Origin of the sequence: Pseudomonas sp. ef1 (genome assembly GCF_007293365.2) — a bacterium.
Classification (GTDB): domain Bacteria; phylum Pseudomonadota; class Gammaproteobacteria; order Pseudomonadales; family Pseudomonadaceae; genus Aquipseudomonas; species Aquipseudomonas siliginis.
Map to the genome: position 1 here is coordinate 4,413,128 of NZ_CM129815.1, position 115,343 is coordinate 4,528,470.

Consider the following 115,343-nt stretch of genomic DNA (forward strand, 5'->3'; position numbering starts at 1 on the left):
TAGTCGATGTCGAAGCCGACTTCGCTCTGCGCGCCGCTGCCGAAGGCCTGCTCGAACCCCTCGATTTCAAAGTGATCCAGCGCGACAGGATCGACCCGCGCTTTGTCAGCGATCACGGCGTCGGTTCGTTCTTCTTCTCCTTTGTCCTCGGCTACAACGAAGGCAAGCTCGGCGCCAACAAGCCGCAGGACTGGAGCGCGCTGTTCGACACCAAGACCTACCCGGGCAAGCGCGCCCTGTACAAATGGCCAAGCCCCGGCGTGCTCGAACTGGCGCTACTGGCCGACGGCGTTGCGGCTGACAAGCTCTACCCGCTGGATCTGGATCGCGCCTTCAAGAAACTCGACACCATCAAGAAAGACATCGTCTGGTGGGGCGGCGGCGCGCAGTCGCAGCAACTGCTGGCGTCCGGCGAAGCGAGCATGGGCCAGTTCTGGAACGGTCGGGTGCACGCCCTGCAGGAAGACGGCGCACCGGTCGGCGTGAGCTGGAAGCAGAACCTGGTCATGGCCGACATTCTGGTCATCCCCAAAGGCTCGAAAAACAAGGACGCGGCGATGAAGTTCCTCGCCAATGCCAGCAGCGCCAAAGGCCAGGCCGACTTCTCCAACCTGACCGCCTACGCGCCGGTCAACCTCGACAGTGTGGAGCGTCTGGATTCGACGCTGGCCCCCAACCTGCCGACGGCTTACGCCAAGGATCAGATCACCCTTGATTTCGCTTACTGGGCCAAGAACGGTCCGGCTATCGCGACACGGTGGAACGAATGGCTGGTCAAATGAAAATCGCGGCCACTGCGCCTCGTCCCTCCACTGCCACCGGGAGCGCCGCCGGCGCTGCCGGTTCGACTTTCAAGCAACGCTGGCGCGGCGCCGGCAACCTCGTCCCGGCGCTGCTGTTCCTCGGCCTGTTCTTCCTCGCGCCGTTGATTGGCCTGCTGTTGCGCGGTGTGCTGGAACCTGTGCCGGGTCTCGGCAACTACGAACAACTGTTCGCCAATTCGGCCTATGCGCGAGTGCTGCTCAACACTTTTTCGGTGGCCGGGCTGGTGACGCTGTTCAGCCTGCTCTTGGGCTTTCCGCTGGCCTGGGCGATCACCCTGGTGCCGCGTGGCTGGGGGCGCTGGATCCTCAACATCGTGTTGCTGTCGATGTGGACCAGCCTGCTCGCCCGCACCTATTCGTGGCTGGTGTTGTTGCAAGCCTCGGGCGTAATCAACAAGACGTTGATGGCCATGGGCATCATCGATCAACCGCTGGAGATGGTGCACAACCTGACGGGCGTGGTGATCGGCATGAGCTACATCATGATCCCGTTCATCGTACTGCCGTTGCAGGCGACCATGCAGGCCATCGACCCGATGATCCTGCAGGCCGGCTCGATCTGTGGCGCCAGTCCGTGGACCAACTTCTTCCGGGTGTTCCTGCCGCTGTGCCGGCCGGGTCTGGCCTCCGGCGGTTTGATGGTGTTCGTGATGTCGCTCGGTTACTACGTCACCCCGGCACTGCTCGGCGGGGCGCAGAACATGATGCTGCCGGAGTTCATCATTCAGCAGGTGCAATCGTTCCTCAACTGGGGCCTGGCCAGTGCCGGCGCCGCGTTGCTGATCGCAATTACTCTGGTGCTGTTCTACTTCTACCTGAAGCTTCAACCGGAATCCCCGGTTGGCGCCAGTAACGCGAGGTAAGCCGACATGCTCCTGACCCCCAATGCCATGAGCCGGCGCATGCGTTTCGGCCTCTATGCCACTACCGGGCTGATCGGTCTGTTCCTGCTGTTGCCGATCGTGTTCATCGTGCTGCTGTCGTTCGGCTCCTCGCAGTGGCTGGTGTTCCCGCCACCGGGCTGGACGCTGAAATGGTACGGCCAGTTCTTCTCCAATCCCGACTGGATGAACGCCGCTGCCGCCAGCCTCAAGGTCGCCGTGCTGACCACCATCTGCGCTGTGGCGCTCGGTTTGCCGACCGCGTTTGCGCTGGTGCGCGGACGCTTCCCCGGCCGCGAGATGCTCTACGGCCTGTTCACCCTGCCGATGATCGTGCCGCTGGTGATCATTGCCGTGGCGGTGTACGCGCTGTTTCTCAAGCTCGGCTACACCGGGACGATGTTCGCTTTCGTCGTCAGCCATGTGATCGTCGCGCTGCCATTCACCATCATCTCGATCATCAACTCGCTGAAGCTGTTCGATCAGTCGATTGAAGACGCGGCGGTAATCTGCGGTGCCTCGCGCTTGCAAGCGGTGTTCAAGGTGACGTTCCCGGCGATTCGTCCGGGCATGGTCGCCGGCGCCCTCTTCGCCTTCCTCGTTTCGTGGGACGAAGTGGTGCTCAGCGTGATGATGGCGAGCCCGACTCTGCAAACCCTTCCCGTGAAAATGTGGACCACTTTGCGCCAGGACCTGACCCCAGTGATCGCCGTCGCTTCGACGCTGCTGATCGGCCTGTCAGTGTTGGTCATGGTGATCGCCGCCGCCCTGCGCCGGCGCAACGAAATCAGCGCCTGAGCGCCCTGGAGTACGACATGAGTGCCGTGATCAAAGACGCATCCCAGCAGAGCGACAAACCCCTGGTCAGCCTGCGCAACCTGAACAAGCACTACGGCGATTTCGCTGCCGTCGACAATATCTCGCTGGACATCAAGGACGGCGAATTCCTCACCTTCCTCGGCTCCAGCGGCTCGGGCAAAAGCACCACGCTGTCGATGCTCGCCGGTTTTGAAACACCGAGCAGCGGCGAGATCCTCGTCAACGGCCAGTCGCTGGTCAACGTGCCGCCGCACAAGCGCGACATCGGCATGGTCTTTCAGCGTTATTCGCTGTTCCCGCATCTGTCGGTACGCGACAACATCGCCTTCCCTTTGGCGATCCGTAAACTGGCTGCCGCCGAGCGCGAAAAGCGCGTCGATGCGATGCTCAAACTGGTGCAGCTTGAGCAGTTCGCCCATCGCCGCCCTTCGCAACTGTCTGGCGGCCAGCAACAACGTGTTGCTATCGCCCGGGCGCTGGTTTACGAGCCGCGCATCCTGCTGATGGACGAACCATTGGGCGCGCTGGACAAGAAACTGCGCGAGGACTTGCAGGATGAACTGCGCCAACTGCACCGACGCCTGGGCATCACCATCGTGTACGTGACCCACGACCAGGAAGAAGCCATGCGTCTGTCGCAACGCATCGCGATTTTCAGCCACGGCAAGATCGTTGGTCTGGGCAGTGGTTATGACCTTTATCAGAATCCGCCCAATGCATTTGTCGCGTCGTTTCTGGGCAATTCGAACTTCCTCAAGCTCAAGGCGCAAGGCAATGCAGCGGCGAGTTTCGAGGGCCAGTCGTTGTCGATTCGGCTGACGTCCGGGTTGCACACTGATCAGGATGTGCTGCTGATGGTGCGTCCGGAAAAGGCCTTGGCGCTGAGCATGCAGCAGGCGCTGGATGAGCCGCTGGCGGCGGGCTGGAATGAGGTGTCGGCGAACGTTGTGGAGGTGCTGTTTCTCGGTGAAAGCCAGACCTGCAGCGTGGTGACTGCGGGAGGGACGTCGATGACGGTGAAAGCGCTATCGGCAGCGGGCATGCCGCTCAAGGCCGGCGATCCGGTACGGGTGCGCTGGGCGACGGCGGATGCTTGTGTTTATACCGAGTGGACCGAGAGCGATTTGAACAAGGCTGCCGGGGCTCATTGAGGACACCTGTAGGAGCTGCCGCAGGCTGCGATTTTTTGATCTTGCTGTTAAAAACAAGATCAACAGATCGCAGCCTCGTTTCACTCGACAGCTCCTACAGGGTTTCACGGTGCTCAGAGGATCGGGACAAAACCCTCAATCTCATCCGGCCAAGCCGTCAGCACTTCAAACCCGCTCTCCGTCACCGCGACCATATGCTCCCACTGCGCCGACAACGAGCCGTCCTTGGTCAATACGGTCCAGCCATCCGGCATGTTCTTCACATGGCGTTTGCCGGCATTGAGCATCGGCTCCACGGTGAAAATCATCCCGGCCTTGAGCTTCAGGCCCTGATTGGGAAAGCCGTAATGCAGGATCTGCGGTTCATCGTGATAGACCTTGCCGATGCCATGGCCGCAGTACTCGCGCACCACGCTGAAGCCCTCCGCCTCCGCCAGGCTCTGGATCGCATGACCGATATCGCCCAGCGTTGCGCCCGGCTTCACTGCACGGATGCCTGCGCACATGGCTTCGTAGGTGGTCTTGATCAGGTGCTGCGCTTCAGGAGTCGCCTCGCCCACCACATACATGCGACTGGTATCGCCGAACCAGCCGTCCTTGATCACGGCGATGTCGAGGTTGACGATGTCGCCGTCTTTCAATGGCGTACCCGATGGAATCCCGTGGCACACCACATCGTTGACCGACGCACAGACGGTTTTCGGGAAGCCGTGATAACCGACGTTGGCCGGTACGGCTTTCTGCACATTGACGATGTAATCGTTGCACAGCCGGTCCAGCTCATCGGTGGTCACACCGGCCTTCACATGCGGCACCAGCATTGCCAGCACTTCAGCGGCGAGTTTGCCGGCGGCGCGGGATTTTTCGATGTCGGCCGGGGTGTTGATCTTGATCTGGTTTCTCATGCGCTGACGGCTTCCTGAGTCAGTTGTTGCAGATCCAGCCCACCGTTCTGTTCGGCGCGGATCAGCAGGCGGCAAATGGCGCTGTGGTCGAGATTGGGATGCAGCTCGGCGAGCATGCCGATGCGCATCCAGTGCTCGGCCTGCGCGTTGATCGAGCGGCTGAGGGCGTTGCTGGAGATACGCAGGTTCTCGTGCATGTCCTCTGAGATTTTTACGATGCCCATATATGAATCCGATACGATGTGTATATGGAACGTATATTAGCCAAGCTTACCCTCGGATTGCAAACACTCCGCCACGCAAACACGCACCCGTGTAGGAGCTGCCGAAGGCTGCGATCTTTTGATCTTGCCCGTTAAAGACCAGATCAAAAGATCGCAGCCTTCGGCAGCTCGTACCAAAGCAGATTCGGCTCCCCATCAGCGGCCTGATCGACTACCATGCCCGCGCCGGTTTCCACACGGAATTAATAGGGAATCCGAGGTGCTCCACGCATCAATCGGAACTGCCCCCGCAACTGTAGGTGCCGAGCCTGCTCCTCGACTGCCACTGGGTGAACCCCGGGAAGGCCGGAGCGTGGCGATGACGCATCAGTCAGGAGACCTGCCGGCACAGTGACTGACCAACCGGCGGGGTGTCCGGGAAGGACATCGTGCCGTGCGCATTTTCCCCGTGCCGGCCTTGCGCAGTTTCCACGACCGCGCCCGAGGTGTGTTTCCAAACCGTACCCGCCCACTCCCGTACGGTTCCCTCTGGAGACTGCCACATGCTGCTGCCCCGCGTTGCCACCCTGCTCACCACTCTGAGTCTTTGCCCCCTGGCGCAAGCGGCGCCGACTGCGTATCCGCTGACCGTCGAAAACTGTGGCAGCAGCCTGACCTTTCAGCACGCGCCTGCGCGCACGGTGACCATCGGCCAGGCCGGCACGGAAATGCTCTATGCCTTGGGTCTGGGCGACAAAGTCGTTGGCACTTCGCTGTGGTTCAACGACGTGCTGGGCACATACAAAGCGCAGAACGACAGGATCGAGCGCCTTGCCGACAACGAGCCGAGTTTCGAAGCGGTGATCGCCAAACGCCCGGAGCTGGTTGCCGTCGAGCTGGAATGGATGGTCGGCCCGCAAGGCGCGGTAGGCACCCGCGAGCAGTTTCATGAACTGAAGATTCCGACCTATCTGCTGCCCTCCGATTGCGAAGCCAAGGACAACCTCGTCGGTTCGGACGGCACGCGGCTGGCGCCGTTTCGCATCGACAGCATCTACAAAAGCGTGAGCCAACTGGCGGCGATTTTCGATGTGCAGGCGCGTGGCGAGCAGCTCAATGAGCAGCTCAAAGCCAGCCTCGCGCAGTCGATCGCCACCGCGAAAAAGCAGCAGCGCAAAGACGTCAGCGCTCTGGTGTGGTTCTCCAGTGCCGAGATGGACATCGAGCCTTTCGTGGCCGGGCACAAAGGCGTTCCCGATTTCATGCTCAGCACCCTCGGCGTGCGCAACGTCGTCGAGTCCGATGAAGAATGGCCAACGGTCGGCTGGGAAACCATCGCCAAGGCCAACCCGACGTTTCTGGTCATCGCGCGCATGGATCGTCGACGTTTCCCGGCGGACGATTATCAAAAGAAACTCGCCTTCCTGCGCAGTGATCCGGTGACGCGCAACATGGACGCGGTCAAGCACAACCGCATCATCATCATTGACGCCATGGCCATGCAGGCCAGCCTGCGCACCTTCGACGGCCTCGAACAACTGGCCAGCGCCATCAACGGCTACGACCTGTCGCAATGAGCAGACGCCTGATCCGTTTGCTGCTGGTGCTGTTGACGCTGTCGGTCGCGCTGATTGGCGGCGTGGCCATTGGTGAGACTTCAATCGAGCCAAGCGTGGTGTTGCAGGTGCTGGCGAACAAGCTGTGGGGCGCCGGTTATGTGCTCGACCCGATCGACGAAGGCATCGTCTGGAACTATCGCCTGACCCGCGCTTTGGTCGCGGCGGCCTGCGGCGCCGGTCTGGCGACGTGCGGGGTGATCCTGCAATCGCTGCTGCGCAATCCGCTGGCCGATCCGTATCTGCTGGGGATTTCCGCGGGTGCCTCGACTGGCGCGGTGATGGTCGCCCTGCTTGGCGTCGGCGCCGGGGCGATTTCACTGTCGGTCGGTGCTTTTGCCGGCGCGGTGACCGCTTTCGCACTGGTGATCCTGTTGGCGCGAGTCAGCGGCTCGGCCAGCGGCACCGGGCAGATCATTCTGGCCGGGATTGCCGGCTCGCAGCTGTTCAACGCCCTCACCGCTTTCCTGATCACCCGCTCGGCCAGCTCCGAACAAGCGCGCGGGATCATGTTCTGGCTGTTGGGCAATCTCGGCGGCGTGCGCTGGCCGTCGGTGTGGCTGGCGGTGCCGGTGGCTGTGTTGGGGTTGGTCGTTTGTCTGTGGCATCGCCGGGCGCTGGATGCGTTCACCTTTGGTGCGGACTCGGCGGCGTCTCTCGGCATTCCAGTGCGACGTGTGCAGATTCTGTTGATTGGCTGCGCCGCGCTGGTGACGGCGGTGATGGTGTCGATTGTCGGCTCGATCGGTTTTGTCGGCTTAGTGATTCCCCATGCCGCGCGGTTGTTGCTCGGCACCGGCCATGCCCGTCTGCTGCCGGCCAGTGCGTTGGGCGGCGCAGTGTTTCTGATCGCCGCCGATGTGCTGTCACGCACCCTGATCAAGGGTCAGGTGATTCCGGTCGGCGTGATCACCGCGCTGGTCGGCGCGCCGGTGTTCGCGCTGATTCTGGTGGGCCGGAGATCGGCGCGATGAACACGGTTTTGAGTTGTGCTGATGTGGGCTTCAAAGTGCGCGGTGCCGAGTTGCTCAACGGTGTCAGCCTCGATGTCCAGCGCGGCGAGACCCTGGGCATTGTCGGGCCGAACGGTTCGGGTAAATCCACGCTGCTGAAACTGCTCGCCGGCCTGCGCGAACCGAGCGCGGGTCGGGTGCAGCTCGACGGTCGGACGCTGGGCAAGATGTCGCGGCGCACTATCGCGCAGACGCTCGCGGTGGTTGAGCAACAGGCCGATACCGACGATGGCATTCGCGTGTTCGACGCGGTGGCGCTGGGGCGGACGCCGTGGTTGTCGGCGCTGCAACCGTGGTCGCCGGCCGATGACGCCATCGTCGAGCAAGCGCTGGTCGACGTCGACGCCGTGCACCTGCGCAACCGCCTCTGGCGCAGCCTCTCCGGCGGTGAACGCCAACGCGTGCACATCGCCCGCGCACTGGCGCAGCGCCCGCAGATCCTGCTGCTCGACGAGCCGGCCAACCACCTCGACATCCAGCATCAGTTGAGCATTCTGCAAGTGGTGCGCGCACTGCCGGTGACCACGCTGATCGCTTTGCACGATCTCAATCAGGCGCTCAAATGTGATCGCCTGGCGGTGCTGGAGCGCGGGCGACTGGTCGCGCTTGGCGAGCCGCTGCAAGTGCTGACGCCGGAGCGGTTACAGACGACTTTCGGGGTCAGGGCGCACTATCTGACGGACCCGTTCGATGGTGCGCCGATATTGCGCTTCCTTGCCTGATGCATGGGTGGCTGACACACCGCTTTCGCGAGCAGGCTCGCTCCCACAAAGGATTTGTGTGTTGCCGTGAATGACGGGGAGAACGCGAATTCTGTGGGAGCGAGCCTGCTCGCGAAGGCGTCAGGTCATCCAACATTGATGTCGATTGACACACCGCTTTCGCGAGCCTCGCTCCCACAGGGTTATGTATTCCAGGGCGGTAAAGAGTCAGGCCCACTCTTTGCGCAGTTGCCGCGCGGCGCTGACCATGTGCACCAACGCTGCTTCGGTCTCAGGCCAGCCTCGGGTTTTCAACCCGCAATCCGGATTGACCCACAGCCGCTCCACCGGAATACGCTGCGCCGCTTTGCGCAGCAAGCCGACCATTTCCGTAACATCGGGAATCCGTGGCGAGTGAATGTCGTACACGCCGGGGCCGATGTCGTTCGGGTAGGCGAACGCTTCAAACGCTTCGAGCAGTTCCATGTCCGAACGCGAGGTTTCGATGGTGATGACATCGGCGTCCATCGCCGCGATCGACTCGATCACATCGTTGAACTCGCTGTAGCACATGTGCGTGTGGATCTGGGTTTCGTCGCGCACGCCGGAGGCGCACAGGCGGAACGCTGCGCTTGCCCATTCCAGATACGCCGGCCACTGCGCCCGGCGTAACGGCAAGCCTTCACGGAACGCCGCTTCGTCGATCTGGACGATTTTGATTCCCGCCGCTTCCAGATCATTCACCTCGTCACGAATCGCCAGCGCCAGTTGTCGTGCCTGCACTTCGCGGCTGACGTCTTCGCGCGGGAACGACCACATCAGCATGGTCACCGGGCCGGTCAGCATGCCTTTCATGACCTTGTCGGTAAGGCCTTGGGCGTAACGGATCCACTCGACCGTCATCGCCTGCGGGCGGCTGAGGTCGCCGAAAATCACCGCCGGTTTGACGCAGCGCGAACCGTAGCTCTGCACCCAGCCAAAGCGGGTGAAGGCATAGCCGTCGAGCTGTTCGGCGAAGTATTCGACCATGTCGTTGCGCTCGGCCTCACCGTGCACCAGCACATCCAGGCCGAGGCGCTCTTGAATTTCCACCGCGTGGCGAATCTCCGTGTGCATCGCATCGGTGTAATCGGCCGCGCTGAGCTTGCCTTGCTTGTAGGCCTGACGCGCCAGACGGATCGCCGCCGTTTGCGGAAACGAGCCAATGGTGGTGGTCGGGAATAACGGCAGGTCGAGCTTGCCGCGCTGTTTGGCAATACGCTGGGCAAACGGCGATTGGCGTTGCGCATCCTTGGCAGTGATCGCCGCGACCCGCGCTTGTACCGCCGGTTTGTGAATACGCGGCGAGGCGGCGCGGCTGGTCTGCACCGAACGGCTTTGCGCGAGGGCACGCAGTACCTTCGGCGCTTCCGGCTCGCTGACCGCTTGCGCGAGCACGGCGACCTCTTCGCACTTCTGCACGGCGAACGCCAGCCAGCTTTTCAGTTCGGCATCGAGCTGGTCTTCGCGGCCCAGATCAACCGGGCTGTGCAGCAATGAACAGGACGGTGCTACCCACAAACGATCACCCAGACGCTCATGAGCATGGCGCAGCGTCGCCAGCGCGTTTTGCAGATCGCAGCGCCAGACGTTCCGACCGTTGACCACACCCAACGACAGCACCTTATAAGCCGGCAGACGATCCAGAATGGTCGGGTACTGATCCGGCGCGCGCACCAGATCGATGTGCAAGCCATCGACCGGCAGGTTCGCCGCCAGACCGAGGTTTTCTTCCAGGCCACCGAAGTACGTGGCGAGCAGTTTTTTCAGCGGATCACGCTGGATCTGGTTGTAGGCGCGCTCGAAGGCATTCTTCCAGTCCTGCGGCAGATCGAGCACCAGAATCGGCTCGTCGATCTGCACCCACTCCACACCCAACGCCGCCAGCCGCGCGAAGATCTGGCCGTACAGCGGCAGCAGGCGGTCAAGCAAATCGAGTTTGTCGAAATCGGTGCCTTTGGTTTTGCCCAGCCACAGATAGGTCAGCGGACCGATGATCACCGGTTTGACGTTGTGCCCCAGCACACTGGCCTCTTCGGTTTCTTCAAACAGCTGCTCCCAACCCAACTGGAAGTGCTGGTCGACACTGAATTCCGGTACGAGGTAGTGATAGTTGGTGTCGAACCACTTGGTCATTTCCTGAGCGTGGCCTTCGCCGCAGCAAGTATTGCTGACGCCACGGGCCATGCTGAACAGGGTCTGCAGCGTGGCTTTGCCGTCATGGGGGCGGAAGCGCTCGGGGATCACGCCGAACATCAGCGAGTGGGTCAGCACTTGGTCGTACCAGGCGAAATCGCCAACCGGCAGCAAGTCGATGCCGGCGTTTTTCTGCAAGTCCCAATGGACCTTGCGCAGCTCACGCCCGACGTCACGCAGGCCCGCCTCGTTCAGTTCTCCTTTCCAGAACGCCTCTTGCGCTTTCTTCAGTTCGCGGTCGCGACCGATGCGCGGAAATCCAAGGGAATGGGCCAGTGCCATGACAAACAACTCCAGATGCTTATTCGATGGCAGGTATTGTCGGGAACCGGTCTTGATGAAACAAACTCAATAAATTCTAGATCATCACAAGTTCTACTCATGCACAGCCGCCCCGTAGGAGCTGTCGAAGGCTGCGATCTTCTGGCCGTAGGGACGCAGAGCGTCCAAGGCTGCATTCCCACGCGGAGCGTGGGAACGATCAGAACACCTCAGGGCAACATGCAAGTTTTCGTTCTATCGTTAGATCCAAATGGCTGGATTTTCCAAGGATTAGAGGTTGCGAGAGAGGATGTCTGCGCCTAAGTTGCACGCGAGTCTTTTCCCCGCGATTGGAACGCGGTCAACACCATAAAGAGGTGAAGAAATGTCAAAGGAATCACGCCCTGCCGTGCTTGGGCTGATAGGCAATACTCCGCTGGTGCAGGTCACCCGCTTCGATACCGGACCGTGCACGCTGTTTCTCAAACTTGAATCGCAGAACCCCGGCGGCTCGATCAAGGACCGTATCGGTCTGGCGATGATCGACGCTGCCGAACGTGACGGTCGACTGCAACCGGGCGGGACGATTGTCGAAGCCACTGCCGGCAATACCGGTCTGGGTCTGGCGCTGGTCGGCCGCGCCAAAGGCTATCGTGTGGTGCTGGTGGTGCCGGACAAGATGTCCACCGAGAAAGTCCTGCACTTGAAGGCCATGGGCGCCGAAGTGCACATCACTCGTTCTGACGTCGGCAAGGGCCATCCCGAGTATTACCAAGACGTCGCCGCGCGTTTGGCCAAGGACATTCCCGGGGCGTTTTTCGCCGACCAGTTCAACAATCCCGCCAACCCGCTGGCCCATGAATGCAGCACCGCGCCGGAAATCTGGGCGCAGACCGAACATGATCTGGACGCCATTGTCGTCGGCGTCGGATCGGCCGGCACGCTGACCGGGTTGAGCCGTTTTTTCAAGCGCGTGCAGCCGGATCTGGAAATGGTCCTGGCCGATCCGGTCGGCTCGGTGATGGCGCAATACAGCCGAGACGGTACCTTGCCGACGCCCGGTTCGTGGGCAGTCGAGGGCATCGGCGAAGACTTCATTCCGTCGATCACCGACCTCTCCAGCGTGCGTCACGCCTACTCGATCAGCGACGCGGAAAGCTTCGATCACGCGCGCCAGTTGCTCAAGGCCGAGGGCATTCTCGGCGGCTCATCGACCGGCACCCTGTTCGCTGCCGCGCTGCGTTATTGCCGCGAACAGACCGAGCCGAAACGCGTGGTCAGCTTTGTCTGCGACACCGGCACGCGCTACCTGTCGAAGGTCTACAACGACCAGTGGATGACCGATCAGGGCCTGTTGCAACGCAAGGGCTACGGCGACTTGCGCGACTTGATCGCACGGCGTTTCGAGGACGGCCGGGTGATCAGCGTCGGCCCTGACGACACCCTGCTCACGGCCTTCCAGCGCATGCGTCTGGCGGACGTTTCGCAATTGCCGGTGCTGGTCGAAGGCAAGCGACTGGTGGGCGTGATCGACGAGTCCGACATCCTCCTCGGCGTCCACGAAGATGCCGCGCGCTTCAGCCAGTCAGTGTCCAGCGTGATGACCGACAAACTGCAAACCCTCGCCCCGGCTGCGACCCTGGCCGAGCTGGAAGCGGTGCTCAGCCGTGGCCTCGTCGCGATCATCGCTGACGGTTCCGGCTTCCATGGCCTGATTACCCGCACCGACATGCTCAACCAATTACGGAGATCCCTTGCATGAGTCAGCACGACGATAAATCCCAAGGCTTCGCCACCCGGGTGATCCACGCCGGACAAGAGCCTGACCCGACCACCGGCGCGCTGATGCCGCCGATCTACGCCAACTCCACCTACCTGCAAGACAGCCCCGGCGTGCACAAGGGGTTCGACTACGGCCGCTCGCACAACCCGACGCGTTTCGCGCTGGAGCGCTGCGTCGCCGACCTCGAAGGCGGCACCCGAGCGTTCGCCTTCGCCTCAGGGCTGGCGGCGATTTCCACAGTATTGGAACTGCTCGACGCCGGCTCACACATCGTCTCCGGCAACGATTTGTACGGCGGCACATTCCGCCTGTTCGACAAGGTCCGCCAGCGCAGCGCCGGGCACCGTTTCAGCTTCGTCGACCTGACCGATCTGTCGGCGTTCGAAGCCTCGCTGCAGGACGACACGCGCATGGTCATGGTCGAAACCCCGACCAACCCGCTGCTGAGCCTGTCGGATCTGGCCGCCATTGCGCGCATCTGCCGTGCGCGCGGGATCATCTGCGTCGCCGACAACACCTTCGCCAGCCCCTACATACAGCGCCCGCTGGAGCTGGGTTTCGACATCGTCCTGCACTCGACCACCAAATACCTCAACGGCCACTCCGACGTGATCGGCGGCATTGCCGTGGTCGGACAGAACGACGAGCTGGCGGAAAAACTCGGTTTCCTGCAAAACGCCGTCGGGGCGATTTCCGGGCCGTTCGATGCATTCCTCACCCTGCGCGGGGTGAAGACTTTGGCGCTGCGCATGGAACGTCATTGCAGCAACGCCCTGGATCTGGCGCAGTGGCTGGAACAGCAACCGCAGGTCAAGCGCGTCTACTATCCGGGCCTGACCTCGCACCCGCAGCACGAACTGGCCAAGCGGCAAATGCGCGGTTTTGGCGGGATGATTTCCGTGGATCTGAACAGCGACCTGGCCGGCGCACGGCGGTTTTTGGAGAATGTGAAGATCTTTGCGTTGGCGGAAAGTCTGGGCGGTGTGGAGAGCCTGATCGAACATCCGGCGATCATGACCCACGCGACCATCCCGCCGGAAACTCGCGCGAAGCTGGGGATTGGCGATGGGCTGGTGCGGTTGTCGGTGGGGGTTGAGGATGTTGAGGATCTGCGGGAAGATTTGACGCAGGCTTTGGCTAAAATGTGACTCTTTGAAGGGGGCTGCATCGCAGCCCAACGGGGATAAATACCGTCGCCACACGGGGAACCCCCCTGTGGCCTTTCGATCTTTCGTTTTTATTGTCATACAAGTCTTTTTGAAAATGGCATCAAGTCTGCCGAATGAAGAGCTCCGTGCTGCTGCGCAAACTCGACAACACAAGTGTCGCAACATTCGCCCACCTCATTTCGCATCTTGGTGTCAAACAGCATATGGAATACGGCGCTCGCTTGTTAATTACACAGGGAAGAAAATGAATCATTATAAAAATCTAATCAAATCGATTTTAAGTTTACTTTTTTTATTTAACTCAGTCACCGCATCGGCAGTGCTTTCACAGGAGCAGCAGGCAGCCAAGGAACGCGGCATTTCATTATATAAACAAGAGAAAAATGCAGAGCGTGAATTGCGCATTGCCGCTGAGGCTGGCGATGCAGAAGCACAATTTTATTTGGCGCAACAACTTCGCCAAATGGAACTTAGTGAAGCGCTAGACTCGAAAGAATCTGTAAAGTGGTTCGTGGCTTCTGCCAATCAAGGCAATTTATTCTCCCTATATCAGTTATCTCACAACGTCAAGCTGTGTGTTATTGCTTCATTTTGTCCCAAAGGGGAAAAAAGCCGAGGTGAATGGGATCAAGAGTACAGAAAAACTTTAATGGAGAAATTTGCCTCAAATGATTTGCAACAACTAGGCGAACTAAATGATTGGGTAGCCAAGTCGGATGTTGTAGGAGAGTGGTTTCATCTACAGGATGAGCTTCGTTATGCAAAAAACCACAGGGTGGAAGATACGCGCGAATGGCTAGTACATTCTGCTAATCAAGGAAATTTTAACTCCCTGCTTCGTCTGGCTCTTGATGATGGAGATAAATTATGCACGATCGTTGAGAACTGCCCGAAGGGAGATAAAACTCAGCGCGAGTGGAAATCAGAATTTGAGAAGATTGCGCGAGAAAAAATTGCTTCCGGTGACATGGAAGCTGCCTATTTGTTATACGTAGGCAATTCTGACTTTAATATGCTGATTAAATCAGCAGAGGGAGGGTACTCATTCGCACAATATCAGCTTGCCGAGAGTTATTCAGCTGGTGATGGATTTTTTTGGTGGTTTGGGCAGCGCCGCAAGGAAATCAACAAGTGGTATAAGCGAGCGGCTGAAAATGGCTATCCAAAAGCAATGATTGCCTATGCAGCCTCCATTTATGAAGATAACGGAGACCTATCAATTTCCCGGTATTGGCTAGAGGAGTCTGCGAAGGCGGGTGACAGCAATGGCATCGGTTTGCTTGCTCGAGAGTATGCAAGTAATCCAAATTACTATGGCTTTCCATTTGATATGGTGAAGGCTTATGGCCTTACGTTGCTTTTAGCAGGCTTAGATAATGATGAGTCTGATAAAGAGTATGATCGGGAAAGATTAGAAGAATATTCTGAAAAAATGACACCCGAACAAATCGAGCAAGGCAAAGCTTTTGCCGAAAAATGGAAGGTCACTCACCCGATTGAAGGCGTTTAATCTCAGCGGCCAGCGGGACCGGAAACAGGTGTCAAGCTTCGTGCTTCAAGTTGCTGAGGCCATCGTTGCAATGGTCGCATGCGATCAGTGATGGCTTACTGCCGATCCTGCCATCTGACGCACCCTGCGGGCCGGGCATTCGCGCTGCGCGTTGAACCAGGCCCAACAGCCAACCCGTTTCACCCTTTCGGGCTTCAATCCCAAACTTTTCCGGCCTTCGACCTGCACTCACCAATTAGCTTGAGCCGAGCCAGTGAGTCGAACGCCTGTGGTTGATTGGCGAATTGCTCAACTACGTCGTGGCTGAAGGCTCTGATCAGTGCGGTTGTCAGTTGGGGTTGAGGACGTTGAAGACTTGCACGCCGATCTGGCTCAGGCACTGGCAAGAATGTAAACAGCTCCACACAAAGAAGCCCGCGCAATGCGGGCTTCGTCTTTTTTTGTCCGTCGATCTCCCCGCCGTGGCAGTTCCCGAGGCCGATCCTATACTCAATCGGTTCGATCAAAATTATCTCGACACCCGCACGCCGTTCGGTGTGCCCGTGCCTTTCGCCAACCAGGTAAAACCCAAGCCAGTGAGTCGTGGCGTCTGTATGCATCGCGCGCGATTGATCGCTGTTTGGCAACGGGTCGTGGAGAAAACCATGAAATACAAGTTGTTGTCAGGCGTGCTTCTTGCGGTAGCGGCCAGCGTTGTGGTGCCGAATGTCTTGGCGGCGCAACCGCAGGCGTTGGCTTCGGATGGGGCTGATCATGTTGGTGCTGGGGGGGTGGCTGCCGATGGCGCTGATCGTGTCGGTGCCGGCGCGGTGGCTGCCGATGGCGCTGATCGTGTCGGCGCCGGCGCGGTGGCTGCCGATGGCGCTGATCGTGTCGGCGCAGGCGCGGTGGCTGCCGATGGCGCTGATCGTGTCGGTGCCGGCGCGGTGGCTGCCGATGGCGCTGATCGTGTCGGTGCCGGCGCGGTGGCTGCCGATGGTGCTGATCGTGTCGGCGCCGGTGCAGTGGCTGCCGATGGCGCTGATCGTGTCGGCGCAGGTGCAGTCGCTGCCGATGGTGCTGATCGCGTCGGCGCGGGCGCAGTGGCTGCCGATGGCGCTGATCGTGTCGGTGCCGGAGCATTGGCAGCGGATGGCGCCGACCGCACCGGCGTCAACCGAGTGGCATACTCCCGGGTCGGAGTCGGTTCTGATCGCGTGGCATCGGCGCTGATGACCGGCAGCTATTCCGACCAGTTCAACAGCCCACAATAATCGCCGCGAAATAACGGGCGAGCTACTGAGCCGCCCGTTTACATCGGCCTTTACAGCATCTGTTCAACCGCTGCGCCTTGTCGATCACGCAGGGCGCGCAACGTCGCGCGTAACTCGGCCGGCCGCACAGGTTTCGACAGAATCGCAATCTGGCGGTCATGCAAGGCTGCCTGAATCTTCTCGACGTCATGCCCGGTGATGATCATCGCCGGCACTGCCCAGCCGCGCTGCCTGCGCACTTCATCGATGCATTCGATGCCAGTGGCGTGGGTGCCGAGGTCATAGTCGGCGACGATGATGTCGCAGTCGGTGACCAGGCCTTCAGCCGACCACTCGGCCTGCACCACACAGCCCCAGCGTTCGAGCAACGCCGAAGTCGCGAGCAACACGTTGCGGTCATCCTCGACCAGACACACCTTCAGCCCGGTCAACAAACCCACCTGCCGCGCTTCACTGCGAACCACCGGTGACTGCGGCGCCGCCATGATCGGCAACCCCGCAAGCGTCACAGCTGTGCCGCGCCCCAACTGTGAACGCAGAGCAACGTGCACATCGATCAGTTCACCAAGACGCTTGATGATCGACAGGCCCAGCCCCACGCCCTCGACATCTTTGTCGCGCACTTGCCGTACCCGATAAAACTCCTCGAAGACCTTGTGCAGATGTTCTTCGGCAATGCCGTTGCCACGGTCATGGATGACGATGGCCAGCCCTGCCCCACGTTTACGCACGCCGATCAGCACGGGACGTTGCGCGCCGTATTTGAAGCAGTTGGAGAGCACGTTCTGCACCATGGTCGCGAGCAGCGCCGGGTCGGTTCTGACCCAGTGGTTGCACGGTCGCAGCCGCAGTTCGACGCCTGCCCAACGGGCCGCTTCCTGGTGTTGACGTATCAGTTCCGCAAGCCATTCACCGAGATTCAGCGTTTGCATTTTCGCTTCGACCCGACTGTTATCGAGGGTGTAGAGGTCGAGAATCGAGCGGAACAATTGCGAAACGTTAAGCAGCGAGCGGTCGATGTTGTCGACCAGCCGCCGCTCGTCATCGCCCAGGCGCGACTCCCGCAGACACGCGGTAAACAGACCGATGGAATGAATCGGCTGACGCAAGTCATGACTGGCCTGCGCCAGAAATCGCGACTTTTCCAGATTAGCCGCCAGCGCTTCTTCCGACGCCTTGCGCGTGCGCTCAAGCAGCAAGTGCGCATAAAACGGAATCACCGTGCTGGTGATCAGCAGCATCAGCACCATGAACGGCTGCGCCTGCCAATACGGCGTCAGGCGATAGACCACCAGCAGCGCCACCAATGCAAGGCCGGTGGCGATTGCCAGATAGCGCGAGCCGTAGCGCATGCCGTTGCCGAGATTGACCCAGACCATCACCGCATACAACGGCAGCGCCGCTTCGCCGCCGATCACCAGTCCAAAACAGGTGCCGGTGTAATCGTGGACCATGGCAAAAATCCGCCGCGCCGGATAATGCCCGGGCCAACGCGCAATGGCTTGGCGGAGCGCGATCGAAGCCAGCAGAAACAAGACAATGTAAGTGATGACCGGCAAGTAGGTATCGAAGCGATGGCCCGGCAGAAAACCCAGCACGACCATGTAAACCACCGCAATGGCAGCGATGATAATGCGCAGGTTGGCCTGGTCGAGTTCGATATTTTTTTCGAACTTCATGGTAAACGTCCTTGTGCAGCAATCGTCAGTTTCGGAAGCAGCCTACAGGCAACCTTCGCGTCCGATGCTAAGGTGCAGGCCTTGAATCACGCCTGACCCAGGGAGGGTCACGCCATGACATGCCGGATCATCATAGCCGACGATCACCCACTGTTTCGCGAGGCGATGCTGCGCACCGTACAGCGCGTCCTGCCCGGAGCGAATATCTGCGAGGCCGGCGACTTCGACGCTGTGCTCGAGCTGCTGCCACAGGGCGACGAGCCGGATACGCTGATGCTCGATCTGCGTTTTCCCGGGCTGACCTGCATCACCCAGCTCGCCGACTTGCGAAGACGATTGCCGCGCACCACGCTGATCGTGGTGTCGATGGTCGACGATCAAGCATTGATCAGAGAAGTCATGGCGGCGGGCATTGACGGTTTTATCGGCAAGAACATTGCGCCGGATGAAATCGGCCAGGCGATTCTGGCGATCCGTGAAGGTGAGGTGCTGGTGAAGTCGGCGCCGTCCGGCTTGTTGCCGCTGGAAACTGCGACGACGCTGACGCCGCGTCAGCAGGACGTGCTGCGGTTGATTGCGCAAGGCAAGACCAATAAGGAAATCGCCCGTGAACTGGATATTTCGCCGTTCACGGTGAGGATCCATGTGTCTTCGTTGTTGCGCACGCTGGACGTGCCGACGCGGGCGGCAGCGGCGGTCAAGTATTCGGGTCTGTGAACCCTTTTACGGGTCCACCTGCGCCATCAGATCCGGCACCGACTCTGGCCGCTTGGCATAGCGCTGCGCCAGCACGGCGCAGACCATCAGTTGAATCTGGTGGAACAGCATCAGCGGCAGAATCAGCACGCCGATGGTGCTGCCGGCGAACAACACCTGCGCCATCGGCACGCCGGTGGCCAGGCTCTTTTTCGAGCCGCAGAACAGGATGGTGATGCGGTCTTCCTGATTGAAGCCGAACGCTTTGCTCAACAGAATTGATGCCACCAGAACCAACGTCAGCAGAATGCAGCAGACCACCACCAAGCCGAGCAACTCGAACAACGGAATCTGCTGCCAGATGCCTTCGTTGACCGCCTCGCTGAATGCGCCGTACACCACCAGCAGAATCGAGCCCTGATCAACGAATTTCAGCCAGTTCTTGTTGCGCCCTACCCACGCGCCGATCCAGCGGCGGGCGATCTGCCCGGCAATGAACGGCAGCAGCAATTGCACGCTGATCTTCACGATCGCATCGAGAGTCGAACCGCCGTCACCGTGAACGTTGAGCAGCAGCGTTACCAGCAGCGGCGTCAGAAAAATCCCGAACAGACTGGAAGCCGCCGCACTGCAGATCGCCGCCGGAATATTGCCTCGCGCCAGCGAAGTGAACGCGATCGCCGACTGCACGGTGGCCGGTAATGCGCACAGATAGAGCATGCCCATGTACAGCTGATCACCGATCAGCGGTGACAACAGCGGTTTCAGCGCCAGACCGAGAATCGGGAAGAGCACGAAGGTCAGGCCGAACACCAGCAGATGCAGACGCCAGTGGCCAGCGCCGGCGATGATCGATTCGCGCGACAGCTTGGCGCCATGCAGGAAAAACAGCAGGGCGATGGCGATGTTGGTCAGCCAGCCAAAGCCGACGGCGACTTGACCGCTGGCGGGAAGGAAGCTGGCCAGCAAGACGACGCCGATCAAGGTCAGCGTGAAGTTATCGGGCAGAAAACGTGGGCGCGTCATGAGATTCATCCGGGGGTTGCCAGTGCGTGCCGACGACTCTAACGTGACTGGCAATTACCGACTAACGCCGAAGAGCCGCAAGATGCCGCCTAAAGGACATAGCAAAAGCGTTCGCCGCAGTGTTCCCGGGCTGCCCAGCCTGCCGCGTCCCGTGTATGGACGCACTGAATCGCTGCCCAACCGCGCCCTCACCCGCCGTCATAGCCATCCGTGGGTGCAGTTGTCCTATGCGATTCAAGGCGTACTCGAAGTGCAGACCAGCGCCGGCCGTTTTGTCGCGCCGCCGGAACGTGCGGTGTGGATTCCAGCGGGCGTGCCGCACCGGGTATTCAGCGCACCGCATACGGAAATGCGCAGCCTGTACATCGATAGCAGCGTCACTGGTTGGGCGGCTGAACATTGCCATGTGCTCGGCGTCAGCGATCTGCTCAGGGAGTTGATCCGCGCTTTCAGTCAGGTCCCGGTGGAATACAACGAAAGCGGCCCTGACGGACGCTTGGCCCAGGTGATCCTTGATCAATTGGCCGACGCGCCGACCATCGACTTGATGCTGCCGCTGCCGCAAGACCCGCGCTTGAAGCAGATCTATCAGAGCCTGGAGCAACACCCGGAGCAGCAGACCACCCTGAGCCACTGGAGCGAAAAATTCGGTGTCACCGAAAAGACTCTGACACGGCTGTTTTTGCGCGACACCGGCCTGACCTTCCGCGCCTGGCGCCAGCGCCTGCGCTTGCTCGGAGCTCTAACGCCGCTGGAGAAAGGTGAGCGTGTGACCGACGTTGCACTGGCTTGTGGATACGACTCGACCTCGGCGTTTATCGCCGCGTTTCGTCAGCAGTTTGGCGAGACGCCGGGGGAGTTTTTCCGCTGACACTTCGTTTTTGCCGAACTGTCAGTCAGAAATAAACGATTTTTCTTTGCTCCAGATCCGTCGCTAGCATGGCCCCGTCAGACGTTGATCGAGAGGGTGCAGTGATGCCTGTGGGAGCGAGCCTGCTCGCGAACGCGGTGGGTCAGCAACCTCAACTTCACTGTTCCATCGCATTCGCGAGCAGGCTCGCTCCCACAGGGGATGCGCTTGCTGCAGATAAAAAGACAGGGAGCGTGCCATGCCTGCCACGAACATCAACATCGGCGAACCCTGGATGTGGGGTGCCTTCATCATCTTCGTTCTGGCCATGCTGGCCCTGGACTTGTTTGTCTTCGGCGGGCGCAAGGCGCACCGGGTGTCGGTGCGTGAAGCGTCGGCCTGGGTGATTGCCTGGTGCCTGCTCGCGCTGAGCTTCGCCGGGTTGCTCTGGTGGTATTTGCATGGCGAATTCGGCGGTGAAATCGCCCGACAGAAAACCTTGGAATTTCTCACCGGCTACCTGATCGAGCAATCGCTGTCGATCGACAACATGTTCATCTTCGTGATGATCTTCAGCTACTTCGCGGTGCCACCGGAATTGCAACGACGAGTGCTGCTGTACGGCGTGCTGGGCGCGATTGTCATGCGCGCGATCATGATTTTCGCCGGTGTGTGGCTGGTGTCGCAGTTCGAATGGCTGCTGTATGCCTTCGGTGTGTTCCTGATCATCACCGGGATCAAGATGTTGGTGTTCGCTGATCATCAACCGGATCTGGAAAAGAATCCGATACTGCGCTGGGTTCGCGGGCATATGCGCATCACCAGTGGCTTTCACGGCGAGAAGTTTTTCATCCTGCAGAACGGCGTGCGCTGGGCAACACCGATGTTTCTGGTGCTGGTGCTGATCGAGGCCAGCGACTTGATGTTCGCGGTCGACAGCATCCCGGCGATCTTCGCCGTCACCACCGACCCGTTCATTGTTTTCACCTCGAACATCTTCGCGATCATGGGCCTGCGCGCGCTGTACTTCCTGCTGGCGGACATGGCTGACCGTTTTCATCTGCTCAAATATGGGCTGGCGATCGTGCTGGTGTTCATTGGCGGCAAGATGGTGCTGATGCCGTGGTTCCACATGCCGGTGGAATGGTCGCTGGCAATAGTCGGGTCGGTGATTCTGGGGTCGGTGTTGTTGAGTCTGGCGACCAGCCGCGAGGCAGAACGCCGCACCGAATGACACAACACAACCCACCTGTGGGTGCGAGCCTGCTCGCGAATACGCCGGCTCATTCAACATAGGAGTTGAATGACACACCGCTTTCGCGAGCAGGCTCGCTCCCACATTTGAAGTGCGATGCTCTTATTTATCGGATTTGATACTGGTCCACACCCGCGTGCGCACCCGCTCCATTTTCTGCGGCAACGGTTGCACCACATACAGGGTTTTCAGCGCTTCGCTGGTCGGGGTCAGGTTGGGGTTGTCGGTGATGTCCTTGTTGACCAGCGGCATCGAGTCCTTGTTGGCATTCGGGTAACCGAGGAAATCGCTGATCGGTGCGATCACTTTCGGGTCGAGCAAGTGGTTGAGGAATTCGTGGGCCTCGGCGACGTTCTTAGCGCTCTTCGGAATGGCGAAGGTGTCGAACCAGATCGGCGCGCCCTCCTTCGGCAAACGCCAGTCGACCACCACGCCGTTGCCCGCCTCTTTGGCGCGATTGCCGAACTGGTAGAAGCTGCCGGAATAACCGATCGCCACGCAGATGTCGCCGTTGGCAATGTCGGTCATGTACTTGGCCGAGTTGAAGTAGGTCACGTAAGGGCGAATCTTCATCATCAAGGCCTTGGCCTTTTCATAGTCCGCCGGGTTCTGGCTGTTCGGATCGAGGCCGAGGTAATGCAGGGCCAGCGGCAGGATCTCCGACGGCGAATCGAGCATCGCCACGCCACAGGCCTTGAGCTTTTCCATGTTCTCGGGCTTGAACACCAGATCCCAACTGTCTACCGGCGCATTTTCGCCCAGGGCGGCCTTGACCTTGGCCGGGTTGAAGCCGATCAGCACGGTGCCGTACATGTACGGCACGCCGTACTGGTTGCCGGGGTCGTTGGCGTCGAGCAATTTGAGCAGGGCCGGATCCTGGTGCTGCCAGTTCGGCAATTTCGACTTGTCGAGTTTCTGGAACACGCCGGCCTTGATCTGGGTTTCGATGAACTGATTGGACGGCACCACCAAGTCGTAACCGGAGTTGCCGGTGAGCAGTTTGGCTTCCAGTGATTCGTTGGTGTCGAAGGTATCCCAGGTCACTTTGATCTTGCTTTGCTCGGCGAAGTCCTTGGGCACTGACGGCAGAATGTAATCCGCCCAGTTGTACACCCGCAGTTCGCGCTGCTCGGCCTGGACGGCGCTGGCCAGCAGCGTCAGGCCACACACGGTGGCGCCCAGAATGCGTTTGATCGTGACCATGGTTGTTTCCCCGAATGCGACGTGAGATCGATGGTTTTTATGTTCTGTACACGGCAGTGGCTGTAACGATAGCCAAGGGTAAAAAAGGTCGAGCCTGTTGTTATGGTTTCGATTCTTGCTGACAGCGTAGCGCGATGACAGTAGGCGGCGGGCCAAAAGGGGATCGATATGGCCAATTTGCTTGACCGCCGTGATACGCAAACAAAAATGCCCGGCGCTGGGCCGGGCATTGCTGTGTTGCCGTTTCGATCAGTCGGTATAGCCGAGTCTGGCCGCCCTGCTCTGCTGCGCCTGACCACGGGTTGCGAGGCAGTAATACAGCGGCACCGTTACCACCAGACCGACCAGCCAGGACAGGTCGGCACCTTCCACCAAGTTGGCGTACGGCCCCACGTACAGCGAGGTGTTGACAAACGGCAGCTGCACGATGATGCCGATGAAATAGGCAATGATCGCGTGCAGGTTGAAGCGCCCGTAGATCCCGCCGTCAGCGCGGAAGATCGAGGCGATGTCGTAGTTGCCGCGCTTGATCAGATAGAAATCGATCAGGTTGATCGACGCCCACGGCACCAGCACCAGCAAGAGCGCGAGAATCAGTCCGATGAATTCGGAAATGAAATCCGCCGAGGCACCGAGGGCGACCACGCAGCATCCGGCCAGGATCACGCTCGAGAGCACCACGCGCACCTTGATGCTCGGCGTCCACTGGCTGGCGAAGGTCTGAATCGAGGTGATGATCGACAACACCGCGCCGTACAGATTCAGCGCGTTGTGGCTGATGATGTTGAGCAGAAACAGCACCATCAGAATCGGCCCCAGCCAGCCGGTAGACTGCTTGACCGCCGCCATCGCTTCAGTGCCTTCCGGCGTCGCCAGTACCGCCACCGCGCCAAAACTGAACGACAGAATCGTGCCCAGCGTCGCACCCAGATACGTCGCCCAGAAGGGTTTGGCGATGCCGATGTCTGCTGGCAGATAACGCGAATAGTCGGAGACGTACGGCGAGAAGCTGATCTGCCAGATGATCCCCAGCGACACCGTCGCCAGCCAGCCGGAGAGGTTGAAACTGCCGCGCGTCAGGAAGTCTGCCGGCAAGTCATGGGCGAAGATGTAGATGAACCCGGCGAGCAACGCGCCGCCCATCACCCAGGTGCCGATGCGGTTGAGGGTGTGGATAAAGTTGTAGCCGATCACACCGATCGCCGTAGCAGCCAGCGCACCGATCAGAATGCTCAGCGGCGCTGGCACCGAGGGCACAATGCCGACAATGGATTTACCGGCCAGCACGATGTTGGAAATGAAGAAACCGATGTAGATGAGCGCCGCGAAGAACACGATCAGCAGTGCGCCATAACGGCCGAACTGACCGCGACTCTGGACCATTTGCGGAATGCCCATGCGCGGGCCTTGGGCCGAGGCCAGCGCAATCACCACGCCGCCGATCATGTGCCCCAGCGCAATCGCCAGCAGCCCCCAGAACAGATTCAGATGGAACACCTGAACCACCATGGCGCCGGTGACGATGGGCAGTGGCGCGATGTTGGTGCTGAACCAAAGAGTGAACAGATCGCGGGCCTTCCCGTGGCGTTCCGCGAGTGGGACGTAATCGACCGTATGATTCTCGATCAACGGATCTTGCCGGGACATCTGGGACATATGCATGAACTCGAGTTTGTCTGTTTTTATCTTTGTATGAAGCCAAACCGGGAGGACTCTTGGGTCGCCCCTCAGATGCGGACCATATTATGGTATTCCAAACTTTGTACAAGCCTGATCCGCTGATTCTGTCGCTGGCTGATCCGCTATCCTCGCTGATCCCACCCCTGACCGGCTAGCTGAACGCCCCGTAAACATTGAGTTTCCGACGAAAGTGGCACGTTTATCGGTTCACCAGAAAAGCTCTTGCAAGATATGTATTACGGTATACCATCAGACCTACAAATCATAAAAACCGCGTCACACCACCCGAGGACCACCCAATGATCGATGCTGCCATTTACAAACAAGTCATGGGCTCGTTCCCGTCCGGCGTCACCGTCATCACCACGCTGGACGACGACGGCCAGATCGTCGGCCTGACCGCCAGCGCGTTCAGCTCACTGTCGATGGACCCGGCGCTGGTGCTGTTCTGCCCCAACTACAGCTCCGACTCCTATCCCGTGCTGATCAAGAACAAACGCTTTGCGATTCACCTGTTGTCCAGCGTGCAGCAAAGCGAGGCCTATGCCTTCGCGCGCAAAGGCAAGGACAAGGCGCAGGGCATCGAGTGGACGTTGAGCGAACTGGGCAACCCGATCCTCGCCAATGCCACGGCGGTGATCGAGTGCGAGTTGTGGCGTGAATACGAAGGTGGCGACCACGCGATCATGGTCGGCGCGGTGAAGAACCTGATCGTCCCCGAGCAGGTCGCCGGACCGCTGGTGTATTGCCACGGCAAGATGGGCGCGTTGCCGGTTGTGGCGTGATTTCACCAGATCTCGGATATCCCATGTGGGAGCGAGCCTGCTCGCGAAAGCGATGGGTCAGTTGTTACATTTTTGACTGACCCGACGCCTTCGCGAGCAAGCTCGCTCCCACAAGTTTTGGTGTTGCCTGGGCTACCGTGTCAGGTCCTAAACCGGCTCACCAACTGATTCAACGTCTGCGACAACGCCGTCAGGTTCTGCGCATCCTGGCGAGTCGAATCCGCCAGGCTCGCCACCAACTGCGCATCACCATGAATCTGGCTGATGTGCCGATTGATGTCCTCCGCCACTTGATGCTGTTCCTCCGCCGCCGTGGCGATCTGGGTGTTCATGTCGCGGATCACGTCGACCGACTCACGAATCAATTCAAAACTCGCCCGCGCCTCGTTGATCGACACCACGGTTTCCTGCGATACCTCGAGGCTGGCGTGCATCTGCTTGCCCATCTGATGGGTGCGCCGCGCCAGATTGCCGAGCAATGCGTCAATCTCACCGGTGGAATCCGAGGTGCGTTTGGCCAGCGCGCGGACTTCATCCGCGACCACAGCAAAGCCCCTGCCCTGTTCACCGGCGCGCGCGGCTTCGATGGCGGCGTTGAGCGCGAGCAGATTGGTCTGCTCGGCGATCGAGCGGATGGTGCCGAGGATGGACTGGATGTCGTTGCTGTCCTGTTCCAGTTGCTGCATCGACTCGGCACTGTGGCCGATCTCCTGGCTCAAGCGCCCGACGTTGCTCACCGCCGCATCGATCTGCTGCTGCCCGGTGTGTGCCTGACGCTGACCGTTGTCTGCCGAATCGGCCGCCTGACTGCACGAACGCGCGACCTCGTTGGAAGTGGCGACCATTTCGTGAAACGCCGTAGAAACCATGTCCACCGCCTCACGCTGACGCGAAGCGACGTCGGCCATTTCCGCCGAGACCTCGGTGGCGCTGCCGGAGCTGCTGTGAATCTGCCCGGCTGCCTGGCCGATGCGTTGAATCAACGTACGAATCGCTTCGAGAAACTGGTTGAACCAGCCGGCCAGTTGCGCGGTTTCGTCCTGCCCGCGTACTTCCAGTCGCGCAGTCAGATCGCCCTCGCCCTGGGCAATGCCTTCGAGTCCGCTGGCGACACCACGAATCGGCTTGACCATCAGTCCGGCAAACCACGCGCCGGCCATCGCGAACAACAATGCGCAAACCACAGCGATAGCGCCGATCAGCCAGGTCAAACGCGTCGCCCCGGCCATCACTTCGCTCGCCTTGACCAAGCCGACAAACCGCCAGCCCAGCGCCTGCGACGGCCAGACCAGCGCCATGTAATCCTCGCCGGCCAGTTGCACCTCGACCAGGCCTTTGCCCGCCTCGGCCAGTTGCTGATAACCGTCGCCGAGATCGCTGAGTTTCTTGAAGTTGTGCGCCGGATCGCTCGGGTCGACCAGCACGGTGTTGTTGGCTTCCATCAGCATCAGATAACCGCTCTCGCCGAGGCGGATCTGCTTGACCAGGTCGGTCAACTGCTTGAGCGACACATCGATGTTGACCACGCCGGCATTGCTGCCCAACTGGTTGTTGAAACTGCGCACGGTGCTCACCAGCACCACGTCATCCGCCGCCCAGTAATAGGCCTCGGTGCGCAGGGTTTTGCCGGGATTGGCCATCGCGGTTTTGTACCAAGGCCGGGTACGCGGATCGTAGTTGGCCAGTTGCGCATCGCCCGGCCAGAACAGGTAACCGCCCTGTTCGGTGCCGACAGATAGATAGGTGTAAGCCGGGTGCGCCTTGGCCAGACCGTTGAACAGCTTGAACAGCTGTTGATCCTGCGGCCCCATCGGCACTTGCGCGGCGTCGCTGCTCAGGTAGCGTTTGAGGCTGGCGTCGATGCTCTGCAGTTGCGGATGCTCGGCCAGATAGGCAACGTTCTGGCTGATGCCCTCGAAAAACAGCTGCATCGCGTTTTCCACCTGACGCACCTCGCGCCCGGTGCTGTCGGTAAAGGTGTCGCGCGCGCCCTCGCGGACATTGAGGATGATCAGCGCTGCCACCAGTAACACCGGCAGGCTGGCGATTACCGCAAACGCCAGAGTCAGTTTTTGTTTTATGTTCATTGCTTGCGCCTTCCTTGTTCGAAGTGTTGGTCAGAAATATTTTGCGGATATTCCGTATTATGGTATACCAATATTCAATCAACCGAACAGCCGTCCTCGAAGGCGTGCTTGAATGGTGAGAAGACTCGCGAGCGCGCAGCGTTCACGTCAGTTCGACAGGCCCGCACACGACCGGCCAATTACAAAAGACTCGAGGTAGCGTCATGAAATTTTCCCTGTTCGTACACATGGAACGCTGGGACGAAAGCGTCAGCCACCGCCAACTGTTCGAAGACCTGACCGAACTGACCCTGATGGCCGAGGCTGGCGGTTTCAGCACTGTATGGATCGGCGAACACCACGCCATGGAATACACCATCTCCCCAAGCCCGATGCCGCTGCTGGCCTACCTCGCAGCGAAAACCACGACCATCCACCTCGGCGCCGGCACCATCATCGCGCCGTTCTGGCACCCGCTACGCGTCGCCGGCGAATGCGCCCTGCTCGACGTGATCAGCAACGGCCGCATGGAAGTCGGTCTAGCGCGCGGCGCCTATCAAGTTGAATTCGACCGCATGGCCAGCGGCATGCCCGCCTCGAGCGGTGGTCAGGCCCTGCGCGAAATGGTCCCGGTAGTCCGCGCCCTGTGGCAAGGCGACTACGCCCACGACGGCGACATCTGGAAATTCCCCACCTCCACCAGCGTGCCGAAGCCGATCCAGAAGCCCAACCCACCCATGTGGATCGCCGCCCGCGACCCGGATTCGCACAACTTCGCCGTCGCCAACGGCTGCAACGTCATGGTCACGCCATTGATGAAAGGCGACGAAGAAGTCCTCGACTTGAAGAACAAATTCCAGACTGCACTGGACAACAACCCAGACGTACCGCGCCCACAACTGATGGTGCTGCGCCACACCCACGTGCACAACGCTGATGACCCGGACGGCTGGCAAGTTGGCGCCAAAGCCATCTCACGTTTCTACCGCACGTTCGATGCGTGGTTTGGCAACAAAGAAACTCCGGTCAATGGCTTCCTCGCGCCGAGTCCGGAAGAGAAGTTTGCCGGACGTCCGGAGTTTGAACTGGAGAGTCTGCACAAGACCGCGATGATTGGTACGCCGGAAGAGATCATTCCGCGCATCAAGTACTACCAGGAACTGGGCGTGGATGAGTTCAGTTTCTGGTGTGATAACAGCTTGCCGCATGAAGAGAAGAAGAAATCGCTGGAGTTGTTTATCAAGCATGTGGTGCCGGCGTTTCGCTGATTACTCGGCGGACGGTCTCTGACCCACTAAAAGGCCCCGGACTTGTCCGGGGCTTTAGTTTTTAGAGATCACGGGAATGCGCTGGCCCGGCTGGGTGACATCGTAAACACGCTGCTCGCAACCCCGCCCAACAAACTGAAACTCCACCAGGTAGACCTTGCTTCGCTCCGGCGTAAAGGTACTGCTCAGCGGCCCGCAGCTATAAGTGTTGCCGGTGCCCATGCCGTTGGAACGCCCCGACACTTCGAAGGGTTCGTCGGCATTGGCTTGCGCTTCCAACTGAGGAAAGTGCTTGAACGTGGCGCTATTGGCCGCTTCGTTAAGCTTGGCGATCCAGCCGAATACCTTACCCCGCCCGGAATCCACCACAGTACCCATCACTTCCATTCGCCGATCAGGATCTGTAGCACGGCGAACCGAGCACTCGACAGGGTATGTGTAGCCTGTCGATTTCATGATGACTTTGGCGTGTTGTGCATCTGGCGTTGCCGTTCTTTGCTGAAGTGGACACCATCCTTCAATAGACTGGGGGAAGAGTCTCTGACGTTGGAATGGCAGCCTGCCATCAGGAAAATAAAAAGCAGCAAAAGTCCGGCTTTAATCAACTTTTTCTTACCTTTTCAAAGAGTAGCGGCCAGATTTTTCGAGTTCAACAAACCTGCATCGCTACAACAACCACAAAACATCTACAACTCTTCAATACTTTCAATTACGCCAACTACTGCCCCCCGAGGCAGCAATGCCTCATGGACAAGGTTGCCAAAGTCCTTACTCCAGACCAGTCTGTCTGCATGCGCTGTTTTTTGAAAATAAATAAACAGACCGGCGTCTCCCAAAAAGGTGCACGTTATATCTTGCACGCCTTCTAAAATGGCGGACTCCCCTTTGAAGAAATAACGATGCGCGGAAGCAAATAATTCTTTTGCAGAAATCGCCGAATCGCCCTCCTCTACATTTTCGAATTCCATTTTTGCGTAGAAGTTCACGGCAGTTTTAAGCTCGACTACATCCACCACATCAAGGAGCCTTTCCCCACAAACAAACAACGAAAACAAGCCATTTGCCCAGAAACAACTTGAATCATTCCAATCCCTCACGACATCAAACTGAATTGAGAATATAAAAGGATCACCGTAAATCACTTCAATCTTACTCCTAGCGCTTTTTGCACCGCCGCCGGTATATAACTAGCCGACAATTGGTTGCCGGCGTCACCCGTACTACCGTTCCAGTGAAACACACCATTCGTCCCTTCAAATCGGTGGACGTTGCCATTTTGAAAACGGGGGACAGACCACGTTTTACTCCTCCATGTCGCATAGGGTATGGTCCTTGTTCTGCGCGGCCAGCAGGTTCAGGTCATTGCCGGTGTAGACGTCGTTGCCTGCGCAGATCTTACCCGCGATCAAAGTGATGTCACGGCCCGAGCTGGGTTTTACGTCGCCGCCAGCGATTAATTCAACAGCTTTTTAAACGGTGTGGTTGTACTGCTCATGGAGGCGTTTCTTGCCGTCCTCGCTATGGGTTTCGACGTTGTGCTTATCACCGGCCGAGGACATGTTGATGTCGCGCTTGGCCTCGGCGGTAAGGTTGCCGGTAGCTTCGGCGATGGCGACGACGCTGATGTCGCGACCGGCATCGAGCTTCAGGTCACCATCGCGTTATACGCTCGACGCGAATTTAAAGGCGATCTGTCCCCGTTTATTTCCAAACGTCAGTTCATGAGCGCTGGCGACACTCGGCCACTGTCGAAGAGCTGGTTGAATATCTCTACGACAATCTCAAAATTTGAGCAGATGGCTGAACCAGCAACGGCGTCGCCTTGGATATGAATGATTCCGCCACGATTTTTATCGCCGCAAAATACTTCGACATCGTTGTCATCGCCATCATCAACGCCGAGAGTCAGCGCGTACTTGTTTCTCTCTGCAACAACCTGCAATGTCAATAGTTCGAAGCCTGCTAATTCTTCAATATCCAGGGTTACACTCCCCAAACTTCGGCAGGATTCTTCAAGGTGCGCAACTACATCATTCCAAGATGGATCTCTTTGCGTGCCACCTTCACAGGTTCCGCCAAAACCGACCGTCCAAGAGAGAGAGCGCTTCATATTATTTCACCTCTTTTACTGATTTCATTCCGGGGGAAGGAAACGGGGGCAGACCACGTTTTGGAAGGAAACGTGGACAGACCACGTTTTGGAGTGCCTTCTAAACGTGGTCTGTCCCCATTTACCTTCTAAACGTGGTCTGTCCCCATTTACCCCACAGACTACGTTTTCGCAACGCTTTCTAAACGTGATCTGTCCGAGGTTATTTGCAACGTTCATACCCAGCGAAAATCAGGCGTAATCTCACACGTCATTCCCGCAAAAACAAGAGTATTTCTAACCTGCAAAACCTTCTCCGCTTGACCGACAAACACCAGAGCAAGATCTTGCTGGAGAGTAGTTCTGGAAGACAAGAAATTACGGCCTGTAACTTCAGAAACAGCTTTTACATGAGCTTTATTCTGATAGTCACCCCGGCAGCGCACCTCATACTGAGTCTCGACCACCTTAATCTCTGGAATGTGGGTTGTAACTACCGACCAACCGCACTGAGAACATTTTACTCCTTGGGCGCTGCCTTCTCTGTAGACAGACAGCTCCCCTCCACACTGCTCGCACGCCATAAAACACTGCTTGCTCATTGCGGTTTCCCAGGATTAAACACTTTAAATGTTCCCTGATTCGCCATATCAGGATGATTAAAAAGTAAAAAACGGGGACAGACCACCTTTTACTAAATGGTCGATTTTTTCGGCCGTCCCGGGCTCCCTCGCTGCACACGACGACCGATCATTGCCTCCACTTCAACAGCAAACTTTGAACCGCCAAAAACATTATTCCCATTGGTCGCGGCACGAATCTGGTCAACCACTTCTGACTCTAAGTCTTTATTGAACAGTTCGCGGTAGGCATCTGCCGGTTGCCCGCCCTGCACTCCAAGCGCCAAGTATTGAGCATGAGGGGTAACAATGTGCGAGCGCTCTGATTGTGCATTAACACGGTAGCTTGACCAGCGATATTCGGCTGGATGAACTACCATTTTCGCTCTCACCGGATTCATTTCGATGTACCGATAACAGCACAATAAATATCGCTCACTCTCAACAAGGCATGAACGATACCGGCCTTCCCACAAACTTCCACTGCGTCTGTACACGCGATTTATATATTGAACGTATCTCTGGCCAATACCTTTCATCAGCAGGCTTTCGCTATTGGCATGATGAGGACTGACTAACAAATGAACGTGATTGGTCATTAAGCACCACGCATGAACATCACAGTCATTTTTCGACGCCTGCTCAGCCAACAGCTCCAGATAAAAATGGTAGTCTTCCTCGGTAAAAAAACAGACAGATCTATTGTTTCCTCGCTGAATCAAGTGGAGCGGTACGCCTGGTATCAAAACTCGGGCTCTACGCGGCATTGATGAATCCTTTCAATTGGTCGAACTGAAAGCTTAGCGGGCCGCAAGGTAAACATGACGGCAAATTTTTACGTATTGTTGCAGTCAATTACATTAAAACGTGGTTTGCCACCCTTTTTCCCGGGGACAGACCCACGTTCTTGGAGTGGAGTGCTTTCTAAACGTGGTCCGCCCCCATTTATTTTCTCCTGTCAGTCCAGACTGAATTTAACCTGAGTACCGTCTGGTAAATTTTTAATCTTATCGGCTATATCGGCTCTGAGCCGCATGCCTTCTACAGCATCGGCAACATATAAATTATCCAAGGAAAAATCACCGCCCATTACAAAAGGCACTTTGGGCAGCAAACGCATCCCCGCACGAACTGGACCATTGCGCTTTTGCCACTGATGAGCCAACGGATAGCCTGTCAATACTTCATAGTCGTGCAGAACTACTTCAGCCCAGCTTTCAACATCCGCAGCCAAGTACTCTAACGAGCCAGTTTCCGGATCAAAAATGTAGATACTGCCATCCTTAATACAGAACTGTCCACCAAAGATATCTTCAGCAAAAAAGACAACGTTATCGGCTAGGCCATTGTAGCTACTGCGCCACAGGTCAGCGTGATTCCAATCAGATATGCCCATTTCACTTTGACTGGAGTCACTTGGAAAAACATGCAGCGCGCCTTCAAAAGCATAGAAGCCATTGCGCTGACGCAGCACATTAACAAGTTGTTCCGCCGAAGTCCCTGCCAGTTTGCGTATTGGCCCAGACAGTTCTGGCTCACGTTCACTCAAGGACGAACTTGCAATCGATAACAACTTATCCAGATTATTCATAATCTAATCTATCACCTCTATTCTAACCTTCGTCCCGTTAGGCAACTCTCTGCATTGAGCGCCAATACAAGCGCCTGGTCAACGTGTCAGGCTTTCCTGCCCCGATGGCATCTTCAATATGTTGCGCCGACTCGGGGAAACGGGGACAGATCACGTTTTGGAATGCGTTTTAAACGTGGTCTGTCCCCGTTTATCTGGGTGCTAGGCCGGCGTCAGATCACATCTAGACCTCTACAATTAACAAGAGACATCAAACCACAAGCAGAGATAAAATCACGTATCGGTATATCAAGAACGCTACTTTCTCCAGCGGAGAGTACATCTTGCAATGTGACGATGCCTTTTTCAAAGTCTAAAGAAACGTCAAAGCAATTAAACTCGAACGCCCTGAACAGAATGCTCTTTGAGCAAACCCGCTCATCAAAGGCGTTTTTCAAAATAGAGCGAACGCTGTCGTCCAACTCTTGGGCCGCAAATCGTTCTATTATCGTGCCGCCACTGCTCATAACCATTCCTAACCAGTACGAGAACGCAGTCTGGATCACACCATCCCGAACATTTATTTTGATTGTCGAGATTGGAGCGCATCAGACGTTTGTTCCAATCACCTTACTTGGGAAAACGGCGGACAGACACGCTTTACTCCTTCATGTCGTAGAGGGTGCGGCCCTTGTTTTGCGCGGCCAGCAGATTCAGATCATTACCGGCGTAGACGTTGGCTTCGTTGCCTGTGCAGATCTTCCCCGCGACCAGTGTGGTGTCGAGGTCCGGGCTGGTATTTGCGTCGCCGCCGGCGATGAATCAGCAGCTTCCTGAAAAGAGTGGTCGTCCTCTTCATGGACGCGTTTCTTGCCGTGCCTGCTGTGGATTTCGACGTTGTGTTCATCACCGGCCGAGACAGGGAGATATCGCGCTTGGCCTCGGCGGTAAGGTTGCCGGTAGCTTCGGCGATGGCGACAACGTTGATGTCGCGACCGGCATTGAGCTTCAGGTCGCCACCGCTTTTACGCTGGACGAGAATTGAAAGGTGGTCTGTCCCCGTTTATCTCCTCCATTTGTTGTGAATAACGCTTTTCTAATCTTTCAGCAGACCTTTGAACTCCATCGCGTTCATCTGGAAAGTAAGCAGAATAAACATCAGCTGCAATTTTCATCAGAGAAACGTAGTCAGCCACAGGTATGCTAGAAGTTAACGCTTCCCCCAAGAAGAAACTTACCTCATTGAATTCTTCTGGATCGTCCCAATCCTGATCAAGCGAGTAAAAAAAACCTTCAGCCACTGAGAACCCATGTCCCTGCGAAGCGTCGTAGATGAACGCAGGAAAATTAGTCCTCCCTCTTACGATAGAAGCCTCAATTAACTCGTAAAGACCCTCATAATCTGCGTCAGTTAAAGAAAATGATTCCTTGAGAACCTCTAACCAAACCAAATCAGCCATTATTTCGTCCTCGGCGGCATAGTAATAAATGAGTTTGTTATATCTCCAGTTTTGCTATCACGCGTCACTTGAAAGTAATAACCATCAACTTTGATACTGGCCTCCCTCATGGCTGGATTAGCTCTGAACAAAGAGCCAGCTTCGACTGCCGCCCTGCTCGACATATCAGCCACCTTGATATCTGACAGAATTTTCGAATCATAAGTTGTTTTGGTGGATTTGGACTTGTATCCACCGACCAACTCGCCCCGAGTGTTAGTTTTAGGCAACTGATAACTATACTCCACAAGGCCAGGATAACGGACATCCGTAGTTTTGTTGGAGATTTTTGCCCCAGTTTTTTCAACCGACTCCAAGAAGGCATCGCTGTTATGAGCACCAGAAATCGTCCCCGCCTTACTATTACGCACGCCAATCTGGGTGTTATGACTAAGAACTTTCTCGCCAAAATCTTTCAAAAATGTAGAGGTTGCCTGACCTCCAACGGTGGCTGCCCCCTCTGAACCTATCGCTGCCGGCCTAACGACTGCCGCAATCTGCTCAGCCGTTAGCTTAGCCCCAGTTTTCGCTTCGATCTCCATCAAACCGCGGAGATCACTCAGTTCCTTGGCTGCGGCCCCACCTGCTGTGGCCCCTAACCCCACGGGAAGTGCCTCCGACATTCCTGCCTCAGCGGTCCAGATCGCGACTTCGTTCGCGCACAGCACTGGGTTTGCTGCACAAGTAGCTGCACCTCTCGTGGCCAACTGTCCAAGCAAACCAATCGCTTCCGGCGCAAGAGCAATAATTCCCGCTGCAGCCAACAATTTCACCGCATTAGCCGGATCCCCTTTCGGAAGGTGGTCGAGGACCGCTCGCGTCCTAGCGTTGGTCGAGTCGGCGATATTGCTATGAAGGAATTGATCTGTGATCCCCGAATCGTCATTTTCCCAAAGTTTATTTAATGCAAGAGAGCCTTCATCAATCTCAGCCTTGATCTGCGCGCAATCGCCGGTCGCCCAACAGTTATTGAGCCGCGCCGTGTTATCCGCATCACGCTTGGCAAACTCAGCTCGAACAGCATCACAGTTGTCTTTACACTCCTTAAGCGCTTTCTCGAGGTCTTTTACATCCTGGTGATTCAGGAAGTTGTACTGTGTCGCGTTGTTGGCAACCCAAGAAGCGTTTTCCAATGACTCTTGATCAGTATTGCCCAGCGCAGTTGCGGAGAGCACCCCCACAATCTGCGACCCCATGAGCAACAACTCGGGATTGCCCTTGAACCATTTGTTCATCTCACCAACAAGCGCTTCATTCGCACCAGCCGCCAACGCGCCTGTCGCAAAATCCCCGCCGGTCATCTCCGACAACAGCCCACCCACCGCCGCATGAATGATGATTTTGCCCGCTGAGCCATCATCCAGAACGCCCTGCGTGAGATCGCCCACCATGTTGAAGCTGAACGCTGCGACGGTATTGAACAGAGCCGTCTTCAGAACGTCACCGGCACTTGCATCGCCGCCGACTGCCTTGGTGATCAGCGCGGAAGTGCCACCCTGGATGATTTGGCTTCCAGCAAATCTACCGACTCCCTCCCACGTGGCTAACGACGGGCCGAGCAGCTTTCCGGTATTCGGATCGTATTTCATACCCGTCAGCTGGTTCAGGTATTCGGCCATCAATCCGGCTGTCACTCCGGAAATCACATAGCCCTTCAGTGCATCGGATGAAGTAACGTCCGCGAAAACCGCTCCAAGGCTTCCTCCGTTATTGATAAAACTGGTCGTGGCATTTGTGGCTGCACCTGTTGCCACAGCGGCGAGGCCTGCGGCCCAGGCTGTGCCCATGCTCGCGCTTAGCGAAGCGAACGCAGCAGGCCCGACAAAGGCAGCCATGATGATGGCGATGATCATCTGCGAAGCCGGGCCAAGCCCCGAGTTGCTGTATTTAAACGACTCGTGAATCTCCTTCACGCGCCGCCAATCAACATCTCCCCGAGCCTCCGCATCCTTCAACCACGCCAGTTGCGGATCAGCCTTGACCATCGCATCAATGGTCTGGCTGACGGACTCCTGACTCACATCCTTGATATCAATCTTCAGCCCATCGACCGCTTTCAGGACGATGTTGCCCTTGGCAATCATCTGCGTCTGGCGCAGGGTTTCGTCGGTGTTGCCGCGACCTTTCGCCGAGACCCACGCCGCGTTGTTGTTGGTTTTGGTATGGCTCTCGTCATGCAGATCCTTCACCCCTTCGAAGGTGATGGCGCCGCCGCTGTCGAGGAGGATGTCCTTGCCGCTGTCGAGTTTGGCCACCTGGTAATGCTGGTCGCCCAAGCTGACCAGAGACAGGTTGCCGCCGGTCTTGATTTCGCTGCCGACGTGGGTGACCTGGGTGACTTCGTCGCGCTGGAGTTTCAGGTTGCCGAAACCGCCCTTCTCCTTCATGTCGTAGAGCGTGTGGTCCTTGTTCTGCGCGGCCAGCAGATTGAGGTCGTTACCGGCGTAGACGTAGGCTTCATTGCCTGCGCTGATTTTGCTCGCGACCAGTGTGGTGTCACGCCCGGAACTGGTTTTTACGTCGCCGCTGGCGATGAACTCAGCGGCTTTCTGAACAGTGTGGTCATCCTGTTCATGGACACGTTTCTTGCCGTCCTTGCTATGGGTTTCGACGTTGTATTCATCTCCGGCCGAGGACAAATAGATGTTGCGACGGCATCGAGCTGCAGGTCACCGCCGCTTTTACGCTCGACGCGAATTTGAAGGTGGCCTGTCCCCGTTTGTCTCTCGAAAGGTGGTCTGTCCCCATTTATCCGGTCCCCATTTATCCGCTTTTCTTTCAATCGTCGGGAATCTCGATATGAAACGAATCTGCATCAATTTTCAAAGACATCCATCCTGGCCCAGGCAAAACGTTTATTTCACCCTCAAGAAAATACTCACTTGCCGACTTATCGACTTTAGGCCCACTAATAAACTCCTCGACAAACTCATTACCTGAGGAACTCTTTCGATCGAGAGAATATTCATAGATAACTTTTCTCAACACACTCACACCCGAAAAGACCAGCCAGCAGTCACCCACATATTCATGCATTGCGTGCAAACCTTCACTCTTGCTCTCGTATCTGACCCATTCACCACCCTCGCTTCGAGCGTGTAACAAACCATTTACAAGACTCCATTCAACATACTCCACATCTCTAGCGGGATCGTAAATGTAATGAACAGGAAAAATACTTTCGCCCTTAGGACACTCATCTTCATCACACTGTACGATCCGAGCGCCATCCGCCGCTGTTACCAACTTCGTCTTTTTCAAGGCTAGGCCTCTTTCGACATAAAGGCGAACTACTCCATTTTCGAGCTCAAAGCCTCCATATACGCAGTCAAATGTGACGAGGGAATCAAACATCGCTGAAACTATCATTTTATTTTCTCTAGAACGATGGTTTTCATACTATGGAGATCAGTAATCTTACTACCGTCTGTGCGTAGGAACGTGTGCCCCGAGAATCGAGCATCTAGACCTCCATCCTGGATAACCCTGACGCCAACCGATTCAAGATCGGCTGCACTTGGTAGTTTTCCATACGGATTTGCCGAGTTAGTGTTTATGAATATTTTCCCACCGGGCTCAACCACCCGTGTCGCCTCAGGCAAAAAGTCCATCATGGAGAAAGTGCCCCCTGCACCTTTAGGTATGAATGGGTTACTGGCCACGATTTCTCGCACGGAGTTATCTCTGAGAGGTAAGTTCCTGGCGTCGGCACGGACGCCTGATTCGATACTGCCACTAATATCAATATTAAGCGCACCTGGAGTTTGAGCGCTCTTACCTCCAAATAGCTCAATAGTTGGTTTAGGTTGATCAATTGGAGCAACCCATTTGCCACCGACCCACTCGACAGCTTTCCCACCAATGTGAGCAGTCAAGAGTCCGGTAACAGCGTCAAAAGCCATACCACCCAATTCCTGGGCGGAGGCAGTCGCTACTTTATCAAATTCTTTTTCCAGCGTATGCGACGGGATCGGACTGGTAATCCAATCCTTAAACCCCAGAGCTAGCCCGCCAATACCGTTTGCGATTGCACCAATCGTGTCAAAAGGTGATGAGACGGCATTCCAGAAGGATTCCGCTGTTTTGACTGCTCCACCTGGCCATGCAGCAACTATTTCACGAACGCTAGTACCCCCTTCTCTGGCCAGAAATCCCGGATCCAGCGAAGGAGGGTAAACAGTCGTAAGCTCTTTTGGGTCAATGCCTGCAAAATAATTGGCCTTGGCGGCATTGTATTGCTCAAGCGTCCATCCTTCTTGTAGTGCTTGTAGCTGAATCTTGCGCCCGAACTCCTCCATATCACGTTGTCTTTCGGCATCCAATGCCGCTGTTGCCCGGGTGATATTGTCCTGGCACCCTTGAGCGCCCTCTCCCGAACCACAAGCTGCTCGAGCTCTGTCCGCCGCGACAACGTCTCTATGTAACAGCCAGTTGTACTGAGTGGCATTCTTCGCAATATTTGCACCCTGCTGCAGATCACCATCCACCGCTGCGGCAGCAACGAGCCCGGTTAGCTGCGACATCATCAAGTGCAACTGATCATTGCCACCAGCGAACTTCACAAGGACATTCATCGCCGCTTCGTTCAACCCGGCAGCCGCCGCACCAGTAGCAAAATCCCCACCCATCGCCTCGGAAAGCAAGCCCCCCATCAGCGCATGCGCGACAACTTTTACTACGCCACCTTCCGGGAACTTGATCGTTTGATCGCCAACAAAATTGAACCCGGTCGCCATCGCGACACTGCCCGCTTCTCCCAGCAACGCGGAACCAAAGTTGTCACCAAAGCTACCGCCACCAATGGTGGTAGAGATGCCACTGGAAATGACCGCGCGACCCGCAGTTCGGATCGCTACGTCGGTAAAATTACTGCTGGTCAGAATACTTGCGGCTTTGCTGCCCCCCGCTGCAAACCAATTGGCATCGGCATAATCAAGCATGCCTGCGGTGAAGCCAGCGATAGCTGCGTTCTTGAGACTGTCGGCGCTGAATGTTTCCTTGAAAGCAGCGCCGAGGTTCCCTTTGTTGCTGATTGTGCTTGTCACGCCCGTCGTAGCGAGGGTTGTGGCGAATGCGCCGCCGAAGCCACCGCCGACCAAGCCCAGTCCTGCCGGCCCCATCACAAAAGACATCATGATGGCGATGGCAATTTGCGCCGCTGGCCCGACGCCCGAATTCTCGTATTTAAACGACTCGTGAATCTCCTTCACGCGCCGCCAATCAACATCTCCCCGAGCCTCCGCATCCTTCAACCACGCCAGTTGCGGATCAGCCTTGACCATCGCATCAATGGTCTGGCTGACGGACTCCTGACTCACATCCTTGATATCAATCTTCAGCCCATCGACCGCTTTCAGGACGATGTTGCCCTTGGCGATCATCTGCGTCTGGCGCAGGGTTTCGTCGGTGTTGCCGCGACCTTTCGCCGAGACCCACGCCGCGTTGTTGTTGGTTTTGGTATGGCTCTCGTCATGCAGATCCTTCACCCCTTCGAAGGTGATGGCGCCGCCGCTGTCGAGGAGGATGTCCTTGCCGCTGTCGAGTTTGGCCACCTGGTAATGCTGGTCGCCCAGGCTGACCAGAGACAGGTTGCCGCCGGTCTTGATTTCGCTGCCGACGTGGGTGACCTGGGTGACTTCGTCGCGCTGGAGTTTCAGGTTGCCGAAACCGCCCTTCTCCTTCATGTCGTAGAGCGTGTGGTCCTTGTTCTGCGCGGCCAGCAGATTGAGGTCGTTACCGGCGTAGACGTAGGCTTCATTGCCTGCGCTGATTTTGCTCGCGACCAGTGTGGTGTCACGGCCGGAACTGGTTTTTACGTCGCCGCCGGCGATGAACTCAGCTGCTTTCTGAACAGTGTGGTCATCCTGTTCATGGACACGTTTCTTGCCGTCCTTGCTATGGGTTTCGACGTTGTGTTCATCTCCGGCCGAGGACAAATAGATGTTGCGACGGCATCGAGCTGCAGGTCACCGCCGCTTTTACGCTCGACGCGAATTTGAAGGTGGCCTGTCCCCGTTTGTCTCTCGAAAGGTGGTCTGTCCCCATTTATCCCGCTGAATTTGGACACCATCCTTTAAAAGACTGGGGGAAGAGTCTCTGACGTTGGAATGGCAGCCTGCAATCAGGAAAATAAAAAGCAGCAAAAGTCCGGCTTTAATCAATTTTCGCTTACCCTTTCAAAAAGTAGCGGCCAGATTTGTCGAGTTCAACAAACCTACCCCGCTACAACAACCATAAAACATCTACAACTCTTCAATACTTTCAATTACGCCAACAACTGCCCCCCGAGGCAGCAACGCCTCATGAACAAGGTTGCCAAAGTCCTTACTCCAGACCAGTCTGTCTGCATGCGCTGTTTTTTGAAAATAAATAAACAGACCGGCGTCCCCCAAAAAGGTGCACGTTATATCTTGCACGCCTTCTAAAATGGCGGATTCCCCTTTGAAGAAATAACGATGCGCGGAAGCAAATAATTCTTTTGCAGAAATCGCCGGATCACCCTCCTCTATATTTTCAAAGTCCATTTTTGCGTAAAAGTTCACGGCAGTTTTAAGCTCGACTACATCCACCACATCAAGGAGCCTTTCCCCACAAACAAACAACGAAAACAATCCATTTACCCAGAAACATGAATCAGTCCAATCCCTCACGACATCAAACTGAATTGAGAATATAAACGGATCACCATAAATCATTTCAATCTTACTCCTAGTGCTTTTTGCACCGCCGCCGGTATATAACTAGCCGACAATTGGCTGCCGGAGCCCCCCGTACTACCGTTCCAGTGAAACACACCATTAAAAAAGGGGACAGCCCCCTTTTTTCCTATAGCGCTCCGCAACACTCAACGCAGGACAAACTTTCACGTATAGCTTCAGCCAATCACATTAAATGCAATCTGTTCTTATTTTTAAAAAATACGTGTTCTGCCCCCATCCACCGCCATTTCTCCGAACAACTTGCAAAAGTGGCCTCTTCCCGCGCTTGCTATTACGCAGCCCGCTTTACCAAAGAGACTTTGTCTCCGAAATCGCACATACCATCAGTAAACGTTAGGCAGCCATCATATTCCAACACACTAAGCCCACAATCTCCACAATCAAAGTAAATGCCCAAGCACCCTTCCTTCACCCCTTCAATACGGTACTCATAAATCCCTGATATTTTTTTATCTAAGTATTTGCGTAAAGAATTCACCACCCTCACGGGATAAGCAAATTCGTCATCAAGACTCTCGACTATTTGATATTCGGCCTCTCTCAAACCGTGCGAAAAAATTGCGACCCCTTCTCCAATACTTAATGACACCCAGCCCTGCAGATGTAGTTTAAAAAACAACACCAACACGTCACAAATCTTTTCCCTTTCGATATAAAAGGAGCGCGCGCGAAACTCACAAAATTCATCATCTAAATACATAACCACCTCTCAGAATTTTGAGGACCTTTCTGGAATTAAAGTATCAAACTCATATTTACCGCCTGGCAGCACTCTTAAACTAACGGTTCGATCCGTGACCTTACTATACACATGCACTAAATCGTAGTCGCCTCGGACTTGCGACCTGGGAATCAAGCTGCTTATGTCCGTTGCACTCTCGAGGGTAGCTTTGATATCAAGCTTTGCTTGATCGATCCCAGCTCTTCCTCGTTCGTAAGGAAGTCGTCCTTGTCCGATTTTTTCCCCAAGTTTTTTATTCAAATTGGTTAACTGGGACGTCATAAAATCTTCAACGTCCCCTAAACCGGTCACAGGTTTTACCCCGCTCGCGCCGGATGACAGGCTGAGGGCTTCAGTTCCCGAGTAGTTCTTCCAGTCAGGGTGATAAGGATTCGCCCTCATTCCATCCGAAATTTTGGTTATTACACCATCAGCACCTTTTGTGGAGGTAAGCAGTTCATCAGTCTTTCCAACCAATTTGCTCCCAGCCCCGATCCCTCCAGTCAGAATCGTCCCAGCGATTTCCGCATGATCACCCAGCATCGTTTTATGGTGAGAGTTCAGCTCGTCCGTGTGGTTCGAGTCTTGGAAGTCCTGAACAATCGCTCGCTCTTCAGCACTTAACCCGCCATTTGCATCGTAGTTTTCAAGCGCCAGGGTCCCTCCTTCAGCGGCGTTCGTCTGACCATTACACTGATCGAAACCCTCGCACTTGAACAGTTCGGATCCACTGGTTTTCGCGCTCAGTTTCGCATAGGTATCCTTCACTTTCTCTCGACAGGCTGCTGGATTTTCGCTAGCTCTACAGCCCTTCAACTCTGTGACGAGATCGTCTACTTGCTGATGATTCAGGAAGTTGTACTGTGTCGCGTTGTTGGCAACCCAAGAGGCGTTTTCCAATGACTCTTGATCAGTATTGCTCAGCGCAGTTGCGGAGAGCACCCCCACTATCTGCGACCCCATGAGCAACAACTCGGGATTGCCCTTGAACCATTTGTTCATCTCACCAACAAGCGCTTCATTCGCACCAGCCGCCAACGCGCCTGTCGCAAAATCCCCGCCGGTCATCTCCGACAACAGCCCACCCACCGCCGCATGAATGATGATTTTGCCCGCTGAGCCATCATCCAGAACGCCCTGCGTAAGATCGCCCACCATGTTGAAGCTGAACGCCGCGACGGTATTGAACAGAGCCGTCTTCAGAACGTCACCGGCACTTGCATCGCCGCCGACTGCCTTGGTGATCAGCGCGGAAGTGCCACCCTGGATGATTTGGCTTCCAGCAAATCTGCCGACGCCCTCCCACGTGGCTAACGACGGGCCGAGCAACTTTCCGGTATTCGGATCGTATTTCATACCCGTCAGCTGGTTCAGGTATTCGGCCATCAATCCGGCTGTCACTCCGGAAATCACATAGCCCTTCAGTGCATCGGATGAAGTAACGTCCGCGAAAACCGCTCCAAGGTTTCCGCCGTTATTGATAAAACTGGTCGTGGCATTTGTGGCTGCACCTGTTGCCACAGCGGCGAGGCCTGCGGCCCAGGCGGTGCCCATGCTCGCGCTTAGCGAAGCGAACGCAGCAGGCCCGACAAAGGCAGCCATCACGATCGCAATAATCATCTGCGAAGCCGGGCCAAGCCCCGAGTTGCTGTATTTAAACGACTCGTGAATCTCCTTCACGCGCCGCCAATCAACATCTCCCCGAGCCTCCGCATCCTTCAACCACGCCAGTTGCGGATCAGCCTTGACCATCGCATCAATGGTCTGGCTGACGGACTCCTGACTCACATCCTTGATATCAATCTTCAGCCCATCGACCGCTTTCAGGACGATGTTGCCCTTGGCGATCATCTGCGTCTGGCGCAGGGTTTCGTCGGTGTTGCCGCGACCCTTGGCCGAGACCCATGCGGCGTTGTTGTTGGTTTTGGTATGGCTCTCGTCATGCAGATCCTTCACCCCTTCGAAGGTGATGGCGCCGCCGCTGTCGAGGAGGATGTCCTTGCCGCTGTCGAGTTTGGCCACCTGGTAATGCTGGTCGCCCAGGCTGACCAGAGACAGGTTGCCGCCGGTCTTGATTTCGCTGCCGACGTGGGTGACCTGGGTGACTTCGTCGCGCTGGAGTTTCAGGTTGCCGAAACCGCCCTTCTCCTTCATGTCGTAGAGCGTGTGGTCCTTGTTCTGCGCGGCCAGCAGATTGAGGTCGTTACCGGCGTAGACGTAGGCTTCATTGCCTGCGCTGATTTTGCTCGCGACCAGTGTGGTGTCACGGCCGGAACTGGTTTTTACGTCGCCGCCGGCGATGAACTCAGCTGCTTTCTGAACAGTGTGGTCATCCTGTTCATGGACACGTTTCTTGCCGTCCTTGCTATGGGTTTCGACGTTGTGTTCATCACCGGCCGAGGACAGGTAGATGTCGCGCTTGGCCTCGGCGGTGAGGTTGCCGGTGGCTTCGGCTGTGCTGGCGATGACGTTGATGTCGCGACCGGCATCGAGCTTCAGGTCGCCGCCGGTTTTCACTGTCGACGCGAGGTTTTCCACGGTGGTGGTAATGACTGAGCGATGGCCGCCATCGAACGATTCGTGGAGTTCGTCTTCGTCGCGTGTCGCCAACAGGTTGATGTCGCGCGCTGCACTCAGGCTGGCGTCACCGCCGCTGCTGATGGCAGACGCGTTGGTCAGATCCTGTCCGGACTTGATGGTCAGGCTGTCGCGGGCGCTGATGATGCCGCCGTCGTCGACGAGGGTGCGCATGCCGTTGCCATCACGCACCGCGATGGCGGTGCGATCGTTGACGATATCGCCCTTGAGTGTCGTCAGTTCGACCTGATTGCCACGGATTTCGCCGGCTAGGGCGTTGCGGATGCTGTCGGTGGCCATGAGTTTGATGCGCTCATCGGCTTCGACCAGACCGCCCTGATAGAGGCTGCCCTTGACGTCGACGGACACGTCGTTGCTGGCCTTCAATGTGCCGACGTTGACCAGATCGCTACCGGCCAGCATTTCCAGATCTCGGCCCTGAATCAGGCTGCCACCGCGCACGTTGCGCGACTCGGCCTGCGCCAGATACAACACCGGCACCAGCACTTTCTGGCCGTCGACGATGCGCTCTTCCATCCAGACAATGTCGTGGGTCAGCGCAGCGACCTGCGCCGAGGTCAGGCTGACGCCGACCGACAGGTTCAGTTGGTTTTTGCTGGCGAGCGCGTTATCCATCAGATAACGAAATTGCTCGTAGTCGTTCTCCAGGCCACCGGCGAGAAAACGCTGGCCGGTCTGGGCCATGACTGCGTCGCTGATCAGCCGCGATTCATAGCGCCCGTCACCGAGGCGACGCGCCGCTTCATCGGCGCTGAAGTCGAGCTTGCCGAGCAGGTAGTCGGAGCTCATGAACGCGGTCGTCTGAGTCAGCTCTGGGTTGGTTTCGATCAGATAACGGCTCTGCGGATTGGTGCTTTGCACGAACATGCCGTACGGGCCTTTCGGCAACCGGAAGGTCGAGGAAGCCGTCGGGTCGACTGCGGCGAACGGCACACCTTTGAAGTCCACCGGTGTGAAGCTGATCTGCTTCACGCCATCGGCGTCGACATGCTCGATACGGGTAACGGATCTGGAGGTTTGGGCGACAGCGTCGGTGCTATGTTTGCCCAGGTTGATGTTGATGCCGCCGACCGCGTCAGTCTGGTCGCTGGCCAGAGAACCTGTCAGTTGACCATAAGTGTTGTCGTATAGCGTGCCGTTCTGGATGCTGTTGGTGACGTCGAGCTTGACCTTGCCGCCGGCCTGCATCACCGCAGCGTAAACGGCGTTGCCGTTTGCATTCCAGGTGGTGACGTCACTCATCAAAGAGAATCGCGAATCACTGGAGCGACTGATCAGTTCATCGAACCGCGCCTGATCGAAGTTGCCGGCCGCGGCAGCCGCGTTGAACGCCGGAACATCGACGAACTCCATCTTGTCCCAGAGGCTGTTGTCGATACGCCCAGGGGTGCCCCTTTTCACCACTCGCGTCCCCGAACGCGACTCCGCGCCCTGGTTCAGCAGGCTGTCAGCCGTCACGGTCAGGTCGCCGTTGGCGGCCAGCAGGCTGTAACGGTTTTCAACCTGATTGGCGTGGATGGTGAAGTTCTTGCCTGCCACGAATCGCGCCGCGCGCGAGTCCTTGAGCACCTCGTCGTTGAATTGAGTAGTGATGGTGATGGTGCCGCGCTTCCAGCCATCACCACCATCGCAGTGCTGACCGCACACCCAGCTCAAACTGCCGGACGACTGACCGGAAGTCAGCTCGAACTCGGCTTTGGCGTTTTCGAAGGAAACCGCGTTGATATCGACGTCACCCTCGCCTTCGATGGTGCCCGACAAGTTGCTGAACAACGCCGCGCGCCCGCCATCGACAGCGTCGAAGCTCATGTTGCCGCTGCTGTAAATATCGCCGTAATAGTTATTCAGGCTGTTGCCGTGCAGCTTCATCGTGCCGCCGCTGAACAGCAGCGTGTCGGCATCGTTGTAGAGACCGTTGGCGGCGGTGAATTCGAGATTGCCTTGGGCGCCGAGGGTGCCTTTGTTATTGATCCGTGCCGCCGTCACCGTGAGGTTCTGATTGGCGATCAGGCGACCGAGATTGTCCAGTGTGCCGCGCAAGGTCATCACGGTGTCGCCGCCGCTGACCAGTCGCCCGTCCTGCTGGATCACGTCGTTGGCGCTGATCGTGAGTTTCTGCTGCGCGGAGACTTTGCCGCTGTTGAGCAGATTGCCGCCGAGGGTCAGCGCCAGATCGCCGCCGCTGAGCAATTGTCCGGCATTGTTCAGGTTGGCCACGTTGAGGCTGAGCGCCGAAGCACTGGCGATCCGTTCGCCAGCATTGAGCGTCAGGTTCTGCGCACTGGTGTAGGTCAGCCCGCCGTTCAGTTGCCAGGTACCAACACCGTTGACCGAGCCGACATCCCATACACCATTGCCCACCCCGGTGAGACTGCCCTGGTTGTTGGCCAGTTGGCTCACATCCAGGTCGAAAAGGCCCTGCGCCGCGTGGCGCACATTGCCGCTGAAGTTATTGATTTCGGCACCCGACAGCAGCAGGTCCTGACTGCCGATTTCGATCACGCCGCTCTGGTTGTTCAGATTGCCGGTCAGCTTGATCTGACTCGCAGCGCCACCGAGGGCGCGGAGCTGACCACCGGCGCTGTTATCTAAGCCGCTGGCAGTCAGCTTGAGGCTGTTCGCCGATTCGATCAGGCCGCCCTGGTTGAGGACCTGCCCGACGGCTTCGAGCCCCAGCTGATTACCGCTGATCTCGCCGCTGGTGTTGTCCAGGCTGGTACCAGTGAAGATCACCTGATCCTTGCCGAACATCTTGCCGGCGCGGTTGGTCAGGCGCGTTACCGTCAACGTCAGGTCATCGATCAGGCTGGAAATCAGCCCGGCCTTGCCGCTGGCTGCACTATTGTCGAGGTCGGCACTGGTGATGCTCACCGAGTCGGCTTGCAGCGTGCCGCCCTGGTTTTGCAATTTGCCGTTGTTCAACGCCAGTTCGGCATGGCTGCCGTTGGCCAGAATCACACCTTGCTGATTGAGCAGTGTTTTGCCAGTAATCTTCAGGCCGTCGCTGCCAGCGATGATCTGCCCGGCAGCGTTGTTGTTGATCCAGGCGCTATTGATGTCCAGGCGCTTGCCTTGCAGGGTGCCGCCCCGGTTATCCAGCGAGGTCAGTTGATCAAGGAGCAAGCGCTGTGCGCCAGCATCGACCAGACCGGTGACGTTGCTGAAGACTCCGGCAATGTTGAGGACGACATCGCCGCCATTACCGACGATGCCGCCCTTGTCGTTGTTGCCAAGTTGTTTGGCATTGATGTCGATAGCGTTGCCGAGCAGGACACCGGCGCTGTTTTCGATCTCGTCACCGTCGATGTGCAACTGACCTTCGCTCTGAATCCGGCCCTGTTGATTCAGCAGTTGCGACTGGCCCGGCGAGGTTTGCTTGAGGATCAACCGCGCGCCATCGGCACCTGCGGCCAACAACCCGTTGGCACGGTTATCAAGGCTGGCCGCGTGCAACTCCAGGCCGTCGGCGATCATCCGCCCGCCACGGTTGTCGACGTATCCGTCCTTGGCCACCACCAGCAATTGCCGGGCGGCGACTACACCGCCACGGTTATCGATAGAGCTGGCACGCAGTTCCACATCGCCTTTGATGGATTGCAGACGGCCCAATGCGTTGTTCAAGTGCTGCTGGACGAGGAGCGTCAGTTGCCCGGTTTCGGCGCTGAGCGTGCCGTCGTTGTTGCCGATCAGATTGCGCAGGTTTGCGTCGACGATGCCGCCCAAAAGTTGGCCGCTGGCGTTTTGCAGATCCTGCGCGGTCAGGCTCAGGCGATCGGTCCCCTGGATCAGGCCAAGGCTGTTATCCAGGTCTGCACTGGAAACCACGCTGTCATCGGACGAAATCGCGCCTTGCGTATTATCCAGCGTGCCGCGACTGGCCACCTCGAGGGTTTTGCCCGTCAGACTTGCGTTGCGGTTGTTGATGCTCTGCGCAGTGACGGTCAAGCGATCCGAAGTCTGCACCTTGCCGTCGTGGTTATCGAAATCCTGCATCAGCGTCAGATCAGCAGCACCTTTTTCCGCGCTGATCACACCCTTGGCGCTGTTATCGAGGCGAGTGGCCGTGACGAGAATGTCGTCGGCTGCCAGCGTCCCCCCCTGATTGAGCAACTCCCCTCCCGACAGTGCCAGTGTGGTTTTCGCCTGGATCTTGCCCGCGCCGTTATTCAGACGTTCGCGGGCGACAACCTTGGCCTCACCGTCGCTGGCGCCGATCAGGCCGCCGCTGTTGTCCAGTTGACGGGCGTCCACGTCGAGGCGACCGGCGATCACTTTGCCGCCGGTGTTTTTTACCTCCTGAGCATTGAGCTTGAGGCTGCCGCCGGCGATTTCGATACGACCCTGACGGTTGTCGATGCTGTCGACCACCAGTGTTGCCGCTTGCCCATCGGCGAAGCGAATCAGGCCGCTGAGGTTGACGATGGCCGGCGCGCTCACGACTAGACGGGTTTCACCATAAACACGCGCATTCACACCTTGGTTGACCAGGCGCGCCGCGTTCAGAGTGATGTCTTGAGCCTGCACGGTACCGTTCTGGTTCTCGAACGTTGCGGCTGCGCTGGCGGTCAGGGTTCGGCTGGCCAACACGCTGCCACTGTTGCTCACCGAAGCACTGTTGATCGACAGATCACCCTTGGCGTTGCGGCTGTTGTCTGCGTTCACCCCGGCTTCAATCACACCAGCGTTGGTCAGCCTGCCGCCGCTGCTCAGGCTGACGCTGTCACGGGCAGCGAGGCTTTGGCGATTGATCAGGTCTTCGGCGGTTTGTACGGTGACCTGCGTACCGGCATAAACCGCGCCCTGGGCATCGAGACTTTTGGCCTTTACATCGACGGCATTACCCGCCGTGACTTTAGCCAGGGTCAGCTGGCCATTGGCGTCGATCCGGATGTCACCGGCGCTGGCGGCAAGATCCCCCGCCAGCTTCACACCAACGCCCTGCTCGGTACCGACCAGTTTGATTGCACCGGCATACATGCCGCCGAGCGCCGAGGAGTCGATGGCCAGTTGTGGTCTGGCGCTGCCGTCATCGGCACGGGCGGTGGCACTGAGCGTGTCGGCGTTGACGTCGTTGCGGCCGGTGGTGATGTTCAGGTTTTTTGCGTGGATCTGTGCATTGATCTGCGCACTGCGAGTAATGATTTCGAAACTGTCGACGTTGCTCGCATCAAGACCGACGCCGTCAATCGACACGCTTCCCTGATCAACCTGAAAGCGCTCCAGGCGACCATTGTCGAGCACCGGCTTACCGGTGGTCAGCGTGACACGTGGCGTGTTGATGAAACCGCAACCGTTGCAACTGATGCCGTAAGGATTGGAAACGATCACCCGTGCCGATTGCCCTGCGACTTCGGTGTAGCCGCGCAACTGGCTCGGGCTGCCGCCATTGACTTCGTTGAGGATGGTTTGTGCCGCTGCGCCACGCAGGTTCGGGTTGCCGAGAATGATCCCGCCCAGTTGCGTCTGTTGCATGCGGTCGGTGGCGTTGTTGAGGATGACGCCTTGCGCACCGACGTTGTAGTCGTGGAACTGGTTATGCGACAGGCCACTGCCATTGGGCGCTGCGATGTTGACGATTGGCACGCCATTGCCGGCGCGATCCAGACTGGTGCCGGGTGCACTGACAACGATGCCGTCCGCCTGCGCCCACACCGGTTGCCAGAACATGACGTTCGCCAGCAAAAAGGCCAGACCACGCTTGGGCATGCCGCAGAATTGCTCGCGCTTTTTTACGGCCGCAGAAGGTTGGCTAGCCAGGAAGGCCAGGTGGCGAATGTCCATATCAGAATCTCGAAGCGGGCAAAAATTAAATGAAGAAATCCAGGCGGAAATAGATCGGCGCTTCACGCTCGGTCAGCGCGTCCGGTCGTTCCAGGGAATGCGCGAAAGTCACGCTGGCGGCCACATGCTGACCACGTGCGAACAGCTCCAGCGAGTTGCTCGACATGCGTCCGTGCTGATCGCCGTTGTAGCGATCGCCACGAATTACGCCCTGGTCGTATCCGAGGCTGGTGCCGTATTCGGCGAACACCGGTTGCAGCCATTCGGCCGTCACCGGGCGGCTCCAGCGCAGGTCGTTGCGCCAGTAACCACCGCTGTCGCCGGACAGCGATTGATCCTTGTAGCCACGGATCGACGCCGAGCCGCCAAGGCTGGTGCGCTGTGGGCTGAACAGCACGTCTTCGCTGCGCTGGCCGGTCATCAGGCTGCTGAAGCTGAAGGACTCACCGAGCAATTTGAACGGCTGCAAATAGCTCAGGGTTGCGGTGTATTTGCGGTAGCGTGCGTCCGGTTCACCGGGGCCGGGATCGTGACTGCCCTGCGCATCAAAAGCACCAATGCCCTCCTGCACGCCAGCATCGAAGTTGACGAATGCGCTGCCGACACGACGGCCATGGTTGAAGCCGAATTGCGCTTCGCTGATGCGATTGCTGCTCAGTTTGAGTTTGCTGTCTTCGATGAAGTTGTTGCTGCGCAGGTACGAAAGTCCCGCACTGAGGGAGGTCTTGCTGACCGAGTCGCGATGGATCACGCGTTCGGCGCGCAACTGATGGTTTTCGCTGTCGCCGGTCTGCTTGAAGTTGTAACCGTTGGCGGCTATCTGCGAGCGGTACTCGCTCTGGCTGTAGGTGTAACTGAACGTCCACCAGCCCCACGGCAGGCTGTAATTGAGCATGGCGTTGTTGGAGGTGTGCTGATGATCGGTCATCGCATCGTGACCGCCACGCAGGCTCAGTTGGTCGGCCAGACCGAGCGGGCTGTCCCAGTCGAACGACGTGCCCCACTGCTGCTCGCCGGTGCTGCGTTGGCCATCGTTGCTGCGCGACAGGCCGGCGCGCCATGGCTTCTGCGGCGTGTTGGTCACGCGCACCTCGCTGCCGCCGACATTCTGCCCCGGCGCCAGCTCCATTTTGGCCTGGTTGGACGGCAGGCGATTGAGCTGGTCGACCATTTGCTCGATCTCGCGCAGGTTGACCAGTTCACCGCTTTTGCCGGGAAAAGCCATGGCCAGTTCGCGATCCGAGAGCCGGCTGTTTTCTGCGCCTTTCAAGCCTTCGAGTCTGCCTTCGACCACCAGCACTTTCAGGTGCCCGGCGGACAGATCCTGCTGTGGCAAGTAAGCGCGGCTGGTGACCAGGCCTTTTTCGATGTAGTGATCGGTGATGACTTTGAGCAGCTCGTTGAGCTGCGGCACGCCGAGGCATTCGCCGATATAAGGCTTGAGCAGCCGCGTCTTGTCGCGCTCCGAGAGGCTGTCGGCGCCCTTGAGCTCGATGTCCTTGATGGTGAAGCAGCGAGTGTCGACGGGGGTTGTCGGCTGTGTGGGTTTGGCGTCTTTGCCGGGCAGATCCTTGAGTTCTTCAAGGCGACGCTGCTGCTCTTCGAGCAAACGGTTCTGACGTTCGCGGATCAGGTCGGTTTCACCGGGAGTGGGCGCGGCCCAGGCAGACTCAAGCGGAGAAAGGCAGAGCAGCGCCAGGCACAACCGCGCCGTGAAGGCGGGTGAAAACATGTTCGATCCCTCGACATAAAAAGTGACATCAAAATAGTGGCGCGATATTAGATGGCCATCATTTTGACGTCAAACTTATGTTTGCGCCGTTCATCGGCGTTTGCCGCACCTTCATACGGGTGAAACCAGCACCTGCGTACAAGTGGCGGGCGCGTTTTGCACGGATAGTGGCCGTTGCCCATTCGGCATCTATTCTTGCCACACACGATCACAAGGAGTTTGCATGAGCACCTTCAAGACCCAAGACGGCACCGAGATCTATTACAAGGACTGGGGCAGCGGCAAGCCCGTGCTGTTCAGCCACGGCTGGCCGCTGGATGCCGACATGTGGGAATACCAGATGGAGTACCTGAGCAGTCGCGGCTATCGCACCATCGCCTTCGACCGCCGTGGTTTCGGTCGCTCGGAGCAGCCGTGGACCGGTTATGACTACGACACCTTCGCCGATGACATCGCTGGCCTGATCAACCATTTGGACCTGCGCGACGTGACCCTGGTCGGCTTCTCCATGGGTGGCGGCGACGTCAGCCGCTACATCGCCCGCCACGGCAGCGAGCGCGTTACCGGCCTGGTATTGCTCGGTGCGGTGACGCCGCTGTTCGGCAAGAAAGCCGACTTCGCCGAGGGCGTCGACAAATCGGTGTTCGACGGCATCAAGGCCGGCCTTCTGAAGGATCGCGCGCAGTTCATCGCCGACTTCAACGCGCCGTTCTACGGCACCAATCAGGGCCAGAAAGTCTCTGACGGCGTTCTCACGCAAACCCTGAACATCGCGCTGCTGGCATCGCTCAAGGGCACCGTCGACTGCGTGACCGCGTTCTCGGAAACCGACTTCCGCCCGGACATGGCCAAGATCGATGTGCCGACTCTGGTGATCCATGGCGACGGCGACCAGATCGTGCCGTTCGAAACCACCGGCAAGCAGGCCGCCGCGCAAATCAAAGGCGCCGAGTTGAAGGTCTACGCCGGCGCGCCGCACGGTTTTGCCGTGACGCATGCGCAGGCGTTGAATGAGGATCTGCTGGCGTTCCTCAACCGGTAATTTCCGCTTGGCACACGCCGTAGTCAGATGCTGATGAACCAAGGCCCGCGCGATGCGGGCCTTGTGTTTTGCGCTATGGTATTTTTTCTGCGTCCACTACCGGAGAAGGAAATCCCATGCTGCGAATACTCGGCAAAGCCTCATCGATCAACGTGCGCAAAGTGCTGTGGACCAGTGCTGAACTGGACATCCCGTTCGAGCGCGAAGACTGGGGTTCGGGCTTCCAGTCGCCAAACACGCCGGAGTTTCTCGCGCTCAATCCCTGCGCCATGGTGCCGGTGATCCAGGACGGCGATTTCACTCTCTGGGAATCCAACACAATCATTCGTTATCTGGCGACGCGTTACGGCGGTGCGCATTTGTATCCCGCTGAGCCTATTGCCCGGGCGCGGGTCGATCAATGGATCGACTGGCAGGCCTCGGAGCTGAATCGCTCTTGGTCGTACCCGCTGATGGCGCTGGTGCGCAAGTCGCCGGATTATCAGGACGGCGATGCCCTGGCCGCCGGCTGCCGGGACTGGATGCGCAACATGCAAATCCTCGACCGCCAACTGGAGAAGACCGGCGCTTACGTCAGTGGCGAGCAGTTTTCCCTGGCGGACATTCCGATCGGGCTGTCGGTCAATCGCTGGTTCGAAACGCCGCTCGATCACGGTGACCTGGCTGCGGTGCGCGCCTATTACGATCGCTTGAATCAGCGCGACGGTTATCGTTTGTACGGGCGCAATGGCACGCCGTAACGCCGAATGCGTTCAGCCCTGCTCACGCACCACGCCCCGCTCTTCAAGCAAACGCACGAACATGCTCAGACTGCGCGACACCGTGCCCCGGCGCCACACCAGCCAAGTGGTCAGATAGCGGAAGTCCGCCGTCAGCGGCCAGACACTGACGGTCGCGCTGCCGGGCATGCTTTGCAACATTTTGCGCGGCATCAGTGCCAGGCCGGCACCTGCGCTGACGCAGGCGAGCATGCCGTGGTAGGACTCCATTTCGAAGATCTTGCCGGGTACGGCAGCGTCAGTGCTGAACCATTTTTCGAAATGATGCCGGTAGGAACAGTTGGATCGGAAGGCGTAGATATTCTCGCCGTTAACGTCCGCCGCACGTTCGACCGGTGAATGATTGAGCGGCGCGATGATGACCATTTCCTCCTCGAACGCCGGCACACCTTCCAGGGCCGGATGCAGTACCGGGCCGTCGACAAATGCGGCGGCGAGACGCCCGGACAGCACACCGTCGATCATCGTCCCCGATGGCCCGGTTGACAGGTCGAGGTCGACCTTCGGGTGCTGCTGGTTGTACGCCGCCAGCAGTTCGGGAATACGCACCGCTGCGGTACTTTCCAGCGAACCCAAGGGGAACGCGCCCTGGGGTTCTTCGCCTGCCACCGTCGCCCGCGCTTCCTGCACCAGATCGAGAATGCGCCGCGTGTACTCGAGAAAACTCCACCCGGCCGGTGACAGGCGCAGACGGCTTTTCTCGCGGATAAACAAATCGACGCCGAGGTCCTGCTCCAGCTGTTTGATCCGCGTGGTCAGGTTCGACGGCACGCGGTGAATGTGCGTGGCGGCGGCGCTGATGCTGCCGTGCTCGGCCACTGCCTTGAAGATTTCCAGTTGCACCAGATCCACAGCCATTCTCCAATCGTGAAAGAAACGCTCTTTATTATTCAGTTTCCAGAAAACTAACGCCACCCTACTCTAGGCCCATCCGACGAACCTACAGGACAACGTCATGAGCCAGATTTCCAGCCAGACCCACGCCATCTCGATCAATCCCGCCACCGGTGAGCAGATCGGTCACTACGCGTTTGAATCCGCCGCTGCCCTTGATGCGGCACTGACTCGCGCTGCCTTCGCTTTCGGCAAGTGGAAGCGCAAGCCGCTGCAGGATCGTTCGCGCCTGTTGACCGCCCTCGCCGGCGCGCTGCGTGAAACCGCCGAAGCCATGGCAACCATGATCACCCAGGAAATGGGCAAGCCGATCGCCCAGGCCCGTGGCGAAATCGAGAAATGCGCCAAGCTCTGCGAGTGGTACGCCGAACACGGCCCAGCCATGCTCGACGCCGAAGCCACCCAGGTTGAAGGCGGCAAGGCGCGTATCGAGTACCGTCCGCTGGGGCCGATTCTGGCGGTGATGCCGTGGAATTTCCCGATCTGGCAAGTGCTGCGCGGCGCGGTGCCGACGCTGATTGCCGGCAACACCTACGTACTCAAGCACGCGCCGAACGTGATGGGCAGCGCTTACCTGCTGCGCGATGCGTTCGTCCGCGCCGGTTTCCCCGAGGGCGCGTTTGAAGTGATCAACGTCACCCCGGAAGGCGTTTCCACCGCCATCGCCGATTCGCGCATCGCCGCTGTGACGCTGACCGGCAGCGTCCGCGCCGGTATGGCCATCGGCGCTCAGGCCGGTGCGGCATTGAAGAAATGCGTGCTGGAACTCGGCGGCTCCGATCCGTTCATCGTGCTCAACGATGCTGATCTGGATGAGGCGGTGCAGGCGGCGGTGGTCGGTCGTTATCAGAACTCCGGGCAGGTCTGCGCTGCTGCGAAACGTCTGATCATCGAACAAGGTGTTGTCGAAGAATTCACCCGCAAGTTCGTTGAAGCGACACGCCAGTTGAAAATGGGCGATCCGCTGAACGCTGACACTTACATCGGGCCGATGGCGCGGTTCGATCTGCGTGATGAACTGGATCAGCAAGTGCGCGACACGTTGGAGGAAGGCGCGACGCTGTTGCTGGGGGGCGGCAAGGTTGAGGGTTCGGGCAACTACTATGAGCCGACGGTACTGGCGGATGTCACCGACCGCATGACTTCGTTCAAGCAAGAGCTGTTCGGCCCGGTCGCTTCGATCATCACCGCCCGCGATTGCGCACACGCCGTGGCCTTGGCCAACGACAGCGATTTCGGCCTGACCGCGACTATCTACACCGCGAACGTGGCGCTGGCTGAGCAACTGACCAGTGAACTGGAAACCGGCGGCGTGTTCATCAACGGCTACTCCGCCAGCGATCCGCGTGTGACCTTCGGCGGCGTGAAAAAAAGCGGCTTCGGTCGTGAGCTGTCGCACTTTGGCGTACGGGAATTCTGCAACGCGCAGACCGTGTGGCTGGATCGTAAATAAGCCGGATGCTGTAAAACCTGTGGGAGCGAGCCTGCTCGCGAAAGCGGTGTATCAAGCGATGAAGATGCCGAATCCACCGGCGCCATCGCTGGCAAGCCAGCTCCCACAAATACTGCGGTGGAAACTGATACAGCAAACACCATAGAACCCTGTGGGAGCTGGCTTGCCAGCGATGGCGGTGCATCAGCCAGCATTTATACCGGCTGATTCACCGCTTTCGTGAGCAAGCTCACTCCCACAAGTCCACGCAATTTACAGATATTTCAGCCAGTTGATGTCCCGCCGCCGCGCTTTCAATACAGAGAACCAGCGCACTGCCGGGAACAGCACCACGGCGAGAACCACCGCCGCCAGCCACACCGCCGTCACCGTCGAAAAGCCGAAATAGCTGCCCTGATTCAGGCCGAACAGCGCCACGCCAATCAGGTACAACACCTTCAACACGTACAAGTGCAGCAGATAGAAAAACATCGGCGCCGAACCGAACACCGTCAGCCAGCCAATCCAGCGGCGACTCTGCACGCGCTCAAAGGCGAGCAACAGCAACAGCCCCACGCTCACAGTCAGCGCGATGAACAGCAGCGACGGCGGATATTTGGTGATGTTGAAAAAACTCATCTGCGTCTGCACCAGCGAATCGCTGATCGCCCACGGTTTTTCGCCGTAGCCGTTAATCAAGCGCAGCACCATAAATCCCAGCAATCCACCGACCCCGGTAATCAGCAAACGACGCTGACGCACCGCCGCGTCCATGCCCCGAGCAAACCACGGCCCCAGCGCATAGCCCAGGCCGATTACACCAATCCACGGCAGCAGCGGGTACGAGGTGCGCAGGCGCAGGGTGTCGCTGATCTCGATCCAGCCTCGATCATGCAGAATCGCCCAAGGCACATGCAGCGCCGACTCGACCGGGAAATGCAGCGTATCAAGCAAGTTGTGCCCGGCGATGATCGCCAGGCTCAGCGTCAGCAGCACCGCACGTGGCAACCAGACCAGCAGCGCCAGCGCGATCATGCTCAGGCCGATCGCCCAGATCACTTGCAGGTAGATCACGCTGGGCGGCAACTGGAACGTCCAGGCGAAGTTGACCAAAGTGAATTCCAGCGCCACGAGGAACAATCCGCGCTTGAACAGAAACGCGCTGACATCGGCTTTGCCGGCGTATTTTTCGCCGTAGAGCCATGCCGACAAACCGGTCAGCAAGACGAACACCGGCGCACACAGATGCGCCAGAGTGCGGCTGAAAAACAGCGCCGGCTCGGTGCTGGCGATGTCCATCGGATCGGAGACCTGCCGATGCAGCAGAAAGGTTTCGCGCACGTGATCGAGCAGCATGAACAGGATCACAAGGCCTCTGAGCGCATCAATGGATAGCAGCCGGCCAGTCGTCAATGGGGCAGAACGGGGAAGCACAGGGGTCATGGGGCTTTCGCAATCGAGAGGGATAACACCGGACGGCCGCAACGCCGCCCGCAAATTCGCGTTACCTTATAACATCTAAAAAGCAAAACCCAAACAAGTCAGGATCAAGGTTGCCCATCGGCCCCGGCCTTCTATAGTGAACAGGTCTGCCCTGCCGTCGCGGCCCTCCTCGAGCGTTGTCCATGGTCAACACCGAACACCTGATCATTTGCGAGCACTGTGATTGCGTGTACGAAAAAGTCGTGCTCGCCCAACACCAGAAAACCCTGTGCGTACGCTGCGGTGGCGTGCTGCAGCGCTTCAACGGCCTGACCATCGAGCAGCGTCTGGCGCTGACGTTCACTGCGGCGATGCTGTGGCTGTTTGCCAATTTCTACCCGGTGATGAGCATCAGCCTCAAAGGCATGAAGAACAGTGCGACCCTTTGGGATTCGGTGCTTGCTCTGAGTCAGGGGCCGATTACGTTCATTGCAATGGTCGCGGCGATTGCGATCATCATCGCCCCGGCATTTCAGCTGGTGTTGCTGGTCTGGGTGTTGAGTTTTGCCCTCGGCCTGCGTCGGGCACCGGGGTTCAACCTGTGCATGCGCTGGCTGGAAACCCTGCGCCCGTGGAGCATGCTCGAAGTGTGTCTGCTGGGGGCGATGGTCGCCGTGTTCAAACTCGCCGGACTGCTCGATGTACTGCCCGGGATCGGCCTGTTCGCCCTGGCGGTGCTGAGCCTGATGATGATCCGCATTGCCGGCCGGGACATTCGCGAACTGTGGGACATTTTATGAAGCGTCCACCGACCGCCAGCGAACTCAACCTGTGCCTGTGCCACAGCTGTGGCCTGGCCTGTGACATGACCGACGAGCCACACCAGTGCCCGCGCTGTGATGCGCCGTTGCACCGGCGCAAGACCAATTCGCTGGCGCGCACCTGGGCGTACATGCTCGCCGCGCTGGCGTTTTATGTTCCCGCCAATCTGCTGCCGGTGATGAATACGGTGATGCTCGGCAACGGCGCCGACAGCACGATCATGAGTGGCGTGCTGGAGTTCTGGGAGGCCGGAGCGTGGGACATCGCCCTGATCATTTTCATCGCCAGTATCGCGGTGCCGGGGGTCAAGTTCGTCGCCCTGACTTTGCTGCTGGTCACCGTACAGCGCAACAGCGACTGGGCGCGCAGGGAGCGTTCGAAGCTGTACCGCTTCGTCGAACTGATCGGTTACTGGTCGATGCTCGATGTGCTGGTGGTCGCGCTGGTCGCGGCGCTGGTGAAATTCCAGGCGCTGGGCGATATCGAGCCACGACCGGGCATCCTGTTCTTCGGCCTGGTCGTGGTGTTCACCATGCTTGCGGCGATGAGTTTCGACCCGCGCCTGATCTGGGACAAGGACACCAGCGACACGGTCAGCGACGCAGCGTCTGGAGCAGCACCTGCAACGGATGACGCAGCGCCTGATCCGACTGGCGCTTGACCTGGCTGCGGCAGGAATAGCCGGTCGCCAACGCCTCGCCCTGCTCCGCCGAAGCCTGCACCTGACGCGCCCACGATTGCTCATAAATGACTGCCGAGGTCTGCCGATTACGTGCTTCGTGGCCGTAGGTACCGGACATGCCGCAGCAACCGGTGGCTTGTGTGGCCAGCTTCAGTCCGGCACGTTCGAAGACCTGTTCCCATTGGCGGGTCGCGGCCGGCGCGTTGGTTTTCTCCGTGCAATGGGCGAGCAGACGGAACGCTTTGGGCTGAGCATCAGGCGTCCGTTCTGGCATAACCTTGAGCAACCACTCCTGCACCAGCGCCACTTCAGGACATTCATTCAGGCCCGGCACTTTCAGGTATTCCTGACGATAGACCAGAGTCATCGCCGGATCGAGCCCCAGCAACGGCACGCCGGTCTGCGCCAGCGCCTGCAACTGCTCAGCGTTACGCAACGCCGCGCGATTGAACGCCGAGAGAAAGCCCTGAACGTGCAGCGGCTTGCCGTTGGCGCTGAACGGCGCGAGATAAACCTGATAACCCAGACGCGAAATCAGCTCGACCAGGTCAGCCAGCAGCGGCGCTTCGAAGTAGCGGGTGAAGGCGTCCTGCACGATGACCACGCTGCGTTCGCTTTGCTCTGGGCTCAGCGCCGACAGCGTTGCGACGGTTGCCGGCTGCACCTGCCAACGGCGCATCGCCGCGTGGAAATCGAAACGGCTGAGCAACGGCACATCGACCATGCCACCGATCCGCGCCAGTGCGCCACGCACCCAGCCAGCGCCCATCACACCGTTGTACAGCGCCGGAATCCGCGCCATATAGGGAATGGTGTATTCCAGCGAAGCAATCAGGTAATCCCGTGCCGGCCGCAGATAACGACTGTGATACAGCTCGAGAAAACGCGAGCGAAACTCCGGCACGTTGACCTTGACCGGGCACTGCCCCGCGCAGGATTTACAGGCCAGACAACCGGCCATGGCGTCGTAAACTTCATGGGAAAAGTCTGCCGACGGATCGCGACTGTTGCGCCAGCGCTGCCACAGCGAGGGGAAAAACGCCGGTTTGCGGATCGCATCCGAGAGCACGTCGACGCCCGCCTCGCCTTGCAACCGCAGCCATTCGCGAATCAGCGAAGCGCGGCCCTTGGGCGACTGCGCGCGTTCGCGGGTGGCTTTCCACGACGGGCACATGGCGTCATCGGGATCGAAGTTGTAGCAGGCGCCGTTGCCATTGCAGTGCATGGCCGCGCCGTAGCTTTGCCAGACTTTCTCGTCGATCTGCCGATCCAGCTCGCCGCGCAGGGTCACTTCGTCGATCTTCAGCAGTGCCGATCCGCTGTTGGCCGGCGTGGCGATTTTGCCCGGGTTGAACTGGTTGAATGGGTCGAACGCGGCTTTCAAGGCTTGCAGCGCCGGGTACAACTCGCCGAAGAATGCCGGCGCGTATTCCGAACGCAGGCCCTTGCCATGCTCGCCCCAGAGCAGACCGCCGTAGCGCTGGGTCAACGCGGCGACGCCATCAGACACCGGGCGTACCAGCGCCGCTTGCTGCGGGTCTTTCATGTCGAGAATCGGCCGCACGTGCAGTACGCCGGCGTCGACATGGCCGAACATGCCGTACTGCAAGCCGTGGCTGTCGAGCAGGTCGCGCAGCTCGGCGATGTATTCGGCCAAATGCTGCGGCGGCACTGCGGTGTCTTCAACGAACGGCTGCGGGCGGGCTTCGCCGGCGACGTTGCCGAGCAGGCCCACCGCCCGTTTGCGCATGCCGTAAACCTTGTTCACCGCTGCCTGACCGATCGCCAGCGTATGCCCGAGGCGCTCCACCGTGCGGTCGCTTTGCAGATGTTCGAGGAACGCTTCGACGCGGCGCTGCAGGTCTTCGGGATCGTCACCGCAGAACTCGACCAGGTTGATGCCCAGAGTCGGCCGCTCAGCGTTTTCCGGAAAATATTCGGCAACACCGTGCCAGACGATGTCCTGCATCGCCAGCAGCAAAACCTTGGAATCGACGGTTTCGATCGACAACGGCTTGAGCGCCATCAACGCCCGCGCATCACGCAAGGCATCCATGAACCCGGCGTAGCGGATATTCACCAGCATCGTGTGCTTGGGAATCAGCAGAACGTTCAACCGCGCTTCGACGACGAAGCCCAGCGAGCCCTCAGCGCCGCAGAGCACGCTGTTGAGGTTGAAGCGCTGATCGGCCTCACGCAGGTGCGCCAGGTCATAACCGGTCAGGCAGCGGTTGAGATCCGGAAAGCGTGCCTTGATCAGCTCGCCCTGTTCATCAATGATCTGCCGCGCACAACGATAGACTTCGCCGACCCGATCGTCGCGGGCGCACTGCGTTTCAAGCTCGTCCTCCGTCAGCGGCAGACCGTGCAAACGCTCGCCGCCGCGCAGGATCATCTCCAGTTCCAGCACATGGTCGCGGGTCTTGCCGTAGGTGCAACTACCCTGGCCGCTGGCGTCGGTGTTGATCATGCCGCCGACCGTGGCGCGATTGGAGGTCGACAGTTCCGGGGCGAAGAACAGCCCGGCGGATTTCAACGCGGCGTTGAGCTGATCCTTGACCACCCCGGCCTGCACCCGCACCCAGCGCTGTTCGACGTTGACTTCCAGAATGCGGTTCATGTGCCGCGACAGGTCTACAACGATGCCGTCCGTCAGCGATTGGCCATTGGTACCGGTGCCACCGCCACGCGGGGTGATCACCACTTTCTCGTACGCCGGTTCGGCAATCAGCCGTGCGACACGTGCCACATCATCCGCATCCAGCGGAAACACAGCGGCTTGCGGCAGGCGTTGATAGATCGAGTTGTCGGTCGCGAGCACCACGCGGCTGGCGTAGTCAGCGCTGATTTCCCCACGAAAGCCGCTGTCTTTCAGGGCGGCGAGGAATTGTTGGTAATCGCCGGTCAAGGCTTTGACGGGCGACAGCTGGGCAATCATTGGTCGGGTCATCTCGGTCAAATCGGGCTGTGTGGCGGTGGACAGTTGTGCGCAACGAATGATTGCGTCAGGCTCCGCCATCTGATTGCGCCCATGTTCATTGCTGGCCAGCCATGGAACAAGCGTAATTTCGACCCGCTATCGATGAGTTTTACGAATGAATCCGCGTACCCTCACGCCGTCCATGTCGCTGCTGCTGGCTTTCGAGGCCGCCGCTCGTCATGAGAGCTACACCCGCGCCGCCCATGAACTGTCACTGACGCAGAGCGCGGTCAGCCGCCAGGTACAGATTCTCGAGAAGATGCTGGGCATGCGCTTGTTCAGCCGCGAAGGCCGCCAGGTGGTGCTGACGGATGTCGGGCGCATGTATCAGCGCGAACTCAGCGAAGCCCTCGGGCAGATTCGCAGCGCCACTTTGCAGGCAATGGCGTTTGGTTCGGGCATCCACAGCCTGCGCCTGGCGACGCTGCCGACCTTCGGCTCGAAATGGCTGCTTCCACGGCTTAAGGATTTCTACACGGCGCACCCGGGCATGACCGTGCACCTGCACTCTCGGATCGAAACCATCGACTTCGACACCAGCGAAATCGACGCGGCGATCTGCGTCGGCGGCGGAGAATGGCCAGGCCTGACCGCCCTGCCCCTGCACACCGAAGAACTGGTGGCCATTGCCAGCGCGCAGTTGTCGGCACCTGAACGCGATGAAGCTGAGCAGCACATTGCCGGGCAGTTATTGCTCAACGTCAGCAGCAATGCCCAGGCGTGGGCGGAATGGTTCAGCCATCACCAACTGCCGCATCGCAGCATGCGGATCGGGCCGAGCTTCGAAATGACCTCGCACTTGATTCAGGCAGTACGCGCCAATATCGGTGTTGGCCTGGTGCCGCGAATTCTGGTCGAAGACGAATTGCTCAAGGGCGAATTGCTGCAACTGGGCGAGCCGATTACCAGCCGACGCAGCTATTACCTCGTGTATCCGCCGCGTAATGAGAATTTGCCTTCGTTGAAGGCGTTCAGGGATTGGCTGATTGATACCCTCTGAAGGATCGAGTCGCGGCCATTCGCGAGCAGGCTCGCTCCCACAGGGAAATGTATGTCAAGTGTGGGAGCGAGCCTGCTCGCGAAGAAGCCAGTCGCAACGACCTTAAAACCTCGGTTTGACCGCCCGCCAGTCCGCCTTGTACCGCTGCATCTGCCGCACATCATCGCGCTGGCGAATCCCGCACGTCAGGTACTGGTCATGCAGCTTGGCCAGTTGTTCATGATCCAGCTCCAGCCCCAGCCCGGGCGCCTTGGTGATCTTCACACAGCCATCGACAATCGGCAGCTTGCCGCCCTTGATCACTTCCTCGTCCGGCTCCTGCCACGGGTAATGGGTGTCGCAGGCGTAATCCAGATTCGGCACCGCCGCCGCGACGTGCGCCATGGCCATCAGGCTGATGCCCAGGTGCGAGTTGGAATGCATCGACACGCCAAGGCCGAACACGTCGCACATTTTTGCCAGCGTCTGCGTATCCCGCAGGCCACCCCAGTAATGGTGGTCGGCGAGGACGATTTGCACGCTGTTCTGCGCAACGCTGCGGCGGAACTCGTCGAAATCGGTAACGACCATATTGGTCGCCAAGGGCAGACCGGTGCGCTTGTGCAGTTCGGCCATGCCATCAAGGCCCGGGGTCGGGTCTTCGTAATACTGCAGATCATCGCCGAGCAGTTCGGCCATGCGAATCGCCGTCTCCAGCGACCAGTTGCCGTTCGGATCGATGCGCAGCGGAAATCCCGGAAAGGCTTTCTTCAGTGCCTTGATGCATGCCACCTCATGCTCCGGCGGCAAGGTGCCGGCCTTGAGCTTGATGCTCTTGAAACCGTACGCCTCGATCATCCGCGCCGCCTGCGCGACGATCTGCTGCTCGCTCAGCGCCTCGCCCCAGTTGTCCGGCTTGTAGGGGGAGTCGATGTGTTCGGCGTATTTGAAAAACAGGTAGGCGCTGAACGGCACTTCATCGCGGATCGCCCCGCCGAGCAGGTCCACCAGCGGCACGTTCAGGTAGTGCGCCTGCAAATCGAGAAACGCTACTTCGAATGCCGAGTAGGCATTGCTCACCGCTTTGCTGGCATGGGAACCGGGGGCCAGTTCGGCACCAGCGACGCCGGCGGGTTTATTCGCCGCCACGGTGGCCTGCACGATCGCGCGCAATTGATTGAGATTGAACGGATCGAGGCCGATCAACTGGCTCTGCAATTGTTGCTGGATCGCCAGCGCCGGGGCATCCCCGTAGCTTTCGCCGAGGCCGATGTAGCCGTTGTCACTTTCAATCTCGATGATCGAGCGCAGAGCAAAGGGTTCGTGGATGCCGCTGGCGTTGAGCAGTGGCGGATCGCGAAAGGCAATCGGGGTGACGCTGACACGGGTGATTTTCAAGATAACGCTCCTGACAGATCAACAATCGATTCAGTGGCTCGCAGCCGGACGAGCCGGCGCCACAACGGCGGCTTCGTCACTTGGCTTTGCCGGGGTTTTATCTTTGGCGCCAGGCGCCGTGCGGGCGAAGAAGATCACCACGGCAGCGATCAGCGATGTCGCCGCCAGGCCATACAGGCCGCCCTCGATGGAGCCGGTGGTTTGTTCAAGGATGCCGAACGCGGTCGGCGCGACGAAGCCGCCAAGGTTGCCGATGGAGTTGATAAGCGCGATCACCGCCGCAGCAATGCGCGCATCCAGATAGCTCTGCGGAATCGGCCAGAACAGCGCCGACGCCGCTTTGAAACCGATGGCGGCGAAGCAGATCGCGACAAAGGCAAACACCGGCCCGCCGGTGGTCGACATGAACATACCGATGGCGGCGATCACCAGGGTCAGCGCGACCCAGGCCTGCTGGAATTTCCACTTGCCGGCCAGCGCCGCGAAGCCGTACATGGCGACAATCGAAATGATCCACGGAATGGAGTTGAGCAGCCCGACCTGAAAATCACCGAGGTTGCCCATCTTCTTGATCATGCTCGGTAGCCAGAAGGTTGCGCCGTAGATGGTCAGGGCAATGGAAAAGTAGATGAAGCAGAACAGCGCGATCTGCCGGTCGGCCAACAGCTTGAACATCGACGGCTTGGCGACTTGTACCGCTTCGCGAGCGCGCTGCTCCTCGGCAATCGCCGCGACCAGCGCTTCACGCTCCTCCTCGCTCAGCCACTTGGCTTGGCGCGGGTGCGATTGCAGCCAGAACCAGACGAAAGCACACAGCACCACCGACGCTGCGCCTTCGATCAGAAACATCCACTGCCAGCCGTGCATGCCCAATCCGCTGATATGCAACAGCGCACCGGACACCGGGCCGGAAATGACCGAGGCAATCGCCGAGCCGCTAAGGAACACCGCCATGGTTTTGCCGCGCTCGGACGCTGGCAGCCATTGGGTGAAGTAGTAAATGATTCCCGGGAAGAACCCGGCCTCAGCCGCGCCGAGAATAAAGCGCAGTACGTAGAAACTGGTTTCGCCCTGAACAAAGGCCATGGCCATGGCCGCAGCGCCCCAGGTGAACATGATCCGCGTCAGCCAGACCCGCGCGCCGTAGCGCTGCAACAGCATGTTCGACGGCACTTCGAACAGCGCATAACCGATGAAAAACAGTCCGGCGCCAAGTCCATAAGCCGCTGCGCCAATGCCCAGATCGGTCTCCAGATGACTGCGCACGAAACCGATATTGACCCGGTCGATGTAGTTGACGATGAACATCACCACGAACAGCGGCAGTACGTGGCGTTTGACCTTGGCGGCGGCGCGGGCGAGCACCGTGATGTCCGGCGGACTCTGGAGGGTTTTCAAGGGGCGACTCCCGATCTTGTTTTTTTAGGGATGACTTGAAGCAATGAGCCGATCATGGACGTCGTGCATTGATCCCGTCTAATCTAAACAGGCATTCGATTGATACCCGGATTAGATCAATGTTCGAACTCACCCAACTGCGCTGCTTTACCACGGTCGCCACCGAACTCAACTTCCGCCGCGCCGCCGAGCGTCTGAACATGACACAGCCGCCGCTGAGTCGGCAGATCCAGTTGCTGGAGCATCACCTTGGCGTCGCGCTGTTCACCCGCAGCACACGCAGCGTTGCGCTGACGGCGGCAGGCCGGGCATTTTTCGTTGAAGCGCAGAATCTGCTGGAGCGCGCCCAGCAAGCAGCGATCACCGCACGCCGGTTTGCCGAGGGCGATATTGGTTCGGTAAACATCGCGTTTGTCGGCAGCGCGGTGTATGAGTTTCTGCCCAAGGTGATCGCCGAAGCGCGACTTAAACAGCCCCAGGTGAAAATCGATCTGGCAGAGATGAACACCTATCAACAGCACGAGGCGTTGCGAGCTCGCCGTATCGACCTGGGCATCGCACGGGCGCCATTGCAGGAACCGGGCTATGCCACCGAATGCCTGGTGCGCGAACCATTTGTGCTGGCAGTGCCCAGCGGGCACAAGTTGGCAAACGCGACTGAAGTGTCTGTCGCCGATCTGGATAAACAACCGTTCCTGATGTACTCCCATGAAGCCTATCCGCCGTTCAACGAACTGTTGACCGGCACGCTACGCTCAGCGCGGGTGGCGCCGGATTACGTGCAGTGGCTGGGCTCGTCGCTGACGATTCTGGCGCTGGTCAACGCTGGCATGGGTCTGGCGCTGGTACCGCGTTGCGCGACCAGCGTGGTGTTCAGGAATGTGGTATTTCGCGAGATCGATCTGGGCGAAGGGGTGCAAAGCGAACTGCATCTGATCTGGCGGGAGAACAATGACAACCCGGCGTTCGCGATGTTGCTGGAGGCGATTCGCCGGGCGGTGGTGCAGGGTTGGGGCTGAAAATTATTGTGGCAACCTGTATTTGAGCGGAGGCGGAGCGCTCGGGGCTTTGATCAACGGCTCCTCCAGCGGCTTGCCGTCAGGCACTGTGAACAGGCGTTCGTATTGCTTTGGCATTGGTCGCGGTGCTCTTGCAGTCGTCATGATGAACCCTCTGATACCGGGCTGAATTCAACCCACTTAACTTGCGCGGAATCTATCAGCAAAATTTCGGCACCAAAAGGAGTCGACTTGCCATCGTCATTGACCCAACGTGGATTCTGCATCACGAACTGGCCGCAACTGGATTCGGACGGCCACTCGACAGGCCAGCCAAACACGCGCCTCTCGTCATGTAAATGCAGGGTTATGAACCGGTCGAATTGGGCAAAGGCGCAGAACCATTCACTGGGGAAAGAAGATTGTTTCGTGACGTTTCGCTTACGTAACCAGCCGTGCAATTTGTCACTCGTTGCCAGGTAACAGGCAAACAATCCCAGCATCAGCGAAAACACAAATGCCCAGAGCGTTTGCGCCCGATCATCCCAGTTTCCTATTGAAAAACCCTTCGAGCCAATCCACAAACAGAGGTTGCCCACCGCCAACACCGCGCCCTGAATCACAAATGTGGAGTCTCCATCCGATGAAAAAAGGCAGACACCGAACTTCGGTGTCTGCCTTTTTTGAGATCCGGGCGCCCGGTTACAGGCAATCACGCACCGATTGGCGCAGCGATCCGGACTTGGCCCACGGCGGCCCTTGGTAGAGGGACACCTTGCTGCCGTCCTTGTATTTGACGATATCGAGAATCTCATCCGCCGTGATAATGCTCGGCGCGGTAATCCGGTAGCCGTTGGAAATCGACGTCTGCGAAGTCTTGGCCACGTCTTTCTGCCACAACGGTAACAAACACGCAGCATATTCCTTGGGTGGCTTGTCACTGGTCTTGCTGAGGTTTGGCTCGCCCGGCACCAGCGACGCCGGTAACGAGCACCCCGTCAACAGAGCCAGTGCCAGACTGCCGATCCATACGCGCATGTTGTTTACCTGTGCGGAAAAAAGCTGAATGTACCGTTTAACTGCTTGCACATCCATCGTGGCAACCCGCCGTTACCGGCGTTTGGACAATTTTTCACATCGGTTCAGCCGGGCGTCAGATGACTTGGCCGCATCCGGAAAAATGCGACTACTCTTTTCTACCGAGAACGTTCAGGAGGTGATCATGCGGCTCAATGAATACGAACACGAACTTCAACGGGATTTGCAAAGCGTGGCGTCAGACCTGAGGTGGTCGGCGGTCGACCTCAAACGCATTGCCGAACAACTGCGTAAATCCGGCAACGAGGCAGACGCCCAGACCGTATTGCGGTCGTGCGAAATCCTGCAAAGCGACGAAGAGAGATTGCAGATCTATGCCAAGGAGGTAAAAGCCCGGACCATCAGCCGAATCAAGGTGCACTGACAAGCGTTCCAAAGCCACAAATAAGAAGCCCCGGTCGAAACCGGGGCTCTTTCGTTATAACGCATCAACTGAAGTTCTGGCTTTGCACCCGTTTGGGGCGTTGCTTGTAACCAGGAAGCGCTGCCGCATAGGCCATCGCCTCCTCTCTGCTGGTGAATGACGCCAATCGGTCGCCCTGGGTGCAGACCCGCCACGGGCCGTTGTTCACACTGAGCACATCGTAACCATTCATGTGCAGCTTGTTCAGCATTGGAATGCTCATGAGCACCTCCCTTTTGCCAACGGTGTTTTTGGTGTACGGGCTTACCTTACACCCGCTCCCCGCTGCGGTGTGAACCGGATTCACCCTGGCACATGTCAATTCACTGGCACTTTTTGCTATGCAAATGGCTCAGAATCAAGAAGGAACCTTTAAAACCGCCTGCGGCTCGAATATTGCAGTTTAATTACAGTTTTATGACAAGTATCAGCAGGGGATTCATGAAAGTACGCGCTACCGTCATTTGCGAACAGGATCGGCATATCCTCCTGGTGCGCAAACCCCGCCATCACTGGTCGCTGCCCGGAGGCAAGATCGAGCCCGGGGAAACCCGCGCGGCGGCTGCCGTTCGCGAGCTGGAAGAAGAAACCGGGCTGAATGCCGAGGACGTCCTGTACTTGATGGATCTGCAGGCAGGCAGTACGCGACATCATGTTTATGAGGCTTCGGTCATCAATATCGACGATGTGCGCCCGCAGAATGAAATCGTCGATTGCATCTGGTATCCGCTCGATGCCCTGCACAATCTTGAAACCAATGACGCGACACGGCGCATCGTGCAGGCCTTTCAACGGCGTTTATAACGATCAGCCGGCGAACGCCCGGCGACCGGCGCTGATTTCCGTGCGCAACTCACCGATGAAATTGGAAATATCGCGAATCGTCACCAGATGTTCGGGAGAAACGCCGTCGAGCAACAACTCGACACGCCCACTGCCCGGCTCATACACCTTGATCCGCAACAGACCTTGTCCGGTCGGTGTGCAATCACACTTGAACGTGGGGAAGCCTGACTCGACGATCCGGCAAATATCGGCAATGGCAAGCATGGACGGGCGCCTCGCAGGCGGAGAATCGATCCATCGAGCATAGACCCACGGTCTGTTAATTGCCCGCTCGGGAATGCCAAGCCGATCACAACTCACTCACGCCATTCAATGCGCGTCGTGATCCCAGATCCAGTTCCACATTCCGGGCAGATTCACCGGCTCAGCGCTTTGCTGAACCGTACGCGCCAGCGCAGCTTTTTGCAGCGCGGCCTGATCGTCGTAGAACGGCTTGTCGGCGAGTCTGACCCCGCTCGCCGCAGCGCTGTCGAGCAGAATCTGCAGATATTCGCGAGTATGGCGCGCGGTGTAGCGATTGAGATCATGGAACGTCACCACGACCGGAATCACGCCATCCACGGTCGGCAATTGACCCACGGCGATGCGCTCGCGCACTTCCGATAACTGCCGCAGCATGTTCGCCCGACGCCGAGGGCTGGCGTTGAAGCCCCAGATCTTGCCGTCGTTGGCACTCAGGTCCGTGAGCAAGACGTGCAAGCCGTGTTTTTGATAGGCCGCAAATGTGCGCTTGTCGTAGTTCCAGAACGGCGGGCGCAACAGCTTGGGCGGCGCTCCGGTGATGGCGGCAATGTCAGCGCTGCCATCGGTCAGCGATTGCTCCAGCTCTTGCGAGTCGAGCGAGCGATGGTTGGTGTGCCAGTGGGTTGCGGTGTGAAAGGCGAGAATATGCCCCTCGGCGTGTTCACGACGCATCAGGCTGCGGCCGATCTCGCTGTTGCCTGCCCTGGGTGCTCGGGTCTGCACGAAAAACACGGCTTTGATGTCTGCCTGCAGCGGATTGCTTTTGAGGCTGTCGAGCACCGTCGCCGTGGGATTCCACAACCCTGAAGCGCTGGGGCCATCGTCAAACGTCAGGAGAAAACGTACGGGGGCCTGAGCCTTCAGGCGCGTTTCGGTTTGCGTGGTCATTTCAATCGGCGCGGCGATGCAACCGGCCAGACCGAGCGCGATGAGCGCAACACAAAGAAGTTTGCATCCGGATGTCATGTCTTGCCCCGAGGCCGCGGCCGTGGTGTTGTCGAATGGCAAACCTCCCTCGCCTTTGTCCATCCCTGCGCGGCTATCCGCGAGCGCAGGTTGGATAAGGTACACAGGGTTTGGTTCCGGTGCTGGTTCCAGTGCGTCATCGGCCAGGCACATCGGCATGTCCGACTAGACTCAAATTTCCTCTAGGAGATTTCAGCCATGTGCGGAAGACTCACGCAGTACCGTGGGATTCACGATTTCGTCGCGGTGCTCAGCATCCCCGATGCGTTGATCAATCACGTTGGCGATGCGCCGCTCAATCGCTACAACGCAGCGCCCACCACTGCGCTGGCGGTTCTGCACCAGCACGAACAGGCCATTCATGCCGACAATCTGCGCTGGGGCTGGCGGCCGCATTGGGCCAAGGATCGTGCCGCGCCCATCAACGCACGGGTGGAAAAAGTCGCCCACGGCGCGTTCTTCCGGGCGATCTGGCGGCAGCGGCTGATTGTGCCGGTCGACAACTGGTTTGAGTGGGTTGATACCGGAGAAAAATCCCGACAGCCCTGGTTGATTCGTCGGGCGGATCAGGCTCCGGTTTTCTGTGCTGGTATCGGCCAGTTTCCGGCACCGGGGGTTGCGCCGAGGGAGGACGACGGGTTCGTCATCATCACCGCTGACAGCCTGGGCGGCCTCCTCGATATTCACGATCGCCGCCCGGTGGTCTTCGATTCGACGCGGGCTCGGGAATGGCTTGATCCGGCTACGCCGCTGGAACGCGCCGAGCAGATGCTGCTGTTTGAAGGCGAGCCCAGTGATGCCTTCGAATGGTACAAAGTCGGCAAAGCGGTCGGTAATACGCGTAATCAAGGTGCGCAATTGATAGAACGAGTCGACTAAATAATTACTTCACTGCTGCGTTAATCAAGCGAGCCCGTCACTGAATCCCGCGCGTTACAAAAAGTGTTTCAACCGCGATACAACCTCCGTAAAACAGCCGTTTGAGCGAATCAACCGCCTGTCAGACATTTCGACAGTCATACATACATTTCCCCGCGCTGCGGATAGCATGCGCGCCGCCTTTCCGATTGGTATACCAGTTGACCAAAGAGTCAAAGAAATCAGGAATCCATCAACAACTTTCAAGCCTTGCAGAGAAATAAGTGAGCGACGATTTTGCAATCAAACAGGTCAGCGGCCTGAAGTGTGTCCATCTGTCCAAGACAGAACGCCTGGAACTCGACTGTTTTATCGGCCATTACATCAAGACCCGAAACCTGCACAGCGTGCCCGATATCGAACGCACCCTGCGCAGCACCCTCGAGGGTTATCCCGGCCATCCGCCGGTGATGGTCAATGAGCTCAATGCGTGGATCGATCGAACGTTGGGGTATCGAGCGACCTACCCGGATTTCACGCAGCTGGAAGACTTCTGAAACGCGAAGAGCCCCGCTGCTGCGGGGCTCTTCGTATGCGCTGTTCAAGGTTTCAGAGGACGCTCCTGATCGCGGTCCGACAGCTCGCGGCTGTCATCATGCTTCCAGGTTTTTTCCTGCCTCTTCTGCTGCTCGATTTCTTCTTCCGTTGGCTCATCATCTTCCGCACGCGTTTGCTCAGTTGCCATGTGCACCTCACCTCAGAACAGTTGATGATCGTTAAAGGGTAGAACACTTTTGCGCGCCCAGATTCACCAACGCATTTTGTCCCGCGCGGCGTACCATAGCGCCATCTCCCCTTACGTCAGGAAGACGCCATGCTGTACCGAATCGCCGCCGACGGGCTGGTGCTGTTTCACTTGTGTTTCATCTTGTTCGTACTGTTCGGCGGGCTGCTGGTGCTGCGCTGGCCACGATTGATGTGGCTGCACTTGCCGGCGGCCGCCTGGGGCGTAGCGGTCGAGGTGTTGCACCTGACTTGTCCGTTGACCTACTGGGAAAACCTCATGCGCCACGCGGCCGGGCAGACCGAATACGCCGGCGGTTTCATTGAGCATTACATCTGGCCGATCATCTACCCGGCCGGTCTGACGCCGCAGATTCAACTGGCACTTGGCAGCGTGGTACTGGCGGTCAACCTGTTGGTGTACGCACGACTGCTGCGCTCATGGAAACTGCGCCGCGCCCGGCGCATTCCGTTTTAACGCGAGGCCGGTTTCAACGTTTCCAGCCACTGCGGATCGAAGCGTGGCTGGTCAGGATCAAGGCCCAGCGCCTGCATCCGCGCCTTGTGCTGTGCGACTTCGTCACGCAGTTGTCCATGATCGCTGGAGTTGCCGTCCAGCTCATGCATCTGCTGCAGTCCCAAGTGATAGAAACGCAGCACCTTCATCGCCGTCGGATCGTTGTTCTGCGCCGCCGCTGTTACCTGATGCAGCACATTGGTGATGCTCATCAGATTGCGCTTGAGGCGCCAGCTGTACACCGCCGGGGCCATCCAGGTCTGATGCCAGAAACGTCCGCGCAACAGCGCCGCCGTCAGCAGAAACGCCACAAATACCCCGCCCACGTTGAATCGCAGATTATCCCCATCGGGCTCGCCAAATACCGCCACCGCGACAGACGAAAACAGCATGGCCAGCAGCAGGAACAGCACGGCGATGATGATCGTGCTGCGGCGGGTCTGCTGACGAAAGGTAGCGGGGTCCATCGGCTGAATCTCGAACATCGAAAATGACTTCCTTGAGTGACAAAACGCGCAACGGAAAAAACTCGCCGGCGCATTATCGCATCGCACCGGGTTTTAGCTATGCTGGGGCTCCTTTTCATCTTTTCAGCGTCCAACGGGGACATGGCGGTATAGCGCAGATCGTGCCATCTTCATTCATGGATACACACTATTCGGATGCCATCCGCTGCGTTGTGGATGACATCGTTTTAAGGATCACTGCATGACCCAACGACACGTAATCAATGCCTCGGTCAGCCCGAAAGGCAGTCTGGAAACCCTTTCTCAACGTGAAGTCCAGCAACTGAGCGAAGCCGGATCCGGCAGCACTTATACCCTCTTCCGCCAGTGCGCCCTGGCCATCCTCAACACCGGCGCGCATGTCGACAATGCCAAGACCATCCTCGAAGCCTACAAGGACTTCGAAATCCGTATTCACCAACAGGATCGCGGCGTACGCCTGGAGCTGCTGAACGCTCCGGCCGACGCGTTCGTCGACGGCGAGATGATCGCCAGCACCCGCGAAATGCTCTTCAGCGCCCTGCGCGACATTGTCTACACCGAGAACGAACTCGACAGCCAGCGCATCGACCTGAGCAATTCCCAAGGCATCAGCGACTACGTGTTCCATCTGCTGCGCAACGCGCGCACCCTGCGCCCGGGCGTCGAGCCGAAGATTGTGGTGTGCTGGGGCGGCCACTCGATCAATACCGAAGAATACAAATACACCAAGAAAGTCGGCCATGAGCTGGGCCTGCGCAGCCTCGACATCTGCACTGGTTGCGGCCCTGGCGTGATGAAAGGTCCGATGAAGGGCGCGACCATTGCCCATGCCAAACAACGCATTCACGGCGGTCGCTACCTCGGCCTGACCGAGCCAGGCATCATCGCCGCCGAAGCGCCGAACCCGATCGTCAATGAGCTGGTGATCCTGCCGGACATCGAAAAACGTCTGGAAGCCTTCGTCCGTGTTGGCCACGGCATCATCATTTTCCCGGGCGGCGCCGGTACGGCCGAAGAGTTCCTGTACCTGCTCGGCATCCTGATGCACCCGGACAACGCAGGCCTGCCCTTCCCGGTGATCCTCACCGGGCCGAAGCATGCCGCGCCGTATCTGGAACAGCTGGATGCGTTTGTCATCGCGACCCTCGGCGAAGAAGCCAAACAGCATTACGAGATCATCATCGACGACCCGGCCGAAGTAGCGCGGCAGATGACTCAAGGCCTGAAAGCGGTGAAGCAGTTCCGCCGCGAGCGTAACGATGCGTTCCATTTCAACTGGCTGTTGAAGATCGATGAGGGCTTTCAGCGTCCGTTCGATCCGACCCACGAAAACATGGCCAACCTGAAACTGCACCGCGACCAGCCACCGCACGAACTGGCGGCGAATCTGCGTCGGGCGTTTTCCGGGATCGTCGCCGGTAACGTCAAGGACAAGGGCATTCGCCTGATCGAAGAGCACGGGCCGTATCAGATCCGTGGCGATGCGGCGATCATGCAGCCGCTTGATGCACTGCTCAAAGCCTTCGTCGCCCAGCACCGGATGAAACTTCCGGGTGGCGCGGCGTATGTGCCTTGCTACCGGGTCGTCGCATAATCTCAAGCCGTCACAAAAGCCCAATGTGGGAGCTGGCTTGCCAGCGATAGCGGTCTTTCATTCAACAGAGACGTTGAATCAGATGACGCTTTCGCGAGCAAGCTCGCTCCCACAGGATTTATGGTGTGCCGCAAATTGTAGTCACAACCTCAATCCCATTGTGGGAGCGAGCCTGCTCGCGAAGAGGCCCAAGAAAAACACATCAGTCTCTCAGGCTATCCACCAACCGCCGAGCCAACGCTTTAGCCTGCGCAGCGACGTCCGTCACCGCCGTACTCTCCCACCACATCCCGCGCAACGGCGGGCCCATGGCAAACAGCTGACTACTCACCCGCCCTTCGGCATCCACCACTGCGCCATCCTTTGCCGAGATCCCCAGCGCCAACGGCCCCGGCCGCACCAGTCCCCGCGCCAGCAACTGCTGCGGCAACGGTCGTGCGACTCGCCGCCAGTCGTATTCAATACCGCTGGAGTTGATCAGCGCTGCACCGCTGACCACGCCTGTTTCAGTCTCACCCCGAGGACGGATGCGAATGGCCACAGCATCGCCCGCGCCGGGCTCAATCCCCTTGAATGACGCGGCGTGAATGCGCAAGCGTCCTTCCTTGTGCAGCCGTTCGATCAACTCGGCACTCAGTGGCGGCGAACGATGGTGGTGACTCTCCCACCATGGCCGTACATGCCGTACGAATTGTCGACGCTGCACGTCAGTCGCCTGACTCCACAACCGCGCGATATGCGCGCGAACCGTATCCAGCGGCGCCTGCCAGTCGATGCCTTGGTCGATTGCATCGCGACAATGTTGGCGCAATTCGCGCACCAACTGGCGTGGCGTGCGGATGCTGTGATCTGCTGCCAGAAAATCCACCCAGACCGGCGGTTGACGGCGCACGTGCGGCAGCAGGCCATGCCGGGAGAACACCTCGATCGGCCCGCGATGGCCGGCCTGCTCCAGCGACACCACGGCATCGACCATGGTCAGACCGGAGCCGATGATCAGCACGGTGGACTGCGGGTCGAGTTCGCGCATGGCCGCCACATCCCAGGGATCAAGCGCGGCGGCATTAAGGCCACTGGACTGCGTCTGCGGCGTGCGGGCGGCGGGAAACATGCCGGTGGCCAGCACCGCCTGCGATCCACGCAAAATCCGGCCATCACTCAAGGTGAGCTGCATTGAGCCGGTCCCGCTTTGCAAGTCGACGGCTTCAGCACAGATGTGTTCTACGGTCGAACCTTGCAGCGCGCCCACCGCCCGGGCCTCAGCCAGACGCTGTTGCACATAGACCCCGAACAGGCCGCGCGGCGGAAACAGCTCACTGACCGGCACATCCTGCTCGGCAGATTCCGGCCAGCCGCCGCCGGCAATATGCGCGGTCAGCCACTGCGTCAGATCATCAGGATTATCCGGATCGACGCTCATCCGCGCCGCGTTGCCGTTCAGCGTATGTCCCAACTCGACTGCGCTGTAAGCCTCACCACGTCCCAGTTCAGCGCGAGGCTCGATGATGAGAATCTTTAGTTGCCCCGGCAACCGGAGCAATTGCACTGCCAGCATCGTGCCGCTGAGGCCGCCGCCGATGATCAGAATGTCCGCAGGCTTCTCCATTCAGATCACCACATTACGCACGAACCGCGCAGCCACATCGCCATCGTTGCGGTAGGCATGCGGTTGATTGCTGGCGAACATGAAAAACTCTCCTTTATTGATGTGTTGCGCCTGATCGCCGAGCATCAGCGTCAGGCAACCCTCAAATACGTAGATCTGCTCGCTCCAGCCATCGGCGTCCGGTTGCGACGGATAAACCTCGCCCGGTTGCAGGCACCACTCCCATTGCTCGACTTCGCGGCTCGCGGTGGCTTTGGACAGCAGCACGGCTCTGCTGCCGGGAATCGTGCCCGCCCAGGCAACCTCATTGATCCGGCTCGGGTCGCGCGCATCGTGCGCCTGGATCAGATCACTGAACGCAACGTCGAGCGCTTCGGCGACGCGATCAAGCGTGGTCAGGCTGACATTCTTTTCGCCTGCCTCGATCGCCACCAGCATCCGTCGGCTGACCCCGGACTTTTCCGCCAGTGCGGTCTGGCTCATATCCGCCGCATGGCGCAGGCGTCGAACGTTCTGGCTGACGTGTTGCAGGACGGAGGCTCGCTGAGTCGAATCTTTGTGCACTATATTGCTCACTCGGTGGGGTTGGGCAGTATACTGCGCAACGTTGGCGGCATTGTGCGGCCTCCCTTTTAATGTGCGCAAGGTCATGATGTCGCCAAACAATTCTGCGTCCCGAATCCGCTTTTCCCGCTTCAGCAAAGCCGAGTGCGTGCTGGTGCTGATCACCATGATCTGGGGCGGCACGTTTCTGATTGTGCAACATGCCATGACGGTCAGCGGCCCGATGTTTTTTGTCGGCCTGCGCTTTGCCGCCGCGGCGGCGATCGTGGCGATGTTCTCCTGGCGTCATCTGCGCGAACTGACCTTGTTCGAAGTGAAGGCCGGGTCGTTCATCGGCGTGGCGATCATGCTCGGTTACGGCCTTCAGACGGTCGGGCTGCAAAGTATTCCGAGCAGTCAGTCGGCGTTCATTACCGCGCTGTATGTGCCGTTTGTGCCGCTGCTGCAATGGCTGGTTCTGGGACGGCGTCCGGGGTTGATGCCAAGTATCGGGATCATGATGGCGTTTGCCGGACTGATGTTGTTGTCCGGCCCCTCGGGGGCGGCGTTGAATTTCAGTCCGGGAGAAATTGCGACCTTGATCAGCGCCTTTGCGATTGCTGCTGAAATCATTTTGATCAGCACTTTCGCCGGGCAGGTTGATGTGCGGCGGGTGACGGTGGTGCAACTGGCGGTGACGGCGGTGTTGTCGTTCTTGCTGGTGGTCTCGACCGGTGAAGTGATTCCGGAATTTTCCTGGTTGTTGCTGGTGACCGCTTTGGGTCTGGGCGCAGCAAGTGCGGCGATTCAGGTGGCAATGAACTGGGCGCAGAAGAGTGTTTCGCCGACTCGGGCGACGTTGATCTATGCCGGTGAACCGGTGTGGGCCGGGATTGTCGGACGGATTGCCGGAGAGCGCTTGCCGGCGATTGCACTGGTGGGCGCCGGGCTGATTGTGGCGGCGGTGATTGTCAGTGAGTTGAAGACCAAGGGAAGGACCACCGAGGCAGAAGCTGAGTTGGAGCGAGAAACGCAGGCGTGACCCGCAATCTTTTCTGGCTGCTCGCGAAAGCGCCGCACCATTGTTGCCCCTGAAACAACGCCAAACACAAAATTCCAGACTACTTTGTAGGATTCTGAGACATCCTCGCGTTTGGTGATCAGGGAGCTGGCACGTATGATGCTTCACAAACTTCCGCAGATTAGAAGCCTATGTCCCTGATAGTTCTACTGCTTCTGCCGTTCATCGGCAGCTGTCTGGCAGCGGTGCTGCCGCACAATGCGCGCAATGCCGAATCGCTGCTGGCGGGTCTGGTCGCTTTGATCGGCACCGTTCAGGTCGCGATGCTGTACCCGCAAATCGCCCACGGTGGCGTGATCCGCGAAGAATTCATGTGGTTGCCCAGCCTCGGGCTGAACTTCATTTTGCGCATGGACGGCTTCGCCTGGCTGTTCTCGATGCTGGTGCTGGGCATCGGCACACTTGTCTCCTTATATGCCCGTTATTACATGTCGCCGGACGATCCGGTGCCGCGCTTTTTCGCATTTTTTCTGGCATTCATGGGCGCCATGCTTGGCCTGGTGATCTCCGGCAACCTGATTCAGATCGTGTTCTTCTGGGAATTGACCAGCCTCTTTTCGTTTCTGCTGATCGGCTACTGGCACCACCGCGCCGATGCACGGCGCGGGGCTTATATGGCGCTGATGGTCACCGGTGCCGGCGGGTTATGTCTGCTGGCGGGGGTCATGATTCTCGGCCATGTCGTCGGCAGCTATGACCTGGACAAGGTCCTGGCCGCCGGCGATCTGATTCGCGCACATGCCCTCTACCCTGTTCTCTTGCCACTCATCCTGATCGGCGCGCTGAGCAAAAGCGCGCAATTCCCGTTTCACTTCTGGCTGCCCCACGCGATGGCGGCACCGACGCCCGTCTCGGCCTATCTGCACTCGGCGACCATGGTCAAGGCCGGGGTTTTCCTTTTGGCACGTCTGTGGCCGTCGCTGTCCGGCAGTGAGGAATGGTTCTACATCGTCAGCGGAGCGGGCGCCTGTACACTGTTGCTTGGCGCGTACTGCGCGATGTTCCAGAACGATCTCAAAGGTTTGCTGGCCTACTCGACCATCAGCCATCTCGGTCTGATCACTTTGCTCCTGGGCCTCAATAGTTCACTGGCCGCAGTGGCAGCAGTTTTTCACATTCTCAACCACGCGACGTTCAAAGCCTCGCTGTTCATGGCCGCCGGCATCATCGACCACGAAAGCGGCACCCGTGACATCCGCAAGCTCAGCGGTCTGATCAAACTGATTCCCTATACGGCGACGCTGGCCATGGTCGCCAGTGCCTCAATGGCCGGCGTGCCGCTGCTCAACGGTTTCCTGTCGAAAGAAATGTTCTTCGCCGAAACCGTGTTCATCAACGCCACCGCGTGGGTCGAGACCAGTCTGCCGATCGTCGCGACCATCGCCGGCATGTTCAGCGTCGCCTACTCCCTGCGATTCACCGTCGACGTGTTCTTCGGCCCCACCGCCACTGACCTGCCACACACGCCGCACGAGCCGCCGCGCTGGATGCGCGCCCCGGTCGAGTTGCTGGTCTTCACCTGTCTGCTGGTGGGGATTTTCCCGGCGCAGATCGTCGGGCCATTACTCGCCGCTGCGGCACTGCCGGTGGTCGGTGGTGAGTTGCCGGAATACAGCCTGGCCATTTGGCACGGTTTGAACGCACCGATGATCATGAGCCTGATCGCCATGTCCGGCGGCATCATCCTCTATCTGCTGCTGCGCAAGCAGTTCAAGCTCGGCCATTTCAAGTATCCGCCGCTGGTCGGCCGCTTCAACGGCAAGCGTTTGTTCGAGCGCAGTCTGGTCGTAATGATGCGCATCGCCCGGCGCGTCGAGCGTCGCCTGGGTACCAAGCGCTTGCAGATGCAGCTGTTCCTGATGGTTTCGGCCGCCGTGCTCGCCGGTCTGATCCCGATGCTGCACAGCACGCTGACCTGGGGCGACCGGCCGAAAATACCTGGTTCCATCGTCTTCGTGACCCTGTGGCTGTTGGCGATCGCCTGTGCGCTTGGCGCCGCATGGCAGGCGAAATATCACCGTCTCGCTGCACTGACCATGGTCAGCGTCTGTGGCCTGATGACCTGCGTGACCTTCGTCTGGTTCTCCGCGCCGGATCTGGCGCTGACGCAACTGGCGGTCGAAGTGGTGACCACGGTGTTGATGCTGCTTGGTCTGCGCTGGTTGCCGCGCCGCATCGAAGAAGTCTCACCACTGCCAGGCAGCCTGCGCAAGGCGCGTATCCGTCGTCTGCGCGACTTGCTGCTGTCGATTGCGGTCGGTGCGGGGATGGCGCTTTTGTCCTACGCCATGCTCACCCGGCAGACGCCGAACCACATTTCCTCTTTCTACCTCAGTCGCGCCCTGCCCGAGGGCGGCGGCAGCAACGTCGTCAACGTGATGCTGGTGGACTTCCGTGGTTTCGACACACTCGGCGAAATCACCGTGCTGGTCGCCGTGGCGCTCACCGTGTTCGCCCTGCTGCGCCGCTTCCGCCCGCCGAAGGAAAGCCTGCAGTTGCCGGCGCAGCAACGCCTGCTGGCACCGGACGTGGTCACCGATCTGGTCAACCCGCGTTCGGCCAGCGACACGGCACTCGGCTTTATGATGGTGCCGGCGGTACTGGTCCGTCTGCTGCTGCCTGTCGCGCTGGTGGTGTCGTTTTACCTGTTCATGCGCGGGCACAATCAGCCGGGCGGCGGTTTTGTCGCCGGGCTGGTGATGTCGGTGGCTTTTATCCTGCAATACATGGTTGCCGGCACGCAGTGGGTCGAGGCGCAAATGAGCCTGCGCCCATTGCGCTGGATGGGCACCGGTCTGCTGTTCGCCACCGCCACCGGTCTCGGTGCGATGCTGGTCGGCTATCCGTTCCTCACCACTCACACCTGGCACATCAGCGTGCCGTTGCTGGGCGATATCCATATCGCCAGTGCGCTGTTCTTCGACATCGGCGTGTACGCCGTGGTGGTCGGGTCGACGCTGCTGATTCTCACCGCCCTCGCCCACCAATCGGTGCGCGGCCACAAGACGGCCTCGCTGCCCAAGTCAGTCGCCAGCAAAGGAGCCGTCTGATGGAAGAAGTCATCGCAATCGCCATCGGCATTCTCGCCGCGTCCGGGGTCTGGCTGATCCTGCGGCCGCGTACCTTTCAGGTGGTCATGGGCCTGTGTCTGTTGTCGTATGCGGTCAACCTGTTCATTTTCAGCATGGGCAGCCTGTTCATCGGCAAGGAACCGGTGATCAAGGACGGCGTGACCCAGGACTTGCTGCACTACACCGACCCGCTGCCCCAGGCGCTGGTACTGACGGCTATCGTCATCAGCTTCGCCATGACCGCGCTGTTCCTCGTCGTATTGCTCGCCTCGCGCGGCTTGACCGGCACCGACCACGTCGACGGCCGGGAGCCTAAGGAATGATGGCGATGACTCACCTGATCGCCGCACCGATCCTGCTGCCGCTGCTGACCGCCGCAATCATGCTGATGCTCGGCGAGAAGCACCGGCCGCTGAAGGCGAAAATCAACCTGTTCTCCAGCCTCCTCGGCTTGTTCATTTCAGTGATGCTACTGCAATGGACGCAGACCACCGGGGTGCCCGGCTCCATCGGTGTGTACCTGCCGGGCAACTGGCAGGCACCGTTCGGCATCGTCCTGGTGGTTGATCGCCTGTCGGCACTGATGCTGGTGCTGACCGGCGTTATCGGCGTCAGTGCGTTGCTGTTTGCCATGGCCCGCTGGGACGGCGCCGGCTCAAGCTTTCACGCTCTGTTCCAGATCCAGCTGATGGGCCTGTATGGCGCGTTCCTGACGGCGGATCTGTTCAACCTGTTCGTATTCTTCGAAGTGTTGCTCGCGGCATCCTACGGTTTGTTGCTGCACGGCTCGGGCCGGGCGCGGGTGTCGTCGGGGTTGCATTACATTTCGATCAACCTGTTGGCATCGTCACTGTTTTTGATCGGCGCTGCATTGATCTACGGGGTGACCGGCACGCTGAACATGGCTGATCTGGCGATGAAGATTCCGCTGGTGCCGGAAGCCGATCGTGGTTTGCTGCATGCTGGCGCGGGGATTCTTGCGGTAGCGTTTCTGGCCAAGGCTGGCATGTGGCCGCTGAACTTCTGGCTGGTGCCGGCTTATTCATCCGCCAGCGCGCCGGTGGCGGCAATGTTCGCGATCATGACCAAGGTCGGCGTCTACACCCTGCTGCGCTTGTGGACCCTGTTGTTTTCCGGTCAGGCCGGCGCCTCGGCATTCTTCGGCGGCGACTGGCTGATTTACGGCGGCATGGCGACCATGGCTTGCGCAGGGCTGGCGATTATCGCCGCGCAACGCCTGGAGCGCATGGCCAGCCTGAGCATTCTGGTGTCGGCGGGGATCCTGCTCTCGGCGATCGGCTTCGCCCAGCCGAACCTGATCGGCGCTGCGCTGTTCTATCTGGTCAGCTCGACCCTGGCGCTGAGCGCATTGTTCATGCTCGCCGAACTGATCGAGCGCTCGCGCTCGGCCAACGAAATTCCGCTGGAGGACGAAAGCGAACTGCTTCCGCGCCCGCAAGAATCGCTGCAACCGCCCAAGGGCATCAACCTCGACGACGAACAGAAAGCCGTGGTCGGTCAGGTCATCCCGTGGACCATGGCCTTTCTCGGTTTGAGCTTCATTGCCTGCGCGCTGTTGATCATCGGCATGCCACCGCTCTCCGGATTTATCGGCAAGCTCAGCCTGATCGGGGCATTGCTCAACCCGTTGGGACTTGGCACTGCGGCGCCGCTGCCTCCCGGTGCATGGGGATTGCTGGCCCTGTTGATCCTGACCGGTCTGGCCTCCCTCATGGCCTTCTCTCGCCTGGGTATCCAGCGCTTCTGGACGCCGGAGGAGCGCCCGTCACCACTGCTGCGCAAACTCGAATGCGCGCCGATTTTTCTGCTGCTCGGGCTGAGCATTGTTCTGACGTTCAAGGCTGAACCGCTGTTGCGCTACACCCAGGCTACGGCCGATGCGCTGAACAATCCGCAGCAATATGTGCTGGCGGTGCTTGGCACTCGGGCAGTGCCGAGCCCGCAAGCCAGAGCCGACATGCTCGAGGTGCAGCCATGAATCGACTGTTCCCGGCACCGTGGTTATCGCTGGCACTGTGGGTCTTGTGGCTGACCCTGAACCTGTCCGTCAGCCCGGGCAATCTGCTGCTCGGTGCCGCGCTGGGTTTCGCCGCGCCGCTGATGATGCGCAAATTGCGGCCGAAACGTGCGCGCATTCGCAATCCGATGGCCGTGCTGCGCCTGTTTCTCCTGGTCGGTCGTGACGTGATCATGTCCAACCTGATCGTCGCCTGGGGCGTACTCAACGCCGGACGGCGCCCGCCCAACTCATGCTTTATCAAGGTGCCGCTCGATCTGCGCGATGCTCATGGTCTGGCGGCACTGGCGATGATCTGCACCGTGGTGCCCGGCACCGTATGGTCGGAACTGGCGCTGGACCGCAGCGTTCTGTTGCTGCACGTTTGGGATCTGCACGACGAAGCGCAGTTCATCGAGCACTTCAAAAGCACTTACGAGCGACCGTTGATGGAGATTTTCGAATGAGCCCATTGCTGTCGAATGCGATTCTGCTGACGTTGTTTCTGTACTGCGTGGCGATGACGCTGACGCTGGTGCGCTTGTTCAAAGGCCCGTCAGCGCAGGATCGGGTACTGGCGCTGGATTACCTGTATATCGTCGCCATGCTGATGATGCTGACCCTGGGCATTCGCTACGCCAGTGATACCTACTTTGAAGCGGCGCTGCTGATTGCGCTGTTCGGCTTCGTCGGCTCGTTTGCCCTGGCGAAATTCCTGCTGCGTGGCGAGGTGATCGAATGAATGCCGAATTGTCTTTGTGGGTCGAGATTCCGGTGGCGGTCCTGCTGGTGCTCAGCGGCGTGTTTACCCTGCTGGGCGCAACCGGATTGCTGCGCATGAAGGATTACTTCCAGCGTATGCATCCGCCAGCGCTGGCGTCGACAATCGGTGCCTGGTGTGTGGCACTGGCGTCGATCATCTGCTTTTCAGCGCTGAAGTCCGGGCCAGTGGTGCATGCCTGGCTGATTCCGGTTCTGTTGGCCATCACCGTGCCAGTGACCACCCTGCTGCTGGCGCGGGCGGCGTTGTTCCGCAAGCGGATGGCCGGGGATGATGTGCCGGCTGAGGTGAGCAGTCGTCAGACTGAAAGTGGTAATTGATGATCATGTAGCGCCCGTGGAATGCGCTCTCCCATGTGGGGGCGAGCCTGCTCGCGAAGAGGCCAGTCGGGGCGTCGCAAATTCCGGATCAGCTCAAACCCAAGCCACCGCCAACAACCCCGCCCCCAGCAGCGCACACAACGGCGAATACACCCAGGTATCCAGCCGCGCAAATCGCGAACCTTTCACTTCCTTGAAAAATCCGACCAGATTCGAGTCACCGATCGCTCGGGCGAACATCAGTAACGCAATCGCGCTGATTACCCATTGTAGTGCCTTGTGCTGCACCGCCGGCATGCCCCAGCCGACCCGCATACAAACCAGCGCCGCAATGACCAGCAACGCAGCGGCGACTGCCAGCGTCAGCCAGCCTGAGGGCTTGAAGGCCGGGCGTACCGAGGCCACGAAGCCCGACACCGGCACCTGCGGCACCACCACCGCAGCCGCCCATTGCCCACCCAACGCCCAATACACGTGCATCAGGCCGATTGCCGCGAACACAGTCACCAGCCATTGAGCCAACACAAAGGTCATGGTTGAAATCCTTCAAAGGGATTTGAACAAACCATCGTAGTCGGATTTTTTGGTCGTGCACGACCGGTCGGCGGTGCACTGCGTTGACCGCGTTATTTCAGATCACCAGTCACCTTGTCAGCCACATCCTTGGGTAACCAGGCCTGCCACACGTCCGGATGCGCTTTCATGAACGCGACCGCCGCCTCACGAGGTGCGGTGTGCTTGTCACTCATATCCGCCAGTGCCTTGTTCAGCGGCTCGATGGGAAAATCGACCTTGCTGAAGAACTCGGCGATATGCGGGTTCTGCTTTTGAAACGGCGTAGACACGCCAATCGACAGCTTCGATGCCAGCGAGCGGGTTGGTTTGGGATTGGGATTATCGGCGTCTGTCAGCGTCTTCCACGCCTCGGCATCGAACGGCGGCTCTTCCAGTTGCACCAGTTTGAATTTGCCAAGCAGTGGCGTCGGCGACCAGTAATAGAACAACACCGGTTTGCCGCGACGAATCGAAGAGCTGATCTCGGCATCCAGCGCAGCGCCGGAACCGCTGCGGAAGTTGGTGTAGTCGTCCTGCAAGCCATACGCCGTGAGCTTCTGCTTGTTGACCACTTCCGAAGTCCAGCCGATCGGGCTGTTGAGGAAACGCCCTTTGCCCGGGCTTTCCGGGTCTTTGAACACGTCCTTGTATTTCTTCAGATCAGTGACACTGCGCAGATCCGGCGCCAGCGGCTTGATGCCTTTGGCCGGATCGCCCTTGATCACGTACTCCGGCACCCACCAGCCTTCAGTGGCGCCTTTTACCGTATCGCCCAGGCCGACCACTTTGCCCTCGGCTTCGGCCTTGACCCAGACCGGACTGCGTCCGGCCCACTCCTCGCCAATCACCTGAATGTCGTTGTTCGCCAACGCGGTCTCAAGGGTGATGGTGGTCCCGGGCAAAGTGTCGGTCGGCAGGCCATAGCCTTTCTCGACGATCACCCGCAGCACCTCGGTAATCAGGCTGCCGCTTTCCCAGTTCAGGTCGGCAAAGTGGATCGGCGCCTGTGCCGCCTGCAGCGATTGCGCTGACGTCAGCAAACCAAAGGTGGCCACGCTGGCGGCCAGTAACCGTCGAAATCCGTTCATGCATCGCACCTCGTGCTGTTCACAGCAATGGCAGTTGGCCTGACAGAAACGCAAGCCTCTGAATGACTCAGTCAACTGACTTTAGCCGAGGTTCCTGCTTTTTCCGGGGTCCGCTGCGTGCGAGGTTACGTTTCAGACTTTTCCTGCAGGCTTTGCAGCTCACGTCTGACCATGCTGGCGTATGCCGCCGGTTGCAATGCGTAGAGCTGCGACGCCACCCAACTCAGCCAGGCACCTTGCAGTTCGGCCTTGCGGGCGAACAGGCGCTGAGCGTCTTCGCGTGCGCTGTCGAGGTTTTGCGCATGGAAATCCGCGCGCTTCACTCGCTGGCCTTGAAGGTCACCAGCTCGCCCTTGCGCCATTTGGCGGCTTTGGCAGTGACGGCTTTGAGAGTTTTGGTCAAACCTTCCTGCAGCTGCTCATTGGCGGCGAGCACGGTGACGACGCTATGGCCTTCCTTGAACAGGATCGCGTGCCCGTCGGCCGTGCTGACAAAGGCGTAATCGCCCAGGCCGTAGACCGTCAGTTTGATGTCGCGAAAACGAATGTCCATCTTGCCGCCTTCACGGCTGGGCAAAACTGACGCGATGAAATGGTCGCCAACCTTGAGTTTGAGTCCCGGTTTGTCATCGACTACCAATGCACTTTCGGTGTCGATTTCGGCGATGTAAATGCCTTCGGCGTTTTGCTCGGTGATGTAAACAAAACGTGATTGGAATTGCTTGACCAGCTTTGCACGCAAATCACCCAGCACGAACAAAGCATGCATATCGAGGTTACTGACTGCCAAAGAAACATCCCCACATTTGAAAAACCGCGCAGCGAAAAACGCCCACGGCAAAAGAAACGGCCAGGCCGATGAAAACTGCAAAAACATTTAAACACCCGAAGCGAGCAAAGCACTCTTGAATCGCGAGGTTCGTAGACTACTGGATTGTCATTAGTGAAACCTGCTCTGAAATCGCCAAAGCTTGAAGGAAAACGCCTCAAGTGCGACTAGAACAATTCTGACTACGAACTTCAGGGAAATTTCTCACGAAAAAAAGCACTTTTCCGACATATCGCTGGCGAAAAATTGCTTTAGATAAGCCCGGTCGTCAATAGGTACTGGCGATTCTAGAGCAGCGATGCTCATTACGACTACCCGCAACGGCCGTTAAATCCCGGCCGACTGATGAAAAGGACTTCATATGTGCACTTTGACTCATTTTGCCACGTCGGCTGACGCGCGAATCACTCCATCTCTGGCCATGCAGGTTACCGACCTCGATCACCTTCCGACATCTTCTAACAATCACCAAACTCCACATTTTCAGGTGGTGCCGGCGGGCATCGCTTTCTTTCATATCAAGGAAATATCCACCGGCCGTGTCAGAGGTTTCCGCGGCAATCACAACGAAGCCTGCGCCCTCGCCCGCTCGCTTGAATCAAAAATCGAACTCCGCGCCAGCGCCTGCCTCTGATAAGGGAGTGAACGAACAAGCCGTACCGGCACCAACCCAGGAGTAGATGATGGAACTGCCAACCGAGCTTAACCTGACCACCCTTTTCGAACAGCTGGGCCTTCCTTCCGATGAAGCGTCGATCAATGACTTTGTCGAAGCCCATCCGCTGGACTCTGATACCAAACTCATCGAGGCCGATTTCTGGTCGGCTCAACAGGCGCAATTACTAAAAGAGTGGTTGCGTGCGGACGGCGAAGAAGCGGTAATTGTCGATGAGCTGAACGTGCGCCTGCATCGCGGCAAATAAGGGCGATCAGTGCAGGCTGTCGCCGGGCTCGATGTTCAGTTGTTCGAGCCAGGCAGCCTTGCACTCCTCCGCTTCATCGCGACTGGCGAAGGCTGTGCCGCGTCGCTCACCGTTGAGCAAAACCACCCAGCACACACTGCGCCCCATCGCGCGTAAGCCGGCCGGAACACCGCTGCCGATCATCACTGCCACGTCTACCCTGCACTGCATGTGCCCTCCGAAATAATTAGCTACCTAACTAAGTCGCAGGTTAAAGCTTTCCTTCGAGAGGAAACAGCAACCGCCGTGCACAGATTCATTGCGTCAACGGTAACAATCTCAGCGTGGATTCTCCGGTTTGTAGCCCAGCCGCAATCCGCCCCAATGCCGGCCCTTGATCATGATCGGCACCGAAAGATCATGCATCAGCTCACCCGTATCGCGCGTGTATGTCTGCAGCAAAACTGGTTGTTGATGGCTGCCGCAACGGATACCGGTGCGGTCAGCGAATTTGCGTTTGGTGCGGTTATTTACCGTGTCGACCTGCACATCACCCGTCAACGGCTGGCTGAATGCCTGGTTATGCGTCGGCACATAACCCTGCTGCGTGCAGGCGATCGCGAAAACCAAACCTTCATGACGCGCTAACAGAGGCTCTTGAATCGCCGGCAAGACCTGATCTGTGTATCGATCAAAGCGGGTTTGAAATTTGGCTGGTTCGGTACCCGGAATCGGCTGGTAGCTGCGATCGAACAGGTCATCCAGACTGATCCGCCCCTGCTCGACATCCGCTTCGAAGCGCGCTGCGATCAGGCTCGCACCTTCGCGGGCCAGGTCATAAATGCGCTGGTGATAGTCGTCCAGACCGACTTCGGCCAAGCGCTCGCTGATAGTTTCCGCCTGCCCTTCCATCTGCACCGCGGCGTCGGCGAGGCGGCGGGTCTGCTGATCGCTGATCGCCAGATCGCTACGCATTTGCTCAATCGCGCTGAACAGCGCATCAAGCTGCTCGCGATTGGTTTGCGCGCCACGGGCGATTTCGCTGACCTGGGTTTCCACTCCGGCGGCAAGTCGCGCGATGTTCTCCAGATGCTGACCGGTGTGCTCGACCTGTTCGACGCCGGTATGCAGATCACTCGACAACTCGCGAATCTGCGCCACCACTTGCGCGGTGCGCTGCTGAATGTCTGCAACCATCTCACCTACTTCGCCCGTGGCCGCCGCCGTCCGTGCCGCCAATCCGCGTACTTCATCGGCGACCACGGCGAAACCGCGACCATGTTCGCCCGCCCTGGCCGCTTCAATAGCTGCGTTCAAGGCCAGCAGATTGGTCTGGCTGGCAATCGACTGAATCACCAGCGTCACCCGCTGTATGTCGTCGCTGCGCACACTCAAGGCCTCGATCAATTCGCGACTGGCATTGGCGCGCTGACTGAGTTGCCGCATGCGCGAAATCGAGTCGAGCAGTTCGCTGCGCCCCGCCGCGCTGCTGTGATGCGCTTGGCTGGCGGCATCCAGTGCGTCGCGACTGAGCTGTGAAGTCGCCTGCTCGGTGGCGATCATCACTTCGGCGTTGCTGACGATCTGCGCCGCCGCGTCGAGTTGCGATTCAAGTTTGCTGGCGAGCGCTTTGACCGAAAACGCCACGCCGGCGGCAGACAGTGCGTTGTGACTGGTGGTGTAGGAGAGATCGCGAGTCAGTGCGGACAATGCGCTCGCACTATCGACCGGGACAGCAACAGGAGCGCTGCGCGAACGCAGGCGCGGCAGCCAGACAATCAGTATCGCCAGCGGCATGCCGAGGTAAAGCGACCATTCGGCCAGAGCCATGCCGGCCAGCAACAGCATCAGAGCGATGCTTTGCAGGGTCGGCGCGATCCAGCGATTTTTCGGCAAAAGCACTGGTGCAGGCAGCGCCGCAACCAGAGATCCATCTCTCGTCATCTTGATCACCCCACGTTTGTTCTCATTGTTGTGACTGCATTAAACGCCACTACAACGCCATTATCCATGGTCCGTTAGTCGTGGGGTCTGTGGCAGGTCAAGGGAACGACGGGAGAATATCGCAGACGAGCAAAAACAAAGATCGCAGCCTCGCGCAACTCCGTGTAGAAGCTGCCGAAGGCTGCGATCTTTTGCAGGCGCCCCCTATTCAAGGGGCCGCCATGGAATCAGGCCTGACGCTGGTGCTTGTCGATCTGCTCGTGACGCTCTTGAGCTTCGATGCAGTACTTGGTGGTCGGGCTGATCAGCAGACGCTTCAGGCCGATGGCCTCGCCGCTGTCGTCGCACCAGCCAAAGCTGTCGTCCTTGATGCGCTCAAGAGCTTGTTCCAACTGCGGCAGCATGCGCTGGTCGCGATCGATCGCGTTGACCAGCCAGGTGCGCTCTTCTTCAACCGAAGCCGCGTCCGCCGGGTCAGCCGGGGTGTCCAGGCTTTCGATGGCGATACGGTTTTGCTCAATGCGCTCGTGGGTTTCGACTTTCATGTTCTGCAACAGCTCAGTGAAGAAAGCGTGTTGCTCTGCATTCATGTAGTCATCTGCCGGCATAGCCAGCAACTTGTCCTTTGTCATTGATATCTCTATAAAAAAACGTGCATTAAGGCGAATAAGGGAGCGTTTCGGCGAACCGTGTCGGCCGTCGAAAAGGCATCGTTTTATTGCAAACGCCACCCGGCACTCAATTTACGAGGGGCGGCAGTCTAAGGCCCGATCAAGGCCTCAGCAACTGTAAATACAGGGAATTTGTCCGACAGGACCAGGAAACTGCTCTGACACAGGCTTCACACGCCCATCGGAGTGCGTTTATAGCAAGAAATTCACTCCAGCGGCTGTATATAGAAGACAAACGGCTAACCATCCCGCCATCGACAGCCGAGATTATTCTCGCAAGGTGCATCGTTTCAGCCCGGCAGAGCCCGCGCAGCCCTTCTATGATCTGGCTTACCGCGTGTTCAACCCGCCCGAAGGATGTCCTATGCCCCGCCCCGATCTGCCGGCCGCCGACGAACTTTCGCTCGCCAGCCCCCCGATCACTGCCGAGCGTCTGCTGCAAACGATTAGCGACGAATATGACGCCCTTCCGCGTCAGCTTAAACGTATCGCCAGTTACATTAGCCAGCAGAGCGAGCGAATCATGGTCGACCGCATCAGCGACATCGCTCGTGAATGCGAGGTGCATCCGTCCGCCATCGTGCGTTTTTCGCAGCGCTTCGGGTTCAGCGGCTTCAGCGAAATGCAGGCGCTGTTCCGCCAGGCCTGGACGCACAAGGCCACGCCGGCGCAGAACTATCAACAACGCATCCGCAGCCTGATCGCCAACAAATCGCAGACCGCCAACAGCGGTGAGCTTGTCCGCGAGTGCATCGACGCAACGCTATCGGGCATCGAACGTTTGGGCCGCGAACTGGATGGGGCTGCGTTCGACAAAGCTGTCGATCTCATCGTCAATGCCGACGACATCTATGTGGTCGGGGTCCGCCGTTCGTTCGCCGTCGCCGATTATCTGGTTTACAACCTGCAGCACACCCAGAAGCGCATTCATCTCGTCTCCGGCATCGGCGGCAGCTATCGCGAGCAAATGCGCAGCGTGCGCGCCAACGACCTGGTCATCGCCATCAGTTTTGTGCCCTACGCCAAGGAAACCCAGCACTGCCTGCGGTTCGCACAACAGCAAGACGCCAATGCCCTGATCATCACCGACAGCCCTCTGTCGCCACTGGCAAAACTTGCCAATAGCGTGTTGCTGGTCAATGAAGGCAGTGCGCTGGCCTTTCGTTCGCTAAGCGCGACACTGTGTTTGTGCCAGGCGCTGTTTGTGGCGGTGGCCTATCGGCTGGAACTGAATGTCGATGAGATTCACGAACAACCCGGATTCGACGACTGACAATTGTCTCAGGCTCGGCTAGGTTATGCGTTCCCACCGGTTCGACTTGAAGGAACGCGTCATGAAACTGATCGGCATGCTCGACTCCCCCTACGTGCGCCGCGTAGCAATCTCCGCCAAATGCCTGGGGATTGACCTCGAACACGAGTCGGTCTCGGTGTTCCGCCACTTCGAGCAATTCCAGCAGATCAACCCGGTGGTCAAAGCGCCCACGCTGATCCTCGACGACGGCGTGGTCCTGATGGACTCGACCCTCATCCTCGACTACCTCGAAGCCAGTTCCGGCAAGAGCCTGCTGCCCAGCGATCTCAAACAACGCGTCCACGCCCTGCGTCTGATCGGCCTCAGCCTCGCCGCTTGCGAAAAAGCCGTGCAGCTGTATTACGAACGCAACTTGCGCCCGGCCGACATCCAATATCAACCTTGGATTGAACGCGTTGAAGGCCAACTCGCCGCCGCGTTTACCGCCCTGGAAAAAGAACTTGAGCAAATTGACTTGCCGGTCGACGGCTCCCTCTCCCAGACCGGTATAAGCCTGGCGGTTGCCTGGAGCTTCACCAACCTCGTCGTGCCCGATCAGGTCGACTCCGCGCGCTATGCGTGCATCGCCGAATACACCGCCTACGCAGAAGGCACCGATGCGTTCATCAGCACACCGATGACCTGACCATGAGCACCACCGACACCGCCGCCCCGGCGTTAAAGGAAATCTTCAACGCCGAGCGCTTGCAGCACATCGCTGACGAAATGAGCGCGGTGTACCCGGCATTCAAGGCCAAGGCGTTTCTCAAACACGCCCAGGACGGACTCGCTGAATTATCAGTGATGCAACGCATGGCCCGCGTCACCGAAAGCCTGCACGACGTGTTGCCGCTGGACTACGAAGATTCCCTCGAAGTGCTGTTCGAACTCGCGCCGCGTCTGAACAGCGGTTTCGTCAGCATGTGCCTGCCGCACTACGTCGCGAGCTATGGCGGGCACGCCTTCGATACCTCCATGGATGCCCTGAAATACTTCACCACTTTCGGCTCCTCCGAATTCGCCATCCGTTACTTTCTGCGCACCGACCTTGAACGCTCGCTGGAGCAGATGCACGACTGGACCCAAGACGAAAACCATCACGTCCGCCGCCTCGCCAGCGAAGGCAGCCGCCCTCGCCTGCCGTGGTCCTTTCGGTTGGAAGCGGTACAAGCGGATCCGCTGCTGGCCGCCGGGATACTGAATCGGTTGAAGGCGGATGAGAGCTTGTACGTGCGCAAGTCCGTGGCGAATCATTTGAATGATGTGACGAAAGTGCATCCGGAGTGGGCGTTGGACACGATTGAAGGTTGGTCGCTGGACAACAAGCATACGGCCTGGATTGCCAAGCATGCGCTGCGCAGTTTGATCAAACAGGGCGACGTGCGCGCGCTGACGGTGATTGGCGCAGGGGCGAAGGCTGAGGTTGAGTTGCTGGATGTGCGGGTTGAGCCTGCGGTGGTGAGGTTGGGGGAAGCGATTACGTTGTCGTTTACGGTGAAGTCGACTGTGGCGCATGAGCAGCGGCTGGTGATTGACTATGCGATTGAGTATGTGAAGGCGAATGGCGGGGTTTCGAGGAAGGTTTTCAAGTTGAAGACTTTGGGATTAGCGGGTTTCGGGACTGGGGTAGTGCGACGGAATCAAGTCATCAAGGATTTTACGACGCGTAAGCATTTTGCCGGGCGACATGGGGTGCAGGTGATGGTTAATGGAGAGGTGTTGGGGAGTGCGGCGTTTGAGGTTTTGATTTGAGGTGAGTTGTTTATTCACCAAAAGAGCCGGTAGCGGATCAGTGCACTGGCAGCCGTGAATCGACATTGCGCGCGGCGGCACAGTGGACGACTCACGGCTTCAGCGCTTACCAACTTCCGTATGGAATGCCGAATTTCTCGATATAGCGCTTGGATTTTTCGCTGACGGGATAGGCGTAGCGTCCTTGGTTCTTACCCTGACTCGGTCCTAAAGGCTCGATCTCCGCCTGTGCTCTGGCGACTTTGATCGGATGGTGGCACTCGTCTCTGACCCAAACCTGCACAACGCCGCCTGGCGCCAGGCCCAGATAGACCGATGAAATATAGGTACTCCGCCGCTCTGGTGTTTTCGCGCAGCGCTGCGCGATCGAAGTCCGCATCATTTGCCTGGCTTCTTCGGGTATATCTACCCAAGCCCGATAAGTTTGAGGCTCTACGATGGACTGCCAGCGAACAAAAATTCTTTTTGGGAGATCAGCGCCGACCACGGCTTTTGCGGACGCGCCCACTCCGTCCCAACCACGGGCCGATTCGGTACCGTCTTCAGGTTGCCCGCCCGATGCCGATCCACCACCGGTACGCAAAAATGTTTTTCCCTTTATATCTTCTACAGCAGTGTCTTCAACCCAGACCTTCATGTAGTTGGGTTCGGTGAAACCGAGTTCCCACCAAGGGGATTTAGGGTCGTTTTTTGCTGACAGCGGGTCGGCATTACAACCAGCCACAAAAAGCGTACACAGCAGTGCTGTAAATAACTTCATTACCAAAGCGTCCAGTCAGGTACGTGTGGGTGCTTTACTCGGATTGCATCTTCCGTGGGGGCGTTGATGTAAACAGCTCTGATGCCACTCCCATCTTTCCTGCCAAGCGGATGGTTCCAGTTGGCGGACGTGTGAATGTACTTGAGTTTGAGTATTTGCTCCTCCTCTGGCGTGGTGCTGTAGTCGCCGGAGACAAAACGATCACACATGGGCTTGAGTTCTTCAGGAACGGCGAAGTCTGGCGTCTCGGGAATGTCTTCGAAGAGAACGCCTTTGGCTCTGGCGAGTTGATGCATCACGCGCAGGCTCACTCTCGACAGTAATCCACTCACCGGACGCTTGAGTTGGACGGCCGCATAGACTCGCTTGACTCGAGGACTAAGTCGATCCTGAGGGCTAACCGGTAGCAGTAATGGCGGTGGCGTAACGATCTCGAGATTTTCGAGCGGCCAACCCTTGGCTAGCCACTGATTTCTCACATTGATCGCATCCTGGTAGATCGATGTGGTAGCGACGTCAGTATACGTACCGACCTCTAGCGTCTGCATTGGGCTAACGAGAACACACTCTTCAGCGTCCTCAAGGTAACCTCCACCCACATCGGAATGCACACCCGGCAAGACGATTTCCGGATGATCCATCGCTACTCGATTGAGAGCAAAGTTAGCCCTGCATTCATCCCACGCAGCCAACTGCACAACGTCGGTGAAATAACGTCGGTCGAGATAGAGTTTGACCCCCGTTGCGACTGCGCTTTTTATGTTGCCCAGATTGGACCATCCAGCAATCGACGGTACCGTGTCGAACAGCCCAATGAAGCCCACGTTGATGTCGCTGTGATACTGATCAACAAAGGTCGAACTGAGGGCATCGGACATACTGCGGAGGATGTCGCCTAAAGGCCCTTGTTTGCCACGCACTATCTCGTTGGCGAAATGTCTGGCGGCTGCGGCACCGCGACTAAAGCCAAACGTGTCGAAAGTCAACGAAGCAATTTCACTACCGGGATTTTTGTCCAATACTTCAGTGATACGCTGTTCGATCACCGCGAAACAGGATTGGACTCGCCCTGCAACGCCGGTTTCACCACGTCCTGTACCGGCGCCGAATTTACTGTCTTCTTCACCTGAACGGGTACCTATACCTTCGACGTAGACCATACCGAAAGCTCTCTTTCGTGGCCCTTCTCCCTCAGCGAGTCGTGTTGCTCCATACAGTTCGCTCAGCTTCTTCACATTGCTGACATCGTTACCATAACTACTATCCGGATCACCCATATAAGGCTGGCAACTGACGGGAATATCCTCAGGCGCAATCGGATGCTGAGCACCACACAACAACCCCGCAGCAGAGTTGTTCGCATTGTTGCCCGTGCCATCAAAGAACACCCCGATCCTCAACGCAATCACGATTTTCTCAGGTTCGCGCGCGGGCTCTTTCCCATGCTTCTCATACTCGGCCCAATGCTGGGCGTGTATATCGACGGGTTTGGCTTCTTCGTAGCGATAGTTTTTCGGCGGGTTTGGAACGTAGCCACTCAATCCTTGATTCCTTCTGATCCTTGAAGAACGGCCAGAAGGGTGACAGCCGGGAGGGGGCGGTGCAAGCCGTGGCGGTGTGCCAGCGATGGAGCATTAGTGCGAGCAGGCTCGCTCCCACAGGGGGATTTGGATGCGGCAGGTTTAACCGCGTAAAAGCCCCTGCTCCGCCTCACACAACCCCACCACATAATCCCAGACCACCCGCAGCCGCACCGATTTGTGCAATTCCCGCCGCGTGCTGATCCAGTAGCTGCGTTCGATGCTTTCATCCGGCAGCAGCGCCACCAGATCCGGGTCGGACGCGGCCATGTAACACGGCAGCACGGCGATGCCCAACCCCGAGCGCGCCGCTTCCTGCTGGGCGATGACGCTGGTGCTGTGAAAGACCACGCGCGGGCTGCGGCAGAAGCTGTTGAGGAACATCAGTTCCTGACTGAACAGCAGGTCGTCAACGTAACCGATCCACGCATGTCGGCCCAGGTCTTCGCGGCTATGCAGCGGTGGCGCTTTGTCGAGGTAGGTCTGGCTGGCGTAAAGCGCGAGCCGATAGTCAGTGAGCTTGCGCGTGACCAGCATGTCGGCGGATGGCCGTTCGAGGTGGATGCTGATCTCCGCTTCGCGGTTGAGGATGCTGACGAAGCGCGGCACGGCGACCAGTTCCACCTCCAATCCCGGATAACGCTCGAACAAGCCAATCATGCGACTGGCGAGAAATTTGATGCCAAGGCCTTCGGTGACGCCGACGCGGATCTTGCCCAGCGGCGCGGTGGACTGGGTGATTTCTTCCTGCGCCAGCAGCGCGACGTTTTCCATCGCCTCGGCGTGCTTGAGCAAGGCCTCCCCCGCCGGGGTCATTTCATAGCCTTGGGCGTGCTGGACGAACAGCGCCGTGCCGAGGCTTTTCTCGATCGATTCAATATGCCGCGCCACCGTCGCGTGGGTGGTATTGAGACGGCGCGCGGCGGTGAGCAGGCGGCCGCTGCGTTGCAGCTCGAGAAAAAAGCGCAGGTCGTTCCAGTCGAACATGGCAGGTCCTTGTCAGCTATCGTCACTTCGGGCTGTTTGAAAACGCACAGCGGCTGCGCAAAAACTAACATTCTTTTAACGAAAGCTAACAACTAGAGTGTCCGACAATAAAAACAAAAAGCGAGGTCAGGGCATGCAGACGTCCCTGGATGAATTCGACTACATCGTGGTCGGCGCCGGCCCCGCCGGTTGCTTGCTGGCCAACCGGCTCTCAGCGGATCCCCAGCAGCGGGTGTTGCTGCTCGAAGCCGGCGGACGCGACAACTACGCCTGGATTCATATTCCTGTGGGTTACCTGTTCTGCATCGGTAACCCGCGCACCGACTGGTGCTTCAAAACCGAACAACAACCCGGCCTCAATGGCCGCGCGCTGAGCTATCCGCGGGGCAAGGTGCTGGGCGGCTGTTCGTCGATCAACGGCATGATCTACATGCGCGGCCAGGCCGGCGACTATGACGGTTGGGCGGCGGCGGGCAATCCGGGCTGGGCCTGGAAAGACGTGCTGCCGCTGTTCAAACAGAGCGAAAACCACTTTGCCGGCGGCGCTGAATTTCATGGCGATCAGGGTGAATGGCGGGTCGAGCAACAGCGCCTGTCGTGGCCGATTCTGGATGCCTTTCGCAGCGCCGCCGAGCAAAGCGGCATCGCCAGCATCAATGACTTCAACCAGGGCGACAACGAGGGCTGCGGCTACTTTCAGGTCAACCAGAAAGCCGGGGTGCGCTGGAACGCGGCCAAGGCCTTTTTGAAACCGCTGCGCAGCCGAGGCGAACCTGACCGTGCTGACCGGCGTCGAGGTTGATCGTGTCTTGCTGGAGGACGGCCGCGCGGCGAAAGTCAGCGCGCAGCATGAAGGCCAGACCAGACAGTTCAAGGCGCGCAAGGAGATTGTCTTGTGCGCCGGTTCAGTCGGCTCGCCGAGCATTCTGCAGCGCTCCGGGATCGGTCCGCGGCCGCTGCTCGAACGCTTAGGAATAGGCGTGATTCATGAGCTGCCGGGCGTCGGCGGCAACCTGCAGGATCACCTGCAACTGCGCCTGATCTACAAACTGGAAAACGCCCGCACCCTGAACCAGATCGCCGGCAGCGTGTGGGGCAAGATGGGCATGGGCCTGCGTTATCTGTATGACCGTAGCGGGCCGTTGTCGATGGCGCCGAGTCAGTTGGGCGCATTCGCCCGCTCCGGTCCCGAGCAAACCTCGGCGAACCTGCAATATCACGTGCAACCGCTGTCGCTGGAGCGCTTTGGCGAGCCGCTGCACAGCTTCCCGGCGTTCACCGCCTCGGTGTGCGACCTGCGCCCGCAGAGCCGTGGACGCATCGAGATTCGTTCGGCCGATCCGCAAGCGGCGCCGCTGATCCAGCCCAATTACCTCAGCCATCCAGAAGATCTGCGCGTCGCCGCCGATGCGATTCGCCTGACCCGGCGCATCGTCAGCGCCCCTGCCCTGCAAGCGTTCAAACCGGTCGAATACCTGCCCGGCGACAGCTTGCAAAGCGAAGAACAACTGCATGAAGCGGCGGCGAAGATCGGCACGACGATTTTCCATCCGGTCGGCACCTGTCGCATGGGCAACGACGGTGACGCAGTGGTCGATGCGCAATTGCGCGTGCATGGCGTGCCGGGTCTGCGCGTTGCCGATGCGTCGATCATGCCAAGAATTACCTCGGGCAATACCTGTTCGCCTACGCTGATGATTGCCGAGAAGGCGGCACAACTGATTTTGTCCAGACCTGCAGATATTTCCCTTGTGGGAGCGAGCCTGCTCGCGAATGCGGTAGCTCACTCAGCCTAGGAGTTGGCTGGCAAAAAGCTTTCGCTAGCAGGCTCGCTCCCACAGGAATCACCACCAGACTCAGGCATCGCGCATTACCGGACACGCAACACCAGTGGAACAACAAAAACAATCACTGTGAGGGATACCGATATGTCAGAACACGTTCAGCCGCTCGACGCTGCGGGCAGCGCCGATACCAGCAACGCCACGCAGAAAGTCATCTTCGCCTCGTCACTCGGGACGGTGTTCGAGTGGTATGACTTCTTCCTCTACGGCGCCCTCGCGGCGGTGATCAGCAAGCAGTTCTTCGCCGGGGTCAACGACACCACGGCATTCATCTTCGCGCTCATGGCGTTCGCCGCCGGCTTCATCGTACGGCCGTTCGGCGCGTTGGTGTTCGGCCGCCTGGGCGACATGATCGGGCGCAAATACACCTTTCTGGCGACGATCATTCTGATGGGCGTGGCGACGTTCTGCGTCGGCCTGCTGCCGACCTACGCCAGCATCGGCATCGCCGCGCCGATCATTCTGGTGGTGCTGCGCATGCTTCAGGGCCTGGCGCTCGGTGGCGAATACGGCGGCGCGGCGACCTACGTGGCCGAGCACGCGCCCATCGGCAAACGCGGCTTCCACACCAGCTGGATTCAATCGACCGCGACCCTCGGCCTGCTGCTCTCGCTGCTGGTAGTGCTCGGTTGCCGCTACTTCACCGGCGACCAGTTTGAAGTCTGGGGCTGGCGCATTCCGTTCCTGCTGTCGATCGTGCTGCTGGGTATTTCCACCTGGATTCGCCTGAGCCTGCACGAGTCGCCGGCCTACCTGAAAATGAAGGAAGAAGGCAAAACCTCGAAGGCGCCGATCCGCGAATCCTTCGGCAAATGGGAAAACCTCAAAGTCGTGCTGATCGCGCTGTTCAGCATCAACGCCGGGCAAGCGGTGACCTTTTACGCTGCGCAGTTCTACGTGCTGTTCTTCCTCACCCAGTTCCTGAAAATGGACCCGGCGGTGGCCAACAGTCTGCTGATCATCAGCGTGGTGATCGGCGCGCCGTTCTTCATCTTTTTCGGCTGGCTCTCGGACAAGGTCGGACGCAAACCCGTGCTGATGCTCGGTCTGCTGCTGGCGACCGCACTGTACTTCCCGATCTTCAAGTCCTTGGCCCACTACGCCAACCCGGCGATCGATCAGGCCAGCCGTCAGGCGCCGATCACCGTCCTCGCCGACCCCGCCACTTGCACCTTCCAGTTCGATCCGGTGGGCAAGGCTAAATTCGACAGCCCCTGCGACAAGGTCAAGACCTTCCTGGTCAAACAAGGCCTGCCCTACTCCAGCGTCGCAGCACCTGCGGGCAGCGCCGTGCAAGTGAGTGTCGGCGACGTGAAGCTGGATGGTTTCGATGAGGCGGCACTGCGCGGCGCGATTACCCTCGCCGGCTACCCGCAACAAGCCGATATGCAGCAGATCAACAAACCGATGATCGTCGCCCTGATCGTCGCGCTGATCATCATCTCCGCCATGTGCTACGGCCCGCTGGCGGCGCTGATGGTCGAACTGTTCCCGACGCGCATTCGCTACACCTCGATGTCGCTGCCCTATCACATCGGCAACGGCTGGTTTGGCGGCTTCCTGCCCACCGTGTCGTTTGCGCTGGTGGTGTACACCGGGGATATTTTCTACGGGCTGTGGTATCCGGTGCTGATCACCGGGGTGAGCCTGGTGGTAGGGATGATCTGTCTGCGTGAGACGAAGAATATCGATCTCGACAAGAACTGAAAAACCCGCTGACACAATGGCGAGGGAAGCGATTCTCTCGCCATTTTTCTGCTCAGGCGTCCGCCTTGATCACTTCGAATGTCACCTGGTCCGGATAAAAGGCCACGTAGTCGCGGATCGGTGCGACGGAGACCTTCGGGTTTTCGTACGTCCACACCGCGTTGGCACCCTCATGTCCGGGCACTTGCAGGCTGAAATAGTTGGCGTCGCCCTTGTACGGGCAATAGCTGGTGTGGTCGGTGCGGGCGAAGTATTTTTCGTCGATGTCTTCGCGCGGGATGTAGTACACCGGCGGATAGTTGGCTTCGTTGAGGATCAGCGCGTGGGAGGACGCGGCGACCTGGATGCCGTGGAATTTCACCAGCAGGCAGCCGCTGAGTTGTTCAACGCTGATCACGGGGCTGGGGCTTTTCATGGGGTTCTCCTGAAGACGGCGAAGAGACCGGTTCAGGTATAGCTGATGGGCTCGGGTCTGGTTGAGATTGCAGCCGAACGGCGAAAATCTTTGGCAATCGTTTTATCTGTATATCCATACAGATAAAAGTTGCTCGCGCCGCAGACTCCAGCCATCCTGTGCGCTCCCACAAACCAACCAGCGATGGTAGCTATGCGGCTGTACCTCTGTGAAAAACCTTCCCAGGCCAAAGACATTGCGGCCGTGCTCGGCGCCAGGCGTCGCGGCGACGGCTGCTGGTTGGGGACGGACGTCACAGTGACCTGGTGCATTGGCCACTTGCTCGAAACAGCGCCGCCGGATGCCTACGACGCGCGCTACAAGCGCTGGGTGCTGGCCGATCTGCCGATCATTCCCGACAAATGGAAAATGACCGTCAAGCCGCGCACCGCCAGCCAGTACAAAGCGGTGAAGCGTCTGCTTGGCGAGGCCAGCGAACTGATCATCGCCACCGACGCCGACCGTGAGGGCGAGATGATCGCCCGGGAACTGGTCGAGCACTGCCGCTATCGCGGGCCGATCCGCCGCTTGTGGCTGTCGGCGCTGGACGAGGCATCGATCCGCAAGGCCTTGGCCGCGCTGAAGCCGGGAGCCGAAACCTTCAGCCTGTATCACTCGGCGCTGGGCCGTTCACGCGCGGACTGGCTGATCGGCATGAACATGAGTCGACTGTTCACCTTGTTGGGCCGGCAGTCGGGTTATCAGGGCGTGCTGCCGGTAGGACGAGTACAAACGCCCACCCTGCGACTGGTGGTCGACCGCGACCGCAGCATCGCCGATTTCGTCCCCGTACCGTTCTGGGCAATCGACGTGGATTTGCTGCACAACGGCACGACGTTTACCGCACAGTGGCGCGCACCATCAGACGTTTGTGATGATCAGGATCGCTGCCTGAATCAGGCGTTGGCGCAGCAAGCGGCAGCGGCGGTCAGCAGTGCAGACAGCGCACGGGTGATCAAGCTGAAAACCGAGCGCATGCGCGAAGTGGCGCCCCTGCCCTTCGATCTCGGCACCTTGCAGGAAGTCTGCTCGAAAAAACTTGGCCTCGGCGCGCAGGAGACCCTCGACATCGCCCAGGCCCTTTACGAAACCTACAAAGTCATCACCTATCCGCGCAGTGATTGCGGATTTCTGCCGTTGAGTCAACACGGTGAGGCGCCGTCGATCCTCACAGCGTTGCGCCAGGCCGATTCGAGCCTTGAAGCGTTGCAGGGTTTTCTCGAACCGCAGCGGCGCTCAAGGGCCTGGAATGACGCCAAGGTCAGCGCTCACCACGGCATCATCCCCACCATCGCCGCGAAGAACCTCGAACGTCTGACCGGCAAGCATCGCGCGGTGTACACGCTGATTCGCGCGCGCTACCTGGCGCAGTTCCTGCCCAATCACGAATATGATCGCACCCAGGCCGATTTCGATTGCAACGGGCAGGCGTTGCGCGCGGTCGGCAAGCAGATCATCGAACCAGGCTGGAAGCGCGCATTGCCCGAAGCACTGGCACCGGCCAAGGGCCGCGAAGCACCGGCGCCGCAAACCTTGCCGGCTCTGAGCCAAGGCGTCGAATGCGCTGTGGCGAAGGTGAATCTCAAGGACCTTTGGACGCAGCCGCCAAAACCTTACACCGAAGGCGATCTGATCAAGGCGATGAAGAACGTCGCCAAACTGGTCGAGGATCCGCTGCTCAAACAGAAACTCAAGGACACCACCGGCATCGGCACCGAAGCTACCCGCGCATCGATCATCCAAGGGCTGCTGGATCGTGGTTATCTGGTCAAGAACGGCAAGGCGCTGGCGGCGACACCTGCCGCGTTCAGCCTGATCGACGCAGTGCCGCGCGCGATCGCCGATCCTGGCACTACGGCGATCTGGGAACAGGCGCTGGACATGGTGCAAAGCGGCGAGATGAGTCTGGAAGAATTCGTCACCAAACAGGCTGCGTGGATGAGCAAGCAGGTCAGCCGCTGCTCAGCCCTCAGCCTGACCATCAGCGGCCCGCCGCCTGCCGGCAAAGCCGCAGCGCCGTGGAAGAAAAAGCGCAAGTCGACGGCCAGCAAAACCGCCGGTACGCGCAAACGCACGGCGCGTCCGGCGACTCGCTGAATCCCTTGAGGTTCCCTTCTCTACGCTGCTGAAACGGATCTTTTCTCATTCCAAAACAGCTTTGTCCGACAATATGTAGTGCTTGAAAATAATCACTACAAAACCGTTGACGGCATCGTTTTGCTTTTGCATGATGAAGACGTTCCCCGATCGGGAGCACTGGTAACACGCTTGAGCAAACTCGTCTGACCGCCGAGTTGTTTTTTCCGGATACACGCTGCCCACAAGGCAGATTGAAGAAGCTGACCTGGCCTGAACGTCCAGTACAAGGACGAGAAGCGCTGGCGAAAATTCTCAAGACGCTTGTGGCCGACACTGGATTGTCGTCAAGGAGCCTCCCGGTTTTCGCTGCTTCTCCTCGTTGTGACGCTATTGCGTAGCAGTTATTCAACACGACTACATGCAACAGATGCATGACCCCGTACTTCATACGGGCGAGCGCTGACGTCCTGGTTTCGGTGCCAGGGATCAACTAACCGATGGGCTACCTGTATTAGCGAATCAACTTTGAAAGATCACCAGACTGGTCAAGGGGCATAACAATGAATCTGAACAATCAACCCACCATCGAAGAACTGGCGCGTATGTTCGCGGCGCAGAAAGATAGCCACGACAGCCATATTCTGTGGATAAGCAAGTCGGGCCAGGTACACATCGACTGCCTGTCGCCTCACGCTGGCGAAGAGGAATTCGACCGCAACCACCAGAACCTGCTGGCCCGCCTGAAGATGTACCGCCGCGGCCACGGTTATGTCGGCAAGAAGGCTGCGGCCGACAAGGACTTCATTGGCAGTGTGCTGCAGACGCTGAAACAGGCGTGGGATTCGATGCAGAATCAGAATGAAGTTCGGGTGATTGATCGGTTGTATTGAATAACGCTTCAGTAAAAAAGGGCCTGCTTCGATAAGAAGCAGGCCCTTTTTACATCCAGAACTCACCCTGCAACTTTGTGGGAGCGAGCCTGCTCGCGAATGCAGTCTTCAGGCGCAAACATCAATGTCTGACACAGCACATTCGCGAGCAGGCTCGCTCCCACAGATCTTGTTCATGTCGTACGCGTTTGCAGAACAAGATCAACAAACGCCAACGCCGCCGCACTGTGATAATTATTCCTGCGCCGCAACAACGCCGCGCCACGCTGTGGCGCCTCCCCTTCGACCCGCAAGCGGCGCAATGCGCGGTCTTCGCTGGCAATCGCCTCGGGCAGCATAGTCGCCAGCGGCGCGTGCCGCACTACTTCCAGCAACGTACTCACCGAATTCACTTCAATCCGCACATGCGGCGTAATCCCGTGCTCACGGAAATACTCATCCACCAATAACCGCGTAATGAAGCCCGGCGCCAGCAAGGCGAAATCCAGTGAAGCAACCTCCACCGGCGTCAACACCGAAGGGCTGTCATAGAGCGGATGCCCAGGCCCGACCATGATCCCCAGCGTCTCGGTAAACGCCGGTATGCATTCGATATCGGCATTGCGCACCGGCGTAAACGCGATCGCGACGTCCAGCGAGTCATCCGCCAGCCCGGCCTCGATGTCGTCCATCGAGAGTTCGAACACTTCCAGATGAATCCCGGGAAACCGGGCCCCATAGTCGCGCACCAACGGCCCGACCAGATACGCCATGAACGTCGGCGTCATCGCCAGGCGCAGGGTGCCGCGGGACAAGTCCTTCACGTCGTGCAAGGCGCGCTGCCCGGCTTCCAGCTCCACCAGCACGCGCCGCGCGCATTCGATGTAAGCCGCTCCGGCATCCGTCGGCTTCACCGTGCGTGAGGTGCGATCGAACAGGCTCACGCCGAGTGTTTCTTCCAGTTGCCTAATCTGCTGCGACAACGTCGGCTGCGACACATGCAGCGCTTCGGCGGCGCGGGTGAAGCCACCGTGATCGGCAACGGCGAGCAAATAACGCAAATGTCGCAACAGCATGAGGACACCATCTATAGGCAGGGCTTATGCGAAGCATTGTATATCGGTCTTGGACGCTATGAATCGAACGGCGCAACATTGTTTCCACACAAGCAAGCCAACCCCTGAAAGGAGTGACACCATGCAACAGTCCCACGCCTACAACGACAACAGCCTGGCTCTGACCACCCGCGTTCTCGACGCCAAGGCGAAAAAAGATCTGTCGTGGCAGGATCTCGCTGACGGCACCGGCCTCAGCCTGGCTTATGTCACCGCCGCCCTGCTCGGCCAGCATCCTCTGCCGGAAAATGCTGCTCAAGTGGTCGGCGACAAGCTCGACCTCAGCGCCGATGACGTCGCCGCTCTGCAGATCATTCCTTTGCGCGGCAGCCTCAGCGGCGTGCCGACCGATCCGACCATCTACCGTTTTTACGAAATGATCCAGATCTACGGCACCACGCTGAAAGCGTTGGTTCACGAGCAGTTCGGTGACGGCATCATCAGCGCGATCAACTTCAAACTGGACATCAAAAAAGTCGAAGACCCGGAAGGCGGCTCCCGCGCGGTGGTGACGCTCGACGGCAAGTTCCTGCCGCTGCGCCCGTTCTGATGCGCCCGGCCCGCATCCTGCGTGCGGGCCATCTCATTTCTGCCACGAGGACACGCCCATGAAAGCCCTGATCGACGGCTTCCTGAAATTCCAGAACGAAGCCTTCCCGCAACGCAGCGAACTGTTCAAACATCTGGCCACGACTCAGCAACCCGGCACGCTGTTCATCACCTGCTCCGACAGCCGCGTGGTGCCTGAGCTACTGACCCAGCAAGAGCCCGGCGAACTGTTCGTGATCCGTAACGCCGGCAATATCGTGCCCTCCTACAGCCCGCATCCGGGCGGGGTCTCGGCGACGGTGGAGTATGCGGTGGCGGTACTGGGGGTGACCGATATCGTGATTTGCGGCCACTCCGATTGCGGCGCAATGACGGCGATTGCCCAGTGCAAATGCATGGATCACCTGCCCGCCGTCAGCGGCTGGCTGCAGCATGCCGAGTCGGCGAAGGTGATGAACGAAGCGCGCGTGCATGGCAGCGACGCGGCGAAATTAAGTTCGATGGTGCGCGAGAACGTGATCGCGCAACTGGCGAATATTCAGACCCACCCGAGTGTGCGCCTGGCCCAGGAGCAAGGGCGGCTGAATCTGCATGGCTGGGTTTACGACATCGAGACCGGTTCGATCGACGCACTCTCTTCTGATCGTCGTACCTTTGTGCCGCTGGTCGAGCGGCCTGAGACTTGCGCGATCAGCGCGCAAGCCAGCCACGCTGCCTGACTCCCCACCGTGATCGTTCCCACGCTCTGCGTGGGAACGATCAGATCAAAAGATCGCAGCCTTCGGCAGCTCCTACACGGCGCGGTCCGGGTTTCAAGTCAGCGTTTCACCGTGAGATCAACCTGAGTCATCCGGCTGCGCACGGTAAACACGCCATCGCCGGAAAGAATCGCACTGCGCGCAAACAGGCGCCCGCTCTCCCAGTTCGAAAGCCCCAGTTCCGGCTTGTTCAACGCGTACTGGCCATCGACCCAACGGGTGATGCCGTTGCCTACGAACGGCGCATTCACCGCGTTGTAGAAGCGTTCCTGAACCGCCGCCGCCTCACTGATCAACGACACGGTGAATTGCGGGCTGTACCGGTTGAACAGCGCAATCGCCTGATCCAGATCGTCGACAATCATCAGGCTGACTTCCGGAGTTTCTTCCCATTCCCACTCGCGGCCCAGGTCCGACTCGGGCAAGGATTCGGCCAGCGCTTCGGTCTGGTAACCCTCGGCGCGATAAACCTCGACTGTTGCGTTCTGCCATTCGCTTGGCAGGCAACTTTCACTGCCCGCGACGATGTGCAATTTGCAGCCTTGGCCGCGCGCAGTACCTGCGTCTTTCAAAGCTTCGAGGAACAGCGGCACCAGCTCAATGACGCGTTCACGCTGAATCAGGCAGACGTTCAGGGTATTGCAGACCTTGCGGTCAAGCGAGTTGCGCACCACCGCCGCGAAGCGTGTGGCATCGGCATCACGGTCGGCGATCAGCCACGCACCGCCGGTGCCGTGCAGGCTGACGGCAGTGCCGGCCTGCTGGGCGATGCTGCCCAGCTGACTGACCGCACGGCCCGAGCCGCGCGCCACCGCCAGCGACAGACGCCGGTCGGCGAACATCGCCCAACCGGCGGCGTGATTGACGCTTTCAACCAACGACACCGCCCCCACCGGCAAGCCGGCTTCGGCCAGTGCTGGATTCAGCGCGTGAGTAACGATGGCTTGCGCAGTGCCCAACGCATCGCTGCCGATGCGCAGCACAGCCGTATTGCCGGTGCGCAACACCCCGGCGGCGTCGGCAAATACGTTGGGCCGGCCTTCGAAGACAAAGGCGACGATGCCCAGCGGCGAGACGACTTGCTCGACCTTCCAGCCGTCGTGCTCGACACTGCTGATCACTTTGCCCCGCGTGGGCGGCGCATCACGCCAGGCGCGCAGCCCGGCGATCATGTCGCGGCGCATGCGGTCATCGGCGAGCAAGCGTGTGGTCGAGCGACCGCGCGCCTTGGCCCGTTCGATGTCGGTGCGGTTAGCGGCTTCGATCTGCGTCCAGCACTGAGGATTTTCCAGGCGCTGGGCAAACAGGTCGAAGAATTGGCTGATGGCTTCATCGGACACCGCCGACAACGCTGTGAATGCCGCAGCCGCACGCTCGATTGCCACCGAGGCGGCCTGTTGATCGGCCACGGGGATCAGCAACAACTCGCCACTGACCTGCTCGACCAGCAGATGGTCACCGGGCTGAAACCGCGCGGCCAGCTCGGGGCTGACCACGGTGACGCGGTTACCAGCGAAAGGGATCGGCGTGCCAGCGACTAGACGTTCGAGCGCAAGAGACATGAAGCGGATTCACCATGCAGAGGGCGGCCGGAAAATGTATAGAACACGATCCTGCAAAGCAACACTGCACCCTGTGGGAGCGAGCCTGCTCGCGAAAGCGTCCGATCAGACGACATCGATGCTGAATGTGCCGACCTCTTCGCGAGCAGGCTCGCTCCCACAATGGAAATACTGGTGTGTCTTCAGAACACCGACCAGCCAATCCTTGAGCTCAGCAACTCCAGCGCCGCCATCCCCGCCAGCGAGTTGCCGGCCGCATTCAACTCCGGCGACCACACGCACACGCTGAACTGTCCCGGCACTACCGCAACGATGCCGCCGCCGACCCCGCTCTTGCCTGGCAGGCCGACGCGATAGGCGAAATTGCCCGCCTCGTCGTACAAACCGCTTGTAGCCATGATCGAGTTGACCTGCTGGGTCTGGCGGCGCGTCAGGATCTGCTCGCCGCTGTGCTTGCAGAACCCGTCATTGGCCAGAAAGCAGAACGCCCGGGCCAGATCGATGCAATTCATCCGCAGTGCGCAGTGGCTGAAATAGCTGCGCAACACCGCCTCGACATCGTTGTGAAAGTTGCCGAACGACTGCATCAGATAGGCCATCGCCGCATTGCGCGCGCGATGCTGGTATTCGGAGTCGGCGACCTTGCCGTCGATCATGATTTGCGGGTTGCCGGACAGACGCCGGACGAAGTCGCGCATCGACAGTGTCGGCGCGGCGAAGCGCGACTGGTTGATGTCGCAGATCACCAGCGCACCGGCATTGATGAACGGATTGCGCGGGCGGCCGCGCTCGAATTCCAGTTGCACCAGCGAGTTGAACGGCTGGCCGGACGGCTCGTGACCAAGCCGTTCCCAGATCGCTTCGCCGGAGTGATCGATGGCTTGCACCAGGCTGAACACCTTGGAAATACTCTGCACCGAGAACGGCGTTTCAGCGTCGCCGGCGCAATACATTTCGCCATCGTTACTGTACACGGCGATGCCCAACTGGTTGGCCGGCACCGTGCCGAGGGCGGGAATATAGTCAGCAACTTTGCCCTGCCCGATCAGGGGCCGGACGGCGTCAAGGATCTCGTTCAACAGCGCTTGCATGCCGGGTTCCGAAAGTCTCGCCCCATGGGATCGCGGGGACACTGGGGCTAGACGCTGCGCCCGCCGGTCGCATCACACCGGCAAGCGCTTCGCAAAATGTTCTAGGCTGAAGCGGACCATTCAGAGACAGGAGAGCACCATGCACCTCGAAGGCTCCTGCCATTGTGGCGAAGTCACGTTCAGCCTCGACAGCGCCCATCCTTATCCCTATCAACGCTGCTATTGCTCGATCTGCCGCAAGACTCAGGGCGGCGGCGGTTATGCGATCAACCTTGGCGGCGACGCGACCACTCTCAAGGTTCGCGGGCGCAAAAACATCAGCATCTATCACGCGAAGATGAAAGCTGAAGGCGATAAACGCGCCCATCGCAGCAGCGCCGAGCGTCACTTCTGCTCGCTGTGCGGCAGCGGCCTGTGGCTGTTCAGCCCGGAGTGGCCGGGGCTGATTCATCCATTCGCCTCGGCGATCGACACGCCACTTCCGGTGCCGCCGGAACACACGCACCTGATGCTTGGCTCGAAAGCGCCGTGGGTTGAGGTGGAGGCCAAGCCGAAGGATCAGCAGTTTGATGAATATCCTGAAGAGTCTATTGCTCAGTGGCATGAGCGACTGGGTGTGACCCGCTGAACACCGCGCCCTTCGCGAGCAGGCTCGCTCCCACATTTGGATTGCGATCACCTGTGGGAGCGAGCCTGCTCGCGAAGGGGCCGGGTCAGGCAATATCAATCAGTCCAGATGCGCCCAGGTCATCCTGAACAACGCCCCGCCCCACACCGAGTCGCCAACCTCAACCTGCCCGCCATGGGACTGCGACACCCGCCGCACCAGCGCCAGGCCCAGTCCGAAACCACCGGTGCGCCGATCACGGCTGGCATCCAGTCGGGAAAACGGTTCGAAGATTTTTTCCCGTCCCTCCAGCGGCACACCCGGCCCGTCATCGCTGACCCGCACTTCATAGTCATTGCCGTTGCGCAGCAGCGACACCTCAACGCGCTGCTCGGCATAGCGAATGGCGTTGCGCAGAAGGTTGATCACCGCGCGCGCCATGAAACGCGGTTCGATGCTTACGGTGTCGACCTGGCAACCCGCGATCGTCAACTGCACGCCCACTGCTTCGGCCTCAAGCGCCACACTGCCGACAACGCTGTCGAGCCAGTCGGCCGCATGAATATTCTCCCGTTTGATCACTGTCGCGCCGTGTTCAAGGCTGGCGTACGTCAGCAGCTCCGAGACCATCTCCTCCAGCTCACCAAGGTCGGCATACATGTCGGCGATCAGCTCGCGATTCTGGCTCGCGTCGGGTTGCTGTTTGAGCTGATCGAGTTCGAACGACAGCCGCGCGATCGGTGTGCGCAATTCGTGCGACACCGCATTGGTCAGCTCGCGCTGATTGGCGATCAAGCCCTCAATGCGCGCCGCCATCAGATTGAAATGCTCGGCCAGGTCGCGGATGTTCGAGCGCCGCGACAACTGGATGCGCACCGACAGATCGTTGTCGCCGAAACGCTCGGCCGCCAGCCGCAGCTTTTCCAGATCGCGCCAGTGCGGGCGCACCCAGAAAAACAGGACGATGCCGATCAGCACTGCGAGCATCATGTACGCCGCGGTGATGTAGAACGGCATCAGGCTCGGCTCCGGCGGCAGCTTGATGCTGAGCAGCTGCGAGCCGCCATCGATGTTGCTGATGAACTGCGTGTAATCGTCGCGGATCACCAACAGGTTCCGCGCGAGCTCGGCTTTTTCCTGCGGTGTGAGGGCCAGTTGATCGGCCTCGATCAGGCTCAGCGACAGACCGTAATGCGCGCGCAATGAATCGAGTTTCTGTTCACGCTCGGCGCCTTCGCGGCCTTGCAGATGATCGACCAGCGACCACGCCTGACCGCGCACGGCTTCACGGTTGTAATCCTGCGTCTGGCTGTCGAGCAAGGCGTTGAAGGTGTGCTCGACCGTCTGCAACGCCAGCACCAGCCCTACCGTCATCACCAGAAACAGCCCGAGGAACAAACGCAGCATCTACAGCTCCCACGCGAACGGATTGAACAGATAGCCCTTGCCCCACACGGTCTTGATGCACACCGGCTCGCGGGGATTGTCCTTGAGTTTGTTGCGCAGTTTGCTGATGTAGACGTCGACGCTGCGGTTGAGGCCGTCGAAAGCGATGCCGCGCATGCGATTGAGAATGTCATCGCGGGAAAGAATCTTGCCTGCCGCGCTGGCGAGCAACCAGAGCAATTCGAACTCCATGGTGGTCAGCTCGATCAGCTCACCGGCCAAGCGCACTTCACGGCAACTGCGGTCGATGCTCAATTGCCCGAACTCAAGAAAACTCACCACGCTGCTGTCCGGCGTCTGCCGCCGTTGCAGCGCACGCAGCCGCGCGAGCAGTACCGGCGGCTTGATCGGTTTGATCACGTAATCGTCAGCGCCGGACTCCAGACCGAGGATGTGATCGAGATCGTCTTCCTTGGCGGTGAGGATCACGATCGGCGTGTCCGAGACACTGCGAATTTCCCGACAGACCTGCAGACCGCTCTGCCCCGGCAACATCAGGTCGAGCACCACTACTTTCGGCTTGAATTCAAGAAACGCGGCCACGGCAAGATCACCGCGAAGCACCGTGCGCACCTCGTAGCCGTGTTGTTCAAGAAAGTGAGCGATCAGCGCGGCGAGACGCTCATCGTCTTCGACCAGCAGGACTTTGCCAAAACCCAGGTTATCCATAACGATCGTTGCCAAGCCAAACGTGGAAGGGCCGATATTATGCTGGCATTCATCAAACAGGCGATGACGGCAGACAGCAAAAACCGGCCACTTGGGCCGGTTTTCGGTGATGTTTCATACTTTTAAGATTTTTTTACAATCCGACAATGATGTCCGATTGAATTGCGGACCTCTGTAGGAGCTGCCGAAGGCTGCGATATTTTGATTTTCGATTTGTAAAAACAAGATCAAAAGATCGCAGCCTTCGGCAGCTCCTACCCGATCATGCAGCGACCGGCACACCGCTGTGGAAGCGGAATTCCTCGTCCGGCGATTCGATCAGTTCCTGCTCGGCCGCACGGACGCGCTCGATCACCTGCGCGACATCCTTGGCATCACCATACTGATAGGCCAGTTTCAGATAACCCTGAAAGTGCCGCGCCTCGCTTTTCAGCAAACCGAAATAGAACTTGCCCAGTTCTTCGTCCAGATGCGGCACCAATGCTTCAAAGCGTTCGCAACTGCGCGCTTCGATGAAAGCGCCAACCACCAACGTATCCACCAGTTTCACCGGCTCATGGCTGCGCACCACTTTGCGCAGGCCCGAGGCGTAGCGGCCGGCGTGCAGCTGACGCAACTCGATCTTGCGCCGCTTCATGATGCGCATGACTTGCTCGTGGTGCACCAGTTCTTCCCGGGCCAGGCGCGACATCATGTTGATCAGATCGACATGGGCGTGGTACTTGGCAATCAGGCTCAGCGCCGTGCTGGCGGCCTTGAACTCGCAGTTCTTGTGATCGATCAGCAGGGTTTCCTGATCGGCCAGTGCCGCCTGGACCCAGGCGTCGGGCGTGCGGCAGCCAAGGAATTCGTGGATTTCGGGAAGGATCATGGGGCTCACGGTAAAAGGTGTTCGAGCGAAGGGCGCCGATTATACCGGCCTGCCCGCAGACCACCAGCGGCGGCTGTTGATATGCATCAAGTCGCAGACGTTCGGGTAGCAACTATAGTTGTGCAACGCCGTGCCTTTTCTTTGCTGGAGACTCCGCTCATGCAAGCCATTCGCAGCATTCTGGTGGTCATCGAACCTGAACATGCAGAAAGCCTGGCGCTCAAACGCGCCAAGCTGATCGCCGGTGTTACCCAGGCCCATCTGCATCTTCTGGTGTGCGACAAGAAGCATGACCACGCCGGCCTGCTCAGTGTGCTCAAGGCGGCGTTGCTTGCCGAAGGGTACAGCGTGACCACCGAACAGGCATGGAACGAGAGCCTGCACGAAACCATCATCGATGTGCAGCAGGCCGAGGGTTGCGGCCTGGTGATCAAACAGCACTTCCCCGACAGCTCGCTGAAAAAAGCCCTGCTGACCCCGGCCGACTGGAAGCTGCTGCGCCACTGCCCTACCCCGGTGCTGCTGGTCAAAACCGCCGGTTCGTGGAAAGACAAAGTGATTCTGGCTGCGGTCGATGTCGGCAATGCCGACGGTGAGCATCGGCATTTGCACAGCACCATCATTGATCACGGCTATGACATCGCAAGTCTGGCCAAGGCACATCTGCATGTGATCACCGCGCATCCGTCGCCGATGCTCTCGGCGGCAGACCCGACGTTTCAGCTGAAATCGACCATAGAAGCCAAATACCGCGAGCAGTGCCGGGCGTTTCAGGCGGAGTTCGATGTCGATGACGAGCACCTGCACATAGAGGAAGGCCCGGCGGATGTGTTGATCCCGTTCATGGCGCACAAGCTCCAGGCGGCAGTAACGGTTATTGGCACGGTGGCGCGCAGTGGTTTGTCAGGCGCGTTAATCGGCAATACGGCGGAAGCGGTGCTGGATACGCTCGAAAGCGATGTGCTGGTGCTCAAGCCGCAGGAGGTTGAGGATCATCTGGTGGAACTGGCCGTGAAACATTAAGAGCAAAAGATCGCAGCCTTCGGCAGCTCCTACAGGTAGAACGCATTCCCATGTAGGAGCTGCCGAAGGCTGCGATCTTTTGCTGTTCAGGCGCCGAAGGCGTCTTTCAGAAAGCCCGGGGCGATGTAGCGCTGATAATGCGCTTCCGACAGCAGGAAGAATTCCCGATCAATGGCATCGCGCAGTTCCGGCAGGTTCCAGTCGCGGAATTCCGGCAGCAACACCATCCCGTACGCCTCAAGATTAATGATCACCCGCGCCCCCCGGGCGATCAGCTGATAGGCCCAGCAATACTCCGACTGATGCGGTACGAAGCGGATCTTGCGCTGTTCGAGCTGCTCGCGCAGGCGGCCCGGATCGAAGATCTCGACTTTGCTCGCCATCACTTGTGACAGCAATTGCTCCAGACGCAGCCACACCGCACGTTTTTCCTCCTCGTTGTATCCGTTCCAATGGATCACTTCGTGATGGAAACGCTTGCAGCCACGGCACACCAGGTCACCGTAAACGGTGGAGCAGAGGCCGACGCAGGGGGTCTTGATGGTCTGATTGGGCATAAATGGGCAGAACACTGAAACGCGGAACAGGCCGGCATGTTAGCCCTTTGTCGGGCATTGATCACCCCTCAAACAGCAAGGTCTCGCCAGCGTCGCAGGTTTGCTCGGGCCGCGCTGATTGCCACGAAAGTCCAATAGAGCGCGACTTACCTTTAAATTTTTTTTGCCGTAGAATCAGCCAGCCTTTTAAGGCGCCAATGTCCGTTAGAAGCTGTTTTCAAAGCGTCACGAGCACAGTCGTTCCTTCAGAGCGGTGTTGGCGAGGGGTTTTTCCAGCGGGGAAAAGCTCAACGCCAACCCTCATCAGCTCCCCGTTCTGCAGGCGTAAAACTTTGAAAGCAGCTTCTGTAAGGAATTGCCGGTAATTCTGGCCGAACGACCCACAACGTCGTGAGGCGCATGAGTACGGCAATTTCGGGATGAGCGTCCCGGACACCCATTTGGGACCACTGATGAGGGTAATAACTGTGCTTGAAGCCTACCGCAAACATATCGAAGAGCGTGCAGCCCTGGGTATCGTTCCCCAGCCGCTTAACGCCGAACAAACAGCAGGCCTGATCGAGCTGCTGAAGAACCCTCCGGCTGGCGAAGAAGCTTTCCTCGTTGACCTGATCACCAATCGCGTACCGCCTGGAGTGGACGAAGCCGCTTACGTCAAGGCCGGTTTCCTGTCTGCCCTGGCCAAGGGCGAAGCCACCTCCCCTCTGCTGGACAAGAAACGCGCTGTAGAACTGCTCGGCACCATGCAGGGCGGCTACAACATCGTCACCCTCGTTGAACTGCTGGACGACGCCGAGCTGGCGCCAGTCGCCGCCGAAGAACTCAAGCACACCCTGCTGATGTTCGACGCCTTCCACGACGTCGCTGAAAAAGCCAAGAACGGCAACGTTCACGCCAAGGCCGTGCTGCAATCCTGGGCTGACGGCGAGTGGTTCAAGAAGCGCCCGGTCCTGGCCGACAAGATCAGCCTGCGCGTATTCAAGGTCACCGGCGAAACCAACACCGACGACCTCTCCCCTGCGCCAGACGCCTGGTCGCGTCCTGACATCCCGCTGCACGCCCTGGCCATGCTGAAAATGGCCCGTGACGGCATCGTTCCGGACGAGCAAGGCAAGACCGGCCCGATGAAGCAGATCGAAGAAATGCGCGGCCAGGGCTTCCCGATCGCCTACGTCGGTGACGTGGTCGGTACCGGTTCCTCGCGTAAATCGGCCACCAACTCGGTGCTGTGGTTCTTCGGCGACGACATCCCGTACGTGCCGAACAAGCGCGCTGGCGGTTTCTGCTTCGGCAGCAAGATCGCTCCGATCTTCTACAACACCATGGAAGATGCCGGCGCCCTGCCGATCGAGTTCGACGTGTCGAACATGAACATGGGCGACGTGATCGACCTGTACCCGCACGCTGGCAAAGTCTGCAAGCACGGTACCGACGAAGTCATCACCACTTTCGAAATGAAAACCCCGGTGCTGCTGGACGAAGTCCGTGCCGGCGGTCGTATCCCCCTGATCATCGGCCGTGGCCTGACCGAGAAGGCTCGCGCCGAATTGGGTCTGCCGCCGTTCGATCTGTTCAAGA

Annotated in this window: 100 protein-coding genes, 6 pseudogenes and 1 riboswitch (2 of these 107 running past the window's edge); of the genes and pseudogenes, 51 read left to right on the plus strand and 55 right to left on the minus strand. The window is 58.7% G+C overall.

Going from position 1 to position 115,343, the window contains the following annotated elements:
- The 4 genes in view from FEE99_RS19965 to FEE99_RS19980 are tightly spaced (at most 17 nt apart) and all read left to right on the plus strand, a layout consistent with a single transcriptional unit that may run on beyond the window.
- A protein-coding gene (locus FEE99_RS19965; protein ID WP_016775018.1) for an ABC transporter substrate-binding protein crosses the window boundary here: on the plus strand, positions 1-782 show its 3' portion. It extends 244 nt beyond the left edge of the window; 782 of the gene's 1,026 nt are visible here — the last part of the coding sequence; the start codon falls outside the window, past its left edge; its stop codon occupies positions 780-782.
- Positions 779-1,687 carry an ABC transporter permease gene (locus FEE99_RS19970; protein WP_041480060.1) on the plus strand — a complete coding sequence of 303 codons (909 nt, stop codon included), beginning with the start codon at positions 779-781 and terminating at the stop codon, positions 1,685-1,687. Before FEE99_RS19965 ends, FEE99_RS19970 begins: the two co-directional genes overlap by 4 nt.
- Positions 1,688-1,693: 6 nt before the next feature.
- Positions 1,694-2,503 carry an ABC transporter permease gene (locus tag FEE99_RS19975; RefSeq protein ID WP_007918021.1) on the plus strand — a complete coding sequence of 270 codons (810 nt, stop codon included), beginning with the start codon at positions 1,694-1,696 and terminating at the stop codon, positions 2,501-2,503.
- Between the two features lie 17 nt (positions 2,504-2,520).
- Positions 2,521-3,675 carry an ABC transporter ATP-binding protein gene (locus FEE99_RS19980; protein ID WP_041480059.1) on the plus strand — a complete coding sequence of 385 codons (1,155 nt, stop codon included), beginning with the start codon at positions 2,521-2,523 and terminating at the stop codon, positions 3,673-3,675.
- A gap of 113 nt (positions 3,676-3,788) precedes the next feature.
- Here the strand turns inward: FEE99_RS19980 and map are convergent, their stop codons facing one another.
- Together map and FEE99_RS19990 are read right to left on the minus strand one after the other, a co-directional pair.
- On the minus strand, positions 3,789-4,580 hold the full coding sequence (gene map / locus FEE99_RS19985) for a type I methionyl aminopeptidase (protein ID WP_041480058.1): 792 nt from the start codon (positions 4,578-4,580) through the stop codon (positions 3,789-3,791).
- Positions 4,577-4,804, minus strand: coding sequence for a ParD-like family protein (locus FEE99_RS19990; protein WP_007918027.1), 228 nt, complete (start codon positions 4,802-4,804; stop codon positions 4,577-4,579). Before FEE99_RS19990 ends, map begins: the two co-directional genes overlap by 4 nt.
- Positions 4,805-5,013: 209 nt before the next feature.
- A riboswitch (cobalamin riboswitch) is annotated at positions 5,014-5,205 on the plus strand.
- A gap of 141 nt (positions 5,206-5,346) precedes the next feature.
- On the opposite strand from FEE99_RS19990, the gene FEE99_RS19995 reads away from it, so the two are divergent.
- The 3 genes and pseudogenes from FEE99_RS19995 to FEE99_RS20005 all read left to right on the plus strand — a co-directional run.
- The gene (locus FEE99_RS19995) at positions 5,347-6,360 is read left to right on the plus strand and encodes an ABC transporter substrate-binding protein (protein ID WP_041480057.1); all 1,014 of its coding nucleotides are present in this window, start codon (positions 5,347-5,349) and stop codon (positions 6,358-6,360) included.
- Positions 6,357-7,373 (plus strand): FecCD family ABC transporter permease, encoded by a 1,017-nt coding sequence (locus FEE99_RS20000; RefSeq protein WP_041480056.1) that lies wholly within the window; start codon positions 6,357-6,359, stop codon positions 7,371-7,373. The genes FEE99_RS19995 and FEE99_RS20000 overlap by 4 nt, the downstream gene beginning before the upstream one ends.
- Before the next feature lie 92 nt (positions 7,374-7,465).
- Positions 7,466-8,134, plus strand: a pseudogene (locus FEE99_RS20005) (ABC transporter ATP-binding protein); the annotation flags it as partial.
- Between the two features lie 207 nt (positions 8,135-8,341).
- Here FEE99_RS20005 and metE read toward each other — a convergent pair.
- Complete coding sequence (metE, locus tag FEE99_RS20010; protein WP_041480054.1) at positions 8,342-10,630, minus strand: 5-methyltetrahydropteroyltriglutamate--homocysteine S-methyltransferase; 2,289 nt, start codon at positions 10,628-10,630, stop codon at positions 8,342-8,344.
- Positions 10,631-10,994: 364 nt separating this feature from the next.
- On the opposite strand from metE, the gene FEE99_RS20015 reads away from it, so the two are divergent.
- The 4 genes from FEE99_RS20015 to FEE99_RS20030 all read left to right on the plus strand — a co-directional run bounded on the left by FEE99_RS20015 (position 10,995) and on the right by FEE99_RS20030 (position 16,283).
- Positions 10,995-12,371, plus strand: a complete 1,377-nt coding sequence (locus tag FEE99_RS20015; RefSeq protein WP_041480053.1) for a pyridoxal-phosphate dependent enzyme — start codon at positions 10,995-10,997, stop codon at positions 12,369-12,371.
- On the plus strand, positions 12,368-13,540 hold the full coding sequence (locus FEE99_RS20020) for a cystathionine gamma-synthase (protein WP_041480052.1): 1,173 nt from the start codon (positions 12,368-12,370) through the stop codon (positions 13,538-13,540). Before FEE99_RS20015 ends, FEE99_RS20020 begins: the two co-directional genes overlap by 4 nt.
- A gap of 265 nt (positions 13,541-13,805) precedes the next feature.
- The gene (locus tag FEE99_RS20025) at positions 13,806-15,071 is read left to right on the plus strand and encodes a tetratricopeptide repeat protein (protein WP_052392202.1); all 1,266 of its coding nucleotides are present in this window, start codon (positions 13,806-13,808) and stop codon (positions 15,069-15,071) included.
- Between the two features lie 741 nt (positions 15,072-15,812).
- On the plus strand, positions 15,813-16,283 hold the full coding sequence (locus FEE99_RS20030; protein WP_064361170.1) for a hypothetical protein: 471 nt from the start codon (positions 15,813-15,815) through the stop codon (positions 16,281-16,283).
- A gap of 91 nt (positions 16,284-16,374) precedes the next feature.
- On the opposite strand, the gene FEE99_RS20035 is transcribed toward FEE99_RS20030, so the two are convergent.
- The gene (locus FEE99_RS20035) at positions 16,375-18,003 is read right to left on the minus strand and encodes an ATP-binding response regulator (protein ID WP_041480049.1); all 1,629 of its coding nucleotides are present in this window, start codon (positions 18,001-18,003) and stop codon (positions 16,375-16,377) included.
- Between the two features lie 114 nt (positions 18,004-18,117).
- Between FEE99_RS20035 and FEE99_RS20040 the strand changes: the two genes are divergently transcribed.
- Positions 18,118-18,720, plus strand: a complete 603-nt coding sequence (locus FEE99_RS20040; RefSeq protein ID WP_041480048.1) for a LuxR C-terminal-related transcriptional regulator — start codon at positions 18,118-18,120, stop codon at positions 18,718-18,720.
- 6 nt (positions 18,721-18,726) lie between these two features.
- Here the strand turns inward: FEE99_RS20040 and FEE99_RS20045 are convergent, their stop codons facing one another.
- On the minus strand, positions 18,727-19,725 hold the full coding sequence (locus FEE99_RS20045) for a bile acid:sodium symporter family protein (RefSeq protein ID WP_041480047.1): 999 nt from the start codon (positions 19,723-19,725) through the stop codon (positions 18,727-18,729).
- Positions 19,726-19,807: 82 nt separating this feature from the next.
- Here FEE99_RS20045 and FEE99_RS20050 point away from each other — a divergent pair, with 82 nt between their 5' ends.
- Positions 19,808-20,596, plus strand: coding sequence for an AraC family transcriptional regulator (locus FEE99_RS20050; protein ID WP_041480046.1), 789 nt, complete (start codon positions 19,808-19,810; stop codon positions 20,594-20,596).
- A gap of 238 nt (positions 20,597-20,834) precedes the next feature.
- Positions 20,835-21,809 carry a TerC family protein gene (locus FEE99_RS20055; RefSeq protein WP_041480045.1) on the plus strand — a complete coding sequence of 325 codons (975 nt, stop codon included), beginning with the start codon at positions 20,835-20,837 and terminating at the stop codon, positions 21,807-21,809.
- Between the two features lie 123 nt (positions 21,810-21,932).
- On the opposite strand, the gene FEE99_RS20060 is transcribed toward FEE99_RS20055, so the two are convergent.
- Positions 21,933-23,033 carry a polyamine ABC transporter substrate-binding protein gene (locus FEE99_RS20060; RefSeq protein WP_041480044.1) on the minus strand — a complete coding sequence of 367 codons (1,101 nt, stop codon included), beginning with the start codon at positions 23,031-23,033 and terminating at the stop codon, positions 21,933-21,935.
- 249 nt (positions 23,034-23,282) lie between these two features.
- On the minus strand, positions 23,283-24,689 hold the full coding sequence (locus tag FEE99_RS20065) for a purine-cytosine permease family protein (RefSeq protein ID WP_041480043.1): 1,407 nt from the start codon (positions 24,687-24,689) through the stop codon (positions 23,283-23,285).
- A gap of 323 nt (positions 24,690-25,012) precedes the next feature.
- Between FEE99_RS20065 and FEE99_RS20070 the strand changes: the two genes are divergently transcribed.
- Complete coding sequence (locus FEE99_RS20070; RefSeq protein ID WP_016775037.1) at positions 25,013-25,498, plus strand: flavin reductase family protein; 486 nt, start codon at positions 25,013-25,015, stop codon at positions 25,496-25,498.
- 140 nt (positions 25,499-25,638) lie between these two features.
- On the opposite strand, the gene FEE99_RS20075 is transcribed toward FEE99_RS20070, so the two are convergent.
- Both FEE99_RS20075 and FEE99_RS20080 read right to left on the minus strand, forming a co-directional pair.
- Positions 25,639-26,406 (minus strand): methyl-accepting chemotaxis protein, encoded by a 768-nt coding sequence (locus FEE99_RS20075; protein ID WP_370593578.1) that lies wholly within the window; start codon positions 26,404-26,406, stop codon positions 25,639-25,641.
- Positions 26,407-26,544: 138 nt separating this feature from the next.
- Positions 26,545-27,585 (minus strand): annotated as a pseudogene (locus FEE99_RS20080) (cache domain-containing protein); the annotation flags it as partial.
- A 203-nt stretch (positions 27,586-27,788) separates the two neighbouring features.
- On the opposite strand from FEE99_RS20080, the gene FEE99_RS20085 reads away from it, so the two are divergent.
- Entirely contained in the window at positions 27,789-28,832 is a 1,044-nt protein-coding gene (locus tag FEE99_RS20085) for an LLM class flavin-dependent oxidoreductase (protein ID WP_041480041.1), read from the plus strand.
- A 54-nt stretch (positions 28,833-28,886) separates the two neighbouring features.
- Here FEE99_RS20085 and FEE99_RS20090 read toward each other — a convergent pair.
- The 6 genes and pseudogenes from FEE99_RS20090 to FEE99_RS20115 all read right to left on the minus strand — a co-directional run bounded on the left by FEE99_RS20090 (position 28,887) and on the right by FEE99_RS20115 (position 33,132).
- Positions 28,887-29,398, minus strand: a pseudogene (locus tag FEE99_RS20090) (hypothetical protein).
- Between the two features lie 120 nt (positions 29,399-29,518).
- Positions 29,519-29,974: an Imm42 family immunity protein gene (locus tag FEE99_RS20095; protein ID WP_041480040.1), complete on the minus strand. Its 456-nt coding sequence runs from the start codon at positions 29,972-29,974 to the stop codon at positions 29,519-29,521.
- Between the two features lie 572 nt (positions 29,975-30,546).
- Entirely contained in the window at positions 30,547-30,942 is a 396-nt protein-coding gene (locus FEE99_RS20100; protein WP_134667571.1) for a DUF6911 family protein, read from the minus strand.
- 215 nt (positions 30,943-31,157) lie between these two features.
- Positions 31,158-31,523, minus strand: a complete 366-nt coding sequence (locus FEE99_RS20105; protein WP_143978941.1) for a hypothetical protein — start codon at positions 31,521-31,523, stop codon at positions 31,158-31,160.
- A 92-nt stretch (positions 31,524-31,615) separates the two neighbouring features.
- Positions 31,616-32,308 carry a transposase gene (locus FEE99_RS20110; protein WP_081932603.1) on the minus strand — a complete coding sequence of 231 codons (693 nt, stop codon included), beginning with the start codon at positions 32,306-32,308 and terminating at the stop codon, positions 31,616-31,618.
- Positions 32,309-32,499: 191 nt separating this feature from the next.
- Complete coding sequence (locus tag FEE99_RS20115; RefSeq protein WP_041480038.1) at positions 32,500-33,132, minus strand: SMI1/KNR4 family protein; 633 nt, start codon at positions 33,130-33,132, stop codon at positions 32,500-32,502.
- A gap of 162 nt (positions 33,133-33,294) precedes the next feature.
- Here FEE99_RS20115 and FEE99_RS20120 point away from each other — a divergent pair, with 162 nt between their 5' ends.
- Positions 33,295-33,948, plus strand: a complete 654-nt coding sequence (locus FEE99_RS20120) for a hypothetical protein (RefSeq protein ID WP_156115295.1) — start codon at positions 33,295-33,297, stop codon at positions 33,946-33,948.
- 188 nt (positions 33,949-34,136) lie between these two features.
- Here the strand turns inward: FEE99_RS20120 and FEE99_RS20125 are convergent, their stop codons facing one another.
- The 8 genes and pseudogenes from FEE99_RS20125 to FEE99_RS20160 form a co-directional block, all read right to left on the minus strand.
- On the minus strand, positions 34,137-34,571 hold the full coding sequence (locus tag FEE99_RS20125; RefSeq protein ID WP_052392201.1) for a hypothetical protein: 435 nt from the start codon (positions 34,569-34,571) through the stop codon (positions 34,137-34,139).
- Positions 34,571-37,261: pseudogene (locus tag FEE99_RS20130) on the minus strand (DUF637 domain-containing protein); the annotation flags it as partial. The gene FEE99_RS20125 and the pseudogene FEE99_RS20130, both read right to left, overlap by 1 nt.
- 127 nt (positions 37,262-37,388) lie before the next feature.
- Positions 37,389-37,871, minus strand: coding sequence for a hypothetical protein (locus FEE99_RS20135; protein ID WP_237143779.1), 483 nt, complete (start codon positions 37,869-37,871; stop codon positions 37,389-37,391).
- A 104-nt stretch (positions 37,872-37,975) separates the two neighbouring features.
- A pseudogene (locus tag FEE99_RS20140) lies at positions 37,976-40,558 on the minus strand (DUF637 domain-containing protein); the annotation flags it as partial.
- A 294-nt stretch (positions 40,559-40,852) separates the two neighbouring features.
- Positions 40,853-41,305 (minus strand): Imm42 family immunity protein, encoded by a 453-nt coding sequence (locus FEE99_RS20145; RefSeq protein WP_041479759.1) that lies wholly within the window; start codon positions 41,303-41,305, stop codon positions 40,853-40,855.
- Between the two features lie 295 nt (positions 41,306-41,600).
- Complete coding sequence (locus FEE99_RS20150) at positions 41,601-42,029, minus strand: hypothetical protein (protein WP_041479757.1); 429 nt, start codon at positions 42,027-42,029, stop codon at positions 41,601-41,603.
- Between the two features lie 9 nt (positions 42,030-42,038).
- Positions 42,039-50,429 carry a two-partner secretion domain-containing protein gene (locus FEE99_RS20155; protein ID WP_237143780.1) on the minus strand — a complete coding sequence of 2,797 codons (8,391 nt, stop codon included), beginning with the start codon at positions 50,427-50,429 and terminating at the stop codon, positions 42,039-42,041.
- A 25-nt stretch (positions 50,430-50,454) separates the two neighbouring features.
- Positions 50,455-52,161, minus strand: coding sequence for a ShlB/FhaC/HecB family hemolysin secretion/activation protein (locus FEE99_RS20160; RefSeq protein WP_041480762.1), 1,707 nt, complete (start codon positions 52,159-52,161; stop codon positions 50,455-50,457).
- Positions 52,162-52,384: 223 nt separating this feature from the next.
- On the opposite strand from FEE99_RS20160, the gene FEE99_RS20165 reads away from it, so the two are divergent.
- Positions 52,385-53,203 (plus strand): alpha/beta fold hydrolase, encoded by an 819-nt coding sequence (locus FEE99_RS20165; protein ID WP_041480764.1) that lies wholly within the window; start codon positions 52,385-52,387, stop codon positions 53,201-53,203.
- A gap of 116 nt (positions 53,204-53,319) precedes the next feature.
- Positions 53,320-53,943 carry a glutathione S-transferase family protein gene (locus FEE99_RS20170; protein WP_041480765.1) on the plus strand — a complete coding sequence of 208 codons (624 nt, stop codon included), beginning with the start codon at positions 53,320-53,322 and terminating at the stop codon, positions 53,941-53,943.
- 12 nt (positions 53,944-53,955) lie between these two features.
- Here FEE99_RS20170 and ptrR read toward each other — a convergent pair whose 3' ends face one another.
- Positions 53,956-54,834, minus strand: a complete 879-nt coding sequence (gene ptrR, locus FEE99_RS20175; protein WP_041480939.1) for a putrescine utilization regulator PtrR — start codon at positions 54,832-54,834, stop codon at positions 53,956-53,958.
- Positions 54,835-54,937: 103 nt separating this feature from the next.
- Between ptrR and FEE99_RS20180 the strand changes: the two genes are divergently transcribed.
- Complete coding sequence (locus tag FEE99_RS20180; RefSeq protein WP_041480766.1) at positions 54,938-56,329, plus strand: aldehyde dehydrogenase family protein; 1,392 nt, start codon at positions 54,938-54,940, stop codon at positions 56,327-56,329.
- Positions 56,330-56,581: 252 nt separating this feature from the next.
- Here FEE99_RS20180 and FEE99_RS20185 read toward each other — a convergent pair whose 3' ends face one another.
- Positions 56,582-57,751 (minus strand): DUF1624 domain-containing protein, encoded by a 1,170-nt coding sequence (locus tag FEE99_RS20185; RefSeq protein ID WP_041480767.1) that lies wholly within the window; start codon positions 57,749-57,751, stop codon positions 56,582-56,584.
- A gap of 182 nt (positions 57,752-57,933) precedes the next feature.
- On the opposite strand from FEE99_RS20185, the gene FEE99_RS20190 reads away from it, so the two are divergent.
- Together FEE99_RS20190 and FEE99_RS20195 are read left to right on the plus strand one after the other, a co-directional pair.
- Positions 57,934-58,530 carry a paraquat-inducible protein A gene (locus FEE99_RS20190; RefSeq protein WP_041480769.1) on the plus strand — a complete coding sequence of 199 codons (597 nt, stop codon included), beginning with the start codon at positions 57,934-57,936 and terminating at the stop codon, positions 58,528-58,530.
- Positions 58,527-59,213: a paraquat-inducible protein A gene (locus FEE99_RS20195; protein WP_041480770.1), complete on the plus strand. Its 687-nt coding sequence runs from the start codon at positions 58,527-58,529 to the stop codon at positions 59,211-59,213. Before FEE99_RS20190 ends, FEE99_RS20195 begins: the two co-directional genes overlap by 4 nt.
- Here the strand turns inward: FEE99_RS20195 and ydiJ are convergent.
- The gene (ydiJ, locus tag FEE99_RS20200) at positions 59,146-62,172 is read right to left on the minus strand and encodes a D-2-hydroxyglutarate dehydrogenase YdiJ (protein WP_041480940.1); all 3,027 of its coding nucleotides are present in this window, start codon (positions 62,170-62,172) and stop codon (positions 59,146-59,148) included. The two genes, FEE99_RS20195 and ydiJ, sit on opposite strands and share 68 nt — an antisense overlap.
- Before the next feature lie 157 nt (positions 62,173-62,329).
- Here ydiJ and FEE99_RS20205 point away from each other — a divergent pair, with 157 nt between their 5' ends.
- Positions 62,330-63,214, plus strand: coding sequence for a LysR substrate-binding domain-containing protein (locus tag FEE99_RS20205; protein ID WP_041480772.1), 885 nt, complete (start codon positions 62,330-62,332; stop codon positions 63,212-63,214).
- Positions 63,215-63,316: 102 nt separating this feature from the next.
- Here the strand turns inward: FEE99_RS20205 and FEE99_RS20210 are convergent, their stop codons facing one another.
- Both FEE99_RS20210 and FEE99_RS20215 read right to left on the minus strand, forming a co-directional pair.
- Entirely contained in the window at positions 63,317-64,591 is a 1,275-nt protein-coding gene (locus FEE99_RS20210) for a glucarate dehydratase family protein (protein ID WP_041480774.1), read from the minus strand.
- Positions 64,592-64,621: 30 nt separating this feature from the next.
- Positions 64,622-65,989, minus strand: a complete 1,368-nt coding sequence (locus FEE99_RS20215) for an MFS transporter (RefSeq protein WP_041480776.1) — start codon at positions 65,987-65,989, stop codon at positions 64,622-64,624.
- Positions 65,990-66,108: 119 nt separating this feature from the next.
- On the opposite strand from FEE99_RS20215, the gene FEE99_RS20220 reads away from it, so the two are divergent.
- Entirely contained in the window at positions 66,109-67,008 is a 900-nt protein-coding gene (locus FEE99_RS20220) for a LysR family transcriptional regulator (RefSeq protein ID WP_041480777.1), read from the plus strand.
- 140 nt (positions 67,009-67,148) lie between these two features.
- On the opposite strand, the gene FEE99_RS20225 is transcribed toward FEE99_RS20220, so the two are convergent.
- Together FEE99_RS20225 and FEE99_RS20230 are read right to left on the minus strand one after the other, a co-directional pair.
- A complete protein-coding gene (locus FEE99_RS20225; RefSeq protein ID WP_041480779.1) occupies positions 67,149-67,610 on the minus strand; it encodes a DUF6338 family protein in 462 nt (153 codons plus the stop codon).
- 79 nt (positions 67,611-67,689) lie between these two features.
- Positions 67,690-68,025 carry a hypothetical protein gene (locus FEE99_RS20230; RefSeq protein WP_041480781.1) on the minus strand — a complete coding sequence of 112 codons (336 nt, stop codon included), beginning with the start codon at positions 68,023-68,025 and terminating at the stop codon, positions 67,690-67,692.
- A gap of 184 nt (positions 68,026-68,209) precedes the next feature.
- On the opposite strand from FEE99_RS20230, the gene FEE99_RS20235 reads away from it, so the two are divergent.
- Positions 68,210-68,449 carry a hypothetical protein gene (locus FEE99_RS20235; protein WP_041480783.1) on the plus strand — a complete coding sequence of 80 codons (240 nt, stop codon included), beginning with the start codon at positions 68,210-68,212 and terminating at the stop codon, positions 68,447-68,449.
- Between the two features lie 64 nt (positions 68,450-68,513).
- On the opposite strand, the gene FEE99_RS20240 is transcribed toward FEE99_RS20235, so the two are convergent.
- The gene (locus tag FEE99_RS20240; RefSeq protein ID WP_041480785.1) at positions 68,514-68,711 is read right to left on the minus strand and encodes a hypothetical protein; all 198 of its coding nucleotides are present in this window, start codon (positions 68,709-68,711) and stop codon (positions 68,514-68,516) included.
- A gap of 218 nt (positions 68,712-68,929) precedes the next feature.
- On the opposite strand from FEE99_RS20240, the gene FEE99_RS20245 reads away from it, so the two are divergent.
- Positions 68,930-69,292 carry an NUDIX hydrolase gene (locus FEE99_RS20245; protein ID WP_041480787.1) on the plus strand — a complete coding sequence of 121 codons (363 nt, stop codon included), beginning with the start codon at positions 68,930-68,932 and terminating at the stop codon, positions 69,290-69,292.
- Between the two features lie 3 nt (positions 69,293-69,295).
- Here FEE99_RS20245 and FEE99_RS20250 read toward each other — a convergent pair whose 3' ends face one another.
- Both FEE99_RS20250 and FEE99_RS20255 read right to left on the minus strand, forming a co-directional pair.
- Entirely contained in the window at positions 69,296-69,538 is a 243-nt protein-coding gene (locus tag FEE99_RS20250) for a DUF1652 domain-containing protein (protein ID WP_016775073.1), read from the minus strand.
- Positions 69,539-69,643: 105 nt separating this feature from the next.
- On the minus strand, positions 69,644-70,543 hold the full coding sequence (locus tag FEE99_RS20255; RefSeq protein WP_041480942.1) for a polysaccharide deacetylase family protein: 900 nt from the start codon (positions 70,541-70,543) through the stop codon (positions 69,644-69,646).
- 198 nt (positions 70,544-70,741) lie between these two features.
- On the opposite strand from FEE99_RS20255, the gene FEE99_RS20260 reads away from it, so the two are divergent.
- The gene (locus FEE99_RS20260; RefSeq protein WP_041480789.1) at positions 70,742-71,422 is read left to right on the plus strand and encodes an SOS response-associated peptidase; all 681 of its coding nucleotides are present in this window, start codon (positions 70,742-70,744) and stop codon (positions 71,420-71,422) included.
- Positions 71,423-71,685: 263 nt separating this feature from the next.
- A complete protein-coding gene (locus FEE99_RS20265) occupies positions 71,686-71,958 on the plus strand; it encodes a hypothetical protein (protein ID WP_041480791.1) in 273 nt (90 codons plus the stop codon).
- Positions 71,959-72,002: 44 nt separating this feature from the next.
- Here FEE99_RS20265 and FEE99_RS20270 read toward each other — a convergent pair whose 3' ends face one another.
- On the minus strand, positions 72,003-72,146 hold the full coding sequence (locus tag FEE99_RS20270; protein WP_164488351.1) for a hypothetical protein: 144 nt from the start codon (positions 72,144-72,146) through the stop codon (positions 72,003-72,005).
- Positions 72,147-72,275: 129 nt separating this feature from the next.
- Between FEE99_RS20270 and FEE99_RS20275 the strand changes: the two genes are divergently transcribed.
- Entirely contained in the window at positions 72,276-72,662 is a 387-nt protein-coding gene (locus FEE99_RS20275; protein ID WP_041480792.1) for a DUF2784 domain-containing protein, read from the plus strand.
- Here FEE99_RS20275 and FEE99_RS20280 read toward each other — a convergent pair.
- A complete protein-coding gene (locus tag FEE99_RS20280; RefSeq protein ID WP_041480794.1) occupies positions 72,659-73,186 on the minus strand; it encodes a DUF3087 domain-containing protein in 528 nt (175 codons plus the stop codon). The two genes, FEE99_RS20275 and FEE99_RS20280, sit on opposite strands and share 4 nt — an antisense overlap.
- Positions 73,187-73,409: 223 nt before the next feature.
- Here FEE99_RS20280 and ppnN point away from each other — a divergent pair, with 223 nt between their 5' ends.
- Positions 73,410-74,783, plus strand: a complete 1,374-nt coding sequence (gene ppnN, locus FEE99_RS20285; RefSeq protein ID WP_041480796.1) for a nucleotide 5'-monophosphate nucleosidase PpnN — start codon at positions 73,410-73,412, stop codon at positions 74,781-74,783.
- A gap of 202 nt (positions 74,784-74,985) precedes the next feature.
- Here the strand turns inward: ppnN and FEE99_RS20290 are convergent, their stop codons facing one another.
- Together FEE99_RS20290 and FEE99_RS20295 are read right to left on the minus strand one after the other, a co-directional pair.
- Complete coding sequence (locus FEE99_RS20290) at positions 74,986-76,389, minus strand: FAD/NAD(P)-binding protein (protein WP_041480798.1); 1,404 nt, start codon at positions 76,387-76,389, stop codon at positions 74,986-74,988.
- The gene (locus FEE99_RS20295) at positions 76,390-76,953 is read right to left on the minus strand and encodes a helix-turn-helix domain-containing protein (RefSeq protein WP_041480799.1); all 564 of its coding nucleotides are present in this window, start codon (positions 76,951-76,953) and stop codon (positions 76,390-76,392) included.
- An 85-nt stretch (positions 76,954-77,038) separates the two neighbouring features.
- Here FEE99_RS20295 and FEE99_RS20300 point away from each other — a divergent pair, with 85 nt between their 5' ends.
- The 7 genes from FEE99_RS20300 to FEE99_RS20330 all read left to right on the plus strand — a co-directional run bounded on the left by FEE99_RS20300 (position 77,039) and on the right by FEE99_RS20330 (position 84,202).
- Positions 77,039-77,974: a DMT family transporter gene (locus FEE99_RS20300; RefSeq protein WP_041480801.1), complete on the plus strand. Its 936-nt coding sequence runs from the start codon at positions 77,039-77,041 to the stop codon at positions 77,972-77,974.
- Positions 77,975-78,144: 170 nt separating this feature from the next.
- Positions 78,145-81,063, plus strand: a complete 2,919-nt coding sequence (locus tag FEE99_RS20305; protein ID WP_041480803.1) for a monovalent cation/H+ antiporter subunit A — start codon at positions 78,145-78,147, stop codon at positions 81,061-81,063.
- Positions 81,063-81,407, plus strand: coding sequence for a Na+/H+ antiporter subunit C (locus FEE99_RS20310; protein ID WP_016775082.1), 345 nt, complete (start codon positions 81,063-81,065; stop codon positions 81,405-81,407). Before FEE99_RS20305 ends, FEE99_RS20310 begins: the two co-directional genes overlap by 1 nt.
- The gene (locus FEE99_RS20315) at positions 81,404-83,083 is read left to right on the plus strand and encodes a monovalent cation/H+ antiporter subunit D (RefSeq protein ID WP_041480805.1); all 1,680 of its coding nucleotides are present in this window, start codon (positions 81,404-81,406) and stop codon (positions 83,081-83,083) included. The genes FEE99_RS20310 and FEE99_RS20315 overlap by 4 nt, the downstream gene beginning before the upstream one ends.
- Positions 83,080-83,568, plus strand: a complete 489-nt coding sequence (locus tag FEE99_RS20320; RefSeq protein WP_041480806.1) for a Na+/H+ antiporter subunit E — start codon at positions 83,080-83,082, stop codon at positions 83,566-83,568. The genes FEE99_RS20315 and FEE99_RS20320 overlap by 4 nt, the downstream gene beginning before the upstream one ends.
- Positions 83,565-83,843, plus strand: a complete 279-nt coding sequence (locus FEE99_RS20325; RefSeq protein ID WP_041480807.1) for a K+/H+ antiporter subunit F — start codon at positions 83,565-83,567, stop codon at positions 83,841-83,843. Before FEE99_RS20320 ends, FEE99_RS20325 begins: the two co-directional genes overlap by 4 nt.
- Positions 83,840-84,202, plus strand: coding sequence for a Na+/H+ antiporter subunit G (locus FEE99_RS20330; RefSeq protein ID WP_041480808.1), 363 nt, complete (start codon positions 83,840-83,842; stop codon positions 84,200-84,202). The genes FEE99_RS20325 and FEE99_RS20330 overlap by 4 nt, the downstream gene beginning before the upstream one ends.
- Before the next feature lie 93 nt (positions 84,203-84,295).
- Here FEE99_RS20330 and FEE99_RS20335 read toward each other — a convergent pair whose 3' ends face one another.
- The 4 genes from FEE99_RS20335 to FEE99_RS20350 form a co-directional block, all read right to left on the minus strand.
- Positions 84,296-84,736, minus strand: coding sequence for a DUF3995 domain-containing protein (locus FEE99_RS20335; protein ID WP_041480810.1), 441 nt, complete (start codon positions 84,734-84,736; stop codon positions 84,296-84,298).
- A gap of 92 nt (positions 84,737-84,828) precedes the next feature.
- Entirely contained in the window at positions 84,829-85,845 is a 1,017-nt protein-coding gene (locus FEE99_RS20340) for an ABC transporter substrate-binding protein (RefSeq protein ID WP_041480812.1), read from the minus strand.
- Positions 85,846-85,970: 125 nt separating this feature from the next.
- Positions 85,971-86,168 (minus strand): hypothetical protein, encoded by a 198-nt coding sequence (locus FEE99_RS20345; RefSeq protein ID WP_041480814.1) that lies wholly within the window; start codon positions 86,166-86,168, stop codon positions 85,971-85,973.
- Positions 86,165-86,614 (minus strand): hypothetical protein, encoded by a 450-nt coding sequence (locus FEE99_RS20350; protein WP_177327036.1) that lies wholly within the window; start codon positions 86,612-86,614, stop codon positions 86,165-86,167. The genes FEE99_RS20345 and FEE99_RS20350 overlap by 4 nt, the downstream gene beginning before the upstream one ends.
- Before the next feature lie 481 nt (positions 86,615-87,095).
- Here FEE99_RS20350 and FEE99_RS20355 point away from each other — a divergent pair, with 481 nt between their 5' ends.
- Together FEE99_RS20355 and FEE99_RS20360 are read left to right on the plus strand one after the other, a co-directional pair.
- On the plus strand, positions 87,096-87,308 hold the full coding sequence (locus FEE99_RS20355) for a hypothetical protein (RefSeq protein WP_224789874.1): 213 nt from the start codon (positions 87,096-87,098) through the stop codon (positions 87,306-87,308).
- A gap of 49 nt (positions 87,309-87,357) precedes the next feature.
- Positions 87,358-87,597 carry a DUF2789 family protein gene (locus tag FEE99_RS20360; RefSeq protein WP_041480818.1) on the plus strand — a complete coding sequence of 80 codons (240 nt, stop codon included), beginning with the start codon at positions 87,358-87,360 and terminating at the stop codon, positions 87,595-87,597.
- A gap of 6 nt (positions 87,598-87,603) precedes the next feature.
- On the opposite strand, the gene FEE99_RS20365 is transcribed toward FEE99_RS20360, so the two are convergent.
- The 3 genes from FEE99_RS20365 to FEE99_RS20375 all read right to left on the minus strand — a co-directional run bounded on the left by FEE99_RS20365 (position 87,604) and on the right by FEE99_RS20375 (position 90,152).
- Complete coding sequence (locus FEE99_RS20365; protein ID WP_016775093.1) at positions 87,604-87,807, minus strand: hypothetical protein; 204 nt, start codon at positions 87,805-87,807, stop codon at positions 87,604-87,606.
- A gap of 108 nt (positions 87,808-87,915) precedes the next feature.
- A complete protein-coding gene (locus FEE99_RS20370) occupies positions 87,916-89,520 on the minus strand; it encodes a methyl-accepting chemotaxis protein (RefSeq protein WP_041480944.1) in 1,605 nt (534 codons plus the stop codon).
- Positions 89,521-89,747: 227 nt separating this feature from the next.
- A complete protein-coding gene (locus tag FEE99_RS20375; protein WP_016775095.1) occupies positions 89,748-90,152 on the minus strand; it encodes a TraR/DksA family transcriptional regulator in 405 nt (134 codons plus the stop codon).
- 403 nt (positions 90,153-90,555) lie between these two features.
- Here FEE99_RS20375 and FEE99_RS20380 point away from each other — a divergent pair, with 403 nt between their 5' ends.
- From FEE99_RS20380 to FEE99_RS20390, 3 genes are all read left to right on the plus strand, one after another.
- Entirely contained in the window at positions 90,556-91,464 is a 909-nt protein-coding gene (locus FEE99_RS20380) for a MurR/RpiR family transcriptional regulator (protein ID WP_041480819.1), read from the plus strand.
- Positions 91,465-91,525: 61 nt separating this feature from the next.
- On the plus strand, positions 91,526-92,131 hold the full coding sequence (locus FEE99_RS20385; protein WP_041480820.1) for a glutathione S-transferase family protein: 606 nt from the start codon (positions 91,526-91,528) through the stop codon (positions 92,129-92,131).
- Between the two features lie 2 nt (positions 92,132-92,133).
- The gene (locus tag FEE99_RS20390; RefSeq protein WP_041480822.1) at positions 92,134-93,237 is read left to right on the plus strand and encodes a DNA alkylation repair protein; all 1,104 of its coding nucleotides are present in this window, start codon (positions 92,134-92,136) and stop codon (positions 93,235-93,237) included.
- Positions 93,238-93,343: 106 nt separating this feature from the next.
- On the opposite strand, the gene FEE99_RS20395 is transcribed toward FEE99_RS20390, so the two are convergent.
- The 3 genes from FEE99_RS20395 to FEE99_RS20405 all read right to left on the minus strand — a co-directional run bounded on the left by FEE99_RS20395 (position 93,344) and on the right by FEE99_RS20405 (position 96,564).
- Positions 93,344-93,997 (minus strand): DUF2931 family protein, encoded by a 654-nt coding sequence (locus FEE99_RS20395; protein ID WP_041480823.1) that lies wholly within the window; start codon positions 93,995-93,997, stop codon positions 93,344-93,346.
- Positions 93,997-95,538, minus strand: a complete 1,542-nt coding sequence (locus tag FEE99_RS20400; RefSeq protein WP_041480825.1) for a T6SS phospholipase effector Tle1-like catalytic domain-containing protein — start codon at positions 95,536-95,538, stop codon at positions 93,997-93,999. The genes FEE99_RS20395 and FEE99_RS20400 overlap by 1 nt, the downstream gene beginning before the upstream one ends.
- 141 nt (positions 95,539-95,679) lie before the next feature.
- Positions 95,680-96,564, minus strand: coding sequence for a LysR family transcriptional regulator (locus tag FEE99_RS20405; protein ID WP_041480826.1), 885 nt, complete (start codon positions 96,562-96,564; stop codon positions 95,680-95,682).
- A gap of 133 nt (positions 96,565-96,697) precedes the next feature.
- Between FEE99_RS20405 and FEE99_RS20410 the strand changes: the two are divergent.
- Positions 96,698-98,360 (plus strand): annotated as a pseudogene (locus tag FEE99_RS20410) (GMC family oxidoreductase).
- Positions 98,361-98,492: 132 nt separating this feature from the next.
- A complete protein-coding gene (locus FEE99_RS20415) occupies positions 98,493-100,115 on the plus strand; it encodes an MFS transporter (protein WP_041480829.1) in 1,623 nt (540 codons plus the stop codon).
- Positions 100,116-100,167: 52 nt separating this feature from the next.
- Here FEE99_RS20415 and FEE99_RS20420 read toward each other — a convergent pair whose 3' ends face one another.
- Complete coding sequence (locus FEE99_RS20420) at positions 100,168-100,530, minus strand: DUF427 domain-containing protein (protein ID WP_024013262.1); 363 nt, start codon at positions 100,528-100,530, stop codon at positions 100,168-100,170.
- Positions 100,531-100,722: 192 nt separating this feature from the next.
- On the opposite strand from FEE99_RS20420, the gene FEE99_RS20425 reads away from it, so the two are divergent.
- Both FEE99_RS20425 and FEE99_RS20430 read left to right on the plus strand, forming a co-directional pair.
- Complete coding sequence (locus tag FEE99_RS20425) at positions 100,723-102,666, plus strand: DNA topoisomerase III (protein WP_041480830.1); 1,944 nt, start codon at positions 100,723-100,725, stop codon at positions 102,664-102,666.
- Between the two features lie 542 nt (positions 102,667-103,208).
- On the plus strand, positions 103,209-103,538 hold the full coding sequence (locus FEE99_RS20430) for a hypothetical protein (RefSeq protein ID WP_041480831.1): 330 nt from the start codon (positions 103,209-103,211) through the stop codon (positions 103,536-103,538).
- Positions 103,539-103,711: 173 nt separating this feature from the next.
- Here FEE99_RS20430 and cynR read toward each other — a convergent pair whose 3' ends face one another.
- A complete protein-coding gene (gene cynR, locus FEE99_RS20435; RefSeq protein ID WP_041480832.1) occupies positions 103,712-104,593 on the minus strand; it encodes a transcriptional regulator CynR in 882 nt (293 codons plus the stop codon).
- A gap of 121 nt (positions 104,594-104,714) precedes the next feature.
- Here cynR and cynS point away from each other — a divergent pair, with 121 nt between their 5' ends.
- A complete protein-coding gene (gene cynS / locus FEE99_RS20440) occupies positions 104,715-105,182 on the plus strand; it encodes a cyanase (RefSeq protein ID WP_041480833.1) in 468 nt (155 codons plus the stop codon).
- Between the two features lie 58 nt (positions 105,183-105,240).
- Complete coding sequence (locus FEE99_RS20445) at positions 105,241-105,900, plus strand: carbonic anhydrase (RefSeq protein ID WP_041480834.1); 660 nt, start codon at positions 105,241-105,243, stop codon at positions 105,898-105,900.
- Between the two features lie 98 nt (positions 105,901-105,998).
- On the opposite strand, the gene FEE99_RS20450 is transcribed toward FEE99_RS20445, so the two are convergent.
- Together FEE99_RS20450 and glsB are read right to left on the minus strand one after the other, a co-directional pair.
- Positions 105,999-107,501 (minus strand): aldehyde dehydrogenase family protein, encoded by a 1,503-nt coding sequence (locus tag FEE99_RS20450; RefSeq protein ID WP_041480835.1) that lies wholly within the window; start codon positions 107,499-107,501, stop codon positions 105,999-106,001.
- 182 nt (positions 107,502-107,683) lie between these two features.
- Positions 107,684-108,592: a glutaminase B gene (glsB, locus tag FEE99_RS20455; protein WP_024013269.1), complete on the minus strand. Its 909-nt coding sequence runs from the start codon at positions 108,590-108,592 to the stop codon at positions 107,684-107,686.
- Between the two features lie 139 nt (positions 108,593-108,731).
- Between glsB and FEE99_RS20460 the strand changes: the two genes are divergently transcribed.
- Positions 108,732-109,220: a GFA family protein gene (locus tag FEE99_RS20460; protein ID WP_041480836.1), complete on the plus strand. Its 489-nt coding sequence runs from the start codon at positions 108,732-108,734 to the stop codon at positions 109,218-109,220.
- A gap of 99 nt (positions 109,221-109,319) precedes the next feature.
- Here the strand turns inward: FEE99_RS20460 and FEE99_RS20465 are convergent, their stop codons facing one another.
- The 3 genes from FEE99_RS20465 to miaE all read right to left on the minus strand — a co-directional run bounded on the left by FEE99_RS20465 (position 109,320) and on the right by miaE (position 112,185).
- Complete coding sequence (locus FEE99_RS20465) at positions 109,320-110,606, minus strand: ATP-binding protein (RefSeq protein ID WP_041480837.1); 1,287 nt, start codon at positions 110,604-110,606, stop codon at positions 109,320-109,322.
- Positions 110,607-111,314, minus strand: coding sequence for a winged helix-turn-helix domain-containing protein (locus FEE99_RS20470; protein WP_041480838.1), 708 nt, complete (start codon positions 111,312-111,314; stop codon positions 110,607-110,609).
- 262 nt (positions 111,315-111,576) lie between these two features.
- Complete coding sequence (gene miaE / locus FEE99_RS20475) at positions 111,577-112,185, minus strand: tRNA-(ms[2]io[6]A)-hydroxylase (protein ID WP_041480839.1); 609 nt, start codon at positions 112,183-112,185, stop codon at positions 111,577-111,579.
- A 159-nt stretch (positions 112,186-112,344) separates the two neighbouring features.
- Between miaE and FEE99_RS20480 the strand changes: the two genes are divergently transcribed.
- The gene (locus FEE99_RS20480; protein ID WP_041480840.1) at positions 112,345-113,208 is read left to right on the plus strand and encodes a universal stress protein; all 864 of its coding nucleotides are present in this window, start codon (positions 112,345-112,347) and stop codon (positions 113,206-113,208) included.
- 86 nt (positions 113,209-113,294) lie between these two features.
- Here the strand turns inward: FEE99_RS20480 and FEE99_RS20485 are convergent, their stop codons facing one another.
- Entirely contained in the window at positions 113,295-113,765 is a 471-nt protein-coding gene (locus FEE99_RS20485) for a DUF1289 domain-containing protein (RefSeq protein ID WP_041480841.1), read from the minus strand.
- Between the two features lie 467 nt (positions 113,766-114,232).
- Here FEE99_RS20485 and acnB point away from each other — a divergent pair, with 467 nt between their 5' ends.
- Positions 114,233-115,343: the beginning of a bifunctional aconitate hydratase 2/2-methylisocitrate dehydratase gene (gene acnB, locus FEE99_RS20490; protein WP_039763151.1), read on the plus strand. The gene runs 1,499 nt beyond the window's last position; 1,111 of the gene's 2,610 nt are visible here — the first part of the coding sequence; its start codon is at positions 114,233-114,235; its stop codon lies beyond the right edge, outside the window.

Bases quoted from the DNA above. Each gene is read 5' to 3' on its own strand.
- FEE99_RS19970 (WP_041480060.1), top strand. From the start codon at position 779: ATGAAAATCGCGGCCACTGCGCCTCGTCCCTCCACTGCCACCGGGAGC.
- FEE99_RS19975 (WP_007918021.1), top strand. From the start codon at position 1,694: ATGCTCCTGACCCCCAATGCCATGAGCCGGCGCATGCGTTTCGGCCTC.
- FEE99_RS19980 (WP_041480059.1), top strand. From the start codon at position 2,521: ATGAGTGCCGTGATCAAAGACGCATCCCAGCAGAGCGACAAACCCCTG.
- map (WP_041480058.1), bottom strand. From the start codon at position 4,580: ATGAGAAACCAGATCAAGATCAACACCCCGGCCGACATCGAAAAATCC.
- FEE99_RS19990 (WP_007918027.1), bottom strand. From the start codon at position 4,804: ATGGGCATCGTAAAAATCTCAGAGGACATGCACGAGAACCTGCGTATC.
- FEE99_RS19995 (WP_041480057.1), top strand. From the start codon at position 5,347: ATGCTGCTGCCCCGCGTTGCCACCCTGCTCACCACTCTGAGTCTTTGC.
- FEE99_RS20000 (WP_041480056.1), top strand. From the start codon at position 6,357: ATGAGCAGACGCCTGATCCGTTTGCTGCTGGTGCTGTTGACGCTGTCG.
- metE (WP_041480054.1), bottom strand. From the start codon at position 10,630: ATGGCACTGGCCCATTCCCTTGGATTTCCGCGCATCGGTCGCGACCGC.
- FEE99_RS20015 (WP_041480053.1), top strand. From the start codon at position 10,995: ATGTCAAAGGAATCACGCCCTGCCGTGCTTGGGCTGATAGGCAATACT.
- FEE99_RS20020 (WP_041480052.1), top strand. From the start codon at position 12,368: ATGAGTCAGCACGACGATAAATCCCAAGGCTTCGCCACCCGGGTGATC.
- FEE99_RS20025 (WP_052392202.1), top strand. From the start codon at position 13,806: ATGAATCATTATAAAAATCTAATCAAATCGATTTTAAGTTTACTTTTT.
- FEE99_RS20030 (WP_064361170.1), top strand. From the start codon at position 15,813: ATGGGGCTGATCATGTTGGTGCTGGGGGGGTGGCTGCCGATGGCGCTG.
- FEE99_RS20035 (WP_041480049.1), bottom strand. From the start codon at position 18,003: ATGAAGTTCGAAAAAAATATCGAACTCGACCAGGCCAACCTGCGCATT.
- FEE99_RS20040 (WP_041480048.1), top strand. From the start codon at position 18,118: ATGACATGCCGGATCATCATAGCCGACGATCACCCACTGTTTCGCGAG.
- FEE99_RS20045 (WP_041480047.1), bottom strand. From the start codon at position 19,725: ATGACGCGCCCACGTTTTCTGCCCGATAACTTCACGCTGACCTTGATC.
- FEE99_RS20050 (WP_041480046.1), top strand. From the start codon at position 19,808: ATGCCGCCTAAAGGACATAGCAAAAGCGTTCGCCGCAGTGTTCCCGGG.
- FEE99_RS20055 (WP_041480045.1), top strand. From the start codon at position 20,835: ATGCCTGCCACGAACATCAACATCGGCGAACCCTGGATGTGGGGTGCC.
- FEE99_RS20060 (WP_041480044.1), bottom strand. From the start codon at position 23,033: ATGGTCACGATCAAACGCATTCTGGGCGCCACCGTGTGTGGCCTGACG.
- FEE99_RS20065 (WP_041480043.1), bottom strand. From the start codon at position 24,689: ATGTCCCAGATGTCCCGGCAAGATCCGTTGATCGAGAATCATACGGTC.
- FEE99_RS20070 (WP_016775037.1), top strand. From the start codon at position 25,013: ATGATCGATGCTGCCATTTACAAACAAGTCATGGGCTCGTTCCCGTCC.
- FEE99_RS20075 (WP_370593578.1), bottom strand. From the start codon at position 26,406: ATGGCCGACGTCGCTTCGCGTCAGCGTGAGGCGGTGGACATGGTTTCT.
- FEE99_RS20085 (WP_041480041.1), top strand. From the start codon at position 27,789: ATGAAATTTTCCCTGTTCGTACACATGGAACGCTGGGACGAAAGCGTC.
- FEE99_RS20100 (WP_134667571.1), bottom strand. From the start codon at position 30,942: ATGAAGCGCTCTCTCTCTTGGACGGTCGGTTTTGGCGGAACCTGTGAA.
- FEE99_RS20105 (WP_143978941.1), bottom strand. From the start codon at position 31,523: ATGAGCAAGCAGTGTTTTATGGCGTGCGAGCAGTGTGGAGGGGAGCTG.
- FEE99_RS20110 (WP_081932603.1), bottom strand. From the start codon at position 32,308: ATGCCGCGTAGAGCCCGAGTTTTGATACCAGGCGTACCGCTCCACTTG.
- FEE99_RS20115 (WP_041480038.1), bottom strand. From the start codon at position 33,132: ATGAATAATCTGGATAAGTTGTTATCGATTGCAAGTTCGTCCTTGAGT.
- FEE99_RS20120 (WP_156115295.1), top strand. From the start codon at position 33,295: ATGCGTTTTAAACGTGGTCTGTCCCCGTTTATCTGGGTGCTAGGCCGG.
- FEE99_RS20125 (WP_052392201.1), bottom strand. From the start codon at position 34,571: ATGGCTGATTTGGTTTGGTTAGAGGTTCTCAAGGAATCATTTTCTTTA.
- FEE99_RS20145 (WP_041479759.1), bottom strand. From the start codon at position 41,305: ATGATTTATGGTGATCCGTTTATATTCTCAATTCAGTTTGATGTCGTG.
- FEE99_RS20150 (WP_041479757.1), bottom strand. From the start codon at position 42,029: ATGTATTTAGATGATGAATTTTGTGAGTTTCGCGCGCGCTCCTTTTAT.
- FEE99_RS20155 (WP_237143780.1), bottom strand. From the start codon at position 50,429: ATGGACATTCGCCACCTGGCCTTCCTGGCTAGCCAACCTTCTGCGGCC.
- FEE99_RS20160 (WP_041480762.1), bottom strand. From the start codon at position 52,161: ATGTTTTCACCCGCCTTCACGGCGCGGTTGTGCCTGGCGCTGCTCTGC.
- FEE99_RS20165 (WP_041480764.1), top strand. From the start codon at position 52,385: ATGAGCACCTTCAAGACCCAAGACGGCACCGAGATCTATTACAAGGAC.
- FEE99_RS20170 (WP_041480765.1), top strand. From the start codon at position 53,320: ATGCTGCGAATACTCGGCAAAGCCTCATCGATCAACGTGCGCAAAGTG.
- FEE99_RS20180 (WP_041480766.1), top strand. From the start codon at position 54,938: ATGAGCCAGATTTCCAGCCAGACCCACGCCATCTCGATCAATCCCGCC.
- FEE99_RS20185 (WP_041480767.1), bottom strand. From the start codon at position 57,751: ATGACCCCTGTGCTTCCCCGTTCTGCCCCATTGACGACTGGCCGGCTG.
- FEE99_RS20190 (WP_041480769.1), top strand. From the start codon at position 57,934: ATGGTCAACACCGAACACCTGATCATTTGCGAGCACTGTGATTGCGTG.
- FEE99_RS20195 (WP_041480770.1), top strand. From the start codon at position 58,527: ATGAAGCGTCCACCGACCGCCAGCGAACTCAACCTGTGCCTGTGCCAC.
- ydiJ (WP_041480940.1), bottom strand. From the start codon at position 62,172: ATGATTGCCCAGCTGTCGCCCGTCAAAGCCTTGACCGGCGATTACCAA.
- FEE99_RS20205 (WP_041480772.1), top strand. From the start codon at position 62,330: ATGAATCCGCGTACCCTCACGCCGTCCATGTCGCTGCTGCTGGCTTTC.
- FEE99_RS20220 (WP_041480777.1), top strand. From the start codon at position 66,109: ATGTTCGAACTCACCCAACTGCGCTGCTTTACCACGGTCGCCACCGAA.
- FEE99_RS20230 (WP_041480781.1), bottom strand. From the start codon at position 68,025: ATGCGCGTATGGATCGGCAGTCTGGCACTGGCTCTGTTGACGGGGTGC.
- FEE99_RS20235 (WP_041480783.1), top strand. From the start codon at position 68,210: ATGCGGCTCAATGAATACGAACACGAACTTCAACGGGATTTGCAAAGC.
- FEE99_RS20240 (WP_041480785.1), bottom strand. From the start codon at position 68,711: ATGAGCATTCCAATGCTGAACAAGCTGCACATGAATGGTTACGATGTG.
- FEE99_RS20245 (WP_041480787.1), top strand. From the start codon at position 68,930: ATGAAAGTACGCGCTACCGTCATTTGCGAACAGGATCGGCATATCCTC.
- FEE99_RS20250 (WP_016775073.1), bottom strand. From the start codon at position 69,538: ATGCTTGCCATTGCCGATATTTGCCGGATCGTCGAGTCAGGCTTCCCC.
- FEE99_RS20255 (WP_041480942.1), bottom strand. From the start codon at position 70,543: ATGACATCCGGATGCAAACTTCTTTGTGTTGCGCTCATCGCGCTCGGT.
- FEE99_RS20260 (WP_041480789.1), top strand. From the start codon at position 70,742: ATGTGCGGAAGACTCACGCAGTACCGTGGGATTCACGATTTCGTCGCG.
- FEE99_RS20270 (WP_164488351.1), bottom strand. From the start codon at position 72,146: ATGGCAACTGAGCAAACGCGTGCGGAAGATGATGAGCCAACGGAAGAA.
- FEE99_RS20275 (WP_041480792.1), top strand. From the start codon at position 72,276: ATGCTGTACCGAATCGCCGCCGACGGGCTGGTGCTGTTTCACTTGTGT.
- FEE99_RS20280 (WP_041480794.1), bottom strand. From the start codon at position 73,186: ATGTTCGAGATTCAGCCGATGGACCCCGCTACCTTTCGTCAGCAGACC.
- ppnN (WP_041480796.1), top strand. From the start codon at position 73,410: ATGACCCAACGACACGTAATCAATGCCTCGGTCAGCCCGAAAGGCAGT.
- FEE99_RS20290 (WP_041480798.1), bottom strand. From the start codon at position 76,389: ATGGAGAAGCCTGCGGACATTCTGATCATCGGCGGCGGCCTCAGCGGC.
- FEE99_RS20300 (WP_041480801.1), top strand. From the start codon at position 77,039: ATGATGTCGCCAAACAATTCTGCGTCCCGAATCCGCTTTTCCCGCTTC.
- FEE99_RS20305 (WP_041480803.1), top strand. From the start codon at position 78,145: ATGTCCCTGATAGTTCTACTGCTTCTGCCGTTCATCGGCAGCTGTCTG.
- FEE99_RS20310 (WP_016775082.1), top strand. From the start codon at position 81,063: ATGGAAGAAGTCATCGCAATCGCCATCGGCATTCTCGCCGCGTCCGGG.
- FEE99_RS20315 (WP_041480805.1), top strand. From the start codon at position 81,404: ATGATGGCGATGACTCACCTGATCGCCGCACCGATCCTGCTGCCGCTG.
- FEE99_RS20320 (WP_041480806.1), top strand. From the start codon at position 83,080: ATGAATCGACTGTTCCCGGCACCGTGGTTATCGCTGGCACTGTGGGTC.
- FEE99_RS20325 (WP_041480807.1), top strand. From the start codon at position 83,565: ATGAGCCCATTGCTGTCGAATGCGATTCTGCTGACGTTGTTTCTGTAC.
- FEE99_RS20330 (WP_041480808.1), top strand. From the start codon at position 83,840: ATGAATGCCGAATTGTCTTTGTGGGTCGAGATTCCGGTGGCGGTCCTG.
- FEE99_RS20335 (WP_041480810.1), bottom strand. From the start codon at position 84,736: ATGACCTTTGTGTTGGCTCAATGGCTGGTGACTGTGTTCGCGGCAATC.
- FEE99_RS20340 (WP_041480812.1), bottom strand. From the start codon at position 85,845: ATGAACGGATTTCGACGGTTACTGGCCGCCAGCGTGGCCACCTTTGGT.
- FEE99_RS20350 (WP_177327036.1), bottom strand. From the start codon at position 86,614: ATGCATGCTTTGTTCGTGCTGGGTGATTTGCGTGCAAAGCTGGTCAAG.
- FEE99_RS20355 (WP_224789874.1), top strand. From the start codon at position 87,096: ATGCAGGTTACCGACCTCGATCACCTTCCGACATCTTCTAACAATCAC.
- FEE99_RS20360 (WP_041480818.1), top strand. From the start codon at position 87,358: ATGGAACTGCCAACCGAGCTTAACCTGACCACCCTTTTCGAACAGCTG.
- FEE99_RS20365 (WP_016775093.1), bottom strand. From the start codon at position 87,807: ATGCAGTGCAGGGTAGACGTGGCAGTGATGATCGGCAGCGGTGTTCCG.
- FEE99_RS20370 (WP_041480944.1), bottom strand. From the start codon at position 89,520: ATGACGAGAGATGGATCTCTGGTTGCGGCGCTGCCTGCACCAGTGCTT.
- FEE99_RS20375 (WP_016775095.1), bottom strand. From the start codon at position 90,152: ATGACAAAGGACAAGTTGCTGGCTATGCCGGCAGATGACTACATGAAT.
- FEE99_RS20380 (WP_041480819.1), top strand. From the start codon at position 90,556: ATGCCCCGCCCCGATCTGCCGGCCGCCGACGAACTTTCGCTCGCCAGC.
- FEE99_RS20385 (WP_041480820.1), top strand. From the start codon at position 91,526: ATGAAACTGATCGGCATGCTCGACTCCCCCTACGTGCGCCGCGTAGCA.
- FEE99_RS20390 (WP_041480822.1), top strand. From the start codon at position 92,134: ATGAGCACCACCGACACCGCCGCCCCGGCGTTAAAGGAAATCTTCAAC.
- FEE99_RS20395 (WP_041480823.1), bottom strand. From the start codon at position 93,997: ATGAAGTTATTTACAGCACTGCTGTGTACGCTTTTTGTGGCTGGTTGT.
- FEE99_RS20405 (WP_041480826.1), bottom strand. From the start codon at position 96,564: ATGTTCGACTGGAACGACCTGCGCTTTTTTCTCGAGCTGCAACGCAGC.
- FEE99_RS20415 (WP_041480829.1), top strand. From the start codon at position 98,493: ATGTCAGAACACGTTCAGCCGCTCGACGCTGCGGGCAGCGCCGATACC.
- FEE99_RS20420 (WP_024013262.1), bottom strand. From the start codon at position 100,530: ATGAAAAGCCCCAGCCCCGTGATCAGCGTTGAACAACTCAGCGGCTGC.
- FEE99_RS20425 (WP_041480830.1), top strand. From the start codon at position 100,723: ATGCGGCTGTACCTCTGTGAAAAACCTTCCCAGGCCAAAGACATTGCG.
- FEE99_RS20430 (WP_041480831.1), top strand. From the start codon at position 103,209: ATGAATCTGAACAATCAACCCACCATCGAAGAACTGGCGCGTATGTTC.
- cynR (WP_041480832.1), bottom strand. From the start codon at position 104,593: ATGCTGTTGCGACATTTGCGTTATTTGCTCGCCGTTGCCGATCACGGT.
- cynS (WP_041480833.1), top strand. From the start codon at position 104,715: ATGCAACAGTCCCACGCCTACAACGACAACAGCCTGGCTCTGACCACC.
- FEE99_RS20445 (WP_041480834.1), top strand. From the start codon at position 105,241: ATGAAAGCCCTGATCGACGGCTTCCTGAAATTCCAGAACGAAGCCTTC.
- FEE99_RS20450 (WP_041480835.1), bottom strand. From the start codon at position 107,501: ATGTCTCTTGCGCTCGAACGTCTAGTCGCTGGCACGCCGATCCCTTTC.
- glsB (WP_024013269.1), bottom strand. From the start codon at position 108,592: ATGCAAGCGCTGTTGAACGAGATCCTTGACGCCGTCCGGCCCCTGATC.
- FEE99_RS20460 (WP_041480836.1), top strand. From the start codon at position 108,732: ATGCACCTCGAAGGCTCCTGCCATTGTGGCGAAGTCACGTTCAGCCTC.
- FEE99_RS20465 (WP_041480837.1), bottom strand. From the start codon at position 110,606: ATGCTGCGTTTGTTCCTCGGGCTGTTTCTGGTGATGACGGTAGGGCTG.
- FEE99_RS20470 (WP_041480838.1), bottom strand. From the start codon at position 111,314: ATGGATAACCTGGGTTTTGGCAAAGTCCTGCTGGTCGAAGACGATGAG.
- miaE (WP_041480839.1), bottom strand. From the start codon at position 112,185: ATGATCCTTCCCGAAATCCACGAATTCCTTGGCTGCCGCACGCCCGAC.
- FEE99_RS20480 (WP_041480840.1), top strand. From the start codon at position 112,345: ATGCAAGCCATTCGCAGCATTCTGGTGGTCATCGAACCTGAACATGCA.
- FEE99_RS20485 (WP_041480841.1), bottom strand. From the start codon at position 113,765: ATGCCCAATCAGACCATCAAGACCCCCTGCGTCGGCCTCTGCTCCACC.